A 112,491-nucleotide genomic window follows, 5' to 3' on the forward strand; every position below is an offset into this window, starting at 1 on the left:
ATCGGGCAGGGGGTCGAGTTCGACTACTCGTGCGTCCACGCCTCGTTCGCCCTCTCCGGCGCCGGCTTCGAGACGGTGATGGTCAACTGCAACCCCGAGACCGTGTCGACGGACTACGACACCTCCGACCGTCTGTACTTCGAGCCGCTGACGCTCGAGGACGTGCTCGAGGTCCTGCACGCAGAGGCCCGGTCGGGGAAGATCCTGGGCGTCATCTGCCAGCTCGGCGGCCAGACGCCGCTGGGCCTCGCGAAGGGCATCGAGGAGGCCGGCTACACCATCCTCGGCACGAAGCCCGCGGCGATCGACCTGGCCGAGGAGCGCGAGCTCTTCTCGCGCCTGCTCGACGACGCCGGACTCGTGGCGCCGCGCAACGGCACCGCGACCGACGTCGACGGCGCGGTGCGGGTGGCCGAGGAGATCGGCTACCCGGTGCTCGTGCGTCCGAGCTTCGTGCTCGGCGGCCGCGGCATGGAGATCGTCTACTCCACCGAGGCGCTGCGCGACTACTTCGTGCGCATCGCCGACGCGGCGATCATCGGCCCCGGGCTTCCGCTGCTGGTCGACCGCTTCCTCGACGACGCGATCGAGATCGACGTCGACGCGCTGTTCGACGGCGAGGAGCTCTACATCGGAGGCGTCATGGAGCACCTCGAGGAGGCCGGCATCCACTCCGGAGACTCGAGCTGCACGCTGCCGCCCGTCAGCCTCGGCCGCTCCGACATCGACCGCGTCCGTACCGCCACCCGTGCGATCGCGGAAGGCGTCGGCGTGCGCGGCCTGCTCAACGTGCAGTTCGCGATCTCGGCGGGCGTTCTCTACGTCATCGAGGCGAACCCCCGAGCCAGCCGCACGGTGCCGTTCGTGTCGAAGGCGCTCGGCATCCCGCTCGCGAAGGCCGCGTCGCGCATCATGGCGGGAGCGACGATCGGCGAGCTGAAGGCCGAGGGTCTGCTTCCCGTGCAGGACGGCTCGCGCGTGCCGCTCGACGCCCCCGTCGCCGTGAAGGAGGCCGTGCTGCCCTTCAAGCGCTTCCGCACGGCCGATGGCCAGACGGTCGACTCGGTGCTCGGCCCGGAGATGCGCTCCACCGGCGAGGTCATGGGAATCGACCGCGACTTCCCGACGGCGTTCGCCAAGTCGCAGGAGGCCGCGTACGGCGGCATGCCGCTCGAGGGGACCGTCTTCATCTCGGTCGCCGACAGCGACAAGCGCGCCGTCATCCTGCCCGCGCACCGCCTGCAGGAGCTCGGCTTCGACCTGGTCGCGACCGAGGGCACCGCCGAGATCCTCTCGCGCAACGGGATCAAGGTGCGCGTCGTCGGCAAGTTCTCCGAGACGCAGGAGACCGGCGCCACCAACATCGTCGACCTCATCAACGCCGGTGAGATCGACATGGTCGTGAACACCCCGAGCGGCGGCAGCGCCCGCGCCGACGGCTACGAGATCCGCGCCGCGGCCGTGGCCGGCGACAAGGCGCTGTTCACGACGATGGCGGTGCTCGGCGCCGCGGTGAGCGCCCTGCCGGTGCTGCGCGAGGGCTTCGACGTGAAGAGCCTGCAGGAGTACGCCGTGGAGCGGGCGGTGCGCGCGTGACCGCGTTCGGCACGCGGCTGCGCGCCGCGCTCGACGCCCACGGTCCGCTGTGCGTGGGCATCGATCCGCACGTTCACCTGCTCGACGAATGGGGAATGGATGCCTCGGCCGCCGGCGTGCGCGAGTTCGGCCTCCGCGTGGTCGAGGCCGCGGCGGGCCGCGCGGGAGTGGTCAAGCCGCAGGTCGCGTTCTTCGAGCGCTTCGGCTCGGCCGGGTTCGCCGCGCTCGAAGACGTGCTGTCGGCCGCGCGCGACGCCGGCCTGGTGGTGATCGCCGACGCCAAGCGGGGCGACATCGGAACGACCATGGACGGCTACGCCGCCGCGTGGCTCACCGCCGGCTCGCCGCTCGAGGCCGATGCGGTGACGCTCAGCCCGTATCTCGGCGCGGACTCGCTGCGCGCCACGCTGACGACCGCCGTCCGTCATGACAAGGGCGCCTTCGTGCTCGCCGCGACGAGCAACCCTGAGGCCTTCGCGCTGCAGAGCGCGCAGGTCGTCGACGTCGCCGCGGGCGACGGGCAGACCGTGGCGGAGCGCGTCGCGCGCGACATCGCCTGGGTGAACGGATCGGCGGCGTTCGCGGGCGGGCTCGGACCGGTCGGCCTCGTCGTCGGGGCGACCGTCGACCGTGCCGCGGTCGGGCTCTCCGACGAGGCGCTCCGGGGCGCCCCGATCCTGGCGCCGGGCTTCGGCGCGCAGGGCGCCTCCCCTGAGGATCTTCCCGCGCTGTTCGGCGCCGCCGCCTCCCACGTGGTGGCGTCCGAGAGCCGCAGCATCCTGTCGGTGGGGCCTGCCGCCATCGCGGCCCGCATCGAGGAACGTGCCGAGCTCTACCGGGAGGCCCTCCGTGGCTGACGTGCGCACCACCCCTCCCGAGGTCGACCGGGTGGCGGCATCCCGCCGCGCCGTGGCCGCCCGGCGGGAGCGGGCATCGCTCAAGAAGGACGTCGCGATGCGCGTCATCACGCCGCAGGAACTGCTGCGGCGTGCGCTGGCCGAGCCGGAGTCACCGGCAGGCGCCATGCGCGTGACGGAGTTCCTCACGTCGATCCCCGCCATCGGCGAGGGCAAGCGCGACCGGATCCTCAAGGACCTCGAGATCTCGCCGGTCAAGCGACTCGGCGGCCTGGGCGCTCGTCAGCGGGAAGCGCTGCGCCGCTTCCTCGATGAGCGCTGGCCCGAGCTCGCGCCGCGCGGCGGCCGCAGCAGGCTCGTCGTTCTCGCCGGGCCGACCGCGGTGGGCAAGGGCACGGTGGCCGCCTACATCAAGCAGCACCACCCCGAGATCCACCTGTCCGTCTCGGCGACGACGCGGGCACCGCGCCCGGGCGAGGTAGACGGCGAGCACTACTACTTCGTCGACGACGCCGAGTTCGACCGGATGATCGCGGAGGGGGAGCTGCTCGAATACGCCACCGTGCACAATGCGCACCGCTACGGCACCCCGCGCACCCCGATCGAGCGCGTGCTCGCCGAAGGTCGCACGGCACTGCTCGAGATCGACCTGCAGGGTGCCCGGCAGGTGCGGGCGGCCGAGCCTTCGGCCACTCTGGTCTTCCTCCTGCCGCCGAGCTGGAACGAGCTCGTCGATCGCCTGGTGGGCCGGGGCACCGAGGATGCCGAGGAGCGCGCCCGCCGGCTGCGCACGGCCAGGACGGAACTGGCCTCGCAGGGCGAGTTCGACTTCCGCGTCGTGAACGACGACGTCGCCCGTGCGGCGGGCGAGGTGGCACGCCTTGCGCGCTGAGCGGCGCCGCTGACGTAGAATGGTGGGATGCCTCGGTTCGTCCGGGGCCCGCAGACCTTCCCACCGTCATCCGATCCAGGAGGATTCCCATGGCCGGAACGAATCAGGGCATCATCGAGCCCCCCATCGACAGCCTTCTCGAGAAGGTCGACTCGAAGTACCAGCTCGTGATCTTCGCGTCGAAGCGCGCGCGTCAGATCAACGACTACTACTCCGACCTCCACGAGGGCAACCTCTTCGACAACGTCGGCCCGCTCGTCGACTCGACCGTCGAGGACAAGCCGCTCACCATCGCGATGCACGAGATCCACGAGGACAAGCTCCGCCTTCGTCCCGTCGAGTAAAGAGCCCGCGATCTCCTGATGCCCCCGGGGCGGCACTGTCCGCCTTCGGGGGCATACTGGTGCCGGCACATTTCCGATCTGGAGCATCGATGACCGAGCTGCGTCTGTTCACGTCCGAATCCGTCACGGAGGGGCACCCCGACAAGATCTGCGACCAGATCTCCGACAGCATCCTCGACGCGATCCTCGCCGCCGATCCCAGAGGCCGCGTCGCCGTCGAGACCCTCGTCACCACCGGTCTCGTCCACGTCGCAGGCGAGGTGTCGACGTCCGCGTATGTCGAGATCCCCGCGATCGTCCGCTCCGTCGTCAACGGCATCGGCTACACCTCCAGCGACACGGGCTTCGACGGCGATTCGTGCGGCGTGAGCGTCTCGATCGGCGCGCAGTCCTCCGACATCGCCGCGGGCGTCGACAAGGCCTTCGAGCGCCGGGAAGACGGCTCCGAAGACCCGCACGACCTGCAGGGCGCGGGCGACCAGGGCATCATGTTCGGCTACGCCACGACCGAGACCCCGCAGCTCATGCCCATGGCGGCATGGACCGCGCACCGCATCGCCGAGCGGCTCTCCGAGGTGCGCCGGTCGGGCGAACTGCCGTTCCTGCGCCCAGACGGCAAGACGCAGGTGACGCTCGGCTACGACGGCCAGGTCCCGCGCACCATCGACTCCGTCGTGCTCTCGACGCAGCACCAGCCCGACATCTCGCAGAAGGCGCTTCGCGCGGCGGTGCGGGCCGAGGTGATCGACCCGGTCCTCGAGGCCACGGGTCTCGAGCTGCCCGACGTGAAGTACTACATCAACCCCGCGGGCCCGTTCGTGACCGGCGGCCCCAAGGGCGATGCCGGGCTCACTGGCCGCAAGATCATCATCGACACCTACGGCGGCGCGGCCCGCCACGGCGGCGGCGCGTTCAGCGGCAAAGACCCGTCGAAGGTCGATCGCTCCGCCGCGTACGCGATGCGCTGGGTCGCCAAGAACGCCGTCGCCGCCGGGCTGGCCGACCGCCTCGAGGTGCAGGTGGCGTACGCGATCGGCAAGGCCAAGCCCGTCGGGCTCTACGTCGAGTCGTTCGGCACGGGCCGCGTGTCCGACGAGGCGATCACCCGCGCGATCCTCGACGTCTTCGACCTGCGCCCGAAGGCGATCATCGATCAGCTCGATCTGCTGCGTCCCATCTACGCCAAGACCGCCGCGTACGGGCACTTCGGCCGCGAGCTGCCCGAGTTCACCTGGGAGCGCACGGACCGCGCCGACGACCTGCGCGCCGCCGCCGGGCTGTGATGCCCGGCGCCCCGCGGTGGGGGCGCGAGGAGCGCCGGTCCGCCCGCGGAGGTCGGGAATGACGGCGCGGAGGGTCGCCCGGGTTCTGCTGGACTCTCCGCTGCCGCAGCTCGATCGGCTCTTCGACTACTCGATCCCCGACCACCTCGCCGACGAGGCCGTGCCGGGCGTGCGCGTGAAGGCGCCGCTGCGTTCGGCCGGCCGCATGGTCGAGGGCTATCTGGTCGAGGTGGGCGACCCCGACGCATCCGCTCGCCCGCTCTCCGACCTCGAGGCGGTGGTGTCGCCCGTCCCCGTGCTCACCCCCGGACTGTACGCGCACGCGCGGCGCTGCGCGGACCGCGCGGCGGGATCCGCGAGCGACATCCTGCGCCTGGCGATCCCGAAGCGCATGGTCCGTGCCGAGAAGGCCTGGCTTGCCGCCGACCCGCCCGCAGAGCCCGAGATCGAACCGGGGGCGCGGGACTGGGCCGACGCGGAGCTCGCCGCATACCCGGGTCTCGCCGAGGCGCTCGACGCGTCGGAGCGGCTGGCGCTCGACGCGCCGCCCCAGCCCGCGACCTCGGCGGACGGATCGGCCGTGGGCGCATGGGCGACGCTGCTCGTCGCGGCCGCCGTCCGCACGCTCGCCGGCGGGCGCAGCGCGGTCCTGGTCGTCCCCGATCACCGCGATCGTGCGCAGCTCGAGGCGGCCCTGGCCGGCCGCGTGCCCGCCGAGGCCGTCGTGCGCGATGACGCGAAGCAGAGTTCGCCGCTGCGGTACGCCGCGTACCTGCGCACCCTCGCTGATGCCCCGTGCATCGTCATCGGCAATCGCTCCGCCGTGTACGCCCCGGTGCACGCGCTCGGGCTGGTCGCGCTGTGGGATGACGGCGACCCGCTCCTGTCGGAGCCGCTGAGTCCCGGTGTCCACGCGCGTGATGCCGCTCTGCTGCGCCACGAACTCGACGGCGGCGCCCTCGTCTTCGCGGGCCACACCCGGACGACCGACGTCGAGCGGCTCGTCGCCGTGGGGTGGCTCCGCGACCTCCCGGCCGCGCGGCGTCTGAGCCCGAGGGTCGTGCTGAGCGCGACGCGCGAGGGGGAGTCGCGCGGCTCGCGAGTGCCGTCGGCGGCGTTCGCGGCGGCGCGCGAGGCGCTCGGCCAGGGGCCGGTGCTCGTGCAGGTCGCCCGGCCGGGCTATGCGCCCGTGCTCGTGTGCGCGGACTGCCGGCATCCCGCCCGCTGCACCCACTGCGGCGGCCCGCTCCACGCGGCCCGGCAGGGAGCCGTGCCGACGTGCAGCTGGTGCGGTCGTGCCGCCGGCGGCTGGGCCTGCCCGGACTGCTCGTCCACGCGCGTGCGCATGGCCTCGTCCGGCAGCGAGCGCACCGCCGACGAACTCGGACGCGCGTTCCCCGGCGTGCGCGTCATCGTCGCCGACGGCGAGCATCCCGTGACGCACGTCGACTCCCGGCCCGCCCTCGTGGTCGCCACGCGCGGCGCGGAACCCCTCGCCGCGGGCGGGTATCGCGCCATCGTCCTCCTCGACGGCGATCGGATGCTGCTCGCCGACGACCTGCGGATCGGCGAGTCGTGCCTGCGCTGGTGGTCGAACGCCGCGGCTCTGGCCGCACCCGGCGCGCCGGTGCACCTGGTCGGGGTGGCCGGACCCGTCGCCCGCGCCCTCGCGACCTGGACGCAGTCGGCATACGCCCGCATGGAGCTCGCGGATCGCAAACCGCTGCGGATGCCGCCGACGGTGCGTGTCGCAGCCGTCGACGGCGACCGGCTCGCCGTCGACGCGGCGCTGGCCGACCTGCGGAGCGCCGTGCCGGAGCTCGACGGTGAGGCCGTGCTCGGTCCGCTGCCGCGCGATGAGGGCGTGCGCGCGCTGGTGCGGTTCGACTATGCGCTCGGCGGTCGAGTGACCGAGAGCCTGCGGGCATCGGTGGTGAGCGCGGCGATCAAAGCCCGGCGTCCGGCGAAGCGCACGACCGGGCAGGCGGCGGACGCCCAGGCGGCACGTGCCGCGGCCGCCCGCAATAGACTCAAAGTTCGGGTCGACGTGCCCGATCTCGACCTGTGAGGAATCCCATGCGACTCGTCTTCGCCGGAACGCCCGAGCCGGCGGTGCCCGCGCTGCGGCGGCTCGCGGCATCCGATCACGACATCGCAGCGGTCATCACGCGTCGCGACGCTCCGCTCGGACGCAAGCGGGTGCTCACCCCCTCCCCGGTCGCCGCCGCGGCCGAAGAGCTCGGCCTCCACCCGATCCGCGCCGACCGTCTCGATGCCGAGGTCACCGAGCGCATCACGGCGCTACGGCCCGATCTCGGCGTGATCGTCGCGTACGGCGGTCTCGTCCGCGAGCCGCTGCTGTCGACGCCCGTCCACGGCTGGATCAATCTGCACTTCTCGCTGCTCCCGCGCTGGCGCGGCGCGTCGCCGGTGCAGCACGCGCTGATCGCCGGCGATGCCCGCACCGGCGCCAGCGTGTTCCAGCTCGTCCCCGAACTCGACGCCGGCGACGTGTTCGCCGAGCGCCCGCATCCGATCGCCGAGGGCGCGACGTCCGGTGACCTGCTCGCTGCCCTGGCGGAGAGCGGGGCGGATCTCCTCGCCGAGGTCGTGGATGCGATCGCGGCCGGCACGGCCGTCGCGCGCCCGCAGGCGGGGGAGTCGACGTATGCGCCGAAGCTCGGCGATGCCGACGGCGCCGTGAGGTGGACCGATCCGGCCGACGCCGTGCTCGGCCGCATCCGAGGGGTGACGCCCGAACCGGGCGCGCACACCACGGTCGACGCCGCGCGTCTCAAGATTCACGCCGCACGCCCCGCGGGAGCCGACGCGCCGTCGCTCGGCCCCGGGCGCATCGCGCTCCACGACAAGGCGGTGCTGGTCGGCACGGGAACCTCGCCGATCGTGCTCGAGACGGTGCAACCCGCGGGCAAGGGGGCGATGCGCGCGGTCGACTGGTGGCGCGGACTGCGCACGAGTGACCCGGTGGCGTCGTGAGCCGCGTCGCCGGTGCACGGCTGGTCGCGTACGACACCATCCGCGCCGTGCACGAGTCCGATGCGTACGCCAACCTCCTCCTGCCCACGTCGATCGGCCGCGCCGGGCTCTCCTCGGCGGACGCCGCGCTGGCGACCGAGCTGACCTACGGCACGCTGCGACGGCAAGGCACGTACGACGCGGTCATCGCGGTCGCCTCGGATCGCGGCATCGCCGAGATCCACCCCGGTGTGCTCGACGCGCTGCGCCTGGGGGTTCACCAGCTGCTGTCGACGCGCGTCGCCTCGCACGCCGCGGTCAACGAGTCGGTCGAGCTTGCTCGCACGGCGGGCGGTCGCGGCGCGGCCGGTTTCGCCAACGCGGTGCTGCGTCGCGTGTCGCGAGACACGCCGGGGGACTGGATGACCCGCATCGCCGAGGGCGCGCGCTCCGATGACGAGAAGCTCGGGCTGCTGTTCTCGCACCCGGTCTGGGTGGTGCGCGCGCTGCGCCGGGCGCTGGCCGCGGAGGGACGCGCCGACGAGCTCGAAGCGCTGCTCACTGCCGACAACGCCGCGCCGCGCGTGACGATGATCGCACTGCCCGGACTCGCGGAGATCCCCGAAGACGCCCGCCGCACGCCGTTCTCGCCGTATGGCTTCCGCCTCGGCGGGGGAGACCCCGACGCGATCATCCGCTCGTCTGACGGCCGTGTCCGCGTGCAGGACGAAGGCTCGCAGCTCGCCGCGCTGGCGCTGAGCCGCGCCGAGCCGGTGCGCGAAGGGGAGCGGTGGCTCGACCTCTGCGCGGGCCCCGGCGGCAAGACCGCGCTGCTCGCCGCGGAGGCGCTCGCCCACGGGGCGCAGCTCGAGGCGAACGAGATCTCGCCGTCGCGCGCGGGACTCGTGCGCAACGCCCTCGCCGGCGTGCCGCTCGACGTGCCGGTGTCGGAGCAGGACGGCCGCGTCCGCGCCGAGGAGACGCCCAACACCTACGACCGCATCCTCGTCGACGCGCCGTGCACCGGGCTCGGCGCGCTCCGCCGCAGGCCCGAGGCGCGATGGCGCAAAGCACCGGGCGACGTTCCCGGGCTGAGCGAGCTGCAGCGCGAGCTGCTGGGCGCGGCCGTGGGCGCGCTCAAGCCGGGCGGCATCGTGGCCTACGTCACGTGCTCGCCGCACCTCGCCGAGACAGCAGGTGTCGTCGCCGAGATCCGGCGCGAGTGGGGTGCGGCGGTCGAGGAGCTGTCGGCGCGGGACGTGGTGACGGGCCTGTCTGACAGCGACCCCGGACTCGCACCGCAGGCCGACGGCTCCGGCCGCGCGCAACTGTGGCCGCACCGGCACAACACCGACGCGATGTCGATCTCGCTGCTGCGCCGCGTCTGAGCCCGGCCCGCCTGATGCCTTCCCCCGCCTGAGCCCGGGCCCCGCCTGAGCCCGTCGGCGTCAGGTCTGCAGCCGCAGACCGAGGGGGAGTCCCTCGAACTCGCCCTCCAGGACGGCGAGCGCGGCGGGGTGGGTGCGCGCGAGCTCACGGGCGTCGAGCGTGAGCGTCGCCCCCTCCGGCATGCCGCTGGCGAGTTCGCGGAGCACCAGCATCACGCGCTCCGTGCCGGCGAAGCCCAGCTCGCCGCTCAGCCGGATCGTCGGTCCTTCGGCAGTGCCTTCGACGCTGACGGCCGGTGCCGCCAGGCTCTCGTGCGGTTCGAGCAGATGCATGCCCAGACGCTCCGAGAGTTGCTCGACGATCGCGACCGCGCGCACGCTGTTCCCGTGCTCGTCGAGCCGGGGGCTGAACGCCGCGACGCCGAACTGCGAGGGTGCCACCGCGATGATGCCGCCGCTCACGCCGCTCTTCGCCGGGAGCCCGACCCGCAGCATCCACTGTCCGGAGTAGTCGTACATGCCGCAGCTGGCCATGATCGACAGCACGTCGCGCGCGACGGACTCGCCGACGACGCGCTCGCCCGTCACGGGATTCCATCCGCCGAAGGCGAGCGTGGACGCCATGACCGCCAGATCGCGGACGGTGACGAGCGCGGAGCATTGGCGGAAGTAGGTCTCGACGGCGAGATCGACCGATACGTCGATGACGCCGTACGAGCGCATGAGGTGGGCGAGGGCGCGATTGCGGTCCCCGGTCGAGGACTCGGACGCGTACACGGATTCGTCGATCCAGAGCGACCGTCCCGCGAAGGCTGACAGCAGCTCGACGATGCGCGCGGTGCGGGCGTCGACGTCGTCGCCGCCGATGAGCGCGGTGGTCGCGATGGCGCCCGCGTTGATCAGCGGGTTGGCGGGCCGCCCGGTGTCGGCCTCGAGGCTGATGGCGTTGAACGGCTCGCCGCTCGGCTCGGCGCCGACCTTGGCGAACACCGCGTCCCGGCCGTGCTCGACGAGCGCGAGGGCGAGCACGAAGGGCTTCGACATCGACTGGATGGTGAACTCGGCGTCTTCGTCGCCGACGGATCGAACCCGCCCCCGTGGCCCGACGACGGAGAGGGCGAGCCGCTCCGGATCGGCCTGGGCGAGCTCGGGGATGTACGACGCCGTGGCGCCGTCACCGAGCGATCGGACCTCTTCGAGCGCTCCGCGCAGCAGCTCCGTGATGGTGTCCACGGCTCGACCATAATGGACCCGTGCCTCACCGTGACGAGAACGGCCGCGACGGCGGCGTCCGCATCAATCCGAGCATTCTGGCCGCTGACTTCGTCAACATGCAGGCGGAGCTCGCGCGCATCGCCGCCGCCGACTTCGTGCACGTCGACGTCATGGACAACCACTTCGTGCCGAACCTGACGTTCGGCCCGCAGATGGTCGAGCGCGTCCAGGCGACGAGCCCCGTCCCGCTCGACGTGCATCTGATGATCGCCGACCCCGACCGATGGGCCCCCGGCTACGCCGAGCTCGGCGCCGCGTCGGTGACCTTCCACCTGGAAGCGGCCACCGAGCCGGTCGCCCTCGCGCGCCGGCTGCGCGCCATCGGAGCGCGTGCCGGCGTCGCCGTCAAGCCGGCGACCGCCGTCGAGGGGCTCTTCGATCTGCTCGACGACTTCGACCAGATCCTCGTGATGACGGTCGAGCCCGGCTTCGGCGGCCAGTCCTTCATGCCCGAGACGATGCCGAAGCTGCGTCGCCTGGCCGACGAGGCACGACGGCGCGGATCGTCGGTGTGGCTGCAGGTCGACGGCGGCATCACCGAGTCGACGATCGCTCAGGCGGCCGACGCGGGCGCCGACACCTTTGTGGCCGGTTCCGCGGTGTTCGGCGCCGAGGATCCCGGTGCCGCCATCACCGGCCTCCGCGCGGCGGCCGCGCAGCACCGGCACGCTCACTGACGGGATCGGCGGCGCAGGCGCCGACGCGCCCGCGCGTCACGCGGAGCCGAGGCGTCCCGCGCGTTCGCTACCCTGGCATGGTGAAGACGTTCGATGCGCTGTTCGACGAGCTCACCGCCAAGGCGGCCGAGCGCCCCGAAGGATCGGGGACCGTCGCGCAGCTCGACGCGGGCGTGCACGCGATCGGCAAGAAGATCGTCGAAGAGGCGGCCGAGGTCTGGATGGCCGCCGAGTACGAGTCGACGGATGCCGCGGCCGAGGAGATCTCGCAGCTGCTCTACCACCTGCAGGTGCTGATGCTCGCGAAGGGGCTGAGCCTCGAAGACGTCTACCGACATCTCTGAGCGCGCGCCTTCCTCCCGACCTCGAACCGAAAGCTCCGCTGCCATGCTGCGAATCGCCGTGCCGAACAAGGGCTCGCTCGCCGAGACCGCCTCCGAGATGCTCGCCGAGGCGGGCTACACGGGCCGACGCGATCCCAAGGATCTCCATGTCATCGACCCCCGCAACGAGGTCGAGTTCTTCTACCTGCGCCCGAAGGACATCGCGACGTACGTCGGCTCCGGCGCGCTCGACGTCGGCATCACCGGCCGTGACCTGCTGCTCGACGCCCGCATGCCCGGCGCCCGCGAGATCGAGGCGCTCGGCTTCGGCGACTCCACGTTCCGCTTCGCCGGTCCTCCGGGTCGCTTCTCCGAGGTCGGCGACCTCCAGGGCATGCGGGTGGCCACCGCATACCCCGGTCTGGTCGACGGCTTCCTCGACGATCACGGCGTGGCCGTCGACCTGGTGCCACTGGACGGCGCGGTCGAATCGGCCGTGCGTCTGGGGGTGGCGGATGCCGTCGCCGACGTCGTGTCGACCGGTACGACGCTCCGCCAGGCGGGCCTGGAGATCTTCGGCCCGGTCATCCTCGAGTCCGAGGCCGTCCTCATCGGCGCGCCCGATGAGGCCGAGGGCACCGCGACCCTGCTGCGTCGGCTGCGCGGCGTGATGGTCGCACGGCGTTACGTGCTGATCGACTACGACCTGCCCGTCGCGCTGATCGACGAAGCCGTCGCACTCGCGCCCGGCATCGAGTCGCCCACGATCTCGCCGCTGCGCGACCCCGAGTGGGTGGCCGTGCGCGTCATGACGCCGCGGAACAGCGCGAACCAGGTCATGGACGCGCTGTACGCTCTCGGCGCGCGTGCGATCCTCGTCACCGCGATCCACAACGCGAGGCTGTGATGAGCCTCGTCTGCCGCGTCATCCCGTGTCTCGACGTCGCGGGCGGCCGTGTCGTCAAGGGCGTGAACTTCGAGAATCTCCGCGACATGGGCGACCCCGTCGAGCTCGCGCGCGAGTACTTCCGGCAGGGCGCCGATGAACTCACGTTCCTCGACGTCACGGCGACGGTCGACGAGCGATCGACGACGTACGACGTCGTGCGCCGCACGGCCGAAGAGGTGTTCATCCCGCTGACGGTGGGCGGGGGAGTGCGCTCGGCCGAGGACGTCGCCCGCCTCCTGTCCGTCGGAGCCGACAAGATCGGCGTCAACTCGGCGGCGATCGCTCGACCCCGGCTCCTGGACGAGATCGCCGACCGCTTCGGCGCCCAGGTGCTCGTGCTGTCGCTCGACGTCAAGCGATCGACCGCGACCGGGTCCGGCTTCGTGGTGACGACCCACGGCGGCCGCACCGAGACCAGCCTCGATGCCCTGGAGTGGGCGCGTGAGGCGATCCAGCGCGGCGCCGGCGAGCTGCTCGTGAACTCGATCGACGCCGACGGCACGCGGGAGGGCTTCGACCTCGAACTCGTCGCCCTCATGCGCGAGGTCTCGAGCGTTCCGGTGATCGCCTCCGGCGGCGCCGGCGACGTGACGCACTTCGGCCCGGCGATCGAAGCCGGCGCCGACGCCGTGCTCGCAGCATCCGTCTTCCACTCCGGTCAGCTGACCGTGGGTGAGGTGAAGGCGGCGATGGCCGCCGACGGCATCGCCGTGCGCGAAGTGCGAGGAGTGCGCTCATGACCGAGACCGTGCAGGAGCGCATCGACCGGGTGGCGTTCAACGCCGACGGACTGGTGGCCGCGATCGTGCAGCAGTGGGATTCCCGCGAGGTGCTGATGCTCGGATGGATGGATGCCGAGGCCCTGCGTCGCACCCTCACCGAGGGGCGCGTGACCTTCTGGTCCCGTTCCCGTCGGGAGTACTGGCGCAAGGGCGACACGTCGGGCAATATCCAGCTCGTGAGGGGTGCGCGCCTGGACTGCGACGGGGATGCGATCCTGCTCGAGGTGGACCAGGTCGGACCCGCGTGCCACACCGGGACCCGCACCTGCTTCGACGCGGATGACCTCGCCCCCGTCGCCGGACCGGAGCGCGGCACCCGATGAGGCCCGGGCGGCGCGCGACGGTCCTCCTGCTGGGCACCCTCCTGGTCGCCGCGACCCTGGTCTTCCCCGGCACGGCCGCCACCGCGGCGGTCCCCGGCGTGGAGCGCGTGTCCGGCGACGACCGCTACGCGACCTCGGCGCGGATCAGCGCCGTGACCTTCGCTCCGGGCGTCGCCGCCGCGTACGTCGCGGCCGGCACGAGCTTCCCCGACGCCCTCTCTGGCGCGGCTGCCGCCGGTACGCGGTCCTCACCGGTGCTCCTGACCCATCCCGACTGGCTGCCCCCCGTCGTCGCGACCGAGCTCGCCCGGCTGCGTCCTGCCGAGATCATCGTCCTCGGCGGCGAGGGGGCGGTCTCGCCCGCGGTGGCAGAGGCGCTCGCGCGCCTGACGACCGGCACGGTGACGCGCCTGCAGGGCGCCGATCGCTACGCGACGTCGGCGGCCATCAGCGCGAAGACCTTTCCGGGCGGGGCATCGGTCGCCTACGTGGGCAGCGGCGAGGCATTCCCCGACGCGCTGTCGGCGGGTTCCGTCGCGGGTGGGCAGCGTGGGCCCATCCTCCTGACGCAGTCGGGTGTGCTGCCGTCCGCCATCCGCGACGAGCTCGTCCGACTGAAGCCGGCATCCATCGTCATCGTCGGCGGCGCGGGGGCCGTGTCGACGGCCGTCGCGACCCAGATCCGCACGGCGACGGGCGTCACCCCGTCGCGCCGCTCCGGGGCGGACCGCTTCGCGACGTCGGCGGACATCAGCGCGTCCGCCTTCGCGCCCGGAGTGCCCGTCGCCTACGTCGCGAACGGCATGGACTTCCCCGACGCGCTGTCGGCCGCAGCGGCGGCGCGCGGCGCCCCGCTGCTGCTCACCCCCGCATCGTCGATCCCGTTCGCGGTGGCACGCGAGCTCATCCGCCTGAAGCCCGCGAAGATCGTCGTCGTCGGGGGGACCGGCGTGGTCTCCACGACCACAGCGACGCGACTGGGCATCGTCGGGACGGATCTCGCGGCGGCGACCGGGTCCCGCCTCACAGCGTCGACGGAGGTGCGCGCGGGCACGTGCCTCCCGTCGCCTGATCGCACCGCCTCGCTGTGCGTGGCGGCGAACGGGTCCTTCTCGGTGTCGCGCGGGGCCACCGTCCTGTGGTCGTCGGGCACCACCGACCCCGTGCCCCGCGCGCTCCGGCTGCGCTCCGACGGCAATGCGATGCTCTACAGCGTCGACGGCCGCCTGATCTGGGAGTCCAGCACCGCCGGCACGCTCGCGAGCGAACTCGTGGTCCAGAACGACGGCGACCTCATGCTGCGCACGGCGGCGGGCCAGATCTCGTGGTCGAGCATGTCCAGTGCCACCGCGCCGAAGTGGCGGCTGCCGTACGCCCCGGGCCAGAGCTGGGCCGCGGGCGGTCCGCACGCGAACTCCGGGGGCACGGCGGGCGCCCGAGGGTCGATCGACTTCGGACCGCGAGCCGGCGGCGACCGTCGCGTGCTGGCCATCGCCGACGGCACCGTGTACCGCGTGCAGTGCGGCAGCGGCTCGTACCTCGGTATCAACCACGCAGGCGGGTGGCAGTCCACGTACTACCACCTCGTGAACTACCAGAACCAGCTGGTCGGCACGCAGGTGAAGGCCGGGACCTACCTCGGCGACGTCGGCCGGACCGTCCCCTGCGGAGGCGGCGCCAACTTCGATCACGTCCACCTCGTGATCCGGCGCGCCGGCATCCCCGTGTCCGTCGAGGGGATGCGATTCGGCGACTACACGGCACGCAGCTCGGGGACCGACTACTGGGGGTTCTGGACCGATGCCGCCGGCCGTCGCGTCCTGACCGCGTCGGGCGGCGCGACCTGCTGCCTCCCCGCCCGATGACCGGCGCCGCCGCGCCCGCATCCCGCGATTACAGTGAAGGGGTGACCCGTCGCGCCCGCCTCGTCGCCGTCGTGGCGACCCTCCTCTGCGGCGCGATCGGCGTCGTCTCCTCGACGCAGACCTGGCTGGTCGTCGTCCTGGGTGACAGCGCCGGCCGGACGCTGGAGGTGCCGGGCGCGTCCGCCATTCCGGTGCTGGCGCCTCTCAGCCTGGCCGTGCTCGCGCTCGGCGGTGCGCTCTCGATCGTCGGCTCCGTGCTGCGCTATGCCTTCGGAGCCCTCACTGTCGTCATCGCGGTGCTGCTGACGTGGGCGACCGCACAGGTCGCCCTGGCAGCTCCGGTGTCTGCCGTCTCGTCGACCGTCACCGAGGCCACCGGCATCACGGGGGAGTCCGCCGTCGCGGGTCTGCTCGACTCGATCACGTCGACGGCGTGGCCGGTCGTGACGCTCGTGGTGTGGATCCTGCTGATCGGCGCCGGAGTCTTCACCCTCGCGACGGCGCACCGGTGGCGGAGCGGCGGCCGCCGCTATCGGACCGAGGACGCCGCGCCCGCGGCCGGCCCCGCGGGATCCCGTCCGCACGACGCCATCGACTCGTGGGACGACCTGTCGCGTGGCGAGGATCCGACCGCCTGACCGCTAGACTGACCTCATCCCGCGCCTACCTGGAGGAGATCCATGAGCAACCACATCGGCGACCCCGGCCACGGACACTCGCCCGCCGCCTGGACGGCCGTCGTGATCATGCTCGTCGCGGTCACCCTCGGCACGCTGTTCTACTGGTTCGACATGCCGGTGCTCGTGTGGGCGTCCGCTGCACTGCTGATCGTCGGCCTCATCGTCGGCTGGATCATGGCCAAGGCCGGCTACGGCGTCAACGGCCCGAAGTACACCGCGAAAGAGCACTGACGTGCTGGCCGACCTGACGGCCGGCGCGGTGGAGGATGCCGAGGTGCGTGCTTCGGCGCGGCCCCTTGCCGCGGTCGAGGCAGCGGCGCTCGCGCAGCCGTCCGCGCGCGACGCCCTTGCCGCCCTCGCTCCGGCCGACCGCGTGAAGATCATCGCGGAGGTCAAGCGCGCGAGCCCGTCCCGCGGCGATCTCGCAGCGATTCCCGACCCGGCACATCAGGCACTGCTCTACCAGCAGGGCGGTGCGTCCGCGATCTCGGTCCTGACTGAGGGACGCCGCTTCAAGGGCAGCCTCGCCGACCTCGAGGCGGTCAAGGGCGCGGTCGAGCTGCCCGTGCTGCGCAAGGACTTCATCGCCACCGAGTACCAGGTGCTGGAGGCCCGCGCGTCGGGCGCCGACCTCGTGCTGCTCATCGTCGCCGCGCTCGAGCAAGACGTCCTCGCCCGGCTGCACGCGCTGACACTCGAGCTCGGCATGACGCCGCTCGTCGAGACCCACTCCGCCGACGAGGTCGACCGCGCCGCCGACGTCGGTGCGCGCCTCATCGGCGTGAACGCGCGCGACCTGTCGACGTTCGAACTCGACCGGGACCTCTTCGGCCGCCTGGCCGATCGCATCCCCGCCGGTGCTGTGAAGGTCGCCGAGTCCGCGGTGCTCGCACCGGCCGACGTCGCGCACTACCGTGCGGCCGGCGCCGACATCGTGCTCGTCGGCGAGGCGCTCGTCACGAACGACCCCGTCACCACCCTGAAGGCGTTCCTGGAGGCCGGCGCATGAGTCTTCGCGAGGCATCCGGACCCTTCTTCGGCGACTTCGGCGGCCGGTACATGCCCGAGTCGCTCATCGCGGCGATCGACGAGCTCACCGCCGAGTACGAGGCGGCCAAGGCCGATCCCGCATTCCAGGCGGAGTTCGTGCGGCTGCTGCACACGTACGCGGGGCGCCCGTCGCCCATCACGGAGGTGCCCCGGTTCGCCGAGCACGCCGGCGGTGCGCGCGTGTTCCTCAAGCGCGAAGACCTCAACCACACCGGCTCGCACAAGATCAACAACGTGCTCGGCCAGGCGCTGCTGACCCGCCGCCTCGGCAAGACGCGCGTGATCGCCGAGACCGGCGCCGGTCAGCACGGTGTGGCGACGGCGACGGCGGCCGCGCTGTTCGGCCTCGAGTGCACCATCTACATGGGCGAGGTCGACACGGAGCGCCAGGCGCTCAACGTCGCCCGCATGCGCCTCCTCGGAGCCGAAGTGGTCCCGGTCACGACCGGTTCCCGCACTCTCAAGGACGCGATCAACGACGCGTACCGCGACTGGGTCGCCACGGTCGAGACGACGAACTACATCTTCGGCACGGCGGCCGGCCCGCATCCGTTCCCCGCCATGGTCCGCGACTTCCAGAAGGTCATCAGCGAAGAGGCGCGCGCACAGCTCCTCGACGAGGCCGGGCGCCTTCCCGACGCCGTCCTCGCGTGCGTCGGCGGCGGTTCGAACGCCATCGGTATGTTCGACGCCTTCCTCGACGACGAAGGTGTGATGCTCTACGGAGTGGAAGCAGCCGGTGACGGCGTCGACACGCCGCGCCACGCGGCCTCGATCGAGCGCGGACGCCCCGGCGTGCTGCACGGCGCCAAGACCTTCGTGCTGCAGGACGACGACGGCCAGACCATCGAGTCCCACTCGATCTCCGCCGGCCTCGACTATCCGGGCGTCGGCCCCGAGCACGCGTGGCTCGCCTCGATCGGCCGCGCCGAGTACATCCCCGCCACCGACGACGAGGCCATGCAGGCGCTGCGGCTCCTCTCGCAGACCGAGGGCATCATCCCGGCCATCGAGTCCGCCCACGCTCTCGCCGGCGCGCTGCGGATCGGGCGCGAGCTCGGTCCCGACGCGATCCTCGCGGTCTGCCTGTCCGGCCGCGGCGACAAGGACATGGACACCGCGGCGCGCTACTTCGAGCTGTACGACGAGGGAGCGGATGCCGCGACCGCTGCGGCCGCTCCGCACGACGACGCCGCGAAGGGCGAGGGGGAGAAGCTGTGACCTCCCGCGTCGCCGCCGCGATCGACGCGGCCCACGCCGACGGGCGCGGAGCCTTCATCGGCTACCTCCCGCTCGGCTTCCCCGACCTCCAGACGAGCATCGACGCCGCAGTCGCCCTGGCCGAGAACGGGGCCGACGTCCTCGAGCTCGGCCCGCCCTACTCCGATCCCGTGATGGACGGCACCGTCATCCAGGAAGCGACCCAGGCGGCCCTCGCCGGCGGTTTCCGCCTGCGCGACACGTTCACGGCGGTCGCCGAGATCACCCGCCGCGTCGACGTTCCGGTGCTCGTCATGACGTACTGGAACCCGGTGCTCCAGTACGGCGTCGACCGCTACGCCGATGAGCTGCGCGCAGCCGGCGGGGCGGGCCTCATCACGCCCGACATCACGCCCGAGGCCGCGAGCGAGTGGATCGCCGCGAGCGAGCGCACCGGGCTCGACCGGGTCTTCCTCGCCGCGCCGACCTCCACCGACGAGCGTCTCGACCTGATCGTCGAGAACTCGACGGGCTTCGTGTACACGGTGTCGACGATGGGCATCACGGGGGAGCGGGCGGAACTGGATGCCGCGGCCCGCACGCTGGTCGGCCGTCTCCGCGAACGCGGAGCCGAGCACGCCTGCGTCGGCATCGGCATCTCGAACGCGGCCCAGGTGGCCGACGTGCTGGGCTACGCCGACGGCGCGATCGTCGGCACCGCCCTCGTGCGCGCCCTGCGCGACGGCGGGCTGGAGGGCCTCGGCGAGGCCGCTCGCGCACTTGCCGCCGGCACCGTCCGCACCGCGAACTAGACTTCTGACGTCGGCCCGCCGCCGGCGTCCCCACACCAAGGATTCCTGCTTCCATGATCAACGCCGCACCGAGCCTCGCCCAGGGCGTCGTCGCCAGCATCCCGAGCCCTCCTATCAGCTCGTTCCAGCTCGGCCCGCTCACGATCCACTTCTACGCGCTGTGCATCATCGCGGGCATCATCGCCGCCGTCTTCATGACGAACCACCGCCTCACCAAGCGCGGCGCCGAGCCCTGGGTCGTCATCGACATCTCCCTCCTGGCCGTGCCGCTCGCCATCATCGGCGCGCGAATCTACCACGTGCTCACCCACTTCGACTTCTACTTCGGAGAGGGCAGGAACCCGCTGTCGGCGCTGTACATCTGGGAGGGCGGCATCGCGATCTACGGCGCCCTGATCGGCGGCGCCGTCGGCGCGTGGCTGGGCTGCCGCTGGACCGGCATCCGGTTCTGGACCTTCGCCGACGCCCTCGCACCCGGGCTCCTGCTCGCGCAGGCGATGGGCCGCTTCGGAAACTGGTTCAACCAGGAGCTGTTCGGCCTGCCCACCGACCTGCCGTGGGGCCTCGAGATCGCGTACCCGAATCCGGCGTGGCCTGTCGGGCTTCCCGAGGGCACGCTGTTCCACCCCACGTTCCTCTACGAGGTCGTGTGGAACGTGCTGGGCGTGGTCGTACTGCTGTGGGCGGGCCGCAAGTTCCACCTGCAGTGGGGCCGTCTGTTCGGCCTCTACCTCATCTGGTACAGCGGCGGGCGCATCGTGTGGGAGTCGATCCGCATCGATCCGAGCGACATCTTCCTGGGACTGCGCACCAATGTTTGGGCAGCGATCCTCGGCGTGATCCTCGGTCTCGTGATCTTCTTCGTGCAGAAGCGCCGTCACCCCGGCTACGAGCCGTCGCCCTATGTGTCCGGACGCGAGTGGACTGCCGGACAGGCTGTACAATCGCAGGACACCGACGACTTCGTCGACGTCAGCGAACCCCCGACGTCCGAGTCCGTCGAAGGCACCGCCACAAGCACCCCCGCCACGAAGTAACGCATGCTGAACAGCTAGCACGTGCAGTTCGACTAGCACAGGGCCGACGTCGTCCCATTTTGAAGCATCAACGTGAGGACGGTAGGTATGGCTTCGAGCCCCCGTCGCGTCGTCTCTTCCGAGACGAGCACCCAGAACAGCGGCATGGCCGGCTTCCCAGGGAAGCAGGGCATGTACAACCCTGCCTTCGAGAAGGACGCCTGCGGGCTGGCGATGGTCGCCACGCTGCGCGGCGCGGCCGGGCACGACATCATCGACCTCGCGCTCACGGCGCTGCGCAACCTCGAGCACCGCGGTGCGATCGGTTCTGACGCCGGCACCGGCGACGGCGCGGGCATCCTCACGCAGATGCCCGACGCCTTCCTGCGCGCGGTCGTCGACTTCGAGCTGCCTCCGGTGGGGGAGTACGCGGCGGGCATGGTGTTCCTGCCCCGCGACGACGAGGCGCGCGCCGCCCAGAAGGCGGGGATCGAGCGGATCGCCGCATCCGAGAACCTCACCGTCCTCGGCTGGCGCGAGGTGCCCACGGTCGACGAGAACCTCGGCAAGCTCGCGTTCGCGGCGCGTCCTGTGTTCGAGCAGCTGTTCGTCTCCCGTCCGGCCGTCGGCGACGCGCCGGCACTGGCGGGCATCGCACTCGACCGGCGCACGTTCCGCCTGCGCAAGCGCGCCCGCACCGAGCTCGACGCCTACTTCGTGTCGCTCTCGGCGCGCTCGCTCGGCTACAAGGGCATGGTCACCACGCTCCAGCTCGAGCCGTTCTACCCCGATCTGCAGGACGAGCGCTTCGCCTCGGAGCTCGCCGTCGTGCATTCGCGCTACTCGACCAACACGTTCCCGTCGTGGCCGCTCGCGCAGCCGCTGCGCATGCTCGCCCACAACGGCGAGATCAACACGGTCAACGGCAACCGCAATTGGATGCGCGCGCGCCAGTCCCAGCTCGAGTCCGAGCTGCTCGGCGACATCGACCCGTTGCTGCCGATCTGCACCGACGGCGCGAGCGACTCGGCGTCGTTCGACGAGGTGCTCGAGCTCCTGACGCTGACGGGCCGCAGCCTGCCGCACGCGATCATGATGATGGTGCCGGAGGCCTACGAGAAGCAGGCCGACATCGACCCCAAGCTGCGCTCGTTCTACGAGTACCACTCGATGCAGATGGAGCCCTGGGACGGTCCGGCCGCGCTGATCTTCACCGACGGCACGCTGGTCGGGGCGACCCTCGACCGCAACGGACTGCGCCCCGGTCGATGGACCGAGACGACCGACGGCCTCGTCGTCATCGGCAGCGAGACCGGCGTGCTCGACTTCGCCCCCGAGCGGATCAAGCGCCGCGGGCGTCTGCGCCCGGGCCGCATGTTCCTGGTCGACACCGCGCAGGGGCGCATCGTCGAGGACGACGAGATCAAGCGTCAGCTCGCCGAGCTGGAGCCCTGGCAGGAGTGGCTCGACTCGGGTCGGGTGCGCCTGGCAGAGCTTCCCGAGCGCGAGCACATCGTGCACCCCATCGCCTCCATCACGCGCCGCCAGCGCACCTTCGGCTACACCGAGGAGGAGGTCAGGATCCTCCTGACCCCGATGGGCCAGACCGGCGCCGAGCCGCTCGGCGCGATGGGAAGCGACACCCCGGTGGCCGTGCTCAGCGAGCGGCCGCGCCTGCTCTTCGACTACTTCACGCAGCAGTTCGCGCAGGTCACCAACCCGCCGCTCGACTCCATCCGCGAAGAGGTCGTGACCTCGTTGTCGCTGGGCCTGGGTCCGGAGCGGAACCTGCTGGAGTGGGGACCGGGTCACACGCGCGTCGTGACGCTCGACTTCCCCGTCATCGACAACGACGAGCTCGCGAAGATCCAGCACATCGACACCGCCCTCCCGGGCCGCACATCGGTCACGATCCGCGGTCTGTACCGCGTCGAGGCCGGCCACAAGGGCATGCAGAAGCGCCTCGCGCAGATGTGCGAGGAGGTCGACCAGGCGATCGAGGACGGCGCCGAGTTCATCGTGCTGTCCGATCGAGACTCGAACAAGGACCTCGCACCCATCCCGTCGCTGCTGATGCTCGCGGCCGTGCACCACCACCTCATCCGCAACCAGACCCGCATGAAGTGCGGTCTCGTGGTCGAGGCGGGCGATGTGCGCGAAGTGCACCACGTGGCGACGCTCATCGGTTACGGGGCATCCGCCGTCAATCCGTATCTCGCGATGGAGACGGTCGAGTATCTCGTGCGCGCCGGCTACATCACGGGGATCACGCCCGAGAAGGCCGTCCGCAACCTCATCTACGCGCTCGGCAAGGGCGTGCTGAAGATCATGTCGAAGATGGGCATCTCGACCGTGTCGTCGTACGCGGGCGCGCAGGTGTTCGAAGCCGTGGGTCTGTCGCAGGAGTTCGTCGACAGGTACTTCACCGGCACGGAGACGAAGCTCGGCGGCGTCGGGCTCGACGTGATCGCATCCGAGAACTCGGCGCGTCACGCGTACGCGTACCCCGAGGACGCCGCCGTGCGCGCGCACGAGCGGCTGTGGACCGGCGGCGAGTACCAGTGGCGGCGCGACGGCTCACCGCACCTCTTCAATCCCGACACGGTCTTCCGGCTGCAGCATGCGACGCGGACGCGCCGCTACGACATCTTCCGCGAGTACACGAAGCTCGTCGACGACCAGGCCAACGAACTCAAGACCCTCCGGGGGATGTTCAAGCTGAAGACGACCGGCCGCGCGCCGGTGCCGATCGACGAGGTCGAGCCGGTGTCGGCGATCGTGAAGCGCTTCTCGACCGGAGCGATGAGCTACGGGTCGATCTCGCGCGAGGCGCACGAGACGCTCGCGATCGCGATGAACCGTCTCGGCGCCAAGTCGAACACCGGCGAGGGCGGCGAAGACGTCGATCGCCTGCTCGACCCGGAGCGCCGCAGCGCCATCAAGCAGGTCGCCTCGGGCCGATTCGGTGTGACGAGCCTCTACCTCACGGAGGCCGACGACATCCAGATCAAGCTCGCCCAGGGCGCCAAGCCTGGCGAGGGAGGCCAGCTGCCGCCCACCAAGGTGTATCCGTGGGTGGCGCGCACGCGTCACGCAACGGCGGGTGTCGGACTGATCTCGCCGCCGCCGCACCACGACATCTACTCGATCGAAGACCTCAAGCAGCTCATCTTCGACCTCAAGCGGGCCAACCCGGGCGCGCGGGTGCACGTGAAGCTCGTGAGCCAGTCGGGCATCGGCGCGGTCGCGGCGGGCACGGCGAAGGCCCTTGCCGACGTCATCCTCGTCTCCGGCCACGACGGCGGCACGGGCGCCAGTCCGCTCAACTCGCTCAAGCACGCGGGAACGCCGTGGGAGCTCGGACTCGCCGAGACGCAGCAGACGCTCATGCTCAACGGCATGCGCGACCGCGTCGTCGTGCAGGTCGACGGACAGCTCAAGACCGGCCGCGATGTGATCATCGGAGCACTGCTCGGCGCCGAGGAGTTCGGATTCGCGACGGCGCCGCTCGTGGTGTCGGGCTGCATCATGATGCGCGTCTGCCACCTCGACACCTGCCCCGTCGGCGTCGCCACCCAGAACCCGGTGCTGCGCGAGCGTTTCACCGGCAAGCCGGAGTTCGTCGTCAACTTCATGGAGTTCATCGCCGAAGAGGTACGCGAGTACCTCGCCGAGCTGGGCTTCCGTTCGCTCGACGAGGCCATCGGCCACAGCGAGCTCCTCGACATCGACGGAGCCGTCGAGCACTGGAAGGCGAGCGGCCTCGACCTGTCGCCCGTGCTCGAAGGCCCGGCGTTCGCCGACGACGAGCCGCGCCGCAACACGACGGCTCAGCTGCACGAGATCGAGGACCACTTCGACGTGCCGCTCATCGAACTCGCCCACGACGTCATCGAGAACGGCGGCGAGCTGACGATCGACCTCCCGATCCGCAACACCGAGCGCGCCGTCGGGACTCTGCTGGGTCACCACGTGACCCGGGCGCGCGGCGAGAACGGGCTGCCGTCGGGAAGCATCGTCGTCAACCTGACCGGCTCGGCCGGGCAGTCGTTCGGAGCGTTCATGCCCGCCGGCATCACCCTGCGGCTCGAGGGCGACTCGAACGACTACGTCGGCAAAGGTCTCTCGGGCGGGCAGATCGTGGTGCGGCCTCCGCGCGGCGCCACCTTCGACGCGTCCCAGAACGTGATCGCCGGCAACGTGATCGGCTACGGCGCGACCCAGGGCACGCTGTTCCTGCGCGGAGTCGTGGGGGAGCGGTTCTTCGTCCGCAACTCCGGCGCGACCGCCGTGGTCGAGGGCGTGGGCGATCACGCGCTCGAGTACATGACGGGCGGCCTCGCCGTCATCCTCGGTGCGACGGGGCGCAACCTCGGCGCCGGCATGTCGGGCGGCACCGCTTACGTGTACAAGCTCGACCGCAAGCTCGTGAACCGCGAGGCTCTCGCGACCGGCGAGCTCGTGCTCGGCGAGCTGGGCGCCGGTGACGCCGAGATCCTGCGCGACCTGCTCGAACAGCACGTCGCAGAGACCGAGTCGACGCTCGCGACGGCCCTGCTGGCCGACTTCGACAACGAGCTCGACAACTTCGTCCGCGTCCTTCCGCGCGATTACGCCGCGGTGCTCGAGACGCGCCAGACGGCCGTCGCCGAGGGGCTGGACCCTGACGGCGACGTCGTCTGGAACCGCATCCTGGAGGTGACGGGTGGCTGACCCGAAGGGCTTTCTGAAGGTGACCGAGCGGGAGCTGCCGCCGCGGCGTCCCGTGCCGGTGCGCATCATGGACTGGAAAGAGGTCTACGAGCCGGGCGACTCCGCCGTCCTGCGTCGACAGGCCGGCCGCTGCATGGACTGCGGCGTTCCGTTCTGCCACAAGGGCTGCCCGCTGGGCAACCTCATCCCCGAGTGGAACGACCTGACGTGGCGCGGGGAGGGCCGCTCGGCGATCGAGCGCCTGCACGCGACCAACAACTTCCCTGAGTTCACCGGCCGGCTGTGCCCGGCCCCGTGCGAGAGCTCGTGCGTGCTGGGCATCAACCAGCCGGCCGTCACGATCAAGCAGATCGAGGTCTCGATCATCGACGAGGCGTTCGCGCACGGCTGGGTCGAGCCCGAGCCGCCGGGACGCCTCACCGGCAAGACGGTCGCCGTCGTCGGCTCCGGTCCTGCCGGCCTGGCCGCCGCCCAGCAGCTCACGCGTGCGGGCCACACCGTGGCCGTGTTCGAGCGCGACGACCGCATCGGCGGACTGCTTCGCTACGGCATCCCGGACTTCAAGATGGAGAAGAAGCACCTCGAGTCGCGTCTTCGCCAGATGCGGGACGAAGGCACGCGCTTCCGCGCGGGCGTCGAGATCGGCAAGGACATCGCGTGGAACGACCTCCGCGCGCGGTACGACGCCGTCGTCATCGCGACCGGTGCGACGATCCCGCGCGAGCTCGCGATCCCCGGCCGTGACCTCGCCGGCGTGCACTTCGCCATGGAGTACCTCATCGAGTCGAACAAGGTCGTGGCGGGCGATGCGATCGCCAACCAGATCTCCGCCGAGGGCAAGCACGTCGTGGTGATCGGCGGCGGTGACACCGGCGCGGATTGCATCGGCACCGCCCACCGTCAGGGCGCGCTGAGCGTCACGAACCTGGCGATCGGCCGGCGTCCTCCGGGCGAGCGCCCGGACCACCAGCCGTGGCCCATGTCACCCACTCTCTTCGAGGTGTCGTCGGCGCACGAGGAGGGCGGCGAGCGGTCGTACCTGGCCTCCACGGTCGAGTTCCTGGGCAACGACGGCGGCGAGGTGCGTGCGCTGCGCGTGGCCGAGACCGAGTTCGTCGACGGCCGCCGTGTGCCCAAGAGCGGCTCCGAGCGCGAGATCCCCGCGGATCTGGTGCTCATCGCGATGGGCTTCACCGGCCCGGAGCGCGCCCTGCTCGAGGAGCAGCTCGGCGCCCAGTTCACCGGTCGCGGCAACGTGCACCGGGAGAACGACTACCAGACGACGGCGCCCGGAGTGTTCGTCGCGGGTGACGCCGGCCGCGGCCAGTCCCTCATCGTCTGGGCCATCGCGGAGGGCCGTGCGGCCGCCGCGAGCGTCGACTCCTACCTGATGGGCGAAACCCAGCTGCCTGCCCCTGTCCGCCCCACCGATATCGCCATCGGCCTGCAGCCCGCGTAGGCTGGCCACGGCATTCGCCCCTGAAAACCCGGAGAAACACACGGATGAGACGCGCCAAAATCGTCGCAACCCTTGGCCCCGCCACGTCGTCATATGAGAGCGTCCGCGCGATCATCGACGCGGGCGTGGACGTCGCCCGCTTCAATCTGAGCCACGGCGACTATTCGATCCACGACAACAACTTCGCCAACGTGCGCAAGGCCGCCGACGACGCGGGGCGCGCCGTCGCCATCCTCGTCGACCTCCAGGGGCCGAAGATCCGCCTCGGAAAGTTCGAGAACGGTCCCCACGACCTCGCCGAGGGTGACATCTTCAAGATCACCGTCGACGACATCCTGGGCACCAAGGAGATCGTCTCGACGACCTTCAAGGGCCTGCCGCAGGACGTCAAGGCCGGCGACTTCCTCCTGATCGACGACGGCAAGGTGCGCGTCGAGGTCGTCGAGACCGACGGCACCGTCGTCACGACCAAGGTCATCGTGGGCGGTCCGGTCTCCAACAACAAGGGCATCAATCTGCCCGGCGTCGCGGTGAACGTGCCCGCGCTGTCCGAGAAGGATGAGGCCGACCTGCGCTGGGGCCTGCGCGCCGGCGCCGACATCATCGCGCTCTCGTTCGTCCGCGACGCGAAGGACGTCCAGCGCGTCCACGTGATCATGGCCGAAGAAGGCCGTCACGTGCCCGTGATCGCCAAGATCGAGAAGCCGCAGGCCGTCGACAACCTCGAGGAGATCATCGACGCGTTCGACGGCATCATGGTCGCCCGCGGCGACCTCGGCGTCGAGCTGCCGCTGGAGGCCGTGCCGATCGTGCAGAAGCGGGCGGTCGAGCTGTGCCGTCGCATGGCCAAGCCCGTCATCGTCGCGACGCAGATGCTCGAGTCGATGATCGAGAACCCCGTCCCGACCCGCGCCGAGACGAGCGACGTCGCCAACGCCGTCCTCGACGGTGCCGACGCGGTCATGCTCTCGGGCGAGACGAGCGTGGGCAAGTACCCCGTCGTCGTCGTCGAGACGATGGCCCGCATCGTCGAGTCCACCGAGGAGCACGGACTCGAGCGCATCCTTCCCCTCACGACCAAGCCGCGCACCCAGGGCGGTGCGATCACCCTCGCCGCGCTGGAGGTCGCCGAGTTCGTCGAGGCGAAGTACCTCTGCATCTTCACCGAATCGGGCGACACCGCGCGGCGCATGTCGCGGCTGCGCCCGCGCATCCCGATGATCGGATTCACCCCCGAACCGTCGATCCGACGACGCATGGCCCTCACGTGGGGCGTGGAGTCCGCGCTCGTCGAGCACGTCGCGCACACCGACCGCATGTTCATCCAGGTCGACGACTACTTCCTGTCGAACGACCTCGCGAAGGTCGGCGACAAGGTCGTCGTGATCTCGGGTTCGCCTCCGGGGATCATCGGCTCCACCAACGACATCCGCATCCACAAGATCGGCGATGCGGTCCACGGCAAGGCTCCGATCTACCAGTCCGGCGAGTAGTCCCGGCAATCCAGTCTCGGAACGGTCGCGCTCACTATGCTGAGCGCGACCGCTCCGTTTTCCGGGTAGGAGGCCCTCGCATGGATCTGTTCTGGTGGCTGTTGTGGATCTTCTGGTTCGTCGCCTACATCTATGTGGTGATCGTCGTCATCACCGACCTCTTCCGCGATGACAAGCTGAGCGGCTGGTTCAAGGCGCTCTGGATCATCGCGCTGGTCTTCGTGCCGTTCCTGACCGGACTGGTGTACGTCATCGCGCGCGGCTCGGGCATGGCGCAGCGCGCGCGGGAGCGCTACGCGAGCGCCCCCGAGAACGACGACTACAAGCCGGCTGCGTCGACGAGCCCCGCGGAGGACATCGCCAAGGCGAAGGCGCTGCTCGACGCCGGCACGATCACGCAGGGCGAGTTCGACGCCCTCAAGAGCAAGGCCCTCGGCGGCCAGTACTTCGGCGCGTAGCCGCGGGAGGACGAGACGAGCGGATGCCTCGGCCGAGGCATCCGCTCCGCCGTGTCTGCGTGGTGGGCGGCGGCTGCCCAGCACCGTGCCGGTGGTGGGAGTCGAACCCACACGCCCTCGCGGGCAACCGAGTTTGAGTCGGTCGCGTCTGCCATTCCGCCACACCGGCGCGCGCAGCCTGCCGCGCGTCCGCGATTGACCATACCGTAGGATTCAATGGTGACTGAGCAGGAGCTGACCCCCGGAGCGCAGGCCTCCACCCCCCGTCGAGTCGTCGTGGCGGAGGACGAGTCGCTGATCCGACTCGACATCGTCGAGATCCTCCGAGACAACGGCTTCGACGTGGTCGGCGAGGCGGGTGACGGCGAGACCGCCGTGCAGCTCGCGACCGATCTGCGTCCCGACCTCGTGATCATGGACGTCAAGATGCCGCAGCTCGACGGCATCTCCGCCGCCGAGAAGCTCAGCAAGAACCACATCGCGCCGGTGGTGCTCCTGACCGCGTTCAGCCAGAAGGAGCTCGTCGAGCGGGCGAGCGAGGCCGGCGCCCTGGCATACGTCGTCAAGCCGTTCACGCCGAACGACCTGCTGCCCGCGATCGAGATCGCACTGGCGCGCTACGAGCAGATCATCACGCTCGAGGCCGAGGTCGCCGACATGGTCGAGCGCTTCGAGACCCGCAAGCTCGTCGACCGGGCGAAGGGCCTCCTCAACGAGAAGATGGGCCTGTCGGAGCCCGAGGCCTTCCGCTGGATCCAGAAGGCGTCGATGGACCGTCGCCTCACGATGCAGGACGTCGCGAAGGCGATCATCGAGCAGCTCGCTCCCAAGAAGTGAGCTGACCTCACTCAGGAAGTGCGAGAAGCGGATGCCGCGGCATCCACTTCTTCGTCCCTACAGGTCCTTCACGTGGTTCGTGATGCGGATCGTGGAGCAGCGACGCCCCTGATCATCGGTGACGACGATCTCGTGCACCGTGATCGAGCGGCCGAGGTGCACCGGCGTGCAGACGCCGGTCACGGTGCCGGACCTCGCCGAGCCGGTGTGCGTCGCGTTGATGTCGACGCCGACGGCGAGGCGCCCCGGTCCCGCGTGGAGGTTCGCCGCCATCGAGCCGAGCGACTCGCCCAGCACGACGTAGGCCCCGCCGTGGAGCAGTCCGACGGGCTGCGTGTTGCCCTCGACGGGCATGGTCGCGACGCACCGCTCCACCGAGAACTCGGTGAACTCGAGGCCCATCTTCTCGGCGAGGGCTCCCATTCCGCGCGCCGCCGCCCACTCGAGTCCGTCGACGTTCACGGGGGCGTTCTCGGGCATGGCTCACCTTCGGGCTGCGGCGGGTGGGGGTGTCCCCAGCCCTGACTAGGCTTGCAGGGTGACGGACTCCGCAAAGCCTACCCTTCTCGTCGTGGACGGCCATTCGCTGGCATATCGGGCCTTCTACGCCCTTCCCGTCGACAACTTCTCAACGAAGGACGGCCAGCACACGAACGGGATCTACGGGTTCCTGGCGATGCTCATCAACCTCATCAAGGCCGAGAAGCCGACCCATCTGGCTGTGGCGTTCGACACCTCGCGCCAGTCGTTCCGAACCCGCGAATACGCCGAGTACAAGGCGAACCGCTCCGAGACTCCGTCCGAGTTCAAGGGCCAGATCCCGATCCTGCAGGACTGCCTCGCGGCCATGAGCATCACGGTGCTCCAGAAGGAGGACTTCGAGGCCGACGACATCCTGGCCACGCTCGCGACGCAGGCCGCGGCCGAGCACTACGACGTGCTCGTCTGCTCCGGTGACCGCGACACGATCCAGCTCGTGAACGACGACATCACGCTGCTCTACCCGAACGTGCAGGGCGTCTCGCAGCTCAAGCGCTACGACCGCCAGGCGGTCATCGACCGCTACGGCGTGCCCCCCGAGCAGTACCCCGACGTGGCGGCGCTCGTCGGTGAGACGAGCGACAACCTCCCCGGCGTGCCCAAGGTCGGCGAGAAGACGGCCGTCAAGTGGCTGAACCAGTTCGGCTCGCTCGACGAGCTGCTCGACAACGCCGACAAGGTCACGGGCGTCGTCGGCGGCAACCTGCGCGCGCACCTCGACGATGTGCGCCGCAACCGCACGCTCAACCGCCTGCTGACCGACGTCGAGCTACCGGTGACCGTCGCCGAGCTCGAGGTGAAGCCGATGGACGCACAGGCCGTCCGCGACATCTTCGCCCGGCTCGAGTTCAAAACCCTCATCCCGCGCGTGGCCGAGCTCGCCGGCATCGAGCAGCAGATGGCGGCGGTGACGTCTGCGGCCGCGGTGCCCATGCCGGCCGCAGCCGAGCTCGCCGCTTCCGAGCTGCTCGCGTGGCTCGAAGCCGTCGAGGGCGAGGTAGGGGTCACGGTCCTCACCGAGGGCGGTCAGCCCACCAGGCTCGGCGTGGCGACGCTCGAGGCGGCGGCTGAGGCGACGTGGACTCCCGAGCTCGCCGAGACGCTCGGCTCCTGGCTCGCCTCCGACGCGCCGAAGATCTTCAGCGACGCGAAGGCGCAGGTGAAGGCGCTTCGTCGAGTCGGCCTGCGCGTCGAGGGGCTCGCGTTCGACACGATCGTGGCCGGATGGCTGCTTCGCCCGAGCTTCCCCGACAAGAACCTGGCCGACCTCGTCGACCGCTACCTCGACGAGAAGCTCCCTGAGGCCGACCCGACCCAGCTGGTCCCCGAGACCGAGGGCGCGACTCCCGGTCAGCTGTCGTGGTTCACGATGCGCGTGACCGAGGCGCTGCGCGGCGAACTGCCCGAGAGCGTCGCGCGGGTGCTGACCGACATCGAGCTGCCCACGCTGCTCACCCTCGCCGACATGGAGCTGGCGGGCGTCGCCGTCTCGCACGGCACCCTGTCGACCTTCTCGGCCGAACTGGGTGAGCGGGCCGATGCGATCGCGCAGCAGGCGTTCCAGGCGATCGGCCGCGAGGTCAACCTCGGCTCGCCCAAGCAGCTGCAGGAGGTGCTGTTCGACGAGCTGCAGCTCCCGAAGACCCGAAAGACCAAGACGGGATACTCGACGGATGCCGCGGTCCTCGCCGACCTGCAGGAGTCCAACCCGCATCCGTTCCTCGACCTGCTCCTCCAGCACCGCGAGGCCACGAAGCTGCGCCAGATCATCGAGTCGCTCGACACCGCGATCGGCGCCGACGGGCGGATCCGCACGACGTACGTGCAGACCGGCAGCCAGACCGGCCGGCTGTCGAGCACCGACCCGAACCTTCAGAACATCCCGGTCCGCACCGACGAGAGCCGCCGCATCCGCTCGGCGTTCGAGGTGGGCGAGGACTACGAGACGCTGCTCACGGCGGACTACTCGCAGATCGAGATGCGGATCATGGCCCACCTGTCCGAAGATCCCGGGCTCATCGAGGCGTTCAACTCGGGCGAAGACCTCCACCGCTTCGTCGGCGCCCGCGTCTTCGCGGTCGACCCGGCCGACGTGACTCCCGCGATGCGCACCAAGGTGAAGGCGATGTCGTACGGCCTCGTGTACGGCCTGTCGGCGTTCGGTCTCTCCAAGCAGCTGCGCATCGAGCAGAGCGAGGCGAAGCAACTCATGATGGAGTACTTCGCGCGCTTCGGGGCGGTGCGCGACTATCTGCGGTCGTCGGTCGAGCAGGCCCGCATCGACGGCTACACCGAGACGATCTTCGGCCGCCGGCGCCCGTTCCCCGACCTCGCGAGCCCCAACCGGGTGCTGCGTGAGAACGCCGAGCGGGCGGCCCTGAACGCCCCCATCCAAGGCAGCGCTGCCGACATCATGAAGATCGCGCTGTTCCGCATCCACGAGGAATTCATGTCCCGTGACCTGCGCTCGCGCGTGCTCATGCAGATCCACGATGAGCTCGTGGTCGAGGTCGCGCCGGGGGAGTGGGAGGTCGCGGAGCAGATCGTGCAGGACCGCATGGGCGACGCCGCCGATCTCTCGGTGCCCCTCGACGTGCAGATCGGGCGCGGGCCGAACTGGAACGAAGCCGGGCACTGAACCCCGCGTTTGGCGCGTCACGGCGCGGCTCCTTAGGCTCGACTCCATGACTCAAGAAACACGCACGCCCACGCAGATCGATACGATCGCTGATGCATGGGTCGACACGCTGGCCGAGCTCGAGCCGACGCTGGCCACGTACATCGGCCGTTCGGAGTACAACGACCGGTTCGGCGACTACAGCCCCGCCGGCCAGCAGCGGCTCGTCGAAGAGGGGCGAAAGACGCTGGCAGCTCTCGCCGAGGCGACCCCGGTCGACGACATCGACGTCGTCACCCAGGAAGACCTCACCCGCGAGATCCAGGTGGGCATCGAGCTCAACGAGGCGAATTGGCACCTGCGCGACATCAACGTGATCGCATCGCCTGCACAGGACATCCGGTCGGCATTCGACCTCATGCCGACAGCGACCGCCGACGACTGGAGCGTCGTCGCGACGCGCCTCAAGGCCGTCCCCGGTGCCCTCGACGGCTACATCGAGACGCTGCGCGAGGGCATCGCCCGCGGAGTCGTCCCCGCACGCCGTCAGGTGGCCGAGGTCGTCACGCAGATCGCGCGCTACACCGAAGACGAGGGCTTCTTCGCGACGTTCGTCGCCGAGGCGGCGCCCGAGGAGGGGCAGCTGCCCGCCTCGCTCGCGCGTGAGCTGTCCGACAGCGCGAACGCCGCTCGCGTCGCGTACGACGAGCTCGCGAGCTTCCTCGGCAGCGAACTGAGCGCAGCGGCGACCGACGACGACGCGGTCGGTCGTGAGCTGTACGCGCTGCACTCCCGCCGGTTCCTCGGCGCGACCGTCGACCTCGACGAGACCTACGAGTGGGGCGTCGAGGAGCTCGCGCGCATGGTCGCCGAGCAGGAGTCGATCGCGAACGAGATCAAGCCCGGCGCATCCGTCGAAGAGGCGGTGGCGTTCCTCGAGCAGCACGAGGCCCGCAAGCTGTACGGCACCGAGGCGCTGCAGAAGTGGATGCAGGAGACCAGCGACCGCGCGGTCGCCGAACTCGGCCGGACGCACTTCGACATCGCCGAGCCCATCCGCAAGCTCGAGTGCATGATCGCGCCGACGAAGGAAGGCGGCATCTACTACACCGGTCCGACCGACGACTTCTCGCGCCCCGGCCGCATGTGGTGGTCGGTGCCGGAGGGCGTCGAGGACTTCGACACCTGGCGCGAGCTGACCACCGTGTACCACGAGGGCGTTCCCGGTCACCACCTGCAGATCGCGCAGGCGGTGTACAACCGAGCGCAGCTCAACTCGTACCGTCGGCTGCTCGGCGGCACCTCCGGTCACGCCGAAGGCTGGGCCCTCTACGCCGAGCGTCTCATGGAGCAGCTCGGCTACCTCGACGATCCCGCCGACCGTCTCGGCATGCTCGACGGGCAGCGCATGCGCGCCGCCCGCGTCGTGCTCGACATCGGCGTGCACCTGCGCAAGCCGCGTCCCGACGGCCAGGGCACGTGGGACGCCGACTTCGCGCTCGAGTTCATGCGTCACAACGTGAACATGTCCGACGAATTCGTGCAGTTCGAGGTCAAGCGCTACCTCGGCTGGCCCGGCCAGGCGCCGTCCTACAAGGTCGGTCAGCGCATCTGGGAGCAGCTCCGCGATGATGTCGCGGAGCGCGAGGGAGCGGACTTCTCGATCAAGCGCTTCCACAAGCGCGCGCTCGACATCGGCGGCGTGGGCCTCGACACCCTGCGTTCGGCACTGTCGCGCTGAGCCGAGTTCACTCGCGGAGGTCGTGGGTCAGCAGTTCCACGACCTCCGCGTCGCTCGTCTGGGTGAAGTCGTCGTAGAACTGCCCGACGGCCCAGAAGTCGCGCACCCGGTGCGGGCAGATGTACTCGTCCACCACATCGCGCTCCGGTCGCCAGTCCGCGGGCGCGACGGGCGCCGCGAGCACGATCGTCTCCGCGCGTCGCGCGCGCAGCGAGAGGCATGCCGCGGTCGCCGTCGCGCCGGTCGCGATCCCGTCGTCGACGACGATGGCGGTGATCCCGTCCACGTCGTCGTCGGTGTGGAAGAGCGCACCACGGCGCCTGAGCTCGACGCGCTCCATGTCCTCGACGAAAGCCAGCTGCTCGGGGGTGACATGGCTCGCCCGCAGCGCCGCATCGTTCACGACGCGCACACCGCCCGCGATGGCGCCCACCGCGAACTCCTCGTGGGAGGGCGCCCCGAGCTTGCGCACGACTGCGGCGGCCAGCGGGAGCCCGAGGGAGCGCGCGACGGCGGCCGCGACGACGACGCCGCCGCGGGGGATCCCGAACACCACGGCGTCCTGGCCGGCCCAGGGCTGCAGCGACTCGGCGAGTTCCCGGCCGGCGGCGGAGCGGTCGGCGAAGAGTGCCATACGGCCACGTTACGCCGGGCCGCCCGGCGTGTCTCGGGGAATGCCGCCTGCTCCTCCGTGGTTCCTTCGGTCGTGCGTCTTATGCACGCGAATGGAAAGGACACGCGATGAGCGACCTCGCATCGGTCGAGCTGGGCTTGGACACCTTCGGCGACATCACCCGCGACGAATCGGGGGAGCTGCGCACCGGAGCGCAGACCATCCGGGATGTCGTGGACGAGGCGGTGCTGGCCGACCAGGTCGGCCTCTCGTTCTTCGGCGTGGGTGAGCACCATCGCCGTGAGTTCGCCGTTTCGAGCCCCGAGATCGTGCTGGCCGCCGCGGCCGCCCGCACGGAGCGCATCCACCTCGGGACTGCGGTGACCGTCCTCTCGAGCGATGACCCGGTGCGCGTGTACGAGCGCTTCGCGACGCTCGACGCCGTCGCCCACGGCCGCGCCGAAGTGATCCTCGGGCGCGGGTCGTTCATCGAGTCGTTCCCGCTGTTCGGCTACGACCTGCGCGATTACGAGGCCCTGTTCGACGAGAAGCTCGATCTGTTCTCGCAGCTCCTCGAGGAGAAGCCCGTCACCTGGCAGGGCACACTCCGCGCGCCGCTCACGGACGCCGACGTGTTCCCGAAGACCGAGAACGGCCTGCGGGCCTGGGTCGGCGTCGGCGGCACCCCCGAGTCGGTGGTCCGCGCGGCTCGCTACGGCTACGGCCTCATGCTCGCGATCATCGGCGGTCCAGCCGATCGCTTCCGCCCTTTCGCCGACCTCTACCGGCGGTCCCTGACGACGTTCGAGCGCGCACCGCTGCCGATCGGCGTGCACTCGCCCGGCCACGTCGCCGACACCGATCAGCAGGCCTGGGAGGAGGCGTACGAGGGATTCGAGGCGATGAACAACACGATCGGCCGCGAGCGAGGCTGGCCGCCTTACAGCCGCATGCGCTTCCAGCGCGACGTCGGACCCGAGGGCGCCCTGTACGTCGGTTCGCCCGAGACGGTCGCCCGCAAGATCGCCGACACCGTGCGCACGCTCGGCGTGCAGCGCTTCGACATGAAGTTCTCGACGGGCACGCTGTCGCATGCGCGCATGATGCGTTCGATCGAGCTCTACGGGACGAAGGTGGCGCCGCTGGTCCGCGACCTGCTGTCGTGAGTGACGCAGGGGCGCGCGCATCCGTAGCATGACGCTATGACGGATGCCGACACCCGCGCAGCGGCGACGCTCTCGGAGCGCCTCGACCGGCTGCCCTTCACTCGCCGGCACCTGCGCGTTCTGACCGGGTCGGGCCTCGGATGGGCTCTCGACGCGATGGACGTCGGGCTGATCTCGTTCGTGATCGCGGCGCTGGCGGCCCAATGGAGCCTGCAGCCGTACGAGACGGCGTGGATCGCCTCGGTCGGCTTCATCGGCATGGCGATCGGCGCGAGCGTCGGCGGCCTGCTCGCCGACCGCTTCGGACGGCGCTCAGTCTTCGCGCTGACCCTCGTCGTCTACGGGCTCGCGACGGGTGCGAGTGCCCTCGTCGGCGGGCTGGTGGCACTGCTCGTGCTGCGGTTCTTCGTCGGACTCGGGCTCGGCGCCGAGCTTCCCGTCGCGTCGACCTATGTGAGCGAGTTCGCGCCTGCGCGCATTCGCGGCCGTCTCATCGTGATCCTCGAAGCGTTCTGGGCCGTCGGGTGGACGGCAGCGGCCCTCATCGGGTTCTACGTCATCCCCGCCTCGGAGGCGGGGTGGCGGTGGGCGTTCGCGCTCGGGGCGATTCCGGCGGCGTACGCGCTGTTCGTGCGCTGGGGACTGCCCGAGTCGGCACGATGGCTCGAGCGACGGGGCAGGCACGGCGACGCGGAGGCTGTCGTGCAGTCGTTCGAGGAGGCAGCCGACACCTCCGCGGTCGCCGAGCCGACCGGTGTATCGCCGGACACCGAGCCGCCTGTGGCGTCTTCACTGGGGTCGCGTCTCGCGTCGCTGTGGTCCCGCGAGTTCACGATGCGGACGGCCTGCCTGTGGCTGGTGTGGTTCTGCGTGAACTTCTCGTACTACGGTGCGTTCATCTGGATCCCGTCGATCCTCGTGGCGCAGGGATACGACCTTGTGCGGTCGTTCGGCTTCACGCTGATCATCACGCTCGCTCAGCTTCCGGGGTACGCGACGGCGGCCTGGCTCATCGAGGTGTGGGGCCGCCGCGCGACGCTCTCGGTCTTCCTCGTGGGGTCGGCGGCTTCCGCCGTGGTGTTCGGCACCGTCGGCAGTGAGGGCGGCGTCATCGCCGCGGGCATGGCACTGTCGTTCTTCAACCTCGGCGCATGGGGAGCGCTCTACGCAGTGACGCCCGAGATGTACCCGACGTCGCTCCGGGCCACCGGCTCGGGCTGGGCCGCCGGCGTCGGCCGGATCGCGTCGATCATCGCACCGCTTGCCGTCCCGGCACTCCTGGCGATGGGCGGTGCTCCGACGCTCTTCGTCGTCTTCGCGGCGTTCTTCGTCGTCGCCGCCGTCGCAGCCTGGGGCCTCGTCGACAAGCGCGGCGTCGCCCTCGACGACCGCTGAGAGAGTCGACCGCCGCCCTTAGGCTGGGACGATGGCATCCGTACGGTACGTCGCGATCGGCGACTCGTTCACCGAAGGCGTCGGCGACGAGCTTCCCGACGGTCGCGTGCGGGGTTGGGCGGATCTCGTCGCCCAGGGATGGGCGGATGCCTCCGGGCAGCCCGTCGGCTACGCGAACTTCGCGATCCGCGGCAAGCTCGTCTGGCCGATCGTCGAGCAGCAGCTGGAGCCTGCGCTCGCGCTGCGGCCCACTCATCTGTCTTTCAACGGCGGGGGCAACGACATGCTGCGGCCCCGCACCAGCGTGTCGCGCATCGTCGACGCCTTCACCCACGTGCTGCGGCGCTGCGATGAGGAGGGCGTGACGCTCATCGTGCTGTCGGGCGCCAATCCCTCCGGCCAGCTGCCGATGAGTCGCGTGATCCAGCGGCGCGGCGACCTGCTGTCGGCCGCCGTCGCCGCGCGGCTCGCCGATCGCAGCGACATCATCCGGGCGTTCAACTGGCCCGATCGTGAGCTGTCGAGCCCGCCGTACTGGTCGGAGGATCGACTGCACATGAACTCGCGCGGCCACCACCGCGTGGCTGCTCGCGTGCTCACGGCCCTCGGGCAGGAGCCCCCGGCCGACTGGTGGTCGCTGCCGCCGCTGCCGCCCGCGGCCACGCGTGGCGCCGCCTACTACCGCGAGCACGTCGGGCCCTGGGTTCGGCGACGGCTCACCGGCACCTCGTCGGGCGACGGGCGCGCCCCCAAGCACGGGGAGTGGTTCGACGTGCTGCCGTCAGGCCTCTGATCCGACCAGTGCGTACTCGGAGCCCGACCGCGTGCGCTCGAGCAGTTCGACGTCGACCAGGTACCTCCGCAGCACCGCCACGTCGTCGGTGAACCGCACCAGGCGTTCGTTCGTCTGCTTCTCGCTCAGCACCTCGCCCGGCTCGAACGCCTGAGCCACCACCCATGCAAGCAGTTCGCGGCGATCGCTGTCGTGCACGGGGAAGCGATCGATGCGGCCCGCGCCGTCGAGGAACCGCGCCGGACCCGTCGCCTTCACGACGGGACTGTCCGTGAGGATGCCGCGCAGCAGGGTGTCGGCAAAGACGAGGCCGTCGTCGGTCTCGCGGACCAGTCCCAGCTCGGCGAGGCGCGCGACGGCACGCTCCCGGCGGGCGGTCGTGAGCGGGGGTCCGGCCATCGCCTCGGCCATCACGGTCCGTAGGTCGGGGTTGAGGAGCGCCGCGATCACACCCCGCCAGCTGTCGCTCACGCTGCGGCCCCGCCGACGGCATAGGTGAGCTCCGCGAACGCACCGGCCTGCCGGACCCCGGTGAGGGTCAGCCGGTCGGAGCCGATGCGGCGGGGGAGCAGCGGTTTGCCCGAGGGCAGCGTCGCCGGGGCGACGGAAACGACGATCTCGTCGAGCAGGCCCGCATCGGCGAACTGGCCCGCCAGGTCTCCGCCGCCGACGATCCAGACATCGCGATCGCCCGCAGCCGCGCGGATCGCAGGCCAGGCGTCCGTCACGTCGCCTCGGACGAAGCGGATGTCGGCGCCCGGTACGTTCGGCAGGTCTCGACCGGTGAACACGAACGTCGGGCGTGCGCCGTAGTACGTCGGCCATTTCTCGGGGTGCTCCACGAGCTGCTCGTGCCGGAGCACCCACTCATAGGTCGACGACCCCTGCACGAGCACGCCGATGCCGGAGAGGAACCCCATGAAGTCGCTGTCTCCGCCTTCGCCGCCGGGTGCGGCGAAGAGCCAGTCGAGCGAGTCGTCATCGTCTGCGAGGAAGCCGTTCAGGGTGGTGGCGGTGTAGAAGATCACGCGGGCCATTCCGTCACCGTAGCGTGCTCCGACGACATCATTGACGCGTATTCAACCGACTGGTACTGTACCGAACAGTTGAATGAAGATGTGATCATGACCGACCAGCTCAGCCGCACGTTCTCGGCCCTCGCCGATCCCACCCGACGCGCGATCCTCGAACGGCTCAGCGGGGGAGAGGCGACCGTGGGCGAGCTCGCGGCGCCGTTCGACATGACATTCGCGGCCGTCTCGAAGCACCTCCGCGTGCTGGAAGGGGCGGGCCTCGTCACCCGGGGGAGAGACGCGCAGTATCGGCCCGCGCGTCTCGACGCCCGGCCGCTGGCCGCGGCATCCCGCTGGATCGACAACTACGCGCAGTTCTGGGAAGACAGCGTCGGCGCCCTCGACCAGTACCTCAACGCGCTTCAGGCGCTCTCACCCTCGACACCCGACCCGCACGACCGCACAGATCAGGAGAACGACCATGACTGACTACTTCACCGTCACCCGCACGCTGAGCGCGCCGCGCGAGCTCGTGTTCGAGGCGATCACCACGCCCGAGCACTTCGCGGTGTGGTTCGGCACCGCCGCCGTCGAGGTGCCGCAGGAGACGCTGACGATGGATGTGCGTCCGGGTGGCGCCTTCCGTGCGGTGATGCACCTGCCCGACGGCAACCGCATCGACTGGTCGGGGGAGTACCAGGTCGTCGAGCCGCCGGCGCACCTGGCGATGACCTTGACCGACCAGCCGGGCGACGACGCCGGCCTGCCCGTGCTGTTCGACCTCGAAGAGGTCGAGGGCGGCACGAAGCTGACGATCCGCCAGGACCGCTCCGACTTCACCGACGAGCAGGTCGCCGCGACGATCGAGGGCTACAACGCCTTCATCGACGACATCGAGCGCGTGCTCGCGACGATGCAGAACGGCTGAGCCTCACGTCAGAGCGCGCCCGCGCGGCGCAGCGCGCTCATCGCGAGCTCGCTGCCCGCGCGGACGCTCGCGCACGGGTCGGCACCCGACAGTGCGGCGGTGAGGTAGCCCGCGGCGAACGCGTCCCCGGCGCCGGTCGAGTCGAGCACATCGTCGACCCGGTTCACCGGCACCTCGACGCGGGAGTCGCCCTCGGTCACGAGCACGGAGTCGCCGCCGCGCTTCACGATGAACACGGCAGCCGTCAGATCCAGGTCGATTTCGGTCGCCGTGCGGGCCTCATCCGCATTGGCGAACACGACGGCCGGGGCGAGGTCGTCGACGATGTGCTTCAGCTGCGCCGCACCGAGACCGCGCATCGTGGCCACGCTCGACAGGTCGAGGCTGACGCGCGCCCCCCTGCGAGCCGCGGAGGCCGCGGCATCCGTCACCGCCGCTCTCGAGGCGGGCTCGGCGAAGCCGTACAGCGGCAGGTGCACCCAGTCGACGCCGTCGAGCCAACCGGGGTCGATCTCGGCGAGGTCTGCTGCCGCCCCCCGGTCGGTGATCATGGTGCGCTCTCCGTCGGCGTCGACGAGCACGACGATGGCACCCGTGCGTCCTTCCTGCTGCACCCGCACGTCGACTCCGGCAGCAGCCATCTCGGCGATGAGCGCGCGGCCGATGGTGTCGTCGCCGACTCGGCCGATGAAGCGCACGGGATGCCGCGGCGCGGCCGCCGCGGCCACGTTCGCCGCGCTCCCGCCACGCGTGATCCGCACCTCGGCTGGGTTGTCGGTGCCGCGTTCGAGCGAGGAGCCCCCGAGCACGATCAGGTCGGCGACCAGGTCGCCGATGACGGCGAGCATCAGGCGCGTTCCGCCAGCTCGAGGGCGATCAGCGCACCGAGCTCGACGTTGCCGCGGTAGACCTCGACGTTGACGTCGAGACTGCGCCCGCCCGTCTCGCGCTGCACGAAATCGAGAAGGAACGGGGTGGTGTCGTGACCCGTCACGCCCTGGGCCGCGGCGGCCGCGAGCGCGCGGGCGAGCACCTCGTCGTGGAGAGCCGGGTCGAGCTGGGAATCGGCGGCGACGGGGTTCGCGACCAGAAGAGTGGATCGGATGCCGAGCCCGTCGCGCGCGCGGGCTATCTCGGCGATCTCGGCGGGGGAGTCGACGGCGTGATCGATGTCGTGCCCGGAGTCGGCGATGTAGAAGCCGGGGTAGTCGGTGGTGCGATAGCCGACGACGGCCAGGTTCAGCGTCTCCAGCCGTTCGAGCGTCAGCGGGATGTCGAGGACCGACTTGACCCCCGCGCTCACGACGATGAGCGGGAGTGTCGCAAGCGTGCCGAGATCAGCGCTCTCGTCGAAGGTCTGCTGCGCCTCGCGATGCACGCCGCCGAGGCCGCCGGTGGAGAAGACCCTCACTCCCGCGAGGTCGGCGAGGTACGCCGTCGCCGCGACGGTCGTGCCGGCACTGCGTCCCTTCGCGGTGAGGACGGGGACGTCGCGCAGACTCGCCTTCACGACGTCGTCGCTGGTGGACAGGCGCTCGATCTCGGCGGTCGACAGGCCGACGGTGGGCCGGCCGTCGATCACACCGATCGTCGCGGGCACCACTCCGAGGGAGCGCACGCGCTCCTCGGCCTCGAGAGCGACGGCGAGGTTGCGCGGCCTCGGCAGTCCGTGGGTGAAGATCGTCGACTCGAGCGCGAGCACGGGGTCGCCCGCGGCGACCGCGGCGCGGACCTCGGGCGAGATGGCGAGGGGAGAGGGCACGGGCATCCTTCCGACGGGTACCGCCACCCTACAAAGCCCGGGTCGGGGCCACGCGGATCGGCGCGGGAGCGGAGGATACGCGGCCTCACTCGGCGGCAGCGAAGGTCGTGGACGGGACGTGAATGCCCTGAAACGGCAGGATTGTCAACCCCCTGCACGAGGTACGCCGGATCGGGGAGCGTATCTGTCGGGACGGTTGCGTCCCGAACACAGGGGAGGGCCGATCGCCGTGCCCCGGAAAGGAACCTCGCATGAGCATCGGAGCAGGAATCGCACTGTTCGCCATCGGCGCCATCCTCGCGTTCGCGGTGAACGTGGAAGTCGAATGGGTGAACCTCGACATGATCGGCTACATCCTGATGGGTGCCGGCCTGGTGATCTTCCTCGTCGGAATCGTCCTGATGGCACGCCGCCGCCGTTCGGAGTCGGTGACGCACACTGCAGTCGACCCGACCGCCAACGAGCGGGTGACCCGCCGGTCGACGACCACTCCGGATGACACCGTCGGTCTCTGACCACATCATCGTTCGAACGGGGGCGGGGCCGGACGGCTCCGCCCCCGTTCGCCGTCTGCGGCGAGGGGGTCAGCCGCGATCGAGCAGCGCCCGAAGGGGTGCGGCGCCCTCGAGTTCGATCGGCGCCCCGAGGATCGCCGAGTGCCGAGACCGCAGCTCCTCCCACCGTTCCCGCGACATCCGGTAGTTGTGGTGGAGGGCGGCGACACCGTCGCGCGCGACCTGCACGGAGCCGTTCGGCTCGTACCCCAGCCGTCGAGACACGGCGTTGGATGAAGGGTTGTCCGCGAAGGCGCCTGAGACCGCCTCCGCGGCGCCGAGGCCCGCGAACGCGAGCTCCAGCACGAGCACGCGCATGCGTCGGCCGATGCCCTTGCCGTGATGCTCGATCCCCAGCCACGACCCGGTCTGCACGCGGCGGAGCACGGGCCAATCGACCGCGACGAGTCCCTGCACGCCGACGGGAACGCCGTCTGCGAGCACGCCGAGTTCGAGGACGAGCTTCGCGGGGGAGACCCGCGCACGGGCATCCCACTGGTACGCCAGAACGCTGCGCGCGACCTCATCGGGCGTTCCCCGCGTCCACGGGTGCTCGAAGGGCATCGCGTCCGGGTCGTGCACGCCCTGGGCCGCGACCGCCGCGAGGTCGAGCAGAAGACCGTCGTCGATCCACCGGAGTTCGAGGTCACCGGACCGCACGCGCACGCCGGCGGCCGGCCACAGCCGGACGAGGTCGGGGGAGGGAGCCACCACGGCAGTCTGCCAGCACCGGGTCTGCTACGCGCGCTCCACGGGCAGCCAGAGCTCGCACGTCGCGGTGGCGAAGTCGGGGGAGCGGTCGAGCACGGCGACCATCGAGGGGCCGGGGCGAAGGCGCCACGGGTTCGAGGGGAACCAGTCGGTCGCCGTCGCCGCCCACGTCGACTGCAGCGCGGCGGGGTAGTCGCCCTCCGCACGGAACACCGCCCAGGAGCCCGCCGGCACCTCGATGGTGTCGAGGTCGTCCGGCACGGCCGAATCCTCGCTCATCGCGACGCCGTGGAGATAGGTGAGCTCGCTGTCTTCGGTGTAGTCGGGCGCGACGTCGTCGCTGACCTGCAGGATGCCGGCGGGCTCGGTGTCGCTCAGAGCCTTCAGGCGCGCATGCGCCTCGGCGGGAAGGGACGCGATATGGGACTGGATGTGCGGGTTGGCGCCTTCGTGGATGAGCGGCACGCGCGCGGCGTGGCCGACCAGGCGGAAGGCGGGGCGATCTGCGATGCGGGTGTCCATGGGGGAGTTCCCTTCTACGGTCAGGCGGAACCTGAGTTGCGGTTGTGAGCGAAGGGGACCGCCGTCACGCCGCACGTCGCCGGGACCGACGCCGTGCACCGCGCGGAACGCCCGCGCGAACGCCTCCGTCGAGCCGTAGCCGTAGCGCACCGCGACCGTGAGCAGTTCGTCGCCGGAAACGACGTCTGCCGCAGCGGCCGTCATCCGCCGGCGCCGCACGTACTCGGAAAGCGGCATCCCGGCGAGCGACGAGAACATCCGGCGGAGGTGGTACTCCGTCGTGCCGGCGTCGCGAGCGAGCGACGCGATGTCGATGTCGTCGGTGAGGTGCGTCTCGACGACCTCGACCGTGCGGTTGAGCGATGCGATCACGGTTCCTCCTTCACGGACAAGCCTGCGCGGGGAAGCGCGGTCGCGCCCGATGATCGCGGACCGCTTCTCTCGGCTCATCACACCGAGTTGACATAATGTGCATTATCGGCGACGGACTGTTCTGGACACGCCACCGATTCTCCTCGGTCGAGCAGGATGCGTCGCTCGCGGGTATCGTCGCTGTCGCGGATCCGCTCACCCGGGTCACGTCGGTGATCCGCGCCGCGAACTGCCAGCCCCTGGAGCCCACTGTCCATGCGTGAACGCAATCTGCCGCTGGTCCTGACCCTCGTCGCCGCACAGCTCGTGGTGATGCTGGACTCCAGCATCCTGAACGTCGCTCTGCCGTCCATCGCCGAGGACCTCGGGCTCACAGCCGTCGGCACCGCATGGGTGCTCAACGCCTACTTCCTGACCTTCGGCGGTCTTCTGCTGATCTCCGGACGCGCCGCCGACATCTTCGGACGCCGGCGCATGTTCCTCATCGGGGCCACCGTGCTCGCCGCCGGCTCCGTCCTCGGCGGCTTCGCTCCCGACGAGACGATGCTCGTGCTCGCGCGTCTGGTGCAGGGCGCGGGGTCGGCCATGCTCAGCCCTGCGGCCATGTCCGTCATCCTCGCGACCTTCTCAGGGCCGTCCAAGACGCGGACGATGGCCTGGTGGGGCGCGGCGTCCACGGCGGGCGGCGCGCTCGGCGTCACCGTCGGCGGCATCCTCACCGGCGCGCTCGGCTGGCAGAGCGTCATGTTCGTCACCGCGGCGGCCGCCGCTCTCGTCGGCGGTGCGGGCTGGCTCCGTCTCGAGCGCGACGCGCCTGCGACGCGTCGCACCTTCGACGCCACGGGTGCGGCTCTCATCACCCTGGCAGCCGGCGCCGTGGTCTTCGGCGTCCTGAGCATCCCGCACGCCGGGCTCGCGTCGGTCGACGTCGTGGTGGCGGCGGTCGTCGCCCTTGCCGCCGGCATCGGCTTCGTCCTCGTCGAGCGCCGCTCATCCGACCCCGTCCTGTCCCTCCCGGCCCTGCGCGAGCCGCGTGTCGCCGGAGGCATCGTCGTCAACCTGCTCGGCGGTGGCGCGAGGATCGCGTGCTTCGTGCTGGTCGCGCTGCTCATCCAGCAGGTGCTCGGCTACGAACCCGCCCTCGCCGGTCTCGCCATGCTCCCCACCTCGCTCGCCGGCTTCGCCATCAGCACGCTGGTCCTCCCCCGCGCGCTCGCCCGCTTCGGACCCGAGCGGGTGACCGTCATGGGGCTCATCATGCTCCTCGTCGCTCATCTGCTGTTCGCGACGATCGACAACGGCATGTCGTACGTCTGGCGCGTGCTCCCTGTTCTCGTCATCGCAGCCGCTGGAGTGGCCTTCAGCTTCACGCCGACCACGCTGGTGATCTCCAGCGGCATGGCCGCGCGCAATGCGGGCGTCAGTTCGGGCCTCGCGTCCTCGACGGCCCAGATCGGCGGCGCCATCGGCATCGCCGCGTTCGGCGCCGTGGACGCATACCGTCGCGCCGCCGTGCTCACCACCGGAGGCACCGACCTGGCCGCAGCAGAAGCGGGACTCTCGGCCGCACATGTCGCCGCGGCGATCGCCGCGGCAGCAGCGACTCTCCTCGCCGTCGCCACGTTCCCGTCGTTGCGGCCACGACGGCGCCTTCCCGACGACGTCGATGCAGCGGGCTGACCCGGCGCGGCGCGGCTCATTCAGGAGCGCAGGCGCAGGGCCGCGGCATCCCGCTGGTACATCGCCGCGTGCTCGAGGAAGTCGGCCCGTCCGGTCTCGCCCGCTCGGTCGCGTGTGAAGGCCGCGAGATCGTCGAGCCGCTTCGCCATGACGTCCATGACCTCCGCGCCGGCGAACGGCATGCCGTACGCGTCGATCAGCTGCGCGAGCCTGCGATCCTTGTTCAACCCGTCGGCACCCACCGCGTCCTCGGCGAACGGCACGATCCGGTACGCGAGGTACGCCAGATCCCACAGCCGCGACCCCGGCGACGCGAAGTCGAAGTCGATCCCGCCGACGAGCCCTCCGTCGCGCACGACGAGGTTGTAGGTCGCGAAGTCGTTGTGACAGATCACCTCCGCAGGCTCGCGCCGCGGCGACCGCCATACGAGGCACTCATCGGCCACGAGGGCGGCGCCCGCGTCATGGACCCGCCGCAGCAGGCGACCGGCCGCGTCGAGGACCTCCCCGGCCCACCTCACATCCGGGGCCGCGTCGCTGAGGATCTCCCCCTCGAGGTAGGTCAGGATCTCGCGGCCCTGCGCATCCAGCCCGAGCACGCGCGGCACACCGTCGACGCCGGCGTCGGCCAGCGCGGCCAGCAGCCGGTGGACCGCCGGAGTCCACCGGCCCGTGACGCGGCGCACGGTGTCGCCGACGCGGATCACCGGCGCCATGTTGCCGCCGCTCAGATGCCGCTCGATGTCATCCACGCGTGCCACGCTACCGACCCCGCTTAGGCTCGTAGCGTGCTGGAGTCGCTCACCGGGTTCGTCGTCGTGGGCGTCGCCATCCTCGTCGGGTGGATCATCGGCCGGATCGATCTGCTCGGCGAACACGGCCGCCCGGTGCTGGCCCGGCTCACGTTCTTCGTGCTCTCGCCTTTCCTCCTGTTCGTCGTGCTCGCCCAGGCCGACGTGCGCACGCTGTTCTCGGCGCTGCTCCCGGTGTCGGCCATCGCGGCAGTCGCGATGTTCGCGGTGTTCGTGCTCATCGCACGCTTCGTGTGGAGGCGCTCCGTCGGCGAGACCGTGATCGGCGCGCTCAGCGCCGGGCAGGTGAACTCGAACAACATCGGCATCCCGCTGTCGCTGTACCTGCTGGGCAGTGCCGCGTACCCGGCACCGGTCATCCTGCTGCAGCTGCTGATCTTCACCCCGATCACGATGTCGATCCTGGATGCCGTGACCTTCGGCCGCGCGACCCTGTGGCGCTCCATCGTCCGCACTGCGACGAACCCGATCGTGCTCGGCTCCGTGCTCGGCACGCTCGTCTCGGTCAGCAGGATCGAGCTGCCGCCTGTCGTGCTCGAACCCCTCGTTCTCATCGCCAACGCGTGCGTGCCGGTGCTGCTGATCAGCTACGGCATGTCGCTCGTCGGCCAGCGCGTGCTCTCCCCGTCGGGCCGGCGGCGCGACATCGTCCTCGCGACGACGCTCAAGCTCGTCGCGATGCCCCTCGTGGCGTGGGTGGTCGCCGAGTTCGTCTTCGGGCTGAGTGATCAGGACGTGCTCGTGGTCGTGGTGCTCGCCGCGCTCCCCACCGCGCAGAACGTCTTCAACTACTCGCAGCGCTACGACGTCGGCGAGACGATCTCGCGGGACACCGTGTTCCTGACCACCCTCGGCTGCCTCCCGGTGCTCATCGTCGTCACGCTGCTCCTGGGCTGACCCGGAGGCGGCGTCACGAGTCGGAGAGCTCCCGGAGCATCCCGATCACGACGCGGGTCCGCCCTGCCTCTCGCAGCACGGTGAAGAGCGTGTGCGTGCACGAGCGGCAGCGCACGATGGCCGCGGTGTCGTCGAGCTCCACGACCGTCTCGGCCAGCGGTCCCGCCGCACCGCATCCGCCGCACACCGCCGTCATGACCGTGATCTCGCTCGCGAGCAGGTCGTCCATCATGCCGGCCAGCGCGTTCCCGTCGACCGTGGATGTCGCATTCTCCGCACGCATCATGCGCCCCCGAATCGTTCCGTCTTCACGCGTGCCGGCGGATGCCCGAGACGCACGAGCGCATCGGCGACGTGCTCGACGAACCCGGTCGGTCCGCACACGAACACCGTCGGCGCATCGTCCGTCGGCCAGACGGCTGCGCGGATCGCCTCGTCGTCGAGCCGGCCGACGCGTCCGGTCCATCCCGCAGGAGCCTCCCGCGTGAACGCCCAGGTGACCGCCACTCCCCCGTCGTGCGCCGACTCCTCGAGCTCATCACGATATATCGCGTCTTCGGGTCTGCGGACGGAGTACAGCAGGCGGAAGGATGCCGCGGCCGCAGCATCCCGAGCCGCACGCGCCATCGCCATCAACGGGACGATCCCCGACCCTCCGGCGATGAGCTGCACCGGCCCCTCTCCCCCGGCCCGCCACACGAAGTAGCCGCCGAGCGGTCCCTTCACCTCGAGCTCATCGCCGGGGAGCACGTCGCGCACGAGGTACGGCGACACCTCGCCGTCGGGGATCTCGTCGACCGCGAGCTCGATGACCGGACCCGGGCCGTATGATCCGAGCGAGTACGAGCGCTCGGCCTGGTAGCCGTCCTCGGCGGTCAGCCGGATGTCGACGTGCTGGCCGGCGTCGCTGCCGGGCCAGTCCTCGACGTCCAGTCGCAGCACGCGGGCGCTCGGCGTCGCCTCTTCGACCGAGGAGACCCGGGCGGGGCGCCAGCCGCCGACGATCACCAATACCGCTCCTCGGTCCACGGGTCGCCGTGCATGTTGTAGCCGTTCTGCTCCCAGAACCCCGGCTCGTCATCGTCCATGAGCGTGAGGCCGTGCACCCACTTCGCGCTCTTCCAGAAGTACAGGTGCGGGACCAGCAGCCGGGCGGGTCCGCCGTGCTCGGGGTCGAGCGGCGCGCCGTCGAACTCGAATGCGACCCACGACCTTCCGCCGAGGAGGTCCTCCAGCGGGATGTTGGTGGTGTAACCGCCGTACGAGTGCGCCATGGCGAAGGCGGCGTCGGTGTCGACGTGCTCGAAGACCGTGTCCAGGGACACGCCGCGCCACGACGTGCCGAGCTTCGACCACCGGGTCACGCAGTGGATGTCGGTCGAGACGTCCTCGATCGGCAGCGCCATGAACTCGTCCCAGGTCCAGGACACGAGCTCCCCCGACTCGTTCCGCACACCGAACGACCACTCCGCCGTATCGACGCGCGGCGTGGGCCCGGCCGACAGCACGGGAAAGTCCTCGGTCAGGTACTGCCCCGGCGGCAGGTTCGCATCGCTCTCCCGACGTCGTGCCCCGAAACCGCGTGAGAAGACTGCCATGGTGCCTCCGTATCGGACTGCGCGCACGCTCACCGTAGTACCGAGGCCGCCGCGTGCGCGAGAGCGGAAATCGGCGCTCTTCGCGCTCGACTGCGCGACACGCACTGTGCAATGCGCTGATATTCGACCCCGGGTCTAAGCTTTGACCGCTCGTTAACAGCAAATTCCCAGAAAGGACCCTCGCATGTCCACAGCAGACGCGGCCGAGAAGTCGGCCGTCAACGGCATCCGCACGGCGCTCGGCATCGGCGGTGTTCTCGCGGTCATCGTCGGCATCCTGATCCTGGCGTGGCCGGGCAAGACCGCCATGGTCGTCGCCGCGATCATCGCCATCTACGCCATCGCCGCGGGGCTCGTGTACGCCGGGCTCGGCATCTTCTCCAAGAACAAGGGCGGATGGGCGCGTATCGGACACATCGCGCTCGGAGTGCTCTTCGTCATCGCGGGTGTCGTCGCACTGATGAACCTCGGCCAGACGACAGCCTGGCTGGCCGTCTTCATCGGCATCCTCGTCGGCATCATGTGGATCGTCGAAGGCATCGTCGCTCTCTCGACCCTCGGCGACGCCGCGTCGAAGGGGTGGTCCATCTTCTTCGCGATCATCAGCATCATCGCCGGTATCGTGCTGCTCTTCTCGCCCCTGTGGGGCGCCGCGGTCCTGTGGTGGCTGATCGGCATCGCACTCATCGTGCTCGGCATCATCAACGTGGTGCGCGCGTTCACCTTCGGCAAGAAGGACCTCTGACTCATCGCTCCCACGCAGAAAGGGGCCCCCCCGCGCGGCCGGGGGGGCGGGGGGGGGCCCTTCTGCGTGCTGTGATCGGTCAGTCGACCGGCAGGTGCCGAGCCCACCAGTCGAGCACCGCGTCGAAGCGCTGCACGCGGTGGCGCGGCTGACCCGAACGGGTGAGTTCATGATTCTCGCCGGGGAAGACGAGCATCTCGGCCTCGGTCCCGTTGCGCTTGAGCGCCGCGTAGTAGCGCGTCGCCTGTTCGAGCGGGCACCGGAAGTCGAGCTCGGAGTGGATGACGAGGGTCGGCGTCGTCACCTGCTCGACCACCGCCATCGGGCTCTGTCGTGCGATGGCGTCGGCGTCGATCCCCACGTACTCGTCGCCGAAGAACGTGCCGATGTCGCTCGTGCCCTGGAACGACACCGGGTCGAGGAATCCGCGCTCGACGATGGCCCCGGCGAAGCGGTGGTCGTGGGCGATGACCCACGCGGTGAGGTAGCCGCCGTACGAGCCGCCCATCACGCCGACCCGCGTGCCGTCCAGGCGGGGATCCGACGCGATCGCGCCCTCGAGGAAGTCGATGACGTCGGCGAAGTCGACAGTGCCCATGGCCTGGCGGATGCTGCGTCCGTGCGCGCGCCCGTAGCCGGCGGAGCCGCGCGGGTTGCTGTAGACGACGGCGTAGCCGGCATCGACGAGGACCTGCGTCTCGTCGAACAGGTGCACGCCGTACGACGCATACGGTCCGCCGTGGATCTGCAGGATGACCGGGAACGGCCCGTCCCCTTCGGGGACGGCGACCCAGCCGTGGACCGGATAGCCGTCGCGTCCGTCGACCTCGAGCTCGCGCGGCGTGGTGATTCCGGATGCCGCGGCCCGCGCCCCGAAGGCGGTGAGCGTGCGGTCGGCCCCGTCCTCGACGAGCACGAGCTCTCCGTACGAGTCGGGGGTCGCGACAGCGGCGACGATGCGGTCCGCCGCGGAGGCGTGACCCGCCACCTCGACGTCGCCGCCGAGCACGTCGCTCACCTGACCGTCGCGCGTGACGCGGAGCAGCCGCACGCGGCCGCGGGCGCGGTCCTGCACGAGGAAGTCGTCCCCGACCGGTGTGATGTGACTCCCGACCTCGCCGAGGTCGATGGATTCCGCATCGGTCAGACGGCGCGGTCCGTCGGCCCCGAGGAGCCACAGTGCCACGCCGGGCGCGATAAAGTCGATGCCGTCTTCGCCGACCTCGTGGCCGAGGAGCGCGACGGCGCCGTCAGGTGCGACCTCGAGGCCGTAGAGCGACAGCCCGGCGTCGACACCCAGCACCTCGCGCCAGCCTGATCCGTCGACGGCCACGGCGATGACGCGCGTGCGCAGGTCGCGGCGCGACGGCTCGATCTCGTCGACCGCGGTCAGCACCTCGGTGCCGTCGGCGGAGAAGACGACGCCGCCGTGCGACGCAGCACCCTCGGTGAGCTGGCGTGCGTCGGACCCGACCGTCTTCTTCTTGGGCGGGGTCGCATCGCTCTCGCGGACAGCCGGGGCGGGTTCGTAGAACGGCTCGGAGTCGGTCGCCGGAGCGTCGACGACGAACACGTGCGAGGGGCGGTCGGCGATGTACCCGAGTCCGTTGGCGTGCCAGCGGATGCCGGTGATGTGGCGGGGCGCCTCGGCCGCGGAATCCAATCCCTCCACACTGCCGTATCGCCCCTTCTCGGGCACCCGCGCGGCGAAGGCCAGTGTGCGCCCGTCGGGCGACCACGCGAAGCCCTCGACGCCGAGCACGGAGTCGGTCGCCTGCACGGGCTCGCCGCCGGCGGAGGAAACGACCCAGACCTGACCCTTGCCCTTGGCGTCCGCGCGCACGAAGGCGAGGGTCTGCCCGTCCGGCGACAGGCGGGGCCCGGAGTCGGACGTGCCGCGCGTGAGGCGGCGGGGAGTGCCGTCGGGCAGATCGACGCGCCAGAGCTGGCCGACCGCGCGGTTGGCTTCGATGTCGGGGCGCGAGGTCGCGAACACGGCGAACGAGCCGTCAGGCGCGATGGCGGGCCGACCGACGGAGACGAGCGTGTCGATGTCGAGCGCGCGCACGCGTCACTCCCCCGCGAACGAGCTCGTGTCGCCGACCAGGCGGGTGTTGCCCGCCGGGACGGGGTCGAGTGCGGCCGCAGCGACCTCGGCGGCGAACTCCGACACGTTGTAGAGCTTGCCGGCGTCGTCGCGGCGGGCCGCGATGGCCCCGGGGTTGGCGCGCTCGAGGAGCGTCGCGGTGATCGTGCCCTCGATCATGTCGCCCGACACGACCACGAAGCCGATGCCGCGCTCGCTCAGGGCGGGGATGCGCTCGCGCAGAGCGTCCTCGCCGGCGCGCTTAGAGAGGGCGACCGGCTCGTACTCCGGCATGGTCGGGGTGGTGCGGATGAAGTGCGCCTGGTGGCTCGTGACGAACACGACGCGCGATCCGTCGCCGAGGAGCGGCAGGGCGGTCTCGAGCACGCGCACCTGCGCGTCGCGGTTGAGCCGCAGCGCGTAGTCCTCTGCCATGCCGGACTCCATGCCGCCCGAGGCGTTGAGCACGAGGATGTCGAGGCTGCCGAAGGCACGGCCGACCTCGTCGAACATCGCCTGCACCGAGTCCGGGTCGGTGAGGTCGGCGCCGACGACGAGCACCTCGACGCCGAGCTCGCGCAGCTCGGTGGCGAGCTTCTCCGCACGCGGCGCCTTGTTGCGGTAGTTGATGACGACGTTCGCGCCCGCCTCGGCGAGATAGCGCGTGGTGTCGGCGCCGATGCCGCGTGAGGAACCGGTCACGAGCGCGGTCTTGCCGCTCAGCGAACCGGCGGGAAGTGTGGGGGATGTCTCAGTCACGCCCTCGACCCTACCTGCTAGGTTCGAGGGACAAGGAGGCACATCGTGGAGCTCATCCAGACCATCGAGCAGTGGGCGTGGATCGGGTGGCTGGTGCTGATCCTCGTCTTCCTCGTCATCGAGATGCTCACCCTCGATTTCACGTTCCTGATGCTGAGCATCGGAGGTCTCGCGGGTCTCGGCTCCGATCTGCTGGGCGCTCCCATCTGGCTTCAGGTCATCGTCGCCGGCGTCGTCGCGGCCGTGCTCGTCCTCTTCCTCCGTCCGCCGCTGCTGCGGCGCCTTCGGCGCGGTGAGGATCCGACGCCCTCCAACGTCGATGCCCTCATCGATCTGCGCGGCCGTGTCATCGCGACCGTCTCCACGCACGGCGGCCAGGTCAAGCTCGCCAATGGAGACGTGTGGACGGCGCGCTCCGAGACCGGCGAGCTCGAGCCGGGCACCCCCATCCATGTCAGTCGGATCGACGGCGCCACCGCTGTCGTGCGCTCCGACGCCCCGACCGCATCTCCGACGGAGGATCCCCGCGCATGACCGACCTCGACACCCTGATTCCCACCACGATCGCCTGGCTCCTGGCGGTCGCGGTCTTCATCTTCGTGCTGGTCGTGATCGTCCGCTCGATCCGGATCATTCCGCAGGCGAGCGCAGGCATCGTCGAGCGCCTCGGTCGCTACCACAAGACGCTCAGCCCGGGTCTGAACCTCCTGGTGCCGTTCATCGACCGCCTTCGCCCCCTGATCGACATGCGCGAGCAGGTCGTCTCGTTCCCGCCGCAGCCGGTGATCACCGAAGACAACCTGGTCGTCTCGATCGACACCGTGGTCTACTTCCAGGTGACCGACGCCCGGGCCGCGACCTACGAGATCGCCAACTACCTGGGCGCCGTCGAGCAGCTGACCACCACCACACTGCGCAACGTCGTCGGTGGCCTGAACCTCGAAGAGGCACTTACGAGCCGTGACAACATCAACGGTCAGCTGCGTCTCGTCCTCGACGAGGCGACAGGCAAGTGGGGCATCCGCGTCGGGCGCGTCGAGCTCAAGGCGATCGACCCGCCGCACTCGATCCAGGACTCGATGGAGAAGCAGATGCGCGCCGAGCGGGACCGCCGCGCTCTCATCCTCACGGCCGAGGGCACGAAGCAGTCGGCCATCCTCACGGCGGAAGGCCAGCGACAGGCCGAGATCCTGAAGGCCGAGGGCGACAAGCAGGCCGCAGTGCTGCGCGCCCAGGGCGAGGCAGAGGCGATCCAGACGGTCTTCGATGCCATTCACATCGGCAACCCCGACGACAAGCTCCTCGCCTACCAGTACCTGCAGACCCTGCCGAAGATCGCCGACAGCGCCTCGAGCAAGGTCTGGATCATCCCGAGTGAGTTCACCGAGGCGCTCAAGGGGCTCAGTGGCTCATTCCTCGGCGGCGCGGCCGACGCACCCAAGCCGCAGCGCGGCGTCGAGCCGCCCGCTCTGTGACCCACCCCTGGTTCGAGGGCGCCCGCACCCCGCGGGTCCTCGCGCATCGGGGGCTGGTGGTGGCGGAGGATGCCGCGCACGGCGTCGAGGAGAACTCCTTCGCCGCCATCGCCGCAGCCCACTCGGCGGGCGCCGAGTATGTCGAGTCGGACTGCCACGTCACCGCAGACGGGGTCGTGGTGCTGTTCCACGACGACGACCTCTCGCGGGTGACCGGTGACCCCCGGCTCGTCGCCGAGATCACGTCCGTCGAGCTCGCGGAGCTGATGTCCGGCCGTGGCGGGCTGATCACGCTCGCGCAGGCGCTCGACGCATTCCCCACTCTCCGGTTCAACCTCGACGTCAAGGCGGCGGCAGCCGCGGTGCCCGTCGGCCGGATCGTGGCGCCGCACGGCGCCCGCGTGCTGCTCACGAGCTTCTCCGATCAGCGGCGGCGCGCTGCCCTCGCCGCCGCTGAAGCGTCGGCGCGCGGCATCCGCCCCGCCACCTCCGCCGGTTCGGCGACGATCGGGCGGGTGCTCGCAGCCCTCGCCGCGCGCTCGGATCGACTCGTGCGTCGTGCGCTCCAGGGCGTGGACGTGCTGCAGGTCCCCGAGCGACAGGGCCGTCTGCGCATCCTCACGCCGCGGCTGATCTCCGCAGCCCACCGCCATGACGTCGAGGTGCATGTGTGGACCGTGAACGACCCGGGTGACATGCGCCGGCTGATCGGGTCGGGGGTCGACGGCGTGGTGACCGACAGGGCCGATGTGGCCCTCCGCACCCTGGGCTGACCTGGCTTCGGCGGGCGGAACGGGCGGCGCTCTCTCCCCCGCTGTGCATCCACTGTGAAAGGCGCACGCGCAAGCCCCTTTCGGATGATCCGCTCAGGTCGCTTGGTTATACCTATACAGCGACGAGAGGACCACAAAATGGCAGACCGCAGCTTGCGCGGCATCCGACTCGGCGCCCAGAGCCTACAGAGCGAAGAGGGCGTCGTGTTCCATGAGCGTGCACAGCACATCTATTCGTGCACGTCCTGCGGACGTGACACGACACTGACTTTCGCGGCCGACGCCGAGGTTCCCCCGGCGTGGGAGTGCCGCACCTGTGGTGCGGAGGCGCTCCTGCGCGTCGGTGAGGGCACCGCGACGGTCGATCACTCGGGTGACAAGACGCCCCGCTCGCACTGGGACATGCTCCTCGAGCGGCGCACTCTGCCCGAGCTCGAAGAGCTCCTCGAGGAGCGTCTCGCCTACGTCCGCGCCCGTCGTGGCGCCGGCGAGGACGTCACCCTCGACAAGATCAGCGCCTGACGCTCAGTCAGCCGCCTGCGCGACGCCGGTTCCTACGGGAGCCGGCGTTTTCGCGTGCCGCCGCCCGGTGAGCGCCACCGCGATGCCCAGCGCGACGAGTGCGAGAAGGCTGCCCCAGCCGAGCAGCGCCTGCACCCACGGGCCCGCGATGACGGCGGGCGTCAGCCCGGTGCGCAGCGGCACCTCGGTCAGCATGTGCCCCGCCTCGCCGGCCGGGAGACCGTCGAGGGTGCTGCCGTCGGGCGCGATCACCTGGCTGGTGCCCACCGTCGACAGGTTCACGACCGAACGGCCGGTCTCGACCGCGCGCATGCGGGCGAACGCCAGCTGCTGGAGGTTCTCGTCGGTGTCGCGGAAGTCGGCGTTGTTCGTCTGGAACATGTAGACCTCGGCGCCGTCCCGCGCGCCGGCCCAGATGACCTCGTCGTAGATGACGTCGAAGCAGATCGCGAGACCGACGCCGACCCCGCCCAGGTCGAGGAACGGCGCATTGGTCCCGGGCGTGTACTCCCGCTGGATCAGGCCGATGAGGTCGGGGGCGAGCGACTCGTAGAACCACCGGTCGGGCACGTACTCCCCCATCGGCACGGGGTTGGTCTTGTCGTGGTACTGGACCGCACCCTCGCCGGCCTTCCATAGCATGGAGGTGTTGAACGTGTCCTCGCCGCGCGTGGTCGCCGCGTTGACGATCAGGGGTGCGCCGATCCGCTCCGAGAGCGCATCGAGCGTGCGCGCCGTGCTCTCATTGCGGGTGGGGTCGGAGTCGATGCCCCCCTCCGGCCAGAGCAGGACGTCCACGTCCTCATCGAGAAGCGGAGCGGATGCCGCCAGCTGCGCGTTCAGCACGTCATTGCGGTCGCGCGGGTCGAAGTAGCCGGAGGGGCCGTTCCCCTGTGCGCTGCCGACCCGCAGGGTGCCGGCCGGGCTCGTCGGGAAGGCGGGCACGAGCAGGAGCAGGGCTGCCAGGCCGATCGAGGGAAGCGCGGTGCGCACGTCCCGGAACCGGGCGGCGCGCCACCACTCGATGGCTGCGGCGGTGAAGGTCACCATCAGGAAGGAGAGGCCGGCGACTCCCGTCCACGACGCGAGATGCGCCAGCGGGCTCTCGGACTGACTCATGCCGATGCGCGCCCACGGGAACCCGGTGTAGGGCCACGAGCCCATGAACAGCTCTCGTGCCGTCCACAGGCCGCCGATGAGGATCGGCAGGGCGATGAGCGACGCCCATCGCGAGCGGAAGAGCCGCGGCATCCATCGATATGCCAGCGTCAGCGCGATCGAGCCGACAGCCATGAACACCGTCTCGAGACCGGCGAGGGCGAACCACGGCACGAGGCCGAGGTAGCGCGTGATCCACATGATGTGGATCAGGTAGAACGTGGCGCCGAAGACGAATCCGACGAGCAGCGCACCCCACACGGAGCGTCCGATGAGGGCGACGAGCGACAGCCCGACGCCCACGAACGCCAGCGGCCACCAGCCGACGGAGGGGTAGGCGAGATCGAGGACGGCCCCGCCCGCGATCGAGGCCACGACAGCGGCCCACAGGGGCAGGAGCGGGCGCGGCGCGGCGGCGAGAGGCACGTGAATACCCTAAGCGGCGGGAACTGGACGGCCGCTGTCAGACAGCCGAGTAGGCGACGATTCCGCGGCGCACGGACTCCAGGGCCTTCCGCGCGGTCGAGGCGAGGGCGGGCTCGGCCACGATCGAGAGCTGGTCGAGGAGGTCGATCGTCTGCTTCGACCAGCGCACGAAGTCGCCCGCGGCCATGTCGGCCTCGCTCAGCACGCGGTCGAGCATCCCGCCGCGCGCCCACGAGTGCATGGCCTGCGCCAGTCCCGCGGCGATGGGCTCGGACCCGGGCAGCCGGTGCTCGCGCTCCAGGTCGTCGAGTCGCTGCCACAGGTCGAGGGTCTCGGCGAACGCGGTGCGGAACGGCCCACGCGGGAGTCCCCGCTCCCCCGGCCCGGCCTCGTCGCGCCGCGGCTCGTACACGATGCAGCAGGCGAGCGCGGCGAGCGACGGGGCGTCGAGGTCGTTCCACAGGCCGCGCCGCAGCGACTCGGCGACCAGCAGGTCGCGCTCCCCGTAGATGCGGCGCATCGTGCGCCCCGACGGCGTGAGGCTGGTCACGCCCGCGTCGTCGATCCGCACGTAGGCGAGCTCGTCGAGCACGTCGACCACGCGGTCGAAGATGCGGGCGACGGTGCCGGTGCGGGTGTCGATCTGCTGACGCAGCTTGTCGACCGTGCGACGCAGCTTCCAGTACCGCTCCGCCCACCGCGCGTGCTGCTCCCGGTCGGGGCACTGGTGGCACCCGTGGCGCTGCATGCGCTTGCGCAGGCTCGCGATCTGGCGCTGCCGCTCATCGCGCGTGCGGCGTGAGGCGTTCGCATCCTTGCGGTTCAGCTTCTCGAGGTCGCTCAGCTCGCGCCGGATGGCCGAGTACTCGGTGAAGTCGCCGCGGTCGCACGTCATGGCCTGCTCGTAGCCGGCGAGGGACTCCTCCTGCTCGCGCACCTGGCGGGCGAGTCCGACGACGGCGCGGTCGGCCTGGAACTGTGCGAACGACGACTCGAGGATCTCGCGGGCGCGCGCCCGCCCGAACTGATCGATCAGGTTGACCGCCATGTTGTACGTCGGCCGGAAGCTGGAGTTGAGCGGGTACGTCCGGCGCGAGGCGAGCGCCGCGACCGCCTGCGGGTCGAGACCCTCTGTCCACTGGATGACCGCGTGGCCCTCGACGTCGATGCCGCGACGCCCCGCGCGGCCGGTCAGCTGCGTGTACTCCCCCGACGTGATCGCGACGCGGGCCTCGCCGTTGAACTTCTCGAGCTTCTCGAGCACCACCGTGCGGGCGGGCATGTTGATGCCGAGCGCGAGGGTCTCGGTGGCGAAGACGACTTTCACGAGCTTGCGCTGGAAGAGGTCTTCGACCACCTCTTTGAACGCCGGGAGCAGACCCGCATGGTGTGACGCCACCCCGCGCTCGAGGTTGTCGAGCCACTCCCAGTAGCCGAGCACCGCGAGGTCCTCGTCATGCAGGCTGCGCGTGCGCTCCTCGACGATCGCGCGGATCTCGGCGCGCTCCTCGTGCGACGTCAGCCGCACCCCGGCACGACGCACCTGCTGCACGGCCGCGTCGCAGCCGACCCGGCTGAAGATGAAGAAGATCGCCGGCAGCAGGTTGGCGCGGGCGAGCAGCTCGACGACGTCAGGACGGTCGAGTCGTTCGATCCGCTGCACGTTCGCGGACCGCACAGGGCGCTTTCCGCCACGGTTCGGACGACGACGGGATGCCTCGTACCCGGCGTGCCGTGCACTCCTGCCCGCCTGCGCGCCGTGGTTCCGCTCGTAGTTCTGGCCCTTGAACGACCGGATGCGCATGAGCTCCTGGTTCACCTGCGCGGTCGCGATGCCGGCGCGGTCGTCGAACAGGGGCAGCAGATCTCCGCGCACGAGCACATGCTGCTCGAGCGGCACGGGACGCGTCTCCGACACGATCACCTCGGTGTCGCCGCGCACCGTGTCGAGCCAGTCGCCGAACTCCTCGGCGTTCGACACGGTCGCCGACAGCGACACCAGCTTCACGCTCGCCGGCAGGTGGATGATGATCTCCTCCCACACCGCGCCGCGGAACCGGTCGGCGAGGTAGTGCACCTCGTCCATCACGACGTACCTCAGCCCGCGCAGGGCGGGCGAGTCGGCGTACAGCATGTTGCGCAGCACCTCGGTGGTCATGACGACGATGCGCGCGCTGCCGTTGATGTTGGTGTCGCCGGTGAGCAGGCCGACGTCGTCGGGACCGTAGACGTCCTGGAGCTCGCGGAACTTCTGGTTCGACAGCGCCTTGATCGGCGTCGTGTAGAACGCTTTGTCGCCGTGGCCGCCGACCACAGGTTCACGCATCGCGAGGTGCACCGCGAACTCGCCGACGATGGTCTTGCCCGCCCCGGTGGGCGCGGCCACCAGCACGCTGCGGCCTTCCTCGAGGGCGCGGCATCCGGCGATCTGGAACTCGTCGAGCGTGAAGTGCTGGGATGCCGCGAACGCGGCCGTGATCGGATGGCTCCGGTCGAGTGCGGCGGACGCCTGCGCGCGGGCGTACCGCTCGGACGGACCGGGGTCGGTCATGCGGCGGCCTCGGGCGGGAGGAATTCGGCCTGGCGCTTGGCCTTGCGGCGATCGAACAGCATCGACAGGCCGGCGGCGGCGAAGAACAGCACGACCAGGATGCCGGCGAGCATCAGCATGCTCACGACGTCGGCGGCCGGAGTGGCCAGTGCCGCGAAGATCACGGCGATGAGAACCGCGACGCGCCAGCCCTTCAGGATCGCCCGCCCCGACATGATGCCGGCGAGATTCATCGCCACGAGGAACACCGGCAGGATGAAGGCGACTCCGACGACGACGAGCAGCTTGAAGACGAAGTCGTAGTAGAACAGCGCATCGTAGAACTGCGCGCCGCCCTGCGGCACGAACGTGGCCATGAGCTCGACGACGTGCGGCATGATCAGCAGGCCGACGTAGCAGCCGGCGAAGAACAGTGGAACGGCGGCGGCCATGAAGCCGATCGTGTAGCGGATCTCCTTGCGCGTGAGTCCGGGCATGATGAACGCCCAGATCTGCCAGATCCAGATCGGCGCCGAGATCAGGATGCCGATCGCGAACGAGATTCGCAGTCGCATGTCGAACGGCCCGGTGATGGTCTGGTACATGAACTCGACCTTGCCCTCCTCACCCTGCGTCTCCGCGACGACGCGGATCGGCTCGGTGATGAGGTAGATGACCGGGTCGGTGATGAAGAACGCCACCACCATGCCGACGACGAGGGCGAGGGCCGCCCACATCAGGCGCCGGCGCAGCTCGATCAGGTGCTGCCCCAGCGACATGCGCTTCTCACGCCGCGTCGGGTCGGGTTCTCCTACGCGCGGCGGTCCCGCCGTTGCCACGACGGCGTCAGGGCTTGGAATCGGCGGTGCCGCCGGCGTCCGTCCGGATCTCCGTCGACGGAGCCTCGGTCGAGGCGGCGGTGGCCGACTCTGCGTCGGTCTTGGACGAGTCTTCGTCCTTCATCGCCTTCATCTCACCTTTGAAGACGCGGGCGGACTGACCCATGCTCTTGGCCAGCGCAGGCAGCTTCGCCGCGCCGAACAGCAGCAGGATCACAGCGAGGATGATCAGGAAGTGCCACCCTGTGAGGCCTTGCAGCATGTCGAATTCCTTTCGGCGGGTCCGGACTCAGTGTAACCCGCGGTCGGGCGGCGAAGTGCGCACCGCGGAAAGTACCGGCGAACCGTCAGCGGTACTGGCTCAGCCCGGCTTCGGCCCACTCCGCGGCCGCCCGCCGGGCAGCCGGCGGTTCGAGGATCTCCACGTCGCCGCCCCGCTTGGCCACGAGCCGGCGCAGGCTGAACTCATCGGCGACGTGCATGGTCGCGACGGTCACGCCGTGGGCAGTCTCGAGCGAGGCTCGGTCGAGGTAGTCGCCCAGGAGCGGGCCGACCGACTCGTCGAACCGGATGCGCACCACCATGTCGCCTTCGCCCGACTCGAACCAGCCGCGGGCGGGCTCACCCGCGTGGGTGATCGGGATGTCGGTGAGCTCCAGCTCGCTCACCCGGTCGAGGTGGAACGTGCGCATCGCCTCGCGGAGGTGGCACCACCCCTGCAGGTACCACTGGCCGTCGGCGATGTGCACCTTGACCGGGTCGACCGTGCGGGTCGTGGGCGCGGCGTCCGGCGCCTTGTAGGTGAAGGACACGGCGACGCCCCGGCGGAGTGCGGTCGCGACGAGGTCGCGGACGGTGTCGACCGGGCCGGGGGCGACGATGACCTCAGCCGGAGCGCTCGAGGCTCCGCGCGCGAGCTTGGCCAGGAGGCCCGAGAACAGGTCGGTGTCACCGACGCCGGGGATGGTGCGCGCGAGCTGGAGCCCGGCCAGCAGGGCCGCGGCCTCGCGTGCCGTCAGCTTCGGCGACCGCTCCAGGCCGACCGAGTTGGTGATGACGATGAGATCGCGCTGATCGAGCAGGTCCCAGTCGATGTCGAACAGGTCGTTCGCCATCTGCCAGTAGCCGCCGTCGCCGGGCAGCCCGATCACGGTGAGCTTCTCGACCATCGAGCGCATCTGGTCGGGGGTGACGTCGAACTCGTCGGCCGCCTCCGCCACCGAGACCTCGCCCTTGCCGATCAGATACGGCACGAGCTGCAGCATCAGCGCGGCGCGATCGGTCGCGACCAGCGAGCGGCGGGCGGTCATGCGGATGCTCCGTTCACGTCGCGGGCGGCGGCGAGGCGCTCGATCACCTGATCGCGCAGCGCGGCCGGTTCGACGACCCGCACCTCGGGTCCGTACGACGCGAGCTCGTCGGCGAAGATGTGGATGTCGACGTACGGCACGCGGATGCCCTGCTCGGCAGGACGCGCGCGACGCGCCAGCCGCAGGGCTGCTTCGGTGCCGGGATTGACCTCGAGCAGCGACGTGCTGCGCGCGGCCACCTCATCGAGCCCTCGGAGGGCTCGCTCCCCCGCGCCCTCGCGAAGACCGGCGTCGAACGTCTCGCGCGTCGTCGCCACCGGTCCGACGATCCGCGACAGCAGAAAGGTGCGATCGGCCTGCACGTCGAGGTCGATGCCGAACACGTGCCAGCGCGCTTCGTACTCGACGAGGGCGAGGGGCTGCACACGGCGCGTGCGCGGCGCCGCCTCGCCGGGCTTCAGGTACGGGAATCGCACGACGCGACTCTGCTCGATCGCCCGCTGGAGGTCGGGGAACGACGGCTCACGGAGGCTGATGCGGGGCGAATAGCCGATGATCGGCTCGTCGATGGGGATGCCCAGCGCGCGGATCTTGCGGAGCCCGCTGCGGGCGTCGTCCGACATGGAGCTCTCGCTCCAGACGCCGCCGGCGAGATTGAGCAGGGCGAGTTCGGCAGGGGTGAACTCGATGTCTTCGGGGAGCGCGTACTCGGCCGTGGGAACGCGGTAGCGGGCCTCGCGGAGGTCGTCGGGGTCTGCCCAGTCGCCGATCGTCTCGATCGGCACACCCAGTCCGCGCAGGCTCTCCTTGTCGCGCTCGAACATCTTCTCGAGGGCGTCCTTGGACGCGCCCGATTCGCTCTGCTCGCGGTAGCCGGCGACGGAGGACAGGATGGTGTCCTTCGTCAGCCCCTGGTCGGTGGCCATGAGGGCGACGACCAGGTTGACGAGTCTCTCCTCAGGCGGAGACTTGGCAGGGGCGTTCGCAGGCACCCCATCATCCTAGGGTCGGGGCGGCCGTCTCGTCGGCGGTGCGGCGACCTCTTACTGCGTGATGCCGGCGTCGACGCCGAGGAGGTCGAACACGAAGACGGTCGGCTGCTCGGTGCCGCCCTGCTCGGCAGGCACGACCACCAGCACCTGGGAGCCGATGGTCTGGCCGACGAGCGCCTCGGCGAGGACGGGGTCGCTGTCGAGCGGGACCGACTGGGGCTGCGAGTCCCACGTGTTCGTGACTGCTTCGGTTTCTCCCCACGGGACTCCGAGGATGTGCGCACGCACAGGCGCGTCGCCCGTGATGACCTCGCCGTCGCCCTTCTTGATGGTCTGGACGACCACGTCGGCCGGGGCCTCACCCTCGGGGATGATGAGGCCCGGGCGTCCGTCCGGCGTGCGCACGACGGTGGGCATGCCGGTTCCGCTGTTGAACTGGTCGGCGCCGTCGGCGGCACCCAGATAGACCTTGTGCACGTCGATGACGGCGACGGCGGAGTCGCCCTCGGCCAGCCCGATGCTCGCGGCAGCCTCGGCCTCGATGTCTTCCGGCGCCAGCGACACGACGACCCGCGATCCGGCCGAGGCGCACTGGAGCGCGTCTGCCCACGTCGGGAAGGTCTGGGAGATCTGCGGCAGGCCGAGCACGTTGGACTGCTCCTCGGAGTACGGGCTGGCGACGAGCGTCTCCCCCGTCTCGCCCGAGACGAGCGTGAAGTCGATGACGACCAGCTGGTCGTCACGCGTGATCGTGGCGCCGCCCGTGCCCTGGTCCAGGGTGGCCGACGCGCCGTCCGTCACATGGAAGGGGGTGTAGAGCTCGACGTCGGGCGCGCTGCCGACCTCTCCGCTCACCTCGACGACGTCGAGCAGTTCGGCGTCGGAGACGGGCTCGGAGCAGTCGGAGCTTCCGGGCAGCGAGCAGCCGGCCAGGCCGACGGTCGCGAGTCCGAGGATCGCGAGGGCAGCGGGGATCTTACGCACCGCAACAGTCTAGGCGGCATCCGGATGCGCGCTGTGCGCCTACCCCGCGTCGGGGGCGTCGGTCTGCTGGGCCGCCTGACGCGCGCCCTCCGCCGCGCGCTGTGCCTCCCGCACGCGCTTGCGGAGGTTCTTGTCGGTGATCTGGCGGTCGCCCACGGCGCCGGGCGTCCACAGCTCGACGTCCTCGTCGCCGTAGCTGGTCTTCGAGGCGCGGCGCTTCACCTCGGGCGGAACCGCGCCCGGAGCGAGACGGCGCGCCCACAGCAGGAACCCGGTGTGCGCCACCATGCGGTGGTCTGGTCGCACCGCGAGTCCCTCGACGTGCCAGCCGCGCACCATCGTCTCGCTGGCCGCGGGCTCGGTGAACAGCCCGGTGCTGCGGAGGTACTCGGCCACACGGCTCAGCTGGGTCGCCGTGGCGATGTAGCAGAGCACGACGCCGCCCGGCGTCAGGGCGTCGGCGACCACGTCGATGCACTCCCACGGGGCCAGCATGTCGAGCACGACCCGATCGACGGATGCCGGGGCGACGGCATCCGGCAGCGCCTCCACCAGGTCGCCGACGACGACGCTCCAGTTCTCAGGGGTCTCGCCGAGGTACGTCTCGACGTTGGCCTGAGCGACCTCGGCGAACTCGGGGCGGCGCTCGAACGAGATCAGTCGGCCCTCGGCGCCCATGGCGCGCAGCAGCCAGAGGGAGAGCGCGCCCGAGCCGACCCCGGCCTCGACGACCACGGCGCCGGGGAACACGTCGGCCTCCGCGATGATCTGCGCGGCGTCCTTCGGGTAGACGATCGCCGCGCCGCGCGGCATGGACATGACGAAGTCGCGCAGGAGCGGCCGGAGTGCGAGGTACTCGTGGCCGCTGCTGTTGGCGACGACAGAGCCGTCGGGCTGGCCGACGAGCTGCTCGTGCTTGAGCACGCCGTGGTGCGTGTGCAGCTCGCCCTTCTCGCGCAGCGTGATCGTGTGCAGGCGGCCCTTGGGGCCGGTGAGCTGCACGCGGTCGCCGAAGCGGAAGGGGCCACGGGGTCGTTCGGTCACTTGGCGGCCTCCTTGGCGCGGTGTTCGGCGTGGAAGGATGCCACGTCCTGGGCGGTGCGCCCTTCGAGGGTCGGCCACACGGCATGCGCGCCCGCCCCCGCGATCGAGACCATGAGCGGCACGCCGATGGTGGCGGCGCCGGACGCGACCGCGGACCGCAGGCCGTTCGGCGAGTCTTCGATCGCGACCACCTCGTCGGGCGTGACGCCGAGCGCCTCGCACGCTTGCAGATACGGGTCGGGGAACGGCTTGGGGCGGGTCGAGTCGTCGCCTGCGATCACCACGTCGAACGCCTCGAAGTCGATCAGGTCGACGACGGTGCGGGCCATGCGCCGCATCGACATCGTCACGAGCCCCGTCTTGATGCCCGCGGCGCGCAGGCTCGCGAGGAGCTCCCGCGCGCCCGGGCGGAACGGCACGCCCGTTTCGCCGAGCTGACGCATCACGTCATCGGTGAGGTGATCGATGATGGCGTCGACGCTCATGCGCACGCCGGCGCTCTGGAAGATGCGGGCGGAGTCCTCGAGTCCCAGGCCGACGAGTGCCAGCGCCTGCTCGTGCGACCAGGTCCCGCCGAAGCGCTCGACGAGCGGCGTCTCGGCCGCCATCCAGTAGGGCTCGGTGTCGACGAGGGTTCCGTCCATGTCCCACAGGACGGCGGACAAGGGCGGTGCGCTCACCTCTCCATGCTACCCAGCGGCCCGCCGCCGCCCCGCCGAAGTCGCGCGGTGGCGGGATGCCCGGCACGCGCGTGCAACCGACCACAGGCGGTGTGCCGGGCCTATCCTGGAAGGACCCGCACCGCGGGTGGAGGAGGTCTCGTGGACGGACTGGGACGCCGGGTGCTCGTCGCCGCGTTCGACGGGTGGAACGATGCCGGCGAGGCCGCATCGTCCGCCGTCACGCAGTTGCGCGAGGGCGGGACGTACGAGACCGTGTTCTCGGTCGACCCCGAGCTGTACTTCGACTACCAGTACACCCGTCCGCAGATCGCCGCCGACGCGGACGGCAAGCGCGCGCTGCGGTGGCCCGAAGCATCCCTCCTCCGTCCCACCCGCACGACGCGCGGCGGCACCCAGCTCTGGCTCCTGACCGGCGTGGAGCCCGCACGCGCCTGGCAGGCGTTCGCGTCCGAATTCATCGACATCGCACTCCGCGAGGACATCACGGGCTTCCTGTCGATGGGGTCGATGATGTCGGACGTGCCGCACACCCGCCCCATCTCCGTGTTCGCCGGCAGCGACAATGACGCACTCCGCACGTCGCTGGAGCTCGAGCGGAGCACGTATGAGGGTCCGGTGGGCATCCTGAGCGTGCTCGGTCACGCGGCCGACGCCGCCGGCATCCCCGCGGCGAGCCTGTGGGCCAGCGTGCCGCACTACGTCGCGGGGCACACGCCGTCGCCCAAGGCGACGCTCGCGCTGCTCGACCGGCTGGAGGACCTCACCGGCGCCACCGTGCCCCGTGGCGATCTGGCGACCGAAGCGGCGGCATGGGAGGCGTCCATCGACGCGGCCGCGGCCGACGACGAGGAGATGACGGAGTACATCCGCCAGCTCGAGCGCACGCGCGATACGTGGGACTCCCCCGAGGCGTCCGGCGACGCGATCGCCCAGGAGTTCGAGCGGTACCTCCGTCGCGGCGGAGACGGCCCGACCAAGCCGGGCCGCGACGACCCGCGTCGCTGAGCGCGCTACGCCGAGATCGCGCCCACGCTCAGCAGCACCAGCAGCGTCGACCCGAGTGCCACGCGGTAGACGACGAAGGGCAGGAAGCTGTGCTTGGAGATCCAGTTCATGAAGAACGCGATCACGCCGAGCGCGACGAAGAAGGCGACCACCGTGGCGACCGCCGTCTCGCCGAGCGTGAAGACGCCCGGCTCGTTCCAGCTCTTGGCCAGCTGGTAGAACCCGCTGCCGAAGACCGCAGGGATCGCCAGGAGGAAGGCGTATCGGGCCGCTGCCGAGCGCTCGTAGCCCATGAAGAGTCCGGCCGTGATCGTGCCGCCCGACCGTGAGACGCCCGGGATCAGCGCGAGCGACTGCGCGAACCCGTAGATCACACCGTGGCCGACGGTGATGTCCTGCAGCTTGCGCTTCTTCGCGCCCACGTGGTCGGCGATGCCGAGGAGCACACCGAAGAAGATGAGCATGCCGGCAACCAGCCACAGCGACCGGAACGTGGTCTCGATCTGGTCCTGGAACAGCAGCCCGAGCACCACGATCGGGATGCTGCCGATGATGATCAGCCAGCCCATCTTCGCGTCGGGGTCGTTGCGCGGGATGCGTCCGACCAGCGCCCGGCACCACTGGCCGAAGATCCGCACGATGTCGCGCCAGAAGAAGAGCACGACGGCGGCCTCGGTGCCGATCTGCGTGATCGCGGTGAACGCCGCACCCGGGTCCTGAGCCGACGGCAGGAACTCCCCCAGGATGCGCAGGTGCGCGCTGGAGGACACGGGCAGGAACTCGGTGAGTCCCTGCACGAGACCGAGGATGATCGCCTCGAGGAGCATGGGCGCCTTTCGATGCGGGATGCCGGGGCGCGGCATCCGCTGTCTGTCAGTACGTGCGGAGGAGATCGGTCAGCACGCGCTGACCGAATTCGAGGGCGTCGATGGGCACGCGCTCGTCGACGCCGTGGAACATCCCCGTGAAGTCGAGGTCGGCGGGAAGCCGCAGCGGGGCGAAGCCGTACCCCGTGATGCCCAGGTAGGCGAGCGCCTTGTTGTCGGTGCCGCCGCCCATCAGGTAGGGGATGACGGGCACGCCGGGGTCGTGGCGGTCGAGTGCCGACACCATCGCGTCGACGAGATCGCCGGCGAAGGGCACCTCGAGCCCGATGTCCTGGTGCACGACCTCGACCGTGACGTCGTCGCCGACGATGCGGCGGATGTGGGCCAGCGCGGCGTCCTCGGTGCCGGGGAGCACGCGCACGTCGATCAGCGCCTCGGCGCGATCCGGGATGACGTTGTGCTTGTAGCCGGCGGTGAGTCCGGTCGGGTTGGTGGTGGTCCGCAGGGTGGAGCGGAGGAAGCCGGATGCCGCGCCAGTCGCCGCGGCGATCTCGTCGGCGTCGCCCGTGCCGCCCGTGAGGGCGCCGAGACGCTCGGCCATCTCGCGCGTCGTCTCGGTGAGCGTGACGGGCCACTCCGTGCGTCCCAGCGCGGCGACCGCCACTGCGAGCTTCGTGACGGCGTTGTCGCCGTGGAAGCTGGAGCCGTGCGCCGCACGCCCGCGCGCCACGAGGCGGATCCAGATGAGTGCCTTCTCCCCCACCTGCAGGAGGTACGCGCGGCGGTCGCCGACGGCGATCGAGTACCCGCCGACCTCGCTGATCGCCTCGGTCGCCCCGGCGAACCACTCGGGCTTGTTCTGGATCACCAGCGCGGAGCCCTCGACGCCGCCGTTCTCCTCGTCGGCGAAGAAGGTCAGCACGAGGTCGCGCTCGGGCTGCTCGCCCGCGCGCAGGATGTCGGCCACCGATGTGAGGATCATGGCGTCCATGTCCTTCATGTCGACGGCACCGCGGCCCCACAGCATCCCGTCGCGCACGACGCCCTCGAACGGGTCGACGCTCCAGTCCTCGGCGATCGCCGGCACCACGTCGAGGTGACCGTGCAGGACCAGCGCCGGCTTGGAGTGGTCACGGCCGGGAACGCGCGCCATCACGTTCGTGCGGTGCGGGATCGGCTCGTAATACTCGGGAGTGAGCCCGAGCCGCTCGAGATAGGCGCCGACGTATTCGGCGGCTTCGCGCTCGCCCGCGGCGCGTCCGCCGCCATGGTTCGTCGTGTCGAAGCGGATGAGATCACGGGCGACGGAGGCGACTTCGGGCAGCTCCACGTCGGAAGAAGACATGCCGACCAACCTATCCTCTCGACGAAGAAGGCCCCCTTTCGGGGGCCTTCTTCCTACTGTGCGCGAGGGGGGACTTGAACCCCCACGCCCTATACGGGCACTAGCACCTCAAGCTAGCGCGTCTACCTATTCCGCCACCCGCGCAGGTGGTTTTCGGTTTCGCAACCGAGGAATGACATTACCACGTCGCCTGGGGTACAACGAATCGGCACGGACCCCGCGCGCGTCAGCCCAGGGTGACGCCGAAGAGCAGCCCGAGGGCGTACGTGACGGCCGCGGCGCCGAAGCCGATCGCGAGCTGGCGCAGGGCGCGGCGCAGCGGGGGCGCGCCCGAGAGCAGCCCCACCGCCGCGCCCGTGCACATCAGCGCGCTGCCCACGAGTGCGAGCGCCAGGACGATCGCGGCGAGCCCCGACAGCCCGAAGATCCAGGGCAGCACCGGGATGATCGCGCCGGAGGCGAAGAAGAGGAAGCTCGACAGCGCCGCGCTCCACGCGCTGCCGACGACCTCGCCGTGGTCGATGACCTCGATCGACGACGAGTGGGTGCGTCCCTGCCCGAGAGCGCGTGCCGCCTCGACCGCCTGTCGCGCGCGGGCGGTCGCCTCGGCTTCGGCCATCCCCCGGGTGCGGTAGACGAGCGCGAGCTCGTTGGCATCGATGTCGAGGTGCGGGATCGCGCCGTCGGCGAAGGTGCTCGGCTGGGTGGACTGGAGCAGCTCGCGCTGGGAGCGCACCGAGACGAACTCGCCCGCGCCCATCGACAGCGCGCCGGCCAGCAGCCCCGCGATGCCGCTGAAGAGCACGAACTGCGCGGAGACGCCGGTCGCGCCGATGCCCATCACGAGCGCGAGGTTCGACACGAGCCCGTCGTTCGCCCCGAACACGGCGGCGCGGAAGGTGCCGGACAGGCGCCGCCGACCTCGTGCGGCGAGACCCCGGACGACTTCGTGGTGGATCTTCTCGTCGGCACCCATCGCCGGTGTCGCGAACGGCTCGTCGTCGTACGGCGAGCGGGCTTCGGCGTTCTGCGCGAGCGCCAGGACGAAGATCGACCCGAACCGCTTCGCCATCCAGCCGAGCAGGACGGTGCGCACGTCCGGGCGGGGCAGCCGCGCGGGCTCGCCGCCGAGCAGCCGCAGCCAGTGCGCCTCGTGCCGGCCCTCGGCGTCGGCGAGGGCCGTCAGGATCTCGCGCTCTTCGCCGCTGCGGCGGGCCGCCAGTTCTCGGTACACGTGGGCTTCGGCGCGCTCGTTCACCAGGTAGCGCGCCCAGCGCCGTCGCTCGCGGGACGTGGGGGAAGCGGGCACGCTCACAGAAGGCCTCCGGGCCGGGTTCTAGGGGACCTGTCCACGGTAGTCACCGAGCGGATGCCGCACCCCTCGAAGCCGCGGATTGACAGCATTTCGGGGCTCCGAACCGCGTCACCCGGTGCGTCTCGCGAGTTCCTTGCGGAGCCCCCGCTCCCCTGCCCTCATCACGTGCGCGTGGGCGCGCTCGAACGCCGGGCGCAGCGCCCACGCCCACGTGTTCATCCAGCGACGCTCGGTCACGACGTCCCAGTGGAAGACGACGACGGATGCCGCGTCGCCGTCCGGCTCGACCGACACGCGCCCCCGGCCGCGCAGATCGCCTGCGCTCGAGGCCGCGAGCGTGCGCCCGGGCCCGACGTCGTCGACGGTGAGGCGCACGCGCAGCCGGTAGCACAGCGGGCTCCGGACCGTGAGGCGGAGGGTCGCGCCGGCTGCCAGCGACGGGGGCGCGTCCTCGAAGCGGACTCCGGGCCACCAGGTCGTGCCGGGGCCGGTCGGGTCAGGGGCTCCATCGCCAGAAGGCGTCGTGATCATCCGGACCGTCTCGCGCCACACCCGCTCGGCGCCGGCCGGCACGCTCCACCGCGAGACGAACGAGTACTCCGCGGGCATGCCCGGAGTCTAGGCGGCGGGTGCCGCGCGTCAGGAGTGCACGCGCTTGCGCAGCACGTCGATGCGCGACTGGAGCTGGGCGACCGTGGCGTGCGAGACGGCCGGGCCGCCGCAGATGCGCCGCAGCTCGGCGTGCACCAGACCGTGTGGCTCGCCGGACTGGCGGGCATAGAGCCCGACGAGGCTGTTCAGCAGCTGGCGCTGCTCCTTGAGCGATCGGTGCAGCGCCTGCGGCAGGACGGGCTCGGACTCGCCCGGCGGGTTCTGGGCCTCGCGCGCTTCGCGGACGCGCCGATGCCTGCCTTGACGCGCCTGCCGCTGCATCAGGAGCTCGTGCACGTGCTCGGGCTCGAGGAGTCCGGGAAGCCCCAGGAACTCCTCCTCCTCGGGCGTTCCGGGCACGGCGAGCTGGCCGAACTCCTTGCCGTCGAACAGCACGCGGTCGAAGTGGGCGTGCGAGCCGAGCGCCTGGTACTCGAACTCCTCGGTGAGCGCGTCGGACGCCTTGTCCTCGCGCTCGGCGGCGTCCATCAGGTCTTCTTCGGCGTTCCACTCGTCGCCGTCGCCGTCGCGGTCGAGTGCGTGGTCGCGCTGCCGCTCCATCTCGTTGGCGAGGGCGAGCAGCTGGGGCACGTTCGGAAGGAAGACGCTCGCTGTCTCGCCGCGGCGCCGTGCGCGCACGAAGCGCCCGATGGCCTGCGCGAAGAACAGCGGCGTCGAGGCCGACGTGGCGTACACCCCGACGGCGAGGCGCGGCACGTCCACGCCCTCCGACACCATGCGCACCGCGACCATCCAGCGGGTGTCGTCCTTGGAGAACGCCTCGATGCGCGAGGACGCCTCGGCCTCGTCGGAGAGGACGACCGTGACATCCTCTCCGGAGATGCCCCGAAGGATCTCGGCGTAGGCGCGCGCGGCGGTCTGGTCGGTCGCGATCACCAGTCCCCCGGCGTCCGGCACCTGCTCGCGGACCTCGGACAAGCGCCGGTCGGCGGAGCGCAGCACCGCCTGGATCCACTCCCCCTCGGGCGAGAGCGCCGTGCGCCACGCCTGCGAGGTGATGTCCTTCGTGTTGTCCTGGCCGAGCTGCGCCTCCATCTCGTCACCGGTCTTGGTTCGCCAGCGCATCTGCCCGGCGTAGACCATGAACATCACCGGGCGCACGACGCCGTCCTCGAGCGCGCGACGGTAGCCGTAGGCGTAGTCGGTGCGCGAGACGCGGATGCCCTTCTCGTCGGGGTGGTACTCGACGAACGGGATCGGTGCGGTGTCGCTGCGGAACGGCGTGCCCGAGAGCAGGAGCCGGCGCGTGGCACGGCTGTACGCCTCGCGCAGCGCGTCGCCCCAGCTGAGGGCGTCGCCGCCGTGGTGGACCTCGTCGAGGATCACCAGAGTGCGGGCATCCATCGTCAGACGCTGATGGACAGATGCCTTGACCGCCACCTGCGCGTAGGTGACGGCCACCCCGTGGTAGTGCCGGGCGGGCGCGAAGTGGCGGTTGCTGAAGGCGGGGTCGAGGCGGATCGACACGCGCGCGGCGGCGTCGGCCCACTGCGTCTTCAGATGCTCGGTCGGTGCGACCACGACGATCCGGTCGATGATGCGGCGGCGCAGCAGCTCGCTCGCGAGCCGCAGGGCGAAGGTGGTCTTGCCGGCGCCCGGCGTGGCCGCGGCGAGGAAGTCGCGCGGTCCGCCGCCCGGCCCGTCCGGCCCGTCCAGCTCGAAGTAGAGATCGAGCGCCTCGGCCTGCCAGGCGCGCAGACGCTGCGCGGTTCCCCACGGCGCACGCTGGGGATAGGTGGGCGAGAGGTGATCGGCGGCTCTGCCGCCGAGTGGAACAGACGCCTTGGCGAAGCTGCCGAAATGCGCCTCCTCGCGGGTGGCGTCGAGGACCGTCTCGTCGTCCATTGCACCTCCCCGCCTGCCGCGCACAACGAGTCACAACCTTAACCGAGCGCGACGACAACGCCCGTCACCGCACCCACGGCTGCGGCATCCGGTCCCCGTCCGCACCCCGCGGTAGCCTGTCTGTCGGCCACGAACCGAGGAACCATGACACTCAGCGACGACAACCGCACTCCCTACGTCCCCAACGCGCAGCCGCACCCGTGGCGGCGCTACGTCGCGATCGGCGATTCGTTCACCGAGGGCGTGGGCGATCCCGAGCCGACGGCGCCGAACGGATTCCGCGGCTGGGCCGACCGCGTCGCCGAGGTCCTGTCGCAGCAGGTCGACGACTTCGCGTATGCCAACCTCGCGATCCGCGGACGCCTCATCGGCCAGATCGTCGCCGAGCAGGTCGAGCCCGCGGTCGCCCTCAAGCCCGACCTGGTCACGTTCTCGGCGGGTGGCAACGACGTGATCCGCCCCGGGGCCGACCCCGACGCGGTGGCCGCACTGTTCGAAGACGCCGTGGTGCGCCTGGGCAGCGGCGGGGCGACGGTCGTCGTCTTCACCGGCATCGACACGAACTTCACGCCGGTCTTCCGCGGCATCCGCGGCCGCGTGGCGATCTACAACGAGAACATCCGGGCGATCGCCGACAAGTACGACTGCATCGTGGCCGACCAGTGGGCGCTCAAAGAGGTGCAGGACATGCGCTTCTTCGACGACGATCGCCTGCACTACAACCGCCTCGGGCACCACGAGGTGGCGCGCATGGTGCTGCGCGCGCTCAACGTGCCCAACGACCTGCAGCCGATGCAGCCCGATCCGATCCCGTCGCGCACGTGGCGGGAGGCCCGCGCGGTCGACCTCGTGTGGGCGCGAGAGTTCTTCGTGCCGTGGGTGCTGCGGCGCCTGCGCCACCAGTCGTCGGGTGACACGATCACGGCGAAGCGCCCCGACGTGCTGCCCATGACGACGCTCGCTCCCGGGCGCGACGCCACCGAGCGTCCCGGCGAGAAGGCCTGAGGCAGCGCGCTCAGCGCGCCCGCAGCTCCCAGAGGGCGACAGCGCTGGCGGCGGCGACGTTCAGGGAGTCGACGCCGCCTGCCATCGGGATGACGACGGCGGTGTCGGCAGCCGCCATCGCCGCACGGCTCAGTCCGTCGCCTTCGGCGCCCAGCATGAGCGCGACGCGGCCCGGCACCCGTTCTCGGAACACAACCAGCGGCACGGCGTCGTCGGCGAGGGCGAGCGCGGCGAGGTGGAAGCCGGCATCGTGCAGGATGCCCCGTGCCTCACGCCACTCGGGCAGCCGCGTCCACGGCACCTGGAAGACCGTGCCCATGCTCACGCGCACGCTGCGGCGGTAGAGCGGATCGGCGCAGCGTGCGGTGATGAGGACGGCGTCGGCTCCCAGACCCGCAGCCGCGCGGAAGATCGCGCCGACATTGGTGTGGTCGACGATGTCCTCGAGCACCACGATGAGCCGCGCGTCTGCGATCACGTCCACGACCGGGGGCAGCGCTGGGCGGTGCATGGCCGCCAGCGCACCGCGGTGCACGGCGTAGCCCGTCAGCTGCTCGGCGATCGCGGCGTCGGCGACGTAGATCGGCACGTCCGGATGCGGCGCGAGGATCTGCTCGGCGTCGCCGAGCCACTTCTCCTGCACGAGGACCGAGCGCGGAGCGTGCCCTGCGGCGATCGCGCGGCCGATGACCTTCGACGACTCCGCGATGTAGAGCCCGCCTTCGGGCTCGAGCACGCGGCGCAGTGCCACGTCCGTCAGATCGCGGTAGTCGGCCAGTCGCTCGTCGTCCGCCGACGTGATCCGCTCGATCCGCACCTGTCCACTCTCGCACGACGCGTAACATCCCGGTAAACCGTGCGGCCTACACTCTGACCCGAAGGGGTGATTCGTGACCACTGTGACCGAGCTGGACGCCGCGGCGACCGACGCCGTGTCGCGCGCCGTCACCGCCCTCGCCGGTCGCCGCGTCGCGGTGCTCACCGGCGCCGGCGTGTCGACGGACTCCGGCATCCCGGACTACCGCGGGAAGGGCGCTCCGGTGCGCACGCCGATGACGGCCGAGCAGTTCCTCTCGAGCGACTCCGCACGCCGGCGCTACTGGGTCGGCAGCCACCTCGGGTGGCAGGCGTTCGCCGCGGCCGAGCCCAACAGCGGACACCGTGCGCTGGCGTCGCTCGAGCAGAGCGGGGTCGCGACGGGCGTCGTGACACAGAACGTCGACGGCCTTCACGTGCGGGCCGGCAGTCGGCGCGTGGTCGAGCTCCACGGGACGATGCGCCGCGTGTTCTGCACGCACTGCGGCCAGGTGTTCGACCGGCGCGACCTCGCGCACCGCGTCGAGCGGGACAACCCGTGGATCACGGTGCCGGAGAACGTCCCGCTGGGGCCTGACGGCGACGTCCTGCCCGAGAGCACCGACGGCTTCGTCATCCCCGAGTGCACCGTATGCGGCGGGATGCTCAAACCCGACGTCGTCTTCTTCGGCGAGTACATCCCGGCCGAGAAGTTCCGCGAAGCGGAGCAGCTCGTCCACACGAGCGAGGGACTCGTGATCGCCGGGTCGTCGCTCGTGGTCAACTCGGGCATCCGGCTGCTCGAACGCGCGCGCCGCCGGCGTCTGCCCGTCGTCATCGTGAACCGTGGTGTGACGCGTGCCGACTCCCGCGCGACCGTCAAGATCGACGCCGGAACGAGCGAAGTGCTCCGCGCACTCGCCGACGCCCTGCCCTCAGCGGGCTGACAGGCCACGGCCCGTAGGCTCGACGGGTGACCGTCCTCACCCTGATCCGCCACGGCGAGACCGACTGGAACCTGGCTCGGCGCATCCAGGGCTCGACCGACATCCCGCTGAACGCCACCGGTCGCGCGCAGGCGCGTGCCGCCGCGGCCGCTCTGCGCGAGGCGCGGGATCCCGCGATCCCCGTAACCGTCGCCGCGAGCGATCTCGCACGCGCACGCGAGACTGCGGAGATCATCGCCGCCGAGCTGGGCGCCGAGCCGCCGCGCCTCTACAAGGGGCTCCGCGAGCGGAGCTACGGCGAGGCTGAGGGCGTCGACGCGGAGGACTTCCTGCGCCGATGGGGGCCATGGCACACCGCCGAGGTGCCGGGAGCCGAGTCGTGGCCGAGCGTGCGGGTCCGTGCGCTGACCGCGATCGGCCGCGCCGTGCGCGATCATCGCCGCGCGACGGCGCCGGCCGAGGCATCCCTCATCGTCGTCGCCCACGGCGCGCTGATCCGCGAGGTCATCCGCCACGCCTCCGGCGGCACGCTGCCGCTGGAGGGCGAGCGGGTGGCCAACGGCTCCGCCCACGAGCTGCTGTACGAGCGCGACCGCGTGCGACTGCTTTCCTACGTGGGGTCGGTCGCCTAGGCTCGGCGCCATGGCCAGCGCCGTCACCGTCGACGACTACATCGCCGGGTTCCCGCCCGAGGTCGCCGATCGCCTGCAGCGCATCCGCAGCCTGATCGTCGATGCCGTCGCTGCGGAGTCCGGCAGGGCCCCCGAGGAGAAGATGCGCTACGGCATCGCTGCGGTCATGCTCGGCGGTCGCTACGCGCTGCACTTCGCGGGCTGGAAGAAGCACATCGGGCTCTATCCGGTTCCTGTGCTGCCTGCCCCGCTCGAGGATGAGATCGCACCGTACCGCTCCGAGAAGGACTCCGTGGTCTTCCCGCACTCGCGCGATGTGCCGTACGACCTGATCGGCCGCGTCGCGCGCGACATCGCGGTTCAGCGGGGGTCGGAGAAGGACTGACCCCGCGCGGCGAGCTCCTCGCGGAGGATGCTGACGGCCTTCGGGCCCACGCCATGGATCGCGAGCAGCTCACGCTCGGTGCGCCGGGTCAGCGATGCGTAGTCGATGATGCCGTGCAGCGCGAGCTCACGCAGCGCGACCTTCCCGATGCGCGGCGTCAGCTCTTCGCTCATGACTCGGCGCGGCGCAGGGTCGCCCGCGCGTGCCGGAGAACCGGTTCGTCGACCATGCGGCCGTCGTACGCGAAGACACCGCGCTCGGTCTCGGCGGCCGCGAGCACTCCCCTCGCCCAGTCCACGGTCTTCGCGTCGGGGCGATACGCGTCGCGGATGATCGCGACCTGGCTCGGGTGGATGCAGGCGGTGGCGGTGAATCCGGATGCCGCGGCATCCGCTGCCTCGATGGCCAGGCGCTTGGTGTCCTCCATGTCGAGGTGCACCGCGTCGATGGCCGCCTTGCCGCGCGCTCCCGCCGCAAGCAGCACGCGGGCGCGCGCATACCGGGCGATGTCGCGGTAGCGGCCGTTCGGCTTGCGGCTCGATGTGCCGCCGATGCTCGCGACGAGGTCTTCGGCGCCCCACATCAGCGCGCTGACGTTCGGGAGGGCGGCGATCCGGTCGGCCTGCGCGATCCCTTTCGCCGTCTCGCAGAGCGCGATGACCTCGAAGCGGGCGTCGAGCTTCTGCAGCCGTTTGGGAGATTCGGCCTTGGCGACCATGATCCGCCGGTAGTCGGTCTGCGACAGCGTGGCCAGGTCGGAGACGAAGTCGTCGGTCCCGGGCGGGTTCACGCGCACGATCACCCGGTCGGGGTCGAGCTCCGACTCGATGACGGCGCCGCGGGCGGCGGCCTTCGCGGGCGCGGCGACGGCATCCTCGAGATCGAGGATCACCGCGTCGGCGCGCTCGAGCGCCTTCGCGTAGCGCTCCGGCCGGTCCGCCGGGCAGAAGAGGATGGCGGGCCCGAGGCTGAACCGGGCATCGGTCATGGCGTTCCTCCGGCGTCGGGGGCGGCATCCCGAACCGCGTCATCGGGTGCGAACCACATCAGCGCGGTGCGCGTCGCGGTGGCGACGACGACGCCCTGCTGGTTGCGGCCGATATGGCGCATCGTGACGATCCCCTGCCCGGGCCGCGACGACGAGGGGCGCTTGTCGAGGATCTCGGTCTCGGTGTAGAGCGTGTCGCCGTGGAGGACAGGAGCAGGGAACGCGATGTCGCTGAGGCCCAGCTGGGCGACCAGGGTGCCCTGCGTGATCTGCGACACCGAGGCGCCCACCATGGTGGACAGCGTCCACATCGAGTTCATCAGGCGCTGCCCGAACGGCTGGGTCTCGGAGAACGCGGCATCCAGGTGCAGGGCCTGCGTGTTCATCGTCAGCGACGAGAACAGCACGTTGTCGGCCTCGGTGGCGGTGCGTCCGGGCCGGTGGAGGTAGCGGGCGCCGACCTCGAGCTCGTCGTAGTAGAGCCCGCGCTGCACGACCTCGCGCGCTTCCCCTGTGCCTTCCACAGCTGTCACGCTACCCCGAGCGAACGCGCGATGACGAGCAGCTGCACCTCGTTCGTGCCTTCGCCGATCTCGAGGATCTTCGAGTCGCGGTAGTGACGCGCGACGGGGTACTCGTTCATGAAGCCGTTGCCGCCGAAGACCTGCGTGGCATCGCGCGCGTTGTCCATCGCCGCGTCGCTCGCCGTGAGCTTGGCGATCGCCGCCTCGGTCTTGAACGGCTTGCCGGCGTCCCGCAGGCGTGCGGCGTGATGCCAGGCGAGCCGGGCGTTGTGCACGCGCAGCTGCATGCGGGCGAGCAGGAACTGGATGCCCTGGCGCGTCGACAGCGCGTCGCCGAAGACCGTGCGCTTCTTGGCGTAGTCGATGGCCGCCTCGAGGCATCCCTCCGCCGCTCCAGTCGAGAGCGCGGCGATCGCGATGCGGCCCTCGTCCAGGATGTGCAGGAAGTTCGCGAAGCCGCGGCCGCGCTCGCCCAGGAGGTTCCCCGCAGGGACCCGGACGTCCTGGAAGGTGAGGGGGTGCGTGTCGGACGCGTGCCACCCGACCTTGTCGTAGCCCGGCTCGACGGTGAAGCCCGGGGTGCCCGACGGGACCACGATGGTCGAGATCTCCTTGCGCCCCTCGGCTTCGCCGGTGACGGCGGTGACGGTGACGAACCGCGTGATGTCGGTGCCCGAGTTGGTGATGAACTGCTTCGACCCGTTGATGACCCACTCGTCGCCGTCGAGCCGCGCGGTGGTGCGCGTCGCGCCGGCGTCGGAGCCCGCTTCGTGCTCGGTGAGCCCGAAGCCCGCCAGCGCCTTTCCGGCGAGGAGGTCGGGCAGCAGCTCCCGCTTCTGCTCCTCCGTCCCGAATCGGAAGACCGGCATGGCGCCGAGGCTCACGCCCGCCTCGAGGGTGATCGCGATGGACTGGTCGACGCGTCCGAGAGCCTCGATCGCGAGGCACAGCGCGAAGTAGTCGCCGCCCTGTCCGCCGTACTCCTCGGGGAAGGGCAGCCCGAACAGTCCGAGCTCGCCCATCTGCGCCACGACGTCCATGGGGAGCGTCTTGGTGCGGTCGGCCTCGTACGCGTTCGGCGCGACGACCTCTTCGGCGAAGTCGCGCACCATTCGCGCGAGCTCGCGCTCGTCTTCGGTCAGATTTGCGTGGTCCATGGTTCTCCTCGGTGGTCAGGAGCGGGTGTCGGGTTCTTCGGACGAGACGTGGGCGAGCACCTGATCGCGGCGCACCTGGTCGCCCGTCGCGACGTCGAGGCGCACGATGCCTGCGTGGGGCGCGACGACGGGGTGCTCCATCTTCATGGCCTCGATCGTGACGATGCGGTCGCCGGCGGCGACGCTGGTGCCGTCGCTGACGTGCAGGGCGACGACCGCTCCCGGCATCGGCGCGCGCAGTTCGGGATCGGTCGCAGCGGCATCTCGCTCGCGGGCGGCGAGCCGTGCCGCCGTCGCCTCACGGCGGGTCAGCGGGCGGAGCCGATGGGTCGCGCCGTCGGCGTGCACCCAGAGCGCGCCGTCCGCGTCCCGAGCCACGACCGCGTCCGTGGCGTCCGTCGCGCCGTGCAAGGGGTCGGCGCCCTCGGCGGTGTGGAGTGCTCCGTCGTCGTCGAGGAACCGCTGCACGGTACCCGCCCGCAGCCCGCCGATCCGCCAGCCCTCTGCCATGCGCCACAGGTCGCCGGCGCGTGCGCGCTGAGACGACGCATCGGCGACGAGACGCTCCGCGGCGGACGCCGTCTCGTGCGGATCGTGCTGTCTCGCGAACGCGGCGGCCGCGGCGAGGGCTGCCGCCGCGGGTTCCGCGCCCGCAAACGGCGGCATACGGTCGATCAGGCCGGTGTCCATCCGGCCTGCCTGGACGTCCTCGTCGGCGAGCAAGGCGCGCAGGAACCCGATGTTGCTGTCGAGACCGAGCAGCACGGTCTCGGCCAGGGCCGCGTCGAGCCGAAGGAGGGCGCCCGCGCGATCCGCGGCGTGGGCGACCACCTTCGCGATCATCGGATCGTAGTCGGCGGTGACGGTGCTGCCGGTCTCGACCGCGGCATCCGTCCGCACGTCCGCCGCGGCATCCCACACCAGCACCTCACCGGTCGCGGGCAGGAAACCGCGCTCCGGGCTCTCGGCGTACACGCGCGCCTCGATCGCGTGCCCGTCGAGGCGCACGTCCGCCTGGGCGAGAGCGAGGTGCTCGCCGGCGGCGACACGAAGCTGCTGCTCGACGAGGTCGATGCCGGTCACGAGCTCGGTCACCGGGTGCTCGACCTGCAGGCGCGTGTTCATCTCGATGAAGAAGAACTCGTCGGGGCGGTCGCCCGCCACGAGGAACTCGACCGTGCCCGCGCCGACGTAGTCGACGCTCGCGGCAGCCGCGCACGCGGCGGCTCCGAGACGGGCGCGGGTCGCGGCATCCACCACCGGCGAGGGCGCCTCCTCGATGACCTTCTGATGGCGGCGCTGCAGCGTGCACTCGCGCTCACCGAGGTGGATGACCCCGCCGTGCGCGTCGGCCAGCACCTGCACCTCGATGTGGCGCGGCCGCTCGATGAGCCGCTCGAGCAGGAGGCTGTCGTCGCCGAACGCGGCGGCGGCGACACGCCGGGCGGTGGCCAGCGCGTGGGCGAGGTCGTCTGCCGAACGCACCACCTGCATCCCCTTGCCGCCGCCGCCCGCGGATGGCTTGACCAGCAGCGGGTACCCTGTGGCCTCGGCGGCCTCCGCGATGGCGGCATCGGACATGCCGATCGCGCTGAAGCCGGGGACGGTCGGCACACCGTGCCCGGAGACGTGCTCCTTCGCGCGGATCTTGTCGCCCATGACCTCGAGCGCGCGCTCCCCCGGTCCGATGAAGACGATGCCGGCCGCGGCGCATGCGCGCGCGAACTCGGCGTTCTCCGAGAGGAAGCCGTAGCCCGGGTGCACGGCGTCGGCCCCGGTCTCGCGAGCGGCCGCGATCACGGCGTCGATGTCGAGATATGAAGCGGATGCCGCGGCCGGCCCGATCCGCACGGCGAGGTCGGCCTCCCTGACGTGGGGTGCGTCGGCGTCGGCGTCGCTGTAAACGGCGACCGAGCGGACGCCGAGCCGGGCGAGCGTGCGGATCACCCGCCGCGCGATCTCGCCGCGGTTGGCGACGAGGACGGTGGTGAAGGGAGGCGTGTGCGTGTCGGTCACGGGGCTCACATCCGGAAGACGCCGAAGCGCGGTTCGGGCAGCGGGGTGCGCGAGACGACGTCCAGCGCGAGGCCGAGCAGGTCGCGCGTGTCCATCGGGTCGACGACACCGTCGTCCCACAACCGCGCGGTGGCGTAGTAGGGGCTTCCCTGCTCTTCGTACTGGGCACGGATCGGAGCCTCGAACTCGGCCTGGTCGGCCGCGGTCCACTCCTCGCCGCGTGCGTCGAGCTGGTCCCGCTTGACCGTCGAGAGGACGGATGCCGCCTGCGGACCGCCCATCACCGAGATGCGACTGGCGGGCCAGGTCCACAGGAAGCGCGGCGAGTAGGCGCGGCCGCACATCGAGTAGTTGCCCGCGCCGAACGAGCCGCCGATGACGACGGTGAGCTTCGGCACGCGGGTGGTGGCGACGGCCGTGACCATCTTCGCCCCGTCCTTCGCGATTCCGCCGGCCTCGGCATCCCGCCCCACCATGAATCCGGAGATGTTCTGCAGGAAGAGCAGCGGCGTCCCCCGCTGGTCGCACAGTTCGATGAAGTGGGCGCCCTTCTGGGCCGACTCGCTGAACAGCACGCCGTTGTTGGCGATGATGCCGACCGGGTGGCCGTGGATGCGCGCGAAGCCGGTGACCAGCGTCTCGCCGTACTCGCGTTTGAACTCGTGGAACTCGCTCGCGTCGACCAGCCGGGCGATGACCTCGCGCACGTCGTAGGGCTGGTTGACGTCGACGGGCACGACCCCGTACAGGTCGGCGGGATCGACGGCCGGGGGGACGCTCGGCGTGACATCCCATGCGGGCTCGGCGGGCAGCGGCAGCGTGGCGACGATGTCGCGGACGATCTCGAGCGCGTGTTCGTCGTCTTCGGCGAGGTGATCGACCACGCCCGAGCGCTTCGCGTGAAGCTCGCCGCCGCCGAGCTCTTCGGCGGTGACGACCTCGCCGATCGCCGCCTTCACGAGCGGCGGCCCGCCGAGGAAGATCGTGCCCTGGTTGCGGACGATGACCGTCTCGTCGCTCATCGCCGGCACGTACGCTCCGCCGGCGGTGCACGAGCCGAGCACAGCCGCGATCTGCGGGATGCCGGCGGCAGACAGCCGCGCCTGGTTGAAGAAGATGCGTCCGAAGTGATCCCGGTCGGGGAAGACCTCGTCCTGCTTGGGCAGGAAGGCGCCGCCTGAGTCGACCAGATAGACGCACGGCAGGCGGTTCTCGAACGCGATCTCCTGCGCGCGGAGGTGCTTCTTGACCGTCATCGGATAGTACGTGCCACCCTTCACGGTGGCGTCGTTGCACACCACCATGATCTGGCGCCCGTGGACCAGCCCGATGCCGGCGATCACGCCCGCCGCGGGCGCGTCGCCGTCGTAGAGACCGTCGGCGGCCAGCGGGGCGACTTCGACGAACGGGCTCCCCTCGTCGAGCAGGCGCGTGACGCGGTCGCGCGGGAGCAGCTTTCCACGTGCGACGTGGCGGGTGCGGGATGCCTCGGGCCCGCCGAGCGCCGCCTGAGACAGCCGCTCGCGCAGCTGTTCCGCCAGCGCCGTCTGGGCGTCGCGGTTGCGGGCGAATCCCTCGTCCTGGACGACCGCGGTGGTCAGCGCACTCATGTCATCTCCGTCGACGTCACGATCGGGTCACGTTCGTTGAGCGGACGCGACACAATTGGTTAGTGTTCACTAACTGGAGTCTAGGTTAGCGAGGATTAACTGAGATGACAAGCGGTGTCACCGAGCGCGACCGGGCCAAAGCCGACCGCCAGGCGTCGATCCTGCACGAGGCCGCGCGCCTCTTCGCGGAGCGCGGGTTCAGCGGCGTCAGCCTGGAGGACCTCGGCGCTGCCGTGGGTGTCAGCGGACCCGCGCTCTACCGTCACTTCGCCAACAAGCAGGCGCTGCTCGGCGCGATCCTCATCGGCGTCAGCGAGCGGCTGCTCGCAGGCGGTCGCCGAGTCATCGACGGCGGCGGCACTCCGTCGGTCCAGCTCGAGGCGATCATCGCGTTCCACGTGGACTTCGCCCTGAGCGACGCCGACGTGATCCGGGTGCAGGATCGCGATCTGGCGAGCCTCGCCGACGACGACCGTCACACCGTCCGCCGGCTGCAGCGCGAGTACGTCGAGACGTGGATCGGCATCCTCTCGGCTGTCCATCCCGAGCGCCCCGAAGCCGAGCTCCGGGTGCGGGCGCACGCGTGCTTCGGCCTCATCAACTCGACGCCTCACAGTGTCCGGGCGCTGCGGTCGCAGCCCGACGCCGGCGCGGTGCGCGGCATCCTCGAATCGATGGCCCTGGCGGCCCTCACCGCCTGAACCTCGAGACCCCGCGACCGCCCAGCACCTGGCCGGCCGTCCACCCCATGTACGTCCCGCCCAATCCCCACGAGGAGGAGCAGGCCGATCTGAAGGACGGCCGGCACAAGGACAAGCCCCTGAGCAATCCGGGCCGCGGGCTTCTCGGGCTGCTGCTCGCCCGGTACGCCGGGCCGGGGCATCCCGACCCCGTCACCTACGCCGACGCGTACGACGTCCTGCAGGCGCACGGGCTGGACCTGTTCTACCCGAAGCGAAGCTGATGCCGCCGGTGGGCGTGGGTCGGGCATGACGAACGGCCGAGCGGATGCCTCCGCCCGGCCCTTTCCGTCGTTCCGCGGTCCGCGGTCGGCGGTCAGCGCAGCAGCATGGCGCGACCCGGCTCGCGCAACACGTCGGCGACCTCGACCATGAAGCGCGACCCCTGCTCGCCGTCGACCAGGCGGTGGTCGAACGACAGCGCGAGCGTCATGACGTCGCGCAGCGCGATCTCGCCGCGGTGCTCCCACGGCTGACGCCGCACGGCGCCCAGCGCCAGGATTCCGGCTTCACCCGGATTGAGGATGGGCGTGCCTGCGTCGACGCCGAAGACGCCGACGTTCGTGATCGAGAACGTGCCGCCCATCATGTCGGCCGGCGGCGTCTTGCCCGCGCGCGCCGTCTCGGCGAGGGTGCGGATCGCGTCGGCCAGCTCGACCAGCGTGAGGTCCTGCGCGTCGCGGATGTTCGGCACCACGAGGCCGCGGCCGGTCGCCGCGGCGATGCCCAGGTTGACGTAGTGGTGCTGGACGATCTCGCCGGCGGCGTCGTCCCAGCGCGAGTTCAGCTCGGGGTGCCGGGCGAGCGCGAGGCACACGGCCTTGGCTGCCACAGCCATCACGCCGATCTTGTGCTCCTGCAGCGAGCGGTCGGCCTTGAGCGATGTGATGAGCTCGGTCGTCGCGGTGACGTCGACGGTGAGGAACGTCGTCACGTGCGGCGCGGTGAACGCACTGCGCACCATCGCCTGGGCGGTGTGCTTGCGCACTCCGCGGATGGGCGTGCGCGTGGTGCGCTCCCCCGTGGCGGCCTGCGTGCGCAGCTCGGGCAGGAACTCGGGCTCCGGCGCGGGTGCCGCCGTGACCGGCGTCGCCCCGACGCGGTGGGCGTAGGCCTCGACATCCGCTCGGGAGATGATCCCATTGGCGCCGCTGGCTTCGACCAGCGCGAGGTCGACTCCCAGCTGCTTCGCGAAGAGTCGCACCGGCGGCGTCGAGCGAGGTCGCTCGAGCGGTTGCTCGGGAGCGACCTGGATGGCGTCGTGCGGAGCGGCTTCGAGCACAGCGGTGTCGGATGCCGCCGGCCGGCCGGCGACCGCGCGCGAGCGCCTCTGCGGACGGGCGCTGCCGCGCGGAGCGGCGCCGTAGCCGACGAGGTTGGGCTCCGCCTTGGCGGGCTCCTCGCTCAGCTGCATCTCGGCTGCCGGAGCGGGCGAAGAGGCGCTGTCGCCGCCGAGGTCGAACGAGATGAGCACCGAGCCCACCTCGACGACGTCACCGGCGGCCGCGTGCAGCTTCGTGATCTTCCCGGCGTGCGGCGACGGAAGCTCGACGACGGCCTTGGCCGTCTCGACCTCGGCGATCGTCTGATTGAGGGTGACGGTGTCGCCTTCCTGGACGAGCCACGCGACGATCTCGGCCTCGGGAAGCCCCTCGCCGAGGTCGGGGAGTCTGAAGTCCTCGATCACAGCACGCCTCCCGTCATGCTCGAGCCGCGCCCGCCGTCGGACATGCCGAGCTCCTCGAAGGCGCTCATGCTGTTCGGGCGGTCCATCACGCGGTCGACGGCATCCAGGATGCGGTCGAGATCGGGGATGAAGTGCTTCTCGAGCTTGGCCGGCGGATACGGGATGTCGTGGCCGGTGACCCGCTGCGGAGCGGCCTCGAGGTAGTTGAAGCATCGCTCGGTCACGCTCGCGACGAGCTCTGCCCCGACGCCCGCCTCGCGGGCTGCCTCATGCGTGACGACGACGCGGCCGGTCTTGCGCACCGAGGCCGTCACCGTGCGGTAGTCGACGGGCGAGATCGAGCGCAGGTCGATGACCTCGATCGACACGCCGTCGTCCTCGGCTGCGGTCGCGGCATCCATCGCCGTCGCCACCTGCGAGCCGTACGTGAGCAGCGTGACGTCGCTGCCCTCGCGGACCACGCGCGCCAGGCCCATCGGCGGGGCGTCGGCGAGGTCGACGTCGAGGTCGACCTCCCCCTTCGTGTGGTAGAGCTTCTTCGGCTCGAAGTAGACGACCGGGTCGTTGGACGCGATGGCCTGACGCAGCATCACATAGGCGTCCTGCGGGTTGGAGACCGCGATGACCCGGAGCCCCGACGTGTGCACGAAGTACGCCTCGGGAGACTCCGAGTGGTGCTCTGCCGCGCCCACGCCGCCGGCCCAAGGGATGCGGATCGTGATGGGCATCTGCACGTTGCCGCGCGTGCGGTAGTGGAGTTTGGCGACCTGGCAGACGATCTGGTCGAACGCGGGATAGACGAACCCGTCGAACTGGATCTCGACGACGGGGCGGTACCCCCGCATCGCGAGGCCCACGGCGGTGCCCATGATCCCGGATTCCGCCAGCGGGGTGTCGACGACCCGCTGCGCGCCGAATTCGTTCTGCAGCCCGTCGGTGATGCGGAACACCCCGCCGAGCTTGCCGATGTCCTCGCCCATGACGAGCACCTTCGGGTCGTCGGCCATCGCGCGACGAAGACCCTCGTTGATGGCCTTGGCCATGGTGAGCTGGGTCATCGCGCCACCGCCTCGTCCTCGGTCGCGAAGCCGTCGAGGTACGCGCCGAACCACGCGCGCTGCTCCTCGATGCCGGAGTGCGGCTCGGCGTACACGTTGTCGAGCACCGTGATGGGGTCGCGGGTGACCGCACCCTGTGCCGCGGCCCGGACTTCGGCCGCGAGGGCGTCGGCGTCGGCCGCGACGCTCGCCGCGAACTCGTCGTCGAACTCGCCCTGGGCACGCAGCAGCGCCTCGACGCGTGCGATCGGGTCGCGGCCCTTCCAGCGCTCGACCTCCTCCTTGTCGCGGTAGCGCGTGGGGTCGTCGGAGGTGGTGTGGGGCCCGATCCGATAGGTCACCGCCTCGATGAACGCAGGGCCGTTGCCCTTGCGCGCGTTGTCGACCGCCCAACGCATCGCGGCGAGGCAGGCGAGGACGTCATTGCCGTCGACGCGCATGCTGGGGATGCCGAAGCCCGGCGCGCGGCCTGCGATCGGGAACTTCGCCTGCACCGTGACGGGCTCGGAGATCGCCCACTGGTTGTTGCTGCACACGAACACGACGGGCGCTCCGTACGAGGCGGCGAAGACCATCGCCTCGTTGACGTCGCCCTGGCTCGACGCGCCGTCGCCGAAGTAGGCGGCGGCGACCTGGTCGGTTCCGTCGCGCTGGATGCCCATCGCGTAGCCCACCGCGTGCAGCGACTGTGCTCCGATGATGATCTGCTGCGACGCCGTGTTGATGTCGTAGGGGTCGTACGTCGAGTGCTCCTCGCCGCGCCAGGCGAGCACGTAGTCGGCGGGCTTGGCGCCTCGGGCGAAGACCACGCCGGTCTCGCGGTAGCTCGGGAAGGCGAAGTCGTCGGCGCGGAGCCCGCGCGCCGTGCCGATCTGTGTGGCCTCCTGGCCCTGGCACGGCGGCCAGAGCGCCAACTGGCCCTGGCGTTGAAGGGCGACGCCCTCGCTGTCGATGCGCCGGAGCAGCACCATGTCGCGGTAGAGCGCGCGCAGGGCGGCGGCATCCACATCCGCGACCCAGCGGTCGAGATCGGGATCGGCGATCCGCTCGCCGTCGGGGGTCACCAGCCGGGCGACGTCTTCGGTGTCTGTCGCAAGATCGGCGGTCGGGGTCAGGGTGTGCGTCATCGCCATCACTCCTCGGTGCAACCCTCCCTCGTGAGGAGGTGCGTCGTGGTTCACCGGCAGCTTCGCCGGTAGCCCGAGAGTACGTCGACATCGCACCTCGCTCAAGCATTCACGATCTGCTTGAGCATGTTGACAACTAACCACCACTCAAGCCGTGCTAACGTTTCGCACTATGAGTGCCCTCGATCACGTCGACCTGGAGCTTCTCGCCGCGCTCTCCGCCGACCCGCGAGCCACCGTCGTCGCGCTCGCCGAGCGGCTCGGTCTTTCGCGCAACACCGTCCAGGCCCGCATGGCGCGACTGGAGCGGTCCGGCGTGTTCCTCTCGTACGAGCGGGCCATCTCGTCGTCGTCGCTCGGCTACCCGATCGAGGCCTTCATCAGCGTCATCGTGCGGCAGGCCGACCTGCCGCGGATTACCGCCGAGCTCGCGCGCGTCCCGGAGATCGTGCAGGCGCACGGGCTGTCCGGTCAGGTGGATCTGCTCGTGCGGGTCGCGTGCCGCGACACCCAGCACCTCTTCGACACCGATGCCCGGATCCTCGCGATCGAGGGCGTCGAGCGCACCGAGACCTCGCTCGTCATGGGCGAGGTCATCCCCCATCGCGTGATGCCGCTCATGGAGCTCGCCCGCCGCGAGTCCTGAGCCTCACCCGATCAGGGCAGGGGGACGGATGCCGCGGCCGGCGTCGGCGGCTGTGCGGACGCCCGTCGCAGGTCGTCCACCTTCACGAGGATCACTCCTGCGAGGATGAGCGCTCCCCCGGCGAACTGGATCGGCGCGGGCACCTCGGCGAGGAACACCCACGCGAAGCCGAGGGCGAACAGCACCTCCGAGAGACCGACGAACGACGCGACGCGCGACCCGATGCGCGGCACGGCCATCACACCGAGTGCATAGCCGAGCGTCGTGGCGACCGCCGCCACCCACAGAAGCGGAACGAACCACGGCACCTCGACGCCGGCGAGTACGACGGAGACCGCCGGAGCGTCGAACGGCATCGCACCCGTGAGGCAGAGCACGCCCATCATCGCCGCGCCCACGAGCAGGCCGCTCGCCGCGAGGGCCAGCGGAGGCAGATCGTCGCCGGCGCGCTCGGAGATGACGAAGTAGGCGCACACGCACACCGCTGCGGCGAGGGCGAGGAGCGTGCCGATCAGGTCGAACGAGGCACCGGAGATGTCGACGACGAGGATCAGCCCGACCACCGCGACCGCGGACCCCCAGAGCACCAGGGCCGACGGTGCCCTGCGCGTGCGGAGCCAGACGAATCCGACGAGCATGACCGGCGCGAGGTACTGGATCAGCAGGGCGACGGCCACCGGCATCCGCTGCATCGCAGAGAAGAAGAAGAGCTGGCACCCGAGCACGGGCATGAGGCCGAACCCGAGGATCAGCCTCCAGTGCTGCCGCAGGAACCGGGGGTTGCGGCCGATGGCTCGGAAGACGGCGGGCGAGAGGATCAGCCCGGCCACCCCCATGCGCACGAGGAGTGCCGCGCCCAGCGACCAGCCGTTCTCGAGCAGGGGCTTGATGAACGGCCCGCTCGACGAGAAGGCCAGAGCGGACGCGACCGCCATGATGAGCCCGGTGGTGCGAAGACGCGAGGACGCCGCGACCGGCGCGATCACCGGAAGCGAGGCGGTCGAAACGGTCATGGGCGGCATCCGACTGTCAGGAGTGAAGTGTGCTTACACTGGTGACGGTATCGGAGAGTATGTCAGGAGTCAACATGGTTTTCATTCATGACACGAAACGCACCCTCGTGATGGTCGTCGACCTCGTCAACACGCTTCCCGGATACGACGGCGAAGACACCCTGCAGTCGCCCGACGACCTGCGCGAGTTCCTCCTCACGAACCCCTACACCGGTACGATCCGGCTCGACGACGACGAGGTCGCGGCGGTGCGTGCGGTTCGCGCTCGACTGCGCGAGCTGTGGGCCGTCGACCGCGCCGGCGCGGTCCCGCTCGTCAACGCCATGCTCGCCGACGGGCAGGCCCTTCCCCGCCTCGTCATCCACGACGAGTACGACTGGCACATCCACGCCACGTCCGACGACTCGCCGCTCGCCACGCGCATGATGGTCGAGGCGGCGATGGCGTTCGTCGACGTCATCCGCTCCGACGAGTACGAGCGGGTGCGCGTGTGCGCGGCCGACGACTGCGACGCCGTCTACATCGACTACTCGAAGAACGGGTCGAAGCGCTACTGCGACACCGGCAACTGCGGCAACCGCATGAACGTCATCGCGTACCGGGCTCGGAAGGCGCAAGAAACGCCCTGATTGCCGTGGCCGCGGCCGCGGGCGTCTCGTAGTGGATGAGATGCCCGACGTCGTCGATCTCGACGAGATCGGCGTCGGGGAACAGCGTCGCGAGATGCCGCTCCGCCTCGATCGGGGTGATGTCGTCACGCACCGCCGCGACCAGCAGAGTCGGCTGCGCGATGCGCGGGGCGAACTCCCGCACGTCGTTCGACACCGAGGCGACGAACGCGTCATGCAGCACATCGCGGTCGGCGAAGCGCGAGAAGTACGTGTCGTGCTGGTCGTGGATGAAGCGACGCAGGTCGGCGTCCTTCGTCTTGGCCATCGACTCGCTCATGACGCGCACGATGAGACCGTTGCGCAGGAGCGCGTCACCGGCCCGCTTCGGCAGGCGTGCCCCCGCCCAGTAGTAGAAGACAGCAAGACGGGTCAGTAGGCCGCGCGGCCCCTCCAGCGCGGGCGCACCGATCGGGTTGACGAGGATGACGCGCGGGGTGGCCAGGCCACCGGCGACCGCGGCCGAGACGACGATCGAGCCGAACGAGTGGCCGAGGATGACCGCGCCCGGCGAAACGGTCGCCGCGAACTCGCGCAACCAGCGGCCGTAGGTCTCGAGGTCGTGCCGCACGCCCGGAAGCGGAGGCGTCTCGCCGAAGCCGGGAAGATCGGGGGAGATGATCCGCACGTCGGGGAGGTGGGCGACGACCGGCTCGAGGCCGTGGTGCTCGCCGCGGAAGCCGTGGACGGCGATCACGGTGGTATCCGCGTCGTGGGGTCCGTACACCCAGTACGCCGTCGTGCCGCCGAGCACCGTCGCCTCGCGCCGCTCGACGGGGATCACATCGAGCAGCGGTGCGTACGGGTTCGGGGAGGCCACCGTCCGAGTCTACGAGGGCGGCGCCGGAGCGCCTCGATCGCGTTGTCGGACGGGGCCCATACCGTGTGGGGCATGGATCGATGGCAGCCCGAGACACTGTCGCTGTTCGACACTCCCGAGTGGCTGCGCGTTGTCGGGGTGTTCGATCTCGAGACGACCGGGGTCGACGTGTCGGCCGACCGGATCGTGACCGCCCATGTGGGCGTCCTCGACGCCTCGGGGGCCGTCATGAGCGCACGCGACTGGCTCGCCGATCCCGGAATCGAGATTCCAGAGGGCGCGACTGCGGTGCACGGCATCACGACGACCCACGCCCGCACGCACGGACGCCCCGCGTCCGACGTCGTCGGCGAGGTCGTCAACGCCGTCCGAGGGCTGCTCGATGCCGGCATCCCGGTCGTCGCCTACAACGCGCCGTACGACTTCTCGCTGCTCAAGCACGAGGCGCTGCGGCACGGGATCGATCCCATCGTGGACCCCTCCCCCGTGATCGATCCGCTCGTCGTCGACAAGGCGTACGACCGCTGGCGGCGCGGCAAGCGCACCCTGTCGGTCGTCGCCGAGCACTACGCCGTGCGACTCGACGGCGCGCACGACGCCTGTGCCGATGCGGTCGCCGCGGGTCGGGTGGCTCAAGCGCTCGCCGAGCGCTTCGCGCCGTGGCTGCCGGCGACCGTGCACGAGCTCCACACACGGCAGATCGCGTGGGCGCGCGCCCAGGCGGCGAGCCTGACCGACTACTTCATCCAGATCGGGCGACTCGACCCCGAGGATCGCCTCGACGGCAGCTGGCCGATCCGCTGACTCCGGGCGTGCCCGGGAACGGCGAAGGCCCCGCCGAAGCGGGGCCTTGCACGTGGGCTGCTTACTTGGAGCCGAAGTTCTTGAAGCGCTGGTTGAACTTCTCGACGCGACCGGCCGAGTCCATGATGCGCTGCTTGCCCGTGTAGAACGGGTGCGACGCCGACGAGATCTCGACGTCGATGACGGGGTACTCGACGCCGTCGAGCTCGATCGTCTTGTCGCTGCTCACCGTCGAACGGGTGAGGAAGGTCTCGCCCGAGCCGAGGTCGCGGAACACGACCGCCTGGTAGTCGGGGTGGATGTCAGTCTTCATGGGAAGTCCTTTGAAAGTGGGCCCTGGATTTTGCCAGGACGGACAAAGTCTGAGGTGCGAGCGCACCAAAGAGCGATTCTATCAGCCTCCGGGCCCCGACGTGGAATCGAGACCGAGAGCGGTCAGTGCGCGGCCCGTGCCGCGTAGCGTCCGTCGTGCTCGGTGAGCTGGATCTGCACGCCGAACGTCTCGGTGAGGTTGTCGGCGGTGAGGGTCTGGAGCACCGGTCCGGCGGCCACCGCGCGGCCCTCTCGGAGCAGCAGGACATGCGTGAACCCGACGGGAATCTCCTCGACGTGGTGGGTCACCATGATCATCGCGGGAGTCGTGGGCGCCTTCGCGTAGCCGCTGAGCAGCGTGAGCAGCTCTTCGCGCGCGCCGAGGTCGAGGCTCGCCGTGGGCTCGTCGAGCAGCAGCAGCTCGGGATCGGTCATGACCGCGCGCGCGATCTGCACGCGCTTCTGCTCGCCGTCGCTCAGCGTGCCGAACGTGCGGTCGGCGAGGTGATCGAGCTTCCACTCGGCGAGCACGCGCAGCGCGCGGCGCTCGTCGATGTCTTCGTAGTCCTCGCGCCAGCGGCCGAGAACCGAGTACGCGGCGGTGAGCACGACGTTGAGGACCGTCTCCTCCGGCGGCACGCGGCGAGCCATGGCGGAGGAGGCGAAGCCGATCCGCGGGCGGAGCTCGAACACGTCGGTGCGGCCGAGTCGCTCCCCCAGGATCGAGACGACACCCGAGGTCGGGTGCATGAGGGTATCGGCGAGCTGCAGCACCGTGGTCTTGCCGGCGCCGTTCGGCCCCAGGATCACCCAGCGCTCGTCGTCGCTCACGGTCCAGTCGAGGTGGTCGACGATGTCCTTGGCGTTTCTGCGGACGACGACGTCGGAGAACTCGAGCACCTGCGGCATGTCGTCCAGCCTATCGGCCGTCGGCGGCGACCTCCGCGTACAGCGCCGCCGTCTGCTCGGCGATGCTCCCCCAGCTGAAGTCCTCGGTGGCCCGTGCGCGCCCTGCCGCTCCATAGGCCCGCGCGCGTTCGGGATCGCTCACGACCTCCGTCAGCACACGTGCCAGATCGGCCACGAATCGCTCCGGGTCGGTCGGCGTGCCGGTGCCGTCCTGCGCCTGGTCGATGGGCACCAGTCTTCCCGTGACGCCGTCGACGACGACCTCGGGGATGCCGCCGGTCGCGGTGCCCACGACCGCAGCGCCGCACGCCATCGCCTCGAGGTTGACGATGCCCAGGGGCTCGTACACCGACGGGCACACGAACGTCGTGGCGGCGGTCAGGATCGTGCAGAGCTCGTGGCGCGACAGCATCCGATCGATCCATACGACACCCTCACGGGTCTCTTGCAGGCCGCGCACCAGCCCCTCCACCTCGGCCATGATCTGCGGGGTGTCGGGCGCGCCGGCGCACAGGACGACCTGCACGTCGGGCGGAAGCTGCTCGGCCGCACGGAGGAAGTACGGAAGCCCCTTCTGGCGCGTGATGCGCCCGACGAACACGACGGACGGCCTCGACGCGTCGACGCCCAGCTGTGCGAGCAGTCCGGGATCGTCGACCGGATGCCACGACTCGACGTCGATGCCGTTGTAGATGACGCGGACCTTCGCGGGATCGAGCGCCGGGTAGCTGCGCAGGATGTCCTGGCGCATGCCGTCGCTCACCGCCACGATGGCCGCGGCGCCCTCGTACGCCGTCTGCTCGATCCAGCTCGAGACCGCGTACCCGCCGCCGAGCTGCTCGGCCTTCCAGGGCCGGAGAGGCTCGAGACTGTGCGCGGTGACGATGTGAGGGATGCCGTGGAGGAGCGACGCCAGGTGTCCGGCGAAGTTCGCGTACCAGGTGTGGCTGTGCACGACGTCGGCGCCCGCGACATCCGTCACGATCTCGAGGTCGGTGCCGAGCGTCTGCACTGCAGCGTTCGCGGAGGCGAGCTCGGCGGGCACCCCGTACGCGGACGTGCCCGCCTCGTCGCGGTCGGCGCCGAACGCCCGGACCCGCACGTCGATGCTCTGCCGCAGCGCCTTCACCAGCTCGGTGACGTGCACGCCGGCTCCGCCATAGATCTCGGGCGGGTACTCCTTGGTCACGATGTCGACGCGCATGGGACGCAACTTAGTACACGAGTCAACCCGCGTGTAGCCGTTGGGCCCGATCGGTGTGCGGGCCTAGGGTGGTGCCATGCCTGCAGCGCCGAAGGTCTTCGGAATCATCCTCGCCGGCGGCGAGGGAAAGCGCCTCATGCCGCTCACCGCGGACAGGGCCAAGCCGGCGGTGCCGTTCGGCGGCCAGTACCGGCTCATCGACTTCGCCATCTCGAACCTCATCAATTCGGGCCTGCGGCAGATCGTCGTGCTGACCCAGTACAAGTCCCACAGCCTCGACCGCCACATCTCCCAGACGTGGCGGATGTCGGCGCTGCTCGACTCGTACGTCGCCTCGGTGCCCGCGCAGCAGCGCCTGGGCAAGCGGTGGTTCTCCGGCTCGGCCGACGCGATCCTGCAGAGCCTGAACCTCATCAACGACGAGCAGCCCGACATCGTGGTCGTCATCGGCGCCGACCACGTGTACCGCATGGACTTCCGCCAGATGCTCGCCGCGCACATCGACTCGGGCGCACGCGCCACGGTCGCCGGCATCCGTCAGCCGATCTCCCTCGCCAACCAGTTCGGGGTGATCGACGTCGACAAGGCCGACCCCACGCGCATCAACGAGTTCCTCGAGAAGCCGCAGAACCCGACCGGCCTGGCCGACTCCCCGGGCGAGGTGCTGGCGTCGATGGGCAACTACATCTTCGACACCGACGCGCTGATCGAGGCCGTCGAGGCCGACGGCGAGCTGCCGACGTCCAATCACGACATGGGTGGCGACATCGTGCCGTACTTCGTCGGCCGCGGTGAGGCCGGCGTCTACGACATGAACCGCAACGACGTGCCCGGCTCCACCGATCGCGACCGGTACTACTGGCGCGACGTCGGGACGATCGACTCGTTCTTCGACGCCCATAGGGACCTCATCTCGACGCTGCCGGTGTTCAACCTGTACAACACCGACTGGCCCATCCACTCGCAGGCGGTGAACTCGCCGCCCGCGAAGTTCGTGCGCGACTCGGTCGGGCGCATCGGCAACTCGATCGACTCGATCGTCTCGCTCGGATCCGTGCTGTCCGGCACCCACCTCGAGCGCAGCGTCGTCGGCCCATGGACACTCGCGGGAGGCGGCTCGACGATCACCGACTCGGTGCTGTTCGACCATGTGCAGGTGGGCGCGGGCGCGCGGATCCACCGCGCGATCCTCGACAAGCAGGTCGTGCTGGCCGACGGGGCCACCGTCGGCGTCGACCGCGATCGCGACCTGGCACGGGGGTACACCGTCACCGACAGCGGCATCACCGTGGTCGGCAAGGGAATCCACGTCGAACGATGACCGCCGGTTGGGGTCACGTGTGCCCGCGGCGCTAGCGTGGAGGGGTGCCTGTACCCGCCCACGCCCGTTTCCTCGTCATGCTCGATGCCGACTCGACACTGATCCGCAACGAGGTCATCGAGCTCATCGCCGATGAGGCCGGCCGTGGTCCCGAGGTCGCTGCGGCGACCGAGGCGGCCATGCGGGGGGAGGTCGACTTCGCGACCAGCCTGCGATCGAGGGTCGAGCGGCTGACCGGTGTCCCGGTGTCGGCGTTCGCGAACGTGCTCGCCCGGATCGAGCCGACGCCCGGGGTGCGCGAGCTCATCGACGCCGTGCACGCGCGCGGCGGAGCGGTGGGAGTCGTCTCCGGCGGATTCCACGAGATCCTCGACACGGTCGCGCCGTCGCTGGGGGTCGACGTATGGCGGGCGAATCGCCTCGCCGTGGCCGACGACGCGCTCACCGGGGTCGTCCACGGCGACATCGTCGACGCCGAGGGCAAGGCGGCGGCGCTGCGCGAGTGGGCATCGGCGGCGGGTGTGCCGCTGGCGTGCACGATCGCCATCGGCGATGGCGCGAACGATCTGAAGATGATGGATGCCGCAGGCCTCGGCGTCGCCTTCAACGCCAAGCCGGCGGTGCGCGAGCGCGCCGACGTCGTGGTCGGACCCGTCGATCTGGCCGAAGTGATCGCGCTGCTCCCCTGACCCCCGGAGTGTCGGCGACCCTCGATAGCGTCGGCGTCATGGACATCATCCTCATTCCCGGTCTTTGGCTCGACGCTGCGTCATGGGACCCCGTGGTTCCCGCACTCCGAGAGGCGGGCCACACGCCCCGCCCCGTGACTCTTCCCGGCGTCGGCGCGCCGGCGGCCGAGTCGGCCCACATCGGCATCCAGGACTGGGTCGACGCCGTCGTGGCCGAGATCGATGCGTCGGCCGAGCCGGTGGTCCTCGTGGGGCACAGCGGCGGGGGCAACGTGGTGTGGGCGGCCGCCGAGGCGCGCGCCGACCGTGTGGCCCGGGTGGTGTTCGTCGACAGCGTGCCGCCGCCGCCGGGGGGAAGCATCTCCGAGTTCGACGTGGTCGACGGCGTGATCCCGTTCCCGGGATGGGAGTTCTTCGACGAGCCCGACGTCGCCGACATCGACGCCGAGACCCGGGCGACATGGGCGCAGCGCACGCGCTCCGTCCCGGCCAAGGTGCCGAGCGATGAGGTGCGGCTCGAGGGCACCGCGCGTCACGCGGTGCCGGTGACCATCCTCTCCGGCGGCATGGACGAGCCGGCGTTCCGCGAGGCGATCGCCCAGTGGGGGCCCTACAGCGCAGAGTTCGACGCGATCGCCGATGCCGAGGTCGTCGCGCTGGGTTCAGGCCATTGGCCGCAGTTCTCTCAGCCGGAGCGTCTGTCGAGTGCGCTTATCGCTGCGGTGCGCTGACGCCGGAGTGGTAGGGGTGGGGCGCGGTCAGTGCCCCATCCCGAGACCGCCGTCGACGGGGATGACAGCGCCCGAGATGTACGCGGCGTCGTCGGACGCCATCCACGTGACGACGCCTGCGACCTCGTCCGCCGTGGCGAATCGTCCGGCGGGGATGCTCTTCTTGTACTCGGCCTGTGTCGCGTCGCCGAGTTCGGCCGTCATGTCGGTCTCGATGAACCCGGGTGCAACGACGTTCGCCGTGATCCCGCGCGCCCCGAGTTCCCGGGTGAGCGAGCGGGCGAAGCCTACGAGCGCGCTCTTCGAGGCTGCGTAGTTGATCTGCCCGGCCGAGCCGTACAGTCCCACGACGCTCGAGATCAGGATGACGCGACCCCAGCGTGCCCTCAGCATTCCCTTCGACGCGCGCTTGACGACACGGAAGGCTCCGCCCAGGTTCGTGGCGACCACGCTGTCGAAGTCGTCCTCGGTCATGCGCAGCAGCAGCGTGTCCTTGGTGATCCCGGCGTTCGCGACCACGATCTCGACAGGACCCAGAGCCCGTTCGACCTCGGTGAAAGCGGCGTCGACGGCCGCGGCATCCGTCACATCGGCGCGCACGGTCAGCGTGCCCTCCGGACCCTCTCCGGAGCGGGCGGTCACGGCCACCTTGTACCCCTGCGCCACGAAGCGCTCGGCGATGGCGCGGCCGATGCCGCGGTTTCCGCCGGTGACGAGGACGACGCGATCGCTGGACATGATGAAGCTCCCGGGGTGTGTGACGGATCCGGACCAGCCTAGTCGCGCGGCGTTTGACACCCCACGCCGTGCGCTGGAACGCTATGAGCAGTCTCGAGAAAGGTCAGCCCGTGAGCGACAACACCCCCGACGCGACCGTCCCCGACCCGGCGGCGCAGCCCGGCCCCGGGTACCCACCGCCGGCACCGCCGGCGTACGGCGCCCCCACCGCCTCCGGCGCAGCCCAGACGCCCCCCGCGTACGGAGCGCCTCAGGCGCCCTACGGTGCGGCCCCGCAGTACGGCGCGGCCCCGCAGTACGGCGCGGCCCCGCAGTACGGCGCCGCACCGCAGTACGGGGCTCCGGCCTACGGCTACGGCGCTCCGGCCAAGACCAACGTGCTCGCGATCGTCTCGCTCATCGCGTCGATCGTCGGATTCATCGGAATCCTGCCCTTCATCGGGTCGCTCGGCGGCATCATCACCGGTCACATCTCGCTCAACCAGCTGAAGACGAACGGCGAGAACGGCCGCGGCATGGCGCTTGCCGGCACCATCGTCGGGTACGTCGGCCTCGCCCTGTGGATCCTCGGCACGATCCTGTTCTTCGCGTTCTTCGCCTGGGCCATGAACCAGGGCACCGTCTACAGCTCCTGACCGCTCGCGGCCCCTGCACGCGCCCTCGAGGGGACGCCGGCAGGGGTCGCGCGGCGTAGTCTTGAAGGACGGTGAAAAGTTCGAGTCGGCCTCAGTCCGCCACGTCGCTGCCGCGGGCGCCACGTGACGATGTCGACGCGCGATCGACCCGCTACCTCCTCACGATGGGTGTCCGCGTCGCCTGCTTCATCCTCATGGTCGCCATCACGCCGTACGGCTGGTACACGTGGGTCTTCGGTGCGGCGGCCATCCTGCTCCCGTACATCGCCGTCGTTCTCGCCAACGTCGGCCAAGAAGCCCGGCGCAACCGCCGCGAGGATCCCGAGCGCGCCCTCCCGGCGACGCCTGCCGCTCCGCCCCACGCCCGTGCGGGCGATGTGATCCGCATCGACGAGACGCCGGCGATCGACGGGACGCCTGGCTCCGCAGCGGCGCCGGCGTCTGGTCCAGCCCCCGCGTCCGGAGCCGCGCCCGCGCCGGAAGCCGCCGAACCGGGCACGACCGACGATCGCCCGGACGGCATCGCATGAGCCTCGCGCATGACGAGCCCGTCGCCTCCGCGACCTGCTCGAGGGCAGGATGCCGCGCCGAGGCGACGTGGCGGATCGACTGGCGCAATCCGCGAATCCACACCGCCGACCGCACCAAGACCTGGGTGGCCTGCGACGAGCATCGTGACTACCTGCGCGAATTCCTCGCCGCACGGGACTTCCCCGTCGCGGTGGAGCCGTTGCGCGCGAGCGGAGCAGCCCGATGAGCGCCCGCCGCGAAGTGAGCATGCAGTCGCTCCCGCGTGCCGGTCGCTGGGCGATCTACATCTCGCTCGCGGTCGTGTTCGCGATCGCCTGCGCGTTCCTGTCGAACTGGCAGTTCACCCGCAATGAGGAGCGCTCCGCGCAGCTCGCCCTCGTCGAGGCGAACTACGACGCGACGCCCGTTCCCCTGGACGAGCTGATCCCGGCCGGTGGGGCGCTCGACCCCGGTGACCAGTGGCACCCGGTGCGTCTGGTGGGCGAGTACGTCGCCGACGACGAGCTGCTGGTGCGCAACCGGCCGCATGGCGGCACCTCGGCCTTCGAGGTGCTCGTGCCGTTCCGTCTCGTGGACGGCCGCGTGCTGCTCATCGACCGCGGCTGGGTGCCGCCGGGCGACGACCAGCCCGAGCCCGATGCGGTTCCGGCTGCACCCGAGGGCGAGGTGACCGTGATCGCGCGGCTGAAGCCCGGCGAGCCGCTCCCCTCGTCGGGGCGCTCCGCGCCCGAGGGCCAGGTGCCGACGATCCACCTTCCGCTCGTCGCCGACGCCGTCTCCGCCGACGTCGGTCGCGCGCTCGAGCTGAGCGCGTACGGAGTGATGGTCTCGGAGGACCCCGCAGCCGCCGACCGCCCCCAGGCGCTCGCTTCGCCCTCTGAGGACCCGGGCCCGCACCTCTCGTACGCGATCCAGTGGATCCTCTTCGCGGTGATGGGTTTCGTGTTCATCGGCTACGTCATCCGCACCGAGCGGCGTCACCGTCGCGAAGACGCCGAGGACGAGTCGGAATCGGATGCCGCTCCCCCGCGTCCGGCATCGCGTCGACGTGATCGCGATGCCGAGGACGAGGACGCCCTCCTCGACGCCGCGGGCCGCTGACGCCGCGGCTGCTCAACCGCCGGGAGATCTGATCACGCGAGCGTGATCGGTTTCGATTCGCCGCGGCTGAAGCCGCGGCTGCTCAACCACCGGGAGATCTGATCACGCGAGCGTGATCAGATCGGCGTAGTCGCGGCCCCAGATGTCCTCGACGCCGTCGGGCAGGATGAGCACGCGCTCGGGGTTGAGCGCCTCGACAGCGCCTTCGTCGTGCGAGACGAGCACGACCGCGCCCTCGTAGTGCGACAGCGCACCGAGGATCTCCTCGCGCGAGGCGGGGTCGAGGTTGTTGGTCGGCTCATCGAGCAGCAGCATGTTCGCGCTCGAGACCACGAGCGTCGCCAGCGACAGCCGGGTCTTCTCGCCACCGGACAGTACGCCGGCGGGCTTGAGCACGTCGTCTCCGGTGAACAGGAACGACCCCAGCACCTTGCGGGCGTCGGTGGCGGTGATGTCCGGCGCAGCTGACATCATGTTCTCGAGCACGGACCGCGAGACGTCGAGATTCTCGTGCTCCTGCGCGTAGTAGCCGACCTTGAGGCCGTGACCCGGTTCGATCTGGCCGGTGTCGGGCTTGTCGACGCCCGCCAGGATCCGGAGCAGCGTCGTCTTGCCGGCACCGTTGAGCCCCAGGACCACCACCTTCGAGCCGCGGTCGATCGCGAGGTCGACATCGGTGAAGATCTCGAGCGACCCGTACGACTTCGACAGACCCGACGCCATGAGCGGAGTCTTGCCGCACGGCGCCGGCTTGGGGAAGCGCAGCTTGGCGACGCGCTCCTCCTGACGCACGTCGTCGAGACCCGACAGCATCTTCTCTGCGCGCGCGACCATCTGGTGCGCGGCGGCGGCCTTCGACGCCTTCGCGCCGAACCGGGCGGCCTGGAGCTGCAGCGCCGTGGCCTTCTTCTCGACGTTGGCGCGCTCCTTCTTGCGGCGCTCCTCGTCGGCCACCCGCTGGCGCAGGTAGTTCTTCCAGTTCATGTTGTAGACGTCGATGACCTGACGGTTCGCGTCGAGGTAGAACACGCGATTCACCGTCTCGCCGACGAGCTCGACGTCGTGGCTGATCACGATGAGCCCGCCCTTGTACCCCTTGAGGAACTCGCGCAGCCACACGACACTGTCGGCGTCGAGGTGGTTCGTCGGCTCGTCGAGGATCATCGACTCGGCATCGGAGAACAGGATGCGGGCGAGTTCGATGCGCCGGCGCTGACCGCCCGAGAGGGTGCGCAGGGGCTGATCCAGGATGCGGTCGGGCAGCGACAGGTTGTGCGCGATCGAGGCCGCCTCCGCCTCGGCCGCGTAGCCGCCGAGCGCCTCGAAGCGCTCGGTGAGGTTCGCGTACTTGCGCATGGCGCGGGCCGCGGCATCCGGATCATCACTGCCCATCGCGACGGATGCGTCGTGCATGCCCAGAGCGATGGTGCCGAGGCCGCGTGCGTCGAGGATGCGCGTGCGCGCGAGCATGTCGGGATCGCCCGAGCGCGGGTCCTGCGGCAGATAGCCGAGCTCGCCGATGCGGTCGACCTTGCCCTCGGCCGGCAGCAGGTCCCCCGCGAGCACCTTCGTCAGCGTGGTCTTGCCGGCGCCGTTGCGACCCACCAGGCCGACCTTGTCGCCCGCCGAGACGCGGAACGACACGTCGGACATGAGCACGCGGGCGCCCACGCGGATCTCGAGGTCGTGCACGGCGAGCACAGCGGAAGTCCGTTCCGTCGATGAAGAAGGGGAGGTGGCCGAACGGCCAGCCTCCCAGTATAGGCGGCGGAGAAGCTGCGGCTGCCGGGCGTCGCTCCGCGCCCGGACAGACAGGAGCCCCGGCCGGATCGGCCGGGGCTCCTGCAAGGTGCAGTGGATCAGCCCAGCGCTGCCGAGGCAGCGGCCGCGGCGGCCAGCTGCTCGACGATGTCGGGCAGGATCCAGGGCAGGGTGAGCGCGGTCGGAGAGATCGCGGCGACGTTCTCCTCGCCGACGATGGCGGCGACGGCGCCGGTTCCGATGGCCGGGATGAGCGCGGCGCGGTCGGACGCCAGGAAGTCGTCGAGGTCCGCCTGCTGCTCGGCCTGCGTGAAGAGCACGTCCGCGTCGATCTGATCGAGGTTCTCGCTGCTCACGGTCGTGTAGAAGGTCGACTCGCCGCTGTTGAGCGCGGTCACCGAGTCGGCGCTGGTGAAGCCCAGGTCCGCGAGGATCTCGACGCGCGGGTCGGCCGGCAGGTAGAGGTAGAACGTGTCGACGTCGTCGTCCGCGTAGGCGATCGAGAGGCCCTCGAACTCCGGGTGCTCGGCCGCGGCGTCCGCGATCTGCTGATCGAGGTCGGCCAGCACGGCGTCCGCCTCATCCGCCAGGCCCAGCGCGCGACCGGTGTCGGTGATGACGTCACGCCACGGCGTGGCCCAGAGCGCCTCCTCCGGAGCGATCACCGGGATGCCGGCGCCGGTGACGGCGTCGTACTCCTCCTGCGTCAGGCCCGAGTACGACGCGATGAGCACGTCGGGGTCGGTCGCCAGGAGCTCCTCGACCGACAGTTCGTATGCCGAGTTGTCGAGGATGACGGGCGGCTCGCCGCCGAGCTCGGTGACCGCCTCGTCGACCCACGGGGTGATGCGGTCGTCTCCGCCTCCGTACTCGGAAGACGGGATGGCGACGGGCACGATGCCGAGCGCGAGGACGGCATCGGTGGCACCCCAGCCCCACGTCGCGATGCGCTCGGGCGCCTCGTCGAGCGTGGTCTCGCCGTAGATGTGCTCGAACGTCACGGGGAAGCTGCCGGAAGCGGCGGCGTCGTCCGAGCCGGAGGACTCGGGCGCTGCGGTGCCGGCGCAGCCGGAGAGCACGAGGCTACCGGCCAGCGCGATAACGGCGAGAGCACTGAGGCGCAGGTGTGGAGCGGACATGGGGTCATCCTTTCGATCGCGTCAGGCCTCGTCCGCGGCGGCGTGGGCGCCGCCGGGGACGGGGATGACGAGGGGGGTGGAGGTGAGGGGGTCGGGGATCACGAGGGCGTCGAGGTCGAAGGCGTTCGCCACGACGTCACGGGTGAGGACGTCGGCGGGCGCGCCGTGCGCGACCACCCGCCCGCTGCTCATGACGACGAGGTCGTCGGCGTACCGCGCGGCCAGGTTGAGCTCATGCAGGACGACCACGATGGTCGTGCCGTCGGTGCGGTTGAGCGTGCGCAGCAGATCGAGAACCTCGATCTGGTGGCTCAGGTCGAGGAAGGTCGTGGGCTCGTCGAGCAGGAGCACGCGCGGCTCCTGGGCGAGGGCCATGGCGATCCACACGCGCTGACGCTGGCCGCCCGACAGGTCGCCGACGGGCCGGTCGGCAAGTGCCGCGACGCCGGTCTTGGCCATCGCATCGTCGACCCGGGCGGTGTCGGCGGCGCTCCAGCGCTGGAAGACACCGCGGTGCGGGTGCCGGCCGCGCGAGACGAGCTCGGCGACCGTCAGGCCGTCGGGGGCGGTGGGATGCTGGGGCAGCAGCCCCACACTCTGCGCGAACCGGCGGCGGGGCAGCGTCTGGATGTCGATGCCGTCGAGCTCGATCGTTCCGGCGAGCGGCTGGTTCACGCGGGCGAGCACGCTGAGCAGCGTCGACTTGCCGCACGCGTTCGCGCCGATGACCATCGTGATGCGGCCCGGGGCGAAGTCGAGATCGAGGTCTTCGATCACCCGCCGGCCGGGGTAGCCGGCGGCGAGCCCGCGGGCGCTGAGGCGCGGTGCGGATGCGGAGGTCACAGGGTGCGTCCTTTCGACGTCGCGAGGAGCCAGAGGAGGAAGACCGCGCCGATGGCTCCGGTCACCACGCCCACCGGCACCGACAGGCCGGGCAGCGCGAACTGCGCGACGAGGTCGGCGGCGGCGAGCAGGCAGGCGCCGACGGCGGCGCTCGTGCCGATGCCGATGGCGCCGTGGCCGAGCATCGGCCGGGCGATCGCCGGGGCGCACAGTGCGATGAAGCCGATGGGGCCGACGAACGCGCACGTGACCGCGGTGAGCAGCACGGCCGTCAGCACCGTGACCACGCGCACCCGCGAGGCGTCGACGCCGAGCGAGGCGGCGGTCGGGGCGCCCATCTGCGTGATCGGCAGCCAGCGCGCGCAGGCGACGACGGCGGGAATGCAGAGGACCACGACGACCAGCACGGTCACGACACTCCACCAGGGCGTGGACGAGAGGCTGCCCGTCAGCCAGATCAGCGCGGCCTGGGCGAGTTCGACCTGCGCGCGCACCATGAGGTAGTTCGTGATCGCGACCGTCAGAAACGCGATGCCGATGCCGGCGAGGATCAGGCGGTATCCGCCGTCCGCGCGGTGCCGTCCGGCCAGCAGGAGGAATGCGGCCACCGCCAGGCCGCCCAGGAAGGCGGCGACGGCCAGCACTGGGCCGCCGATCCCCAGCGTCAGGAGGCCGAAGACGGCTGCCGCCCCGGCTCCCCCGCTGATGCCGAGCAGGTCGGGGCTGGCGAGCGGGTTGCGCAGAAGCGACTGCAGCAGACCGCCGGCAGCGCCGAGCGCGGCACCGACGACGAGAGCCATCACCAGCCGGGGCGCGCGCACCTGGAAGATGACGTACGACTGCACGCGGTCTCCCCCGCCCCACAAGGTGGTCCAGACGTCCGCAGGGGCGATGGGGTAGTCGCCGATCGACAGCGAGAGCATGGCGAGGAGCAGGAGGGCGGCCAGCACCGCCGAGACGACGAGCGAGCGGCGGCGGCTCACCCGGGCGCGGACCTCCAGAACCGAGGCGGTCACAGGGTCACCCGCCCACGCCGGAGGACGAGCGAGATCAGCACCGGAGCACCGACGAACGCGACCACGAGGCCGGCCTGCACCTCGCCCGGCAGGGCGATGACGCGGCCGAGCACGTCGGCGGCCAGCAGCACGACGGCGCCTGCGGGCGCGCCGATGGCCAGCAGCCACCGGTAGTCGCCCCCCACGACCGCGCGCAGCGCATGCGGCACGAGCAGTCCGAGGAAGACGATCGGCCCGGCGATCGCCGTCGCGCTGCCGCACAGCAGAACAGTGGCGACGATGCCGAGCGTGCGGGTGCGGGTGACGCTGTGCCCGAGCCCGGTGGCGGTGTCGTCGCCCAGGGCGATGAGGTCGAGCCCGCGGGCCGACGTGAAGGCGATGACGGCTCCGATGATGATCGGGAGCACCACGACGGCGACGGCGTCGAGCCCGCGGTTGGTGAGGCCCCCGACCTGCCAGTAGCGGAACACGTCGAACGCGGTGATCGACGTGGTCAGGATCAGAGTGCTCACGGCAGTGAGCCCGGCGGTGACCGCGGCGCCGGTGAGGGCCAGCTTGGCGGGGTTGGAGCCGTCGGCGCCGCGCGAGCCGATGAAGGCGACCACGACCGACGCGACGGCGGCCCCCACGAACGCGAACCACACGAAGCCCGAGGGCGCAGTGATGCCCCACAGGGTGATGGCGGCGAGGACCGCGACGGAGGCTCCTGCGTTGACGCCGAGCAGTCCGGGATCGGCCAGCGGGTTACGGGTGAGTCCCTGCATGAGCGTGCCGGCGAGGGCGAGCGACGCACCGGCCAGGATGCCGATGACCGTGCGGGGCACGCGCTGGGTGAGGATCACGCTGTGGTCGGCGAGTGACGTGTCGGGCCGCAGCAGGGCGTCGATCACCACGGACGGCGCGACGGGCCGCGCGCCGATCATGAGGCTCACCAGGACCATGACCACCAGAAGCGCGATCGTGGTGAGCAGAACGAGCCTCCCGCGCCGGTCGCGGGCCGTGGTCATTCCTGTCGCTCGGCCTGACCGAGCCGCCAGTACCCCATGAAGGCGACCCGCTTCCGGTCCACTCCGCAGCCCTGCACCAGGTGACGGCGCAGGCCCTTGACCATGGCGGCCTCGCCCGCGATCCAGGCGTAGAACTCGCCCTCGGAATCCTCCGGGCTGTCCCACAGCAGGTCGGTGTCGACGTCGACGTCGGCGAGCTCCTGACGCCGAGGGGCGGCCGCGCGTGCGAGCGTCTCGGCGGCAGTGGCCGACCACGCGGCGACGGCCTCGGTGAGAGCGGCTCCGTGGTCGCGTTCATCGCGCGCCAGCCATGTCACACGGAAGGTCGGGGGTACCTCGAGGGCGAGGGCGTCGGCGCGCGTCGGCACCTCGATGAAGGCGTCCACCTCGAACGAGGCATCGAGCGACTCGAGGATCGAGCCGATCGCGGGCGCCGCGGTCTCGTCACCGGCCAGCACGAGGCGACGCGCGGTGCCGGGGTGCCAGTCCAGGCCGAGGCGATAGCCTTCGCTGCGCCGGTCGGGTCCGACGATGACGATCTCGTCGCCGACCGAGGCCGACTCGGCCCAGCTGCCCGCGGGACCGGCGCCGTGATGCACCACGAAGTCGACGTGCAGCAGCCGCGCGTCGGCGTCGATGCGACGGACCGTGTAGGTGCGCAGCGGGCTGCGCGATTCGGTCGGGATGCCGCGCCACGCGGCGTACCAGTCTCCGGCGTCGATCATGGCCTCGTCATGCTGGCCGATGTCGCTGAGCGAGCCGTCCGTCAGCGGCAGGATGAGCTTGATTCGCTGGTCGAGACCGGCGGTGCCGAACACGTCGAAGTCAGGCCCGGTGAACGCCACGCGAACGAAGTGCGGCGACAACCGGTGCACATCAGCCACGGTCGCGAGATAGGGGCGATACGCGGGCCGCGTGCTGACGACGATCGAAGTGCTCACGGAGTAAGGCTAGCCTTACCTGCCCTGCTTCCCAAATTCTTCTGTCACGAATGACGCGAGACCGACGAGGCCTCGTGCGCGTGCCCCATCCGCAGACCGGGCACGAGCGCGAGCAGCGCGAGCACCGTCGCCATGGCGAAGACCGTCGGGAACCCGGCATCCGTCCCCGCGAGAGCCGTGAAGACGAGCCCCATGATCGCAATGGAGGTGGCTGCGCCGACCGAGTCCGAGATCGACAGCGCCGATGAGTTGAAGCCCTGATTCTGCGGAGTCGAGTACGCGAGGGTCAGGACCGTGAGCCGCGGATACATGAGACCCATGCCGGCCCCGGCGAATGCCCACCCGACGATGATCACCGCGGGATGCAGGTCGAACAGCGCGGTGGCGCCGGCCAGCAGGGTCGAGGTCGTCAGCAGAGCAGTGCCGATCAGGGTGATGCGCGCATTGCCGAGCCGGTCGCCGATGCGACCCTGCACATCGGCGCCGGCCGCCCAGGCGATCGCGCCGGCCGTGAGGCCGAGGCCCGCCCACGTCGGCGAGAAGTCGTAGTGATCGATCAGCAGATAGGGAACGTAGATCTCGGCGCCGAACAGCGCTCCCGCGATGAGTCCGCGCATGAGGACGACACTGGGCAGACCGCGGCGCGCGAGGAGCGTCCCCGCGGGGAGGAGCGGCCTCGACGCGAGAGCGATGACGACAGCGGATGCCGCGACCACCACCCATGCATAGGCGCCGAGCTCGCCGGCCAGGCTGAGCGCCAGGGCGCCCGCGGCGACAGCCACCGCACACGCCATGCGCGGGCCGATGCGGCCGGTGGCGGGATCGTCGGTATGGAGCGGGAGCCCGTGCAGGCGCAGGACCACCATCGCGAAGGCGATGACGGTGAGGGCGGCGACACCGAGGAACACCCACCGCCAATGGAGGAACTCGGCCACCGCGCCGGCGAGGAACGGGCCGATGAGCGACGGGACCACCCACGCCGCAGAGAACGCCGCGAACACCTTGCCGTGCAAGCTCGCGGGATACACGCGCGCGACGACCACATACAGCGCGACCGTCTGGCCCCCGGTGCCGAGGCCTTGCACGAGCCGGCCGGCCACGAGCACCGGCATGGACGTCGCGAGCCCCGCGATGACGAGTCCGATGACGAACAGCACCACGGCGGTCGTGAGAGGTGCGAGCACTCCCCCGCGGTCGCACCATGCGCCCACGGCGACCATTCCGATCACGCTCGTCGCGAGGGTGCCGGCGAACGCCACGGCGTAGAGGGCGTGACCGTCCAGGTCGTCGCTGACCACGGGCATCACGGTGGTCACAGCCAGCGCCTGCGTCGCCGCCAGGAAGATGAGGGCGACCGCCCCGACCGTCACCCAGACGTACCGCGACTGCCAGATCCCCGTCTCGGCCTCGACGGGTGCAGTGCTCATCAGACCAGGCTACCCACCCGCCGGATCGCCTCGGTCAAGAGCTCGGGGGAACACCCGAAGTTGATCCGCACGTGCCCCTTGCCCTCCGCGCCGAAGAACGGGCCGAGATGGAAGGCGACCTTCGCCTCACGACGGATCTTCACGGCGGGGTTGTCGCCCCAGCCGGCGCCCGCGAGGTCCACCCACGCCAGGAATCCGGCATCCGGGATCCGATATCGAGCGGCGGGAACGTGCTCGGCGAGAAGTTCCGCGAGGAGCAGACGGTTGCGGTCGAGCGCCGCGAGCTGCGCGTCGAGCCACGGATCGCTCTCCTCCGAGAAAGCGGCGACCGCCGCGAGAGCCCCGAAAAGACCGGTGCGCCACTCGACCTCGTCCGGAAGCGAACGCACCGTCGCCGTGGTGGCGTCGTCGGCGGTGACCATCAGCGCGCACTTCAGGCCCGCCAGATTGAACGCCTTGCTCGCGCTGACGACCGCGTAGCCGATGCGCGCGGCGACCGGCGAGGCGTCCAGGAACGGAGTGAAGGTCGCGTCGTGGTGCGTCAGCGGGGCGTGGATCTCGTCGCTGATCACGATGGCGCCGTGCGCCGCGGCGATCTCGGCCAGCGCCGCGAGCGTCTCCCGCGCGTGCACGGTGCCGGTGGGGTTGTGCGGATTGCAGAGCAGGATCGCCCGCGCTCCGCCGGCGAAGGCGGCCTCGATCCCGGCGAGGTCCAGCTCCCACGCTGTGCCGAGGTCGACGAGCGGCACGCGCTCGACCACGCCGCCTGCTTCGGGGACGCACTCGAAGAACGGCGGATACACCGGCGGCGTCACGATCACGCGCTCACCCGGCGAGATCGTGTGTCGGAGGATCTCGACGACCGCCATCATCACGTCGCACGTCGTGCGGATGCGTGCCGGATCGGGGCTCCATCCGAACCGGCGCTGCGCGAAGGCCGCGTAGGCCCCGGCGACTCCGGGATCCGGCGAGGTGTAGCCGGTGTCGCCGAGGGCGACGGCGCGGGTCAGCGCGGCGGTGATGGCGGGAGCCTGCGGATAGTCCGTCTCGGCGACGAAGAGGGGCAGGACGTCGTCGCCGTACTTGCGCCACTTCGTGCTCGTCCGCTGTCGCAGCTGCTCGAGGGGAAGGGCCTGCAGGGGGGCGACGCTCATGCGCTCGACCATATCGAGCGCGCCTGCGGCAGCCCGCACCCGCCGTCATCGAGCGAAACGCCCGGGCACGTGGGCGTCAGATGGCGAAGCCCAAGGCCCTCATCATGTCGCGGCCGTCATCGGTGATCCGCTCCGGGCCCCACGGCGGCATCCAGACCCAGTTGATGCGGAAACGGTCGACGACCTCGTCGAGGGCCTGCGCGGTCTGCTCCTCGAGCACGTCGGTGAGCGGACACCCTGCCGACGTCAGGGTCATATGGATGACCAGCGCGTCGTTCTCGTCGTCCCAGCCGAGGTCGTAGATGAGGCCGAGGTCCACGACGTTGATCCCCAGTTCGGGGTCCATGACGTCCTTGAGAGCCTCGGTGACCTCGTCGTACTTCTCGGGGGTGAGCGTTGCGGTCATGTAACGATTCTATGCTTCGGTGGCCACAGGGGCGTCGGCAGACTCTTCCTCGCCGGCGGGGAGGTAGCGGTCGTAGCCCTCGTCCTCGAGACGGTCGGCCAGCTCGGGGCCGCCCTCTTCGGCGATGCGGCCGCCGACCATGACGTGAACGTAGTCGGGGCGGATGTAGCGCAGGATGCGCGTGTAGTGCGTGATGAGCAGCACACCCAGGTCGTTGTCGACCTTGGCGCGGTTCACACCCTCCGAGACGACCTTGAGCGCGTCGACGTCGAGTCCGGAGTCGGTCTCGTCGAGGATCGCGATCTGCGGCTTGAGCAGTTCGAGCTGGAGGATCTCGTGGCGCTTCTTCTCGCCGCCCGAGAAGCCCTCGTTGACGTTGCGCTGGGCGAACTTCGGGTCCATGCGCAGCGCCTTCATCGACGACTTGACCTCCTTCGTCCACGTGCGGATCGACGGCGCCTCGCCGTCGATGGCCGTCTTGGCGGTGCGAAGGAAGTTCGTGACGGTGACGCCGGGGATCTCGACCGGGTACTGCATCGCGAGGAACAGACCGGCACGGGCACGCTCGTCGACCGACATCGCGAGGACGTCTTCGCCGTCCAGCGTGATCGTCCCGCTCGTCACGGTGTACTTGGGGTGACCGGCGATCGTGTAGGCGAGCGTCGACTTGCCCGAGCCGTTGGGGCCCATGATGGCGTGCGTCTCACCCGTGCGGATGGTGAGCGTCACGCCGTTGAGGATGGGGGTGGTTCCGGCATCCGTCTCAACCGTCACGTGGAGGTCGCGGATCTCGAGGACAGACATTCAGGCTTCTCTTCTCATTGTGCGGGCGGTCGCGTCCGTGGGGACCTAGCCGACCGGCTTCTTCACGTCAGGATCGATGAGCACGTCGTCGCCGTCGATCACGACGGCGAAGACCGGGACGGGCTCGTAAGCGGGGAGATTCAGCGGCTTGCCGGTGCGCAGCGAGAACGCCGAGCCGTGGGCCCAGCACTCGAGCGTGTCACCGTCGATGAAGCCTTCGGAGAGGGAGATGTCGCCGTGAGTGCAGGTGTCGCCGATGGCGTGCACCTCGCCGGCGGAGTCGAGCACGACCGCCATCGCGACGCCGTCGATCTCGACACGGCGCGCCTCGTCCTGGACGAGCTCGCTGAGGGCGCACACGCGCTGAGCGGTCACCGGGCGACCCCCTGGGCGAGTTCTTCCTCGATGGCGGCGAAGAGCTCGGCCTCGAGGGCGGGAACGCCGATCTTCTGCACGATCTCGGCGAGGAAGCCGAGCACGACGAGACGGCGCGCCTCGTCCTCGGCGATTCCCCGAGCCTGCAGGTAGAACAGCTGCTCGTCATCGAAGCGCCCGGTCGCGCTGGCGTGGCCGGCGCCGCGGATGTCGCCGGTCTCGATCTCGAGGTTCGGGATCGACTCGGCGCGAGCGCCGTCCGTGAGCACCAGGTTTCGGTTCGCCTCGTACGAATCGGTTCCGACCGCGTCGGGGCCGATGAGGACGTCGCCGATCCAGACGCTGCGGGCACCCTCACCCTGCAGCGCGCCCTTGTACAGCACGTCACCGGTGGTCTCGGGGCCCTTGTGGTGCAGGTACACCTGGCTTTCCAGGTGCTGTCCTGCGTCGGAGTAGCTGAGACCGTAGAGCTCGCCGCGCGCGCCCGCTCCGGCGAGCTCGACGCTCGGGTTCACCCGCACGACGCCGCCGCCGAAGCTCACGACGATGTGACGCAGGGTCGCGTCTCGCTCGACACGGGCCTGGTGGGATGCCGAGTGCACGGCGTCGTCGTCCCAGCGCTGCACCGTCACCAGCGTGAGGTGCGCACCGTCGCGGACGATGATCTCCACGTTCTGCGCGTGCTGCGCGCTGCCGGCGTGATGGAACACGACCGTCGCGTGCGAGTTCGCCTGCGCCTCGATGACGACGTGCGCGTGAGCGAGGCCGCCGGTGCCCTTGAGGTCGACCAGGATCGGCTCGGCGAGCTCGGCGCCGGCGGGGATCCGCAGCAGCGGAGCCTCGGTCTCCTGGCTCCAGGCGATGGCGCTCGGGAGGTCTTCGGGCTGGAACACCTCCCCGCGCGGAGCGGTGCCGTGCGCGAGCCGCTCCTGAACGAGGCCGTCCGGCGCATCCACGGTCACCTCGATGACGCCGTGCGGGCCGGCCTCGTCGACGAGCAGCGCCGCCAGCTTGTCGAGCGGAGTGTGCTTCCAGTTCACCTCGCGACCCGTGGGGGCCGGGAAGTCGGAGGGGTCGAACGAGCGCAGACGCTCGTCGCGGGTCTGCACCGGCACGAAGGCACCGGCGCCATCGGTGTGGCCCTGGGCACCGGGGACGGTGACGGGGGCCTGAGTCACGGAGCTCACTAGCCGACGGATCCTTCCATGCCCATCTCGATGAGCTTGTTGAGTTCGAGCGCGTACTCCATGGGCAGCTCGCGGGCGATCGGCTCGATGAAGCCGCGCACGATCATGGCCATGGCCTCGTCTTCGGGCATGCCGCGGCTCATCAGGTAGAAGAGCTGCTCCTCGCTGACCTTCGAGACCGTGGCCTCGTGACCGAGCTGCACGTCGTCGACACGGATGTCGATCGCGGGATAGGTGTCGGAGCGCGAGATCGTGTCGACCAGCAGCGCATCGCAGCGCACGGTGTTCGCCGAGTGGTGCGCGTTCGCGTCGACGCGTACCTCGCCACGGTATCCGGCCCGGCCGCCGCCGCGGGCGATCGACTTCGAGACGATCGACGACTGCGTGTACGGGGCCATGTGGATCATCTTCGCGCCGGCGTCCTGGTGCTGGCCGGGACCCGCGAACGCCACGGAGAGCGTCTCGCCCTTGGCGTGCTCGCCCATGAGGAAGATCGAGGGGTACTTCATCGTGACCTTCGAGCCGATGTTCCCGTCGATCCACTCCATCGTCGCTCCTTCATGGGCGACGGCGCGCTTGGTGACGAGGTTGTAGACGTTGTTCGACCAGTTCTGGATCGTCGTGTAGCGCACGCGGGCGTTCTTCTTCACGATGATCTCGACGACGGCCGAGTGCAGTGAGTCGGACTTGTAGATCGGAGCCGTGCAGCCCTCGATGTAGTGGACGTAGGAGCCTTCGTCGGCGATGATCAGCGTCCGCTCGAACTGGCCCATGTTCTCGGTGTTGATGCGGAAGTACGCCTGCAGGGGGATCTCGACGTGCACGCCCGGCGGGACGTAGACGAACGAGCCGCCCGACCAGACCGCGGTGTTCAGCGCGGCGAACTTGTTGTCGCCGGCCGGGATGACGGTGCCGAAGTACTCTTCGAAGAACTCGGGGTGCTCACGCAGCGCGGTGTCGGTGTCCATGAAGATGACACCCTGCGCCTCGAGCTGCTCGTTGATCTGGTGGTAGACCACCTCGGACTCGTACTGAGCGGCCACGCCCGCGACCAGGCGCTGGCGCTCCGCCTCGGGGATGCCCAGACGCTCGTACGTGTTGCGGATCTCCTCGGGGAGCTCCTCCCAGCTGCCCGCCTGCTTCTCGGTCGAGCGCACGAAGTACTTGATGTTGTCGAAGTCGATCTCGCTGAGGTCGGCGCCCCAGGTCGGCATCGGCTTGCGACCGAACAGCTGATAGCCCTTCAGACGGGCCTTCAGCATCCACTCGGGTTCGCTCTTGAGGGCGGAGATGCCGCGGACGACGCTCTCATTGATGCCACGCTGCGCAACGGCGCCCGCG

The 112,491-nt window shown here is 70.5% G+C and carries 115 protein-coding genes and 2 tRNA genes (2 of these 117 cut by a window edge); 57 read left to right on the forward strand and 60 right to left on the reverse strand.

Annotated features, from left to right (window positions below):
- From carB to H9622_RS11180, 8 genes are all read left to right on the forward strand, one after another.
- A protein-coding gene (gene carB, locus H9622_RS11145; RefSeq protein ID WP_191766455.1) for a carbamoyl-phosphate synthase large subunit crosses the window boundary here: on the forward strand, positions 1-1,596 show its end. Its footprint begins 1,692 nt before the window's first position; only the last 1,596 of its 3,288 coding nucleotides appear in the window; its start codon lies beyond the left edge, outside the window; it ends in the stop codon at positions 1,594-1,596.
- Complete coding sequence (pyrF, locus tag H9622_RS11150) at positions 1,593-2,453, forward strand: orotidine-5'-phosphate decarboxylase (protein ID WP_191766456.1); 861 nt, start codon at positions 1,593-1,595, stop codon at positions 2,451-2,453. Before carB ends, pyrF begins: the two co-directional genes overlap by 4 nt.
- Positions 2,446-3,345, forward strand: a complete 900-nt coding sequence (gmk, locus tag H9622_RS11155; protein WP_191766457.1) for a guanylate kinase — start codon at positions 2,446-2,448, stop codon at positions 3,343-3,345. Before pyrF ends, gmk begins: the two co-directional genes overlap by 8 nt.
- An 89-nt stretch (positions 3,346-3,434) precedes the next feature.
- Complete coding sequence (rpoZ, locus tag H9622_RS11160; RefSeq protein WP_191766458.1) at positions 3,435-3,689, forward strand: DNA-directed RNA polymerase subunit omega; 255 nt, start codon at positions 3,435-3,437, stop codon at positions 3,687-3,689.
- Positions 3,690-3,778: 89 nt separating this feature from the next.
- Positions 3,779-4,972 carry a methionine adenosyltransferase gene (gene metK / locus H9622_RS11165; RefSeq protein ID WP_191766459.1) on the forward strand — a complete coding sequence of 398 codons (1,194 nt, stop codon included), beginning with the start codon at positions 3,779-3,781 and terminating at the stop codon, positions 4,970-4,972.
- Positions 4,973-5,030: 58 nt separating this feature from the next.
- A complete protein-coding gene (locus H9622_RS11170; protein WP_191766460.1) occupies positions 5,031-7,040 on the forward strand; it encodes a primosomal protein N' family DNA-binding protein in 2,010 nt (669 codons plus the stop codon).
- 8 nt (positions 7,041-7,048) lie between these two features.
- Positions 7,049-7,969: a methionyl-tRNA formyltransferase gene (gene fmt, locus H9622_RS11175; protein ID WP_191766461.1), complete on the forward strand. Its 921-nt coding sequence runs from the start codon at positions 7,049-7,051 to the stop codon at positions 7,967-7,969.
- The gene (locus H9622_RS11180) at positions 7,966-9,336 is read left to right on the forward strand and encodes an RsmB/NOP family class I SAM-dependent RNA methyltransferase (protein WP_191766462.1); all 1,371 of its coding nucleotides are present in this window, start codon (positions 7,966-7,968) and stop codon (positions 9,334-9,336) included. Before fmt ends, H9622_RS11180 begins: the two co-directional genes overlap by 4 nt.
- A 60-nt stretch (positions 9,337-9,396) precedes the next feature.
- Here the strand turns inward: H9622_RS11180 and glsA are convergent, their stop codons facing one another.
- Positions 9,397-10,569 (reverse strand): glutaminase A, encoded by a 1,173-nt coding sequence (gene glsA / locus H9622_RS11185; RefSeq protein ID WP_191766463.1) that lies wholly within the window; start codon positions 10,567-10,569, stop codon positions 9,397-9,399.
- A gap of 20 nt (positions 10,570-10,589) precedes the next feature.
- Here glsA and rpe point away from each other — a divergent pair, with 20 nt between their 5' ends.
- The 16 genes from rpe to H9622_RS11265 all read left to right on the forward strand — a co-directional run bounded on the left by rpe (position 10,590) and on the right by H9622_RS11265 (position 28,411).
- Complete coding sequence (gene rpe, locus H9622_RS11190; protein ID WP_191766465.1) at positions 10,590-11,288, forward strand: ribulose-phosphate 3-epimerase; 699 nt, start codon at positions 10,590-10,592, stop codon at positions 11,286-11,288.
- 80 nt (positions 11,289-11,368) lie between these two features.
- A complete protein-coding gene (locus H9622_RS11195; protein WP_191766612.1) occupies positions 11,369-11,632 on the forward strand; it encodes a phosphoribosyl-ATP diphosphatase in 264 nt (87 codons plus the stop codon).
- Positions 11,633-11,675: 43 nt separating this feature from the next.
- Entirely contained in the window at positions 11,676-12,518 is an 843-nt protein-coding gene (hisG, locus tag H9622_RS11200; protein ID WP_191766466.1) for an ATP phosphoribosyltransferase, read from the forward strand.
- A complete protein-coding gene (hisF, locus tag H9622_RS11205; protein WP_191766467.1) occupies positions 12,518-13,300 on the forward strand; it encodes an imidazole glycerol phosphate synthase subunit HisF in 783 nt (260 codons plus the stop codon). The genes hisG and hisF overlap by 1 nt, the downstream gene beginning before the upstream one ends.
- Positions 13,297-13,665 carry a phosphoribosyl-AMP cyclohydrolase gene (gene hisI, locus H9622_RS11210; RefSeq protein ID WP_191766469.1) on the forward strand — a complete coding sequence of 123 codons (369 nt, stop codon included), beginning with the start codon at positions 13,297-13,299 and terminating at the stop codon, positions 13,663-13,665. Before hisF ends, hisI begins: the two co-directional genes overlap by 4 nt.
- The gene (locus tag H9622_RS11215) at positions 13,662-15,530 is read left to right on the forward strand and encodes a cell wall-binding repeat-containing protein (protein WP_191766470.1); all 1,869 of its coding nucleotides are present in this window, start codon (positions 13,662-13,664) and stop codon (positions 15,528-15,530) included. Before hisI ends, H9622_RS11215 begins: the two co-directional genes overlap by 4 nt.
- A 41-nt stretch (positions 15,531-15,571) precedes the next feature.
- Positions 15,572-16,168: a Trp biosynthesis-associated membrane protein gene (locus tag H9622_RS11220; protein ID WP_318247092.1), complete on the forward strand. Its 597-nt coding sequence runs from the start codon at positions 15,572-15,574 to the stop codon at positions 16,166-16,168.
- Between the two features lie 42 nt (positions 16,169-16,210).
- Positions 16,211-16,441, forward strand: coding sequence for a DUF6704 family protein (locus tag H9622_RS11225; RefSeq protein WP_191766472.1), 231 nt, complete (start codon positions 16,211-16,213; stop codon positions 16,439-16,441).
- A gap of 1 nt (position 16,442) precedes the next feature.
- Positions 16,443-17,219 carry an indole-3-glycerol phosphate synthase TrpC gene (trpC, locus tag H9622_RS11230; RefSeq protein WP_191766474.1) on the forward strand — a complete coding sequence of 259 codons (777 nt, stop codon included), beginning with the start codon at positions 16,443-16,445 and terminating at the stop codon, positions 17,217-17,219.
- Positions 17,216-18,481: a tryptophan synthase subunit beta gene (gene trpB / locus H9622_RS11235; RefSeq protein WP_191766475.1), complete on the forward strand. Its 1,266-nt coding sequence runs from the start codon at positions 17,216-17,218 to the stop codon at positions 18,479-18,481. The genes trpC and trpB overlap by 4 nt, the downstream gene beginning before the upstream one ends.
- The gene (trpA, locus tag H9622_RS11240; protein ID WP_191766476.1) at positions 18,478-19,272 is read left to right on the forward strand and encodes a tryptophan synthase subunit alpha; all 795 of its coding nucleotides are present in this window, start codon (positions 18,478-18,480) and stop codon (positions 19,270-19,272) included. Before trpB ends, trpA begins: the two co-directional genes overlap by 4 nt.
- A 53-nt stretch (positions 19,273-19,325) precedes the next feature.
- On the forward strand, positions 19,326-20,309 hold the full coding sequence (gene lgt / locus H9622_RS11245; RefSeq protein ID WP_191766477.1) for a prolipoprotein diacylglyceryl transferase: 984 nt from the start codon (positions 19,326-19,328) through the stop codon (positions 20,307-20,309).
- An 87-nt stretch (positions 20,310-20,396) separates the two neighbouring features.
- Positions 20,397-25,001 carry a glutamate synthase large subunit gene (gltB, locus tag H9622_RS11250; RefSeq protein WP_404802869.1) on the forward strand — a complete coding sequence of 1,535 codons (4,605 nt, stop codon included), beginning with the start codon at positions 20,397-20,399 and terminating at the stop codon, positions 24,999-25,001.
- The gene (locus H9622_RS11255) at positions 24,994-26,460 is read left to right on the forward strand and encodes a glutamate synthase subunit beta (RefSeq protein WP_191766478.1); all 1,467 of its coding nucleotides are present in this window, start codon (positions 24,994-24,996) and stop codon (positions 26,458-26,460) included. The genes gltB and H9622_RS11255 overlap by 8 nt, the downstream gene beginning before the upstream one ends.
- A gap of 44 nt (positions 26,461-26,504) precedes the next feature.
- The gene (pyk, locus tag H9622_RS11260) at positions 26,505-27,953 is read left to right on the forward strand and encodes a pyruvate kinase (RefSeq protein ID WP_191766479.1); all 1,449 of its coding nucleotides are present in this window, start codon (positions 26,505-26,507) and stop codon (positions 27,951-27,953) included.
- Positions 27,954-28,033: 80 nt separating this feature from the next.
- Positions 28,034-28,411, forward strand: a complete 378-nt coding sequence (locus H9622_RS11265) for an SHOCT domain-containing protein (RefSeq protein WP_191766480.1) — start codon at positions 28,034-28,036, stop codon at positions 28,409-28,411.
- 86 nt (positions 28,412-28,497) lie between these two features.
- Here the strand turns inward: H9622_RS11265 and H9622_RS11270 are convergent.
- Positions 28,498-28,580: transfer RNA gene (locus H9622_RS11270), tRNA-Leu, on the reverse strand.
- A gap of 47 nt (positions 28,581-28,627) precedes the next feature.
- Here H9622_RS11270 and H9622_RS11275 point away from each other — a divergent pair.
- Complete coding sequence (locus tag H9622_RS11275; protein WP_225221961.1) at positions 28,628-29,248, forward strand: ANTAR domain-containing response regulator; 621 nt, start codon at positions 28,628-28,630, stop codon at positions 29,246-29,248.
- A 57-nt stretch (positions 29,249-29,305) separates the two neighbouring features.
- Here the strand turns inward: H9622_RS11275 and H9622_RS11280 are convergent, their stop codons facing one another.
- Complete coding sequence (locus H9622_RS11280) at positions 29,306-29,728, reverse strand: hotdog fold thioesterase (protein WP_191766482.1); 423 nt, start codon at positions 29,726-29,728, stop codon at positions 29,306-29,308.
- A 58-nt stretch (positions 29,729-29,786) separates the two neighbouring features.
- On the opposite strand from H9622_RS11280, the gene polA reads away from it, so the two are divergent.
- Positions 29,787-32,426, forward strand: a complete 2,640-nt coding sequence (gene polA, locus H9622_RS11285) for a DNA polymerase I (protein ID WP_191766484.1) — start codon at positions 29,787-29,789, stop codon at positions 32,424-32,426.
- Between the two features lie 46 nt (positions 32,427-32,472).
- Positions 32,473-34,146, forward strand: a complete 1,674-nt coding sequence (locus tag H9622_RS11290; RefSeq protein WP_191766485.1) for a DUF885 domain-containing protein — start codon at positions 32,473-32,475, stop codon at positions 34,144-34,146.
- Between the two features lie 7 nt (positions 34,147-34,153).
- Here H9622_RS11290 and H9622_RS11295 read toward each other — a convergent pair whose 3' ends face one another.
- Positions 34,154-34,780, reverse strand: coding sequence for a phosphoribosyltransferase (locus tag H9622_RS11295; RefSeq protein WP_191766487.1), 627 nt, complete (start codon positions 34,778-34,780; stop codon positions 34,154-34,156).
- 107 nt (positions 34,781-34,887) lie between these two features.
- Here H9622_RS11295 and H9622_RS11300 point away from each other — a divergent pair, with 107 nt between their 5' ends.
- Genes H9622_RS11300 through H9622_RS11310 form a run of 3 tightly spaced genes read left to right on the forward strand, consistent with a single transcriptional unit; the run spans position 34,888 to position 38,113 of the window.
- Positions 34,888-35,925 carry an LLM class flavin-dependent oxidoreductase gene (locus H9622_RS11300; protein ID WP_191766488.1) on the forward strand — a complete coding sequence of 346 codons (1,038 nt, stop codon included), beginning with the start codon at positions 34,888-34,890 and terminating at the stop codon, positions 35,923-35,925.
- 36 nt (positions 35,926-35,961) lie between these two features.
- A complete protein-coding gene (locus tag H9622_RS11305; protein ID WP_191766490.1) occupies positions 35,962-37,320 on the forward strand; it encodes an MFS transporter in 1,359 nt (452 codons plus the stop codon).
- 31 nt (positions 37,321-37,351) lie between these two features.
- The gene (locus H9622_RS11310; RefSeq protein ID WP_191766491.1) at positions 37,352-38,113 is read left to right on the forward strand and encodes an SGNH/GDSL hydrolase family protein; all 762 of its coding nucleotides are present in this window, start codon (positions 37,352-37,354) and stop codon (positions 38,111-38,113) included.
- On the opposite strand, the gene H9622_RS11315 is transcribed toward H9622_RS11310, so the two are convergent.
- Together H9622_RS11315 and H9622_RS11320 are read right to left on the reverse strand one after the other, a co-directional pair.
- Complete coding sequence (locus tag H9622_RS11315; RefSeq protein WP_318247093.1) at positions 38,102-38,584, reverse strand: DUF2087 domain-containing protein; 483 nt, start codon at positions 38,582-38,584, stop codon at positions 38,102-38,104. The genes H9622_RS11310 and H9622_RS11315 overlap by 12 nt on opposite strands.
- Positions 38,581-39,150: a dihydrofolate reductase family protein gene (locus tag H9622_RS11320; protein WP_191766492.1), complete on the reverse strand. Its 570-nt coding sequence runs from the start codon at positions 39,148-39,150 to the stop codon at positions 38,581-38,583. The genes H9622_RS11315 and H9622_RS11320 overlap by 4 nt, the downstream gene beginning before the upstream one ends.
- Positions 39,151-39,237: 87 nt before the next feature.
- Between H9622_RS11320 and H9622_RS11325 the strand changes: the two genes are divergently transcribed.
- Together H9622_RS11325 and H9622_RS11330 are read left to right on the forward strand one after the other, a co-directional pair.
- Complete coding sequence (locus tag H9622_RS11325) at positions 39,238-39,615, forward strand: ArsR/SmtB family transcription factor (protein WP_191766494.1); 378 nt, start codon at positions 39,238-39,240, stop codon at positions 39,613-39,615.
- Complete coding sequence (locus H9622_RS11330; protein WP_191766495.1) at positions 39,608-40,054, forward strand: SRPBCC family protein; 447 nt, start codon at positions 39,608-39,610, stop codon at positions 40,052-40,054. The genes H9622_RS11325 and H9622_RS11330 overlap by 8 nt, the downstream gene beginning before the upstream one ends.
- A gap of 8 nt (positions 40,055-40,062) precedes the next feature.
- On the opposite strand, the gene H9622_RS11335 is transcribed toward H9622_RS11330, so the two are convergent.
- Together H9622_RS11335 and H9622_RS11340 are read right to left on the reverse strand one after the other, a co-directional pair.
- On the reverse strand, positions 40,063-40,902 hold the full coding sequence (locus tag H9622_RS11335; protein ID WP_191766497.1) for a carbohydrate kinase family protein: 840 nt from the start codon (positions 40,900-40,902) through the stop codon (positions 40,063-40,065).
- Positions 40,902-41,822 (reverse strand): pseudouridine-5'-phosphate glycosidase, encoded by a 921-nt coding sequence (locus H9622_RS11340; RefSeq protein ID WP_191766499.1) that lies wholly within the window; start codon positions 41,820-41,822, stop codon positions 40,902-40,904. Before H9622_RS11340 ends, H9622_RS11335 begins: the two co-directional genes overlap by 1 nt.
- Positions 41,823-42,067: 245 nt before the next feature.
- On the opposite strand from H9622_RS11340, the gene H9622_RS11345 reads away from it, so the two are divergent.
- The gene (locus tag H9622_RS11345) at positions 42,068-42,331 is read left to right on the forward strand and encodes a DUF6458 family protein (protein WP_191766500.1); all 264 of its coding nucleotides are present in this window, start codon (positions 42,068-42,070) and stop codon (positions 42,329-42,331) included.
- Between the two features lie 69 nt (positions 42,332-42,400).
- Here H9622_RS11345 and H9622_RS11350 read toward each other — a convergent pair whose 3' ends face one another.
- Positions 42,401-43,081: a GNAT family N-acetyltransferase gene (locus H9622_RS11350; protein WP_191766501.1), complete on the reverse strand. Its 681-nt coding sequence runs from the start codon at positions 43,079-43,081 to the stop codon at positions 42,401-42,403.
- A 27-nt stretch (positions 43,082-43,108) separates the two neighbouring features.
- On the reverse strand, positions 43,109-43,975 hold the full coding sequence (locus H9622_RS11355; protein ID WP_191766503.1) for an AraC family transcriptional regulator: 867 nt from the start codon (positions 43,973-43,975) through the stop codon (positions 43,109-43,111).
- 255 nt (positions 43,976-44,230) lie between these two features.
- On the opposite strand from H9622_RS11355, the gene H9622_RS11360 reads away from it, so the two are divergent.
- The gene (locus H9622_RS11360; protein ID WP_191766504.1) at positions 44,231-45,655 is read left to right on the forward strand and encodes an MFS transporter; all 1,425 of its coding nucleotides are present in this window, start codon (positions 44,231-44,233) and stop codon (positions 45,653-45,655) included.
- Between the two features lie 20 nt (positions 45,656-45,675).
- Here H9622_RS11360 and H9622_RS11365 read toward each other — a convergent pair whose 3' ends face one another.
- Entirely contained in the window at positions 45,676-46,407 is a 732-nt protein-coding gene (locus tag H9622_RS11365; protein WP_318247095.1) for a phosphotransferase, read from the reverse strand.
- A gap of 36 nt (positions 46,408-46,443) precedes the next feature.
- Between H9622_RS11365 and H9622_RS11370 the strand changes: the two genes are divergently transcribed.
- Entirely contained in the window at positions 46,444-47,364 is a 921-nt protein-coding gene (locus H9622_RS11370) for an AEC family transporter (protein WP_191766505.1), read from the forward strand.
- A gap of 13 nt (positions 47,365-47,377) precedes the next feature.
- Here H9622_RS11370 and H9622_RS11375 read toward each other — a convergent pair whose 3' ends face one another.
- The 3 genes from H9622_RS11375 to H9622_RS11385 are packed head-to-tail and all read right to left on the reverse strand — an operon-like array spanning position 47,378 to position 48,962.
- Positions 47,378-47,650 carry a DUF6510 family protein gene (locus H9622_RS11375; protein ID WP_225221963.1) on the reverse strand — a complete coding sequence of 91 codons (273 nt, stop codon included), beginning with the start codon at positions 47,648-47,650 and terminating at the stop codon, positions 47,378-47,380.
- The gene (locus H9622_RS11380) at positions 47,647-48,372 is read right to left on the reverse strand and encodes an FAD-binding oxidoreductase (RefSeq protein WP_191766617.1); all 726 of its coding nucleotides are present in this window, start codon (positions 48,370-48,372) and stop codon (positions 47,647-47,649) included. The genes H9622_RS11375 and H9622_RS11380 overlap by 4 nt, the downstream gene beginning before the upstream one ends.
- A complete protein-coding gene (locus H9622_RS11385) occupies positions 48,369-48,962 on the reverse strand; it encodes a sulfite oxidase-like oxidoreductase (protein ID WP_191766506.1) in 594 nt (197 codons plus the stop codon). Before H9622_RS11385 ends, H9622_RS11380 begins: the two co-directional genes overlap by 4 nt.
- A 184-nt stretch (positions 48,963-49,146) precedes the next feature.
- Here H9622_RS11385 and H9622_RS11390 point away from each other — a divergent pair, with 184 nt between their 5' ends.
- A complete protein-coding gene (locus H9622_RS11390) occupies positions 49,147-49,707 on the forward strand; it encodes an HdeD family acid-resistance protein (RefSeq protein WP_191766508.1) in 561 nt (186 codons plus the stop codon).
- Positions 49,708-49,786: 79 nt separating this feature from the next.
- On the opposite strand, the gene H9622_RS11395 is transcribed toward H9622_RS11390, so the two are convergent.
- Complete coding sequence (locus H9622_RS11395; protein WP_191766509.1) at positions 49,787-51,775, reverse strand: S9 family peptidase; 1,989 nt, start codon at positions 51,773-51,775, stop codon at positions 49,787-49,789.
- Positions 51,776-51,778: 3 nt separating this feature from the next.
- Positions 51,779-52,552, reverse strand: a complete 774-nt coding sequence (locus H9622_RS11400; protein WP_191766511.1) for an SDR family oxidoreductase — start codon at positions 52,550-52,552, stop codon at positions 51,779-51,781.
- Between the two features lie 45 nt (positions 52,553-52,597).
- Between H9622_RS11400 and H9622_RS11405 the strand changes: the two genes are divergently transcribed.
- The 4 genes from H9622_RS11405 (at position 52,598) to H9622_RS11420 (ending at position 55,322) form a co-directional block, all read left to right on the forward strand.
- A complete protein-coding gene (locus H9622_RS11405) occupies positions 52,598-53,086 on the forward strand; it encodes an NfeD family protein (protein WP_191766512.1) in 489 nt (162 codons plus the stop codon).
- Positions 53,083-54,027 carry an SPFH domain-containing protein gene (locus H9622_RS11410; RefSeq protein WP_191766514.1) on the forward strand — a complete coding sequence of 315 codons (945 nt, stop codon included), beginning with the start codon at positions 53,083-53,085 and terminating at the stop codon, positions 54,025-54,027. The genes H9622_RS11405 and H9622_RS11410 overlap by 4 nt, the downstream gene beginning before the upstream one ends.
- Positions 54,024-54,800 carry a glycerophosphodiester phosphodiesterase family protein gene (locus tag H9622_RS11415; RefSeq protein ID WP_191766515.1) on the forward strand — a complete coding sequence of 259 codons (777 nt, stop codon included), beginning with the start codon at positions 54,024-54,026 and terminating at the stop codon, positions 54,798-54,800. Before H9622_RS11410 ends, H9622_RS11415 begins: the two co-directional genes overlap by 4 nt.
- Positions 54,801-54,938: 138 nt before the next feature.
- A complete protein-coding gene (locus H9622_RS11420; RefSeq protein WP_191766516.1) occupies positions 54,939-55,322 on the forward strand; it encodes an RNA polymerase-binding protein RbpA in 384 nt (127 codons plus the stop codon).
- A 3-nt stretch (positions 55,323-55,325) separates the two neighbouring features.
- Here the strand turns inward: H9622_RS11420 and lnt are convergent, their stop codons facing one another.
- From lnt to H9622_RS11465, 9 genes are all read right to left on the reverse strand, one after another.
- Positions 55,326-56,906: an apolipoprotein N-acyltransferase gene (gene lnt / locus H9622_RS11425; protein WP_191766517.1), complete on the reverse strand. Its 1,581-nt coding sequence runs from the start codon at positions 56,904-56,906 to the stop codon at positions 55,326-55,328.
- A 37-nt stretch (positions 56,907-56,943) separates the two neighbouring features.
- Positions 56,944-59,457 (reverse strand): DEAD/DEAH box helicase, encoded by a 2,514-nt coding sequence (locus H9622_RS11430; protein ID WP_191766518.1) that lies wholly within the window; start codon positions 59,455-59,457, stop codon positions 56,944-56,946.
- Positions 59,454-60,215: a twin-arginine translocase subunit TatC gene (gene tatC / locus H9622_RS11435; RefSeq protein WP_191766519.1), complete on the reverse strand. Its 762-nt coding sequence runs from the start codon at positions 60,213-60,215 to the stop codon at positions 59,454-59,456. The genes H9622_RS11430 and tatC overlap by 4 nt, the downstream gene beginning before the upstream one ends.
- Before the next feature lie 67 nt (positions 60,216-60,282).
- Complete coding sequence (tatA, locus tag H9622_RS11440; RefSeq protein ID WP_191766520.1) at positions 60,283-60,537, reverse strand: Sec-independent protein translocase subunit TatA; 255 nt, start codon at positions 60,535-60,537, stop codon at positions 60,283-60,285.
- 85 nt (positions 60,538-60,622) lie between these two features.
- Positions 60,623-61,585 (reverse strand): helix-turn-helix transcriptional regulator, encoded by a 963-nt coding sequence (locus tag H9622_RS11445; RefSeq protein WP_191766521.1) that lies wholly within the window; start codon positions 61,583-61,585, stop codon positions 60,623-60,625.
- A complete protein-coding gene (locus H9622_RS11450; RefSeq protein WP_191766522.1) occupies positions 61,582-62,577 on the reverse strand; it encodes a helix-turn-helix transcriptional regulator in 996 nt (331 codons plus the stop codon). The genes H9622_RS11445 and H9622_RS11450 overlap by 4 nt, the downstream gene beginning before the upstream one ends.
- A 51-nt stretch (positions 62,578-62,628) precedes the next feature.
- Positions 62,629-63,561 carry an FKBP-type peptidyl-prolyl cis-trans isomerase gene (locus H9622_RS11455; protein ID WP_191766523.1) on the reverse strand — a complete coding sequence of 311 codons (933 nt, stop codon included), beginning with the start codon at positions 63,559-63,561 and terminating at the stop codon, positions 62,629-62,631.
- A gap of 39 nt (positions 63,562-63,600) precedes the next feature.
- Positions 63,601-64,605: a tRNA (adenine-N1)-methyltransferase gene (locus tag H9622_RS11460; RefSeq protein WP_191766524.1), complete on the reverse strand. Its 1,005-nt coding sequence runs from the start codon at positions 64,603-64,605 to the stop codon at positions 63,601-63,603.
- Positions 64,602-65,285: an HAD family hydrolase gene (locus H9622_RS11465; RefSeq protein WP_191766525.1), complete on the reverse strand. Its 684-nt coding sequence runs from the start codon at positions 65,283-65,285 to the stop codon at positions 64,602-64,604. Before H9622_RS11465 ends, H9622_RS11460 begins: the two co-directional genes overlap by 4 nt.
- Positions 65,286-65,426: 141 nt before the next feature.
- Between H9622_RS11465 and H9622_RS11470 the strand changes: the two genes are divergently transcribed.
- The gene (locus H9622_RS11470) at positions 65,427-66,293 is read left to right on the forward strand and encodes a PAC2 family protein (RefSeq protein WP_191766526.1); all 867 of its coding nucleotides are present in this window, start codon (positions 65,427-65,429) and stop codon (positions 66,291-66,293) included.
- A gap of 5 nt (positions 66,294-66,298) precedes the next feature.
- On the opposite strand, the gene H9622_RS11475 is transcribed toward H9622_RS11470, so the two are convergent.
- The 6 genes from H9622_RS11475 to H9622_RS11500 form a co-directional block, all read right to left on the reverse strand.
- Complete coding sequence (locus H9622_RS11475) at positions 66,299-67,120, reverse strand: undecaprenyl-diphosphate phosphatase (RefSeq protein WP_191766618.1); 822 nt, start codon at positions 67,118-67,120, stop codon at positions 66,299-66,301.
- A gap of 46 nt (positions 67,121-67,166) precedes the next feature.
- The gene (locus H9622_RS11480; RefSeq protein ID WP_191766527.1) at positions 67,167-68,465 is read right to left on the reverse strand and encodes a M20/M25/M40 family metallo-hydrolase; all 1,299 of its coding nucleotides are present in this window, start codon (positions 68,463-68,465) and stop codon (positions 67,167-67,169) included.
- 59 nt (positions 68,466-68,524) lie between these two features.
- Positions 68,525-68,609, reverse strand: a tRNA-Leu gene (locus H9622_RS11485).
- A gap of 82 nt (positions 68,610-68,691) precedes the next feature.
- Positions 68,692-69,780, reverse strand: coding sequence for a VIT1/CCC1 transporter family protein (locus H9622_RS11490; RefSeq protein ID WP_191766528.1), 1,089 nt, complete (start codon positions 69,778-69,780; stop codon positions 68,692-68,694).
- Between the two features lie 108 nt (positions 69,781-69,888).
- Entirely contained in the window at positions 69,889-70,389 is a 501-nt protein-coding gene (locus H9622_RS11495) for an SRPBCC family protein (protein WP_191766529.1), read from the reverse strand.
- 30 nt (positions 70,390-70,419) lie between these two features.
- Complete coding sequence (locus H9622_RS11500) at positions 70,420-72,297, reverse strand: DEAD/DEAH box helicase (RefSeq protein ID WP_191766530.1); 1,878 nt, start codon at positions 72,295-72,297, stop codon at positions 70,420-70,422.
- 144 nt (positions 72,298-72,441) lie between these two features.
- Between H9622_RS11500 and H9622_RS11505 the strand changes: the two genes are divergently transcribed.
- Positions 72,442-73,302, forward strand: coding sequence for an SGNH/GDSL hydrolase family protein (locus tag H9622_RS11505; protein WP_191766531.1), 861 nt, complete (start codon positions 72,442-72,444; stop codon positions 73,300-73,302).
- Between the two features lie 10 nt (positions 73,303-73,312).
- Here H9622_RS11505 and H9622_RS11510 read toward each other — a convergent pair whose 3' ends face one another.
- The gene (locus tag H9622_RS11510; RefSeq protein ID WP_191766532.1) at positions 73,313-74,119 is read right to left on the reverse strand and encodes a TrmH family RNA methyltransferase; all 807 of its coding nucleotides are present in this window, start codon (positions 74,117-74,119) and stop codon (positions 73,313-73,315) included.
- 73 nt (positions 74,120-74,192) lie between these two features.
- Here H9622_RS11510 and H9622_RS11515 point away from each other — a divergent pair, with 73 nt between their 5' ends.
- Genes H9622_RS11515 through H9622_RS11525 form a run of 3 tightly spaced genes read left to right on the forward strand, consistent with a single transcriptional unit; the run spans position 74,193 to position 76,061 of the window.
- The gene (locus tag H9622_RS11515; protein ID WP_191766533.1) at positions 74,193-75,044 is read left to right on the forward strand and encodes a Sir2 family NAD-dependent protein deacetylase; all 852 of its coding nucleotides are present in this window, start codon (positions 74,193-74,195) and stop codon (positions 75,042-75,044) included.
- A gap of 26 nt (positions 75,045-75,070) precedes the next feature.
- The gene (locus H9622_RS11520; RefSeq protein ID WP_191766534.1) at positions 75,071-75,676 is read left to right on the forward strand and encodes a histidine phosphatase family protein; all 606 of its coding nucleotides are present in this window, start codon (positions 75,071-75,073) and stop codon (positions 75,674-75,676) included.
- A gap of 10 nt (positions 75,677-75,686) precedes the next feature.
- Entirely contained in the window at positions 75,687-76,061 is a 375-nt protein-coding gene (locus tag H9622_RS11525; RefSeq protein WP_191766535.1) for an iron chaperone, read from the forward strand.
- Here the strand turns inward: H9622_RS11525 and H9622_RS11530 are convergent.
- The 6 genes from H9622_RS11530 to H9622_RS11555 are packed head-to-tail and all read right to left on the reverse strand — an operon-like array spanning position 76,037 to position 82,356.
- Entirely contained in the window at positions 76,037-76,234 is a 198-nt protein-coding gene (locus H9622_RS11530) for a helix-hairpin-helix domain-containing protein (protein ID WP_191766536.1), read from the reverse strand. The two genes, H9622_RS11525 and H9622_RS11530, sit on opposite strands and share 25 nt — an antisense overlap.
- Positions 76,231-77,049: an HpcH/HpaI aldolase/citrate lyase family protein gene (locus tag H9622_RS11535; protein ID WP_191766537.1), complete on the reverse strand. Its 819-nt coding sequence runs from the start codon at positions 77,047-77,049 to the stop codon at positions 76,231-76,233. The genes H9622_RS11530 and H9622_RS11535 overlap by 4 nt, the downstream gene beginning before the upstream one ends.
- Complete coding sequence (locus H9622_RS11540) at positions 77,046-77,573, reverse strand: MaoC family dehydratase (RefSeq protein ID WP_191766538.1); 528 nt, start codon at positions 77,571-77,573, stop codon at positions 77,046-77,048. The genes H9622_RS11535 and H9622_RS11540 overlap by 4 nt, the downstream gene beginning before the upstream one ends.
- 5 nt (positions 77,574-77,578) lie before the next feature.
- Positions 77,579-78,730 (reverse strand): acyl-CoA dehydrogenase family protein, encoded by a 1,152-nt coding sequence (locus H9622_RS11545; protein WP_191766539.1) that lies wholly within the window; start codon positions 78,728-78,730, stop codon positions 77,579-77,581.
- A 15-nt stretch (positions 78,731-78,745) separates the two neighbouring features.
- Complete coding sequence (locus tag H9622_RS11550; protein ID WP_191766540.1) at positions 78,746-80,755, reverse strand: acetyl/propionyl/methylcrotonyl-CoA carboxylase subunit alpha; 2,010 nt, start codon at positions 80,753-80,755, stop codon at positions 78,746-78,748.
- On the reverse strand, positions 80,752-82,356 hold the full coding sequence (locus tag H9622_RS11555; RefSeq protein WP_191766541.1) for a carboxyl transferase domain-containing protein: 1,605 nt from the start codon (positions 82,354-82,356) through the stop codon (positions 80,752-80,754). Before H9622_RS11555 ends, H9622_RS11550 begins: the two co-directional genes overlap by 4 nt.
- A gap of 104 nt (positions 82,357-82,460) precedes the next feature.
- Between H9622_RS11555 and H9622_RS11560 the strand changes: the two genes are divergently transcribed.
- Together H9622_RS11560 and H9622_RS11565 are read left to right on the forward strand one after the other, a co-directional pair.
- On the forward strand, positions 82,461-83,057 hold the full coding sequence (locus tag H9622_RS11560) for an SACE_7040 family transcriptional regulator (protein ID WP_191766542.1): 597 nt from the start codon (positions 82,461-82,463) through the stop codon (positions 83,055-83,057).
- A gap of 47 nt (positions 83,058-83,104) precedes the next feature.
- Entirely contained in the window at positions 83,105-83,320 is a 216-nt protein-coding gene (locus H9622_RS11565; protein ID WP_191766543.1) for a hypothetical protein, read from the forward strand.
- A gap of 92 nt (positions 83,321-83,412) precedes the next feature.
- On the opposite strand, the gene H9622_RS11570 is transcribed toward H9622_RS11565, so the two are convergent.
- From H9622_RS11570 to pdhA, 3 genes are read right to left on the reverse strand one after another with little or no spacing between them, the layout of a single operon-like run.
- Complete coding sequence (locus H9622_RS11570) at positions 83,413-84,783, reverse strand: dihydrolipoamide acetyltransferase family protein (RefSeq protein ID WP_191766544.1); 1,371 nt, start codon at positions 84,781-84,783, stop codon at positions 83,413-83,415.
- Positions 84,780-85,841, reverse strand: a complete 1,062-nt coding sequence (locus H9622_RS11575) for an alpha-ketoacid dehydrogenase subunit beta (RefSeq protein WP_225221965.1) — start codon at positions 85,839-85,841, stop codon at positions 84,780-84,782. Before H9622_RS11575 ends, H9622_RS11570 begins: the two co-directional genes overlap by 4 nt.
- Positions 85,838-86,974: a pyruvate dehydrogenase (acetyl-transferring) E1 component subunit alpha gene (gene pdhA / locus H9622_RS11580; RefSeq protein WP_191766545.1), complete on the reverse strand. Its 1,137-nt coding sequence runs from the start codon at positions 86,972-86,974 to the stop codon at positions 85,838-85,840. Before pdhA ends, H9622_RS11575 begins: the two co-directional genes overlap by 4 nt.
- Positions 86,975-87,140: 166 nt before the next feature.
- On the opposite strand from pdhA, the gene H9622_RS11585 reads away from it, so the two are divergent.
- Positions 87,141-87,614: an Lrp/AsnC family transcriptional regulator gene (locus H9622_RS11585; protein ID WP_191766546.1), complete on the forward strand. Its 474-nt coding sequence runs from the start codon at positions 87,141-87,143 to the stop codon at positions 87,612-87,614.
- An 11-nt stretch (positions 87,615-87,625) separates the two neighbouring features.
- On the opposite strand, the gene H9622_RS11590 is transcribed toward H9622_RS11585, so the two are convergent.
- Entirely contained in the window at positions 87,626-88,627 is a 1,002-nt protein-coding gene (locus H9622_RS11590; RefSeq protein ID WP_191766547.1) for a DMT family transporter, read from the reverse strand.
- A 74-nt stretch (positions 88,628-88,701) separates the two neighbouring features.
- Here H9622_RS11590 and H9622_RS11595 point away from each other — a divergent pair, with 74 nt between their 5' ends.
- Positions 88,702-89,256 (forward strand): CGNR zinc finger domain-containing protein, encoded by a 555-nt coding sequence (locus H9622_RS11595; protein WP_191766548.1) that lies wholly within the window; start codon positions 88,702-88,704, stop codon positions 89,254-89,256.
- On the opposite strand, the gene H9622_RS11600 is transcribed toward H9622_RS11595, so the two are convergent.
- On the reverse strand, positions 89,216-90,115 hold the full coding sequence (locus tag H9622_RS11600) for an alpha/beta fold hydrolase (protein WP_191766549.1): 900 nt from the start codon (positions 90,113-90,115) through the stop codon (positions 89,216-89,218). The two genes, H9622_RS11595 and H9622_RS11600, sit on opposite strands and share 41 nt — an antisense overlap.
- 72 nt (positions 90,116-90,187) lie before the next feature.
- On the opposite strand from H9622_RS11600, the gene H9622_RS11605 reads away from it, so the two are divergent.
- Complete coding sequence (locus H9622_RS11605) at positions 90,188-90,919, forward strand: 3'-5' exonuclease (RefSeq protein WP_191766550.1); 732 nt, start codon at positions 90,188-90,190, stop codon at positions 90,917-90,919.
- A gap of 61 nt (positions 90,920-90,980) precedes the next feature.
- Here the strand turns inward: H9622_RS11605 and H9622_RS11610 are convergent, their stop codons facing one another.
- The 3 genes from H9622_RS11610 to glgA all read right to left on the reverse strand — a co-directional run bounded on the left by H9622_RS11610 (position 90,981) and on the right by glgA (position 93,344).
- The gene (locus tag H9622_RS11610; RefSeq protein ID WP_191766551.1) at positions 90,981-91,232 is read right to left on the reverse strand and encodes a type B 50S ribosomal protein L31; all 252 of its coding nucleotides are present in this window, start codon (positions 91,230-91,232) and stop codon (positions 90,981-90,983) included.
- Positions 91,233-91,354: 122 nt separating this feature from the next.
- Positions 91,355-92,140, reverse strand: coding sequence for an ABC transporter ATP-binding protein (locus H9622_RS11615; RefSeq protein ID WP_191766552.1), 786 nt, complete (start codon positions 92,138-92,140; stop codon positions 91,355-91,357).
- Positions 92,141-92,150: 10 nt separating this feature from the next.
- Positions 92,151-93,344, reverse strand: coding sequence for a glycogen synthase (gene glgA, locus H9622_RS11620; protein ID WP_191766553.1), 1,194 nt, complete (start codon positions 93,342-93,344; stop codon positions 92,151-92,153).
- 76 nt (positions 93,345-93,420) lie between these two features.
- Here glgA and H9622_RS11625 point away from each other — a divergent pair, with 76 nt between their 5' ends.
- The 3 genes from H9622_RS11625 (at position 93,421) to H9622_RS11635 (ending at position 96,085) form a co-directional block, all read left to right on the forward strand.
- Positions 93,421-94,665 (forward strand): glucose-1-phosphate adenylyltransferase, encoded by a 1,245-nt coding sequence (locus H9622_RS11625; protein WP_191766554.1) that lies wholly within the window; start codon positions 93,421-93,423, stop codon positions 94,663-94,665.
- A 77-nt stretch (positions 94,666-94,742) separates the two neighbouring features.
- A complete protein-coding gene (gene serB / locus H9622_RS11630) occupies positions 94,743-95,354 on the forward strand; it encodes a phosphoserine phosphatase SerB (protein ID WP_191766619.1) in 612 nt (203 codons plus the stop codon).
- 38 nt (positions 95,355-95,392) lie between these two features.
- Positions 95,393-96,085, forward strand: a complete 693-nt coding sequence (locus H9622_RS11635; protein ID WP_191766555.1) for an alpha/beta fold hydrolase — start codon at positions 95,393-95,395, stop codon at positions 96,083-96,085.
- A 27-nt stretch (positions 96,086-96,112) separates the two neighbouring features.
- On the opposite strand, the gene fabG is transcribed toward H9622_RS11635, so the two are convergent.
- Complete coding sequence (gene fabG / locus H9622_RS11640) at positions 96,113-96,823, reverse strand: 3-oxoacyl-ACP reductase FabG (protein WP_191766556.1); 711 nt, start codon at positions 96,821-96,823, stop codon at positions 96,113-96,115.
- A 110-nt stretch (positions 96,824-96,933) separates the two neighbouring features.
- Between fabG and H9622_RS11645 the strand changes: the two genes are divergently transcribed.
- The 4 genes from H9622_RS11645 to H9622_RS11660 all read left to right on the forward strand — a co-directional run bounded on the left by H9622_RS11645 (position 96,934) and on the right by H9622_RS11660 (position 99,090).
- Positions 96,934-97,458 carry a DUF4190 domain-containing protein gene (locus H9622_RS11645; RefSeq protein WP_318247096.1) on the forward strand — a complete coding sequence of 175 codons (525 nt, stop codon included), beginning with the start codon at positions 96,934-96,936 and terminating at the stop codon, positions 97,456-97,458.
- Positions 97,459-97,529: 71 nt separating this feature from the next.
- Positions 97,530-97,988 (forward strand): DUF3099 domain-containing protein, encoded by a 459-nt coding sequence (locus H9622_RS11650; protein ID WP_191766558.1) that lies wholly within the window; start codon positions 97,530-97,532, stop codon positions 97,986-97,988.
- The gene (locus H9622_RS11655) at positions 97,985-98,215 is read left to right on the forward strand and encodes a hypothetical protein (protein ID WP_191766559.1); all 231 of its coding nucleotides are present in this window, start codon (positions 97,985-97,987) and stop codon (positions 98,213-98,215) included. The genes H9622_RS11650 and H9622_RS11655 overlap by 4 nt, the downstream gene beginning before the upstream one ends.
- Positions 98,212-99,090: an SURF1 family cytochrome oxidase biogenesis protein gene (locus tag H9622_RS11660; RefSeq protein WP_191766560.1), complete on the forward strand. Its 879-nt coding sequence runs from the start codon at positions 98,212-98,214 to the stop codon at positions 99,088-99,090. The genes H9622_RS11655 and H9622_RS11660 overlap by 4 nt, the downstream gene beginning before the upstream one ends.
- Before the next feature lie 102 nt (positions 99,091-99,192).
- Here H9622_RS11660 and H9622_RS11665 read toward each other — a convergent pair whose 3' ends face one another.
- From H9622_RS11665 to sufB, 13 genes are all read right to left on the reverse strand, one after another.
- Positions 99,193-100,791 (reverse strand): ABC-F family ATP-binding cassette domain-containing protein, encoded by a 1,599-nt coding sequence (locus H9622_RS11665; protein WP_191766561.1) that lies wholly within the window; start codon positions 100,789-100,791, stop codon positions 99,193-99,195.
- 158 nt (positions 100,792-100,949) lie between these two features.
- A complete protein-coding gene (locus H9622_RS11670; protein WP_191766562.1) occupies positions 100,950-101,990 on the reverse strand; it encodes an ABC transporter substrate-binding protein in 1,041 nt (346 codons plus the stop codon).
- A gap of 21 nt (positions 101,991-102,011) precedes the next feature.
- Positions 102,012-102,833 (reverse strand): ABC transporter ATP-binding protein, encoded by an 822-nt coding sequence (locus H9622_RS11675; protein WP_191766563.1) that lies wholly within the window; start codon positions 102,831-102,833, stop codon positions 102,012-102,014.
- Positions 102,830-103,849, reverse strand: coding sequence for a FecCD family ABC transporter permease (locus H9622_RS11680; RefSeq protein ID WP_318247097.1), 1,020 nt, complete (start codon positions 103,847-103,849; stop codon positions 102,830-102,832). Before H9622_RS11680 ends, H9622_RS11675 begins: the two co-directional genes overlap by 4 nt.
- Positions 103,846-104,856, reverse strand: coding sequence for a FecCD family ABC transporter permease (locus tag H9622_RS11685; protein ID WP_191766564.1), 1,011 nt, complete (start codon positions 104,854-104,856; stop codon positions 103,846-103,848). The genes H9622_RS11680 and H9622_RS11685 overlap by 4 nt, the downstream gene beginning before the upstream one ends.
- Positions 104,853-105,797, reverse strand: a complete 945-nt coding sequence (locus H9622_RS11690; protein ID WP_318247098.1) for a siderophore-interacting protein — start codon at positions 105,795-105,797, stop codon at positions 104,853-104,855. Before H9622_RS11690 ends, H9622_RS11685 begins: the two co-directional genes overlap by 4 nt.
- 44 nt (positions 105,798-105,841) lie before the next feature.
- Positions 105,842-107,224 carry an MFS transporter gene (locus H9622_RS11695; protein ID WP_191766565.1) on the reverse strand — a complete coding sequence of 461 codons (1,383 nt, stop codon included), beginning with the start codon at positions 107,222-107,224 and terminating at the stop codon, positions 105,842-105,844.
- Positions 107,224-108,378 (reverse strand): MalY/PatB family protein, encoded by a 1,155-nt coding sequence (locus H9622_RS11700; protein ID WP_191766566.1) that lies wholly within the window; start codon positions 108,376-108,378, stop codon positions 107,224-107,226. The genes H9622_RS11695 and H9622_RS11700 overlap by 1 nt, the downstream gene beginning before the upstream one ends.
- 76 nt (positions 108,379-108,454) lie before the next feature.
- Positions 108,455-108,784 (reverse strand): metal-sulfur cluster assembly factor, encoded by a 330-nt coding sequence (locus H9622_RS11705; protein ID WP_127475313.1) that lies wholly within the window; start codon positions 108,782-108,784, stop codon positions 108,455-108,457.
- A 9-nt stretch (positions 108,785-108,793) separates the two neighbouring features.
- Entirely contained in the window at positions 108,794-109,588 is a 795-nt protein-coding gene (gene sufC / locus H9622_RS11710; protein ID WP_191766567.1) for a Fe-S cluster assembly ATPase SufC, read from the reverse strand.
- A 45-nt stretch (positions 109,589-109,633) separates the two neighbouring features.
- Positions 109,634-109,963 carry a non-heme iron oxygenase ferredoxin subunit gene (locus tag H9622_RS11715; RefSeq protein ID WP_191766568.1) on the reverse strand — a complete coding sequence of 110 codons (330 nt, stop codon included), beginning with the start codon at positions 109,961-109,963 and terminating at the stop codon, positions 109,634-109,636.
- A complete protein-coding gene (sufD, locus tag H9622_RS11720; protein ID WP_191766569.1) occupies positions 109,960-111,150 on the reverse strand; it encodes a Fe-S cluster assembly protein SufD in 1,191 nt (396 codons plus the stop codon). The genes H9622_RS11715 and sufD overlap by 4 nt, the downstream gene beginning before the upstream one ends.
- Positions 111,150-112,491 carry the 3' portion of a Fe-S cluster assembly protein SufB gene (sufB, locus tag H9622_RS11725; protein ID WP_191766622.1) on the reverse strand. 77 nt of this gene lie beyond the right edge of the window, so the window shows 1,342 of its 1,419 coding nt (coding positions 78-1,419); its start codon lies off the right edge, out of view — the gene reads right to left on this strand; its stop codon occupies positions 111,150-111,152. Before sufB ends, sufD begins: the two co-directional genes overlap by 1 nt.

Origin of the sequence: Microbacterium gallinarum, from assembly GCF_014837165.1 — a bacterium.
Classification (GTDB): domain Bacteria; phylum Actinomycetota; class Actinomycetes; order Actinomycetales; family Microbacteriaceae; genus Microbacterium; species Microbacterium gallinarum.

What these genes read in the sequence shown, in the direction of transcription:
- H9622_RS11215 (WP_191766470.1), top strand. Translation starts at nt 13,662, where the DNA reads ATGAGGCCCGGGCGGCGCGCGACGGTCCTCCTGCTGGGCACCCTCCTG.
- H9622_RS11670 (WP_191766562.1), bottom strand. Translation starts at nt 101,990, where the DNA reads ATGTCCGCTCCACACCTGCGCCTCAGTGCTCTCGCCGTTATCGCGCTG.
- H9622_RS11430 (WP_191766518.1), bottom strand. Translation starts at nt 59,457, where the DNA reads ATGACCGACCCCGGTCCGTCCGAGCGGTACGCCCGCGCGCAGGCGTCC.
- H9622_RS11535 (WP_191766537.1), bottom strand. Translation starts at nt 77,049, where the DNA reads ATGACCGATGCCCGGTTCAGCCTCGGGCCCGCCATCCTCTTCTGCCCG.
- rpoZ (WP_191766458.1), top strand. Translation starts at nt 3,435, where the DNA reads ATGGCCGGAACGAATCAGGGCATCATCGAGCCCCCCATCGACAGCCTT.
- sufC (WP_191766567.1), bottom strand. Translation starts at nt 109,588, where the DNA reads ATGTCTGTCCTCGAGATCCGCGACCTCCACGTGACGGTTGAGACGGAT.
- H9622_RS11325 (WP_191766494.1), top strand. Translation starts at nt 39,238, where the DNA reads ATGACCGACCAGCTCAGCCGCACGTTCTCGGCCCTCGCCGATCCCACC.
- H9622_RS11265 (WP_191766480.1), top strand. Translation starts at nt 28,034, where the DNA reads ATGGATCTGTTCTGGTGGCTGTTGTGGATCTTCTGGTTCGTCGCCTAC.
- H9622_RS11700 (WP_191766566.1), bottom strand. Translation starts at nt 108,378, where the DNA reads ATGAGCGTCGCCCCCCTGCAGGCCCTTCCCCTCGAGCAGCTGCGACAG.
- H9622_RS11290 (WP_191766485.1), top strand. Translation starts at nt 32,473, where the DNA reads ATGACTCAAGAAACACGCACGCCCACGCAGATCGATACGATCGCTGAT.
- H9622_RS11605 (WP_191766550.1), top strand. Translation starts at nt 90,188, where the DNA reads ATGGATCGATGGCAGCCCGAGACACTGTCGCTGTTCGACACTCCCGAG.
- H9622_RS11705 (WP_127475313.1), bottom strand. Translation starts at nt 108,784, where the DNA reads ATGACCGCAACGCTCACCCCCGAGAAGTACGACGAGGTCACCGAGGCT.
- H9622_RS11340 (WP_191766499.1), bottom strand. Translation starts at nt 41,822, where the DNA reads ATGCCCGTGCCCTCTCCCCTCGCCATCTCGCCCGAGGTCCGCGCCGCG.
- H9622_RS11695 (WP_191766565.1), bottom strand. Translation starts at nt 107,224, where the DNA reads ATGAGCACTGCACCCGTCGAGGCCGAGACGGGGATCTGGCAGTCGCGG.
- H9622_RS11480 (WP_191766527.1), bottom strand. Translation starts at nt 68,465, where the DNA reads ATGTCTTCTTCCGACGTGGAGCTGCCCGAAGTCGCCTCCGTCGCCCGT.
- glgA (WP_191766553.1), bottom strand. Translation starts at nt 93,344, where the DNA reads ATGCGCGTCGACATCGTGACCAAGGAGTACCCGCCCGAGATCTATGGC.
- H9622_RS11225 (WP_191766472.1), top strand. Translation starts at nt 16,211, where the DNA reads ATGAGCAACCACATCGGCGACCCCGGCCACGGACACTCGCCCGCCGCC.
- H9622_RS11280 (WP_191766482.1), bottom strand. Translation starts at nt 29,728, where the DNA reads ATGCCCGAGAACGCCCCCGTGAACGTCGACGGACTCGAGTGGGCGGCG.
- H9622_RS11275 (WP_225221961.1), top strand. Translation starts at nt 28,628, where the DNA reads ATGGTGACTGAGCAGGAGCTGACCCCCGGAGCGCAGGCCTCCACCCCC.
- H9622_RS11500 (WP_191766530.1), bottom strand. Translation starts at nt 72,297, where the DNA reads ATGGACGACGAGACGGTCCTCGACGCCACCCGCGAGGAGGCGCATTTC.
- H9622_RS11525 (WP_191766535.1), top strand. Translation starts at nt 75,687, where the DNA reads ATGGCCAGCGCCGTCACCGTCGACGACTACATCGCCGGGTTCCCGCCC.
- H9622_RS11530 (WP_191766536.1), bottom strand. Translation starts at nt 76,234, where the DNA reads ATGAGCGAAGAGCTGACGCCGCGCATCGGGAAGGTCGCGCTGCGTGAG.
- H9622_RS11560 (WP_191766542.1), top strand. Translation starts at nt 82,461, where the DNA reads ATGACAAGCGGTGTCACCGAGCGCGACCGGGCCAAAGCCGACCGCCAG.
- H9622_RS11575 (WP_225221965.1), bottom strand. Translation starts at nt 85,841, where the DNA reads ATGACCCAGCTCACCATGGCCAAGGCCATCAACGAGGGTCTTCGTCGC.
- hisI (WP_191766469.1), top strand. Translation starts at nt 13,297, where the DNA reads ATGACCGAGACCGTGCAGGAGCGCATCGACCGGGTGGCGTTCAACGCC.
- H9622_RS11310 (WP_191766491.1), top strand. Translation starts at nt 37,352, where the DNA reads ATGGCATCCGTACGGTACGTCGCGATCGGCGACTCGTTCACCGAAGGC.
- H9622_RS11615 (WP_191766552.1), bottom strand. Translation starts at nt 92,140, where the DNA reads ATGCCGCAGGTGCTCGAGTTCTCCGACGTCGTCGTCCGCAGAAACGCC.
- H9622_RS11390 (WP_191766508.1), top strand. Translation starts at nt 49,147, where the DNA reads ATGTCCACAGCAGACGCGGCCGAGAAGTCGGCCGTCAACGGCATCCGC.
- H9622_RS11300 (WP_191766488.1), top strand. Translation starts at nt 34,888, where the DNA reads ATGAGCGACCTCGCATCGGTCGAGCTGGGCTTGGACACCTTCGGCGAC.
- H9622_RS11495 (WP_191766529.1), bottom strand. Translation starts at nt 70,389, where the DNA reads ATGCCCGCGGAGTACTCGTTCGTCTCGCGGTGGAGCGTGCCGGCCGGC.
- lgt (WP_191766477.1), top strand. Translation starts at nt 19,326, where the DNA reads ATGATCAACGCCGCACCGAGCCTCGCCCAGGGCGTCGTCGCCAGCATC.
- H9622_RS11635 (WP_191766555.1), top strand. Translation starts at nt 95,393, where the DNA reads ATGGACATCATCCTCATTCCCGGTCTTTGGCTCGACGCTGCGTCATGG.
- H9622_RS11410 (WP_191766514.1), top strand. Translation starts at nt 53,083, where the DNA reads ATGACCGACCTCGACACCCTGATTCCCACCACGATCGCCTGGCTCCTG.
- H9622_RS11565 (WP_191766543.1), top strand. Translation starts at nt 83,105, where the DNA reads ATGTACGTCCCGCCCAATCCCCACGAGGAGGAGCAGGCCGATCTGAAG.
- H9622_RS11475 (WP_191766618.1), bottom strand. Translation starts at nt 67,120, where the DNA reads ATGCTCCTCGAGGCGATCATCCTCGGTCTCGTGCAGGGACTCACCGAG.
- H9622_RS11345 (WP_191766500.1), top strand. Translation starts at nt 42,068, where the DNA reads ATGAGCATCGGAGCAGGAATCGCACTGTTCGCCATCGGCGCCATCCTC.
- H9622_RS11330 (WP_191766495.1), top strand. Translation starts at nt 39,608, where the DNA reads ATGACTGACTACTTCACCGTCACCCGCACGCTGAGCGCGCCGCGCGAG.
- hisF (WP_191766467.1), top strand. Translation starts at nt 12,518, where the DNA reads ATGAGCCTCGTCTGCCGCGTCATCCCGTGTCTCGACGTCGCGGGCGGC.
- H9622_RS11625 (WP_191766554.1), top strand. Translation starts at nt 93,421, where the DNA reads ATGCCTGCAGCGCCGAAGGTCTTCGGAATCATCCTCGCCGGCGGCGAG.
- H9622_RS11375 (WP_225221963.1), bottom strand. Translation starts at nt 47,650, where the DNA reads ATGATGCGTGCGGAGAATGCGACATCCACGGTCGACGGGAACGCGCTG.
- tatC (WP_191766519.1), bottom strand. Translation starts at nt 60,215, where the DNA reads ATGTCGCTGGGGCAGCACCTGATCGAGCTGCGCCGGCGCCTGATGTGG.
- tatA (WP_191766520.1), bottom strand. Translation starts at nt 60,537, where the DNA reads ATGCTGCAAGGCCTCACAGGGTGGCACTTCCTGATCATCCTCGCTGTG.
- H9622_RS11295 (WP_191766487.1), bottom strand. Translation starts at nt 34,780, where the DNA reads ATGGCACTCTTCGCCGACCGCTCCGCCGCCGGCCGGGAACTCGCCGAG.
- hisG (WP_191766466.1), top strand. Translation starts at nt 11,676, where the DNA reads ATGCTGCGAATCGCCGTGCCGAACAAGGGCTCGCTCGCCGAGACCGCC.
- metK (WP_191766459.1), top strand. Translation starts at nt 3,779, where the DNA reads ATGACCGAGCTGCGTCTGTTCACGTCCGAATCCGTCACGGAGGGGCAC.
- H9622_RS11385 (WP_191766506.1), bottom strand. Translation starts at nt 48,962, where the DNA reads ATGGCAGTCTTCTCACGCGGTTTCGGGGCACGACGTCGGGAGAGCGAT.
- H9622_RS11685 (WP_191766564.1), bottom strand. Translation starts at nt 104,856, where the DNA reads ATGACCACGGCCCGCGACCGGCGCGGGAGGCTCGTTCTGCTCACCACG.
- H9622_RS11420 (WP_191766516.1), top strand. Translation starts at nt 54,939, where the DNA reads ATGGCAGACCGCAGCTTGCGCGGCATCCGACTCGGCGCCCAGAGCCTA.
- H9622_RS11545 (WP_191766539.1), bottom strand. Translation starts at nt 78,730, where the DNA reads ATGGACCACGCAAATCTGACCGAAGACGAGCGCGAGCTCGCGCGAATG.
- H9622_RS11360 (WP_191766504.1), top strand. Translation starts at nt 44,231, where the DNA reads ATGCGTGAACGCAATCTGCCGCTGGTCCTGACCCTCGTCGCCGCACAG.
- H9622_RS11590 (WP_191766547.1), bottom strand. Translation starts at nt 88,627, where the DNA reads ATGACCGTTTCGACCGCCTCGCTTCCGGTGATCGCGCCGGTCGCGGCG.
- fabG (WP_191766556.1), bottom strand. Translation starts at nt 96,823, where the DNA reads ATGTCCAGCGATCGCGTCGTCCTCGTCACCGGCGGAAACCGCGGCATC.
- pdhA (WP_191766545.1), bottom strand. Translation starts at nt 86,974, where the DNA reads ATGGCGATGACGCACACCCTGACCCCGACCGCCGATCTTGCGACAGAC.
- H9622_RS11585 (WP_191766546.1), top strand. Translation starts at nt 87,141, where the DNA reads ATGAGTGCCCTCGATCACGTCGACCTGGAGCTTCTCGCCGCGCTCTCC.
- H9622_RS11660 (WP_191766560.1), top strand. Translation starts at nt 98,212, where the DNA reads ATGAGCGCCCGCCGCGAAGTGAGCATGCAGTCGCTCCCGCGTGCCGGT.
- H9622_RS11555 (WP_191766541.1), bottom strand. Translation starts at nt 82,356, where the DNA reads ATGAGTGCGCTGACCACCGCGGTCGTCCAGGACGAGGGATTCGCCCGC.
- serB (WP_191766619.1), top strand. Translation starts at nt 94,743, where the DNA reads ATGCTCGATGCCGACTCGACACTGATCCGCAACGAGGTCATCGAGCTC.
- H9622_RS11445 (WP_191766521.1), bottom strand. Translation starts at nt 61,585, where the DNA reads ATGACCGCCCGCCGCTCGCTGGTCGCGACCGATCGCGCCGCGCTGATG.
- H9622_RS11320 (WP_191766492.1), bottom strand. Translation starts at nt 39,150, where the DNA reads ATGGCCCGCGTGATCTTCTACACCGCCACCACCCTGAACGGCTTCCTC.
- pyk (WP_191766479.1), top strand. Translation starts at nt 26,505, where the DNA reads ATGAGACGCGCCAAAATCGTCGCAACCCTTGGCCCCGCCACGTCGTCA.
- H9622_RS11170 (WP_191766460.1), top strand. Translation starts at nt 5,031, where the DNA reads ATGACGGCGCGGAGGGTCGCCCGGGTTCTGCTGGACTCTCCGCTGCCG.
- H9622_RS11335 (WP_191766497.1), bottom strand. Translation starts at nt 40,902, where the DNA reads ATGCTCGCCGTCATCGGCGACCTGGTCGCCGACCTGATCGTGCTCGGG.
- gltB (WP_404802869.1), top strand. Translation starts at nt 20,397, where the DNA reads ATGGCTTCGAGCCCCCGTCGCGTCGTCTCTTCCGAGACGAGCACCCAG.
- H9622_RS11610 (WP_191766551.1), bottom strand. Translation starts at nt 91,232, where the DNA reads ATGAAGACTGACATCCACCCCGACTACCAGGCGGTCGTGTTCCGCGAC.
- fmt (WP_191766461.1), top strand. Translation starts at nt 7,049, where the DNA reads ATGCGACTCGTCTTCGCCGGAACGCCCGAGCCGGCGGTGCCCGCGCTG.
- H9622_RS11655 (WP_191766559.1), top strand. Translation starts at nt 97,985, where the DNA reads ATGAGCCTCGCGCATGACGAGCCCGTCGCCTCCGCGACCTGCTCGAGG.
- trpB (WP_191766475.1), top strand. Translation starts at nt 17,216, where the DNA reads ATGAGTCTTCGCGAGGCATCCGGACCCTTCTTCGGCGACTTCGGCGGC.
- H9622_RS11595 (WP_191766548.1), top strand. Translation starts at nt 88,702, where the DNA reads ATGGTTTTCATTCATGACACGAAACGCACCCTCGTGATGGTCGTCGAC.
- H9622_RS11505 (WP_191766531.1), top strand. Translation starts at nt 72,442, where the DNA reads ATGACACTCAGCGACGACAACCGCACTCCCTACGTCCCCAACGCGCAG.
- H9622_RS11305 (WP_191766490.1), top strand. Translation starts at nt 35,962, where the DNA reads ATGACGGATGCCGACACCCGCGCAGCGGCGACGCTCTCGGAGCGCCTC.